We start from the raw sequence: 113,572 nt of genomic DNA, 5'->3' as shown, positions 1-113,572 counted from the left end.
GGTGATGAGGCGGGCTTCGCCGATGGCGCGGAGGAAGCCCTGTGTGGTGCCGAGCATCTCGGCGGCCCGACCCATGGTGTAGGCGGGGTAATCGTCGTCGTCGAGACGGCCGAACGTGTCGTCTGCTGTCATTACACCTCTCTGTGGAACGCGTCGAGGGGCCCTGGCGCCGTACTGGCACCAGGGCCCCGGAGGAACTACTACACCATCCACCGGCCCTGATACTGCACCGGCCCTCTGTTTCCGCAGACCCGACCGAAACGCTGCCGGGACCGCGGGGATCGCGGTTGCTTGACCGGAGACCACCTCACTATCGATGTCCTGCGGTACCCGGGTCCTGGACTTCCGCCCGGGCGATCCTGATGGCGCTCGGCTCCTCCGTTCTTCCCTCTTGATCAACTACTCACTGCGGCCTCGTACAGCACCACTCTTCGGCAGCCGGCCGTCGCCCGTCCTGCGTCTGCTCTGGCTTGGGCCCCGACCGCCGAACCTCCCGGTGCGCGCGCCCGCAGCCGACGCCTTCACCGAGGTACTGCTCACTGACTTCGCTGCTGGGTACTGCGACCTTTCAGTGATGGTTCCACTCATGGCAGCCCCTGATCACTGCGGGCCACCCGGTCCGGTCGTCAGTCCCGTCGCCGTCCTGCAACCGCTCTGGCTTCGGAACTCCACCACCGCACCGTCCTGCGAACTGCAACTGCCGTACTGCTGCCCGGCAGTTCATCTCTGCCGGGCTCGTTCGATCTCGACTACGAGAGAAACCATAACCACACTGCCACCCAATGTCTACTCCGGCTGGCACAGATTTCCCCATGGTCGAAGACGAGGTAATCCACCTCGACCGGTCAATGGGTGGCTCAAGCAGCTCCGCGGCCCAGTCCGGCGCTCACAGGGACCCACCGCCGCGCAGCACGTCGGGCTGAGCGTGACGTCGCCGACTGCGCCGCGGCTGCCGTCGGCGGGCACCGGCCAACAGTGCGTCCTGCGAAGAACACCACCGACCGGCACGGACGCTTCCAACCGCTACGCCCCGCAGGTCGGCCGTTTACGGGCACCGCAAGAGGGTCTGCGCCATCCTCGACGATCCCGGGATAATCGCGCAGGTCGTGGACGCGCTCGCCCGGGCGGTGGCATCGCCGCGGGTGGGCCGCGGCTCGAACCGGTACGGCTCCCGTCTCGAGCAGACGGTGGGCTGCCGGGACACGGGCTCACGGCAGCAGGTGCCGTCATGCGTCGACTGGTGGTCCGCAGTCCCCTTCAGGCAAGCACTGCGGCTCTGCGGGGTTGGCGGGTGGAGGGCGGAGCACAGGGGTGGGATAGGCACGGACAGGGCATGGACGATCCAGAGACCAGGGATTCTGATGATCACGGTCATTGCCGGCGCCGCCGCCGTCCGGTCCGCAACGGCCGTTGCCGACGCGCGGGACACGGCACGGGCCTTCCTCTCCGGCCGCTGAGCGACTGCGCCGGGAACCCGCTGCACGCAGTGTGGGCCCGACCGGCGTACCGGTCGGGCCCACACTGCTGGTCAGATGTCGGCTCGTGCCTGTTGACCCGGTCAGACCGTCACGGGGGCGCCGAGCATCGCGGAGGCGTGCTGCAGCGAGCCGGGGATGCCCCGGGGCTCGGCGTTGGGGAGGGCGCGGCAGGTGAAGCCGAGCTGAGTCATGGCCCGCAGGACTTCGGCGGCGCTGAAGTCGCGGCGGTCCTGGCGGGTGATGACTTGGCCGACTTGTTTGACGGGGTAGTGGCGGCGGCCGATGATCACCGATTCTCCGGTGACCGGTTCGGGCTTGATGCCCTTCATCGATTCCAGCACTCCGCCCTTGGTGAGCTCGAAGGGGAAGCGGGCGATGACGCAGCGCATGTGGCCTCACAGGGAGAAGGGAAGAATGGTCCGACCAGGGGCGCGGAGTTTCGGCGGGAGAGGGCGGCGATGCCCGGGGCGCTGCCTTGGTCGGCTACGACTCGCAGAGCGCCGGGCCGACGGGAGCGCATCGCGTGCTCGGCTTCGCCATCGTGGTCATAGGTGGGGTGAACGATCCGTGGAAGCCACGGATGTCGCGCAGGCGGACGCGGTCCGTGCGAGCGCCGCGGTCGCGGACGGTGGTGAGGTCGGTTCGGGTCACCACGCCGATGGGCTGGTCGTCCTGGTCGCAGACGACCAGTCGGCCCGTGCGTGCGGCGGCCATGACGGCCAGCGCCACCTCGACGCTCATGTCGTCGCAGACCTGCGGCCCGGCCGCGTCCATCACCTCCACCGCCGTCCTGTGCACGGGGTTGGCGTCCGCCGTGCGGGGCTGCATCTGAATCAGCGTCAAAATGTGCCTCCTGCCGAGATGGGTCGACTTCCTGATCACGAAGTTCGCGGCTAGGCCACCGTGTCGAGGACGGGCCGGCGTACGGGGGCGCGCCGGGTCGCCGAGGAAGGGCGGCGTCGGCCTCGGGAGGAAGCGCTGCGCTTGGGGCGTTCGACCACCGGTACGGTGATGACGACCGGGATGCCGGACGGGGCCTGGGCTCCGGTGATCCGGCTCAGGGCCTCGTCTCCCGAACGGATCTGGGTGGTCTGCGGCCGGATTCCGGCGTCCGACATGAGGCGGACCATGCCTCGGCGCTGGCTCGGTGTGACGAGCGTGACGACACTGCCGGACTCGCCGGCGCGGGCGGTCCGGCCTCCGCGGTGGAGGTAGTCCTTGTGATCGGTCGGCGGATCGACGTTGACGACCAGGTCGAGGTTGTCGACGTGGATGCCGCGCGCCGCGACATTGGTCGCCACCAGCACGGTGACGTGCCCCGTCTTGAACTGCGCCAGCGTGCGGGTGCGCTGCGGCTGCGACTTGCCGCCGTGCAGCGCCGCGGCCCGTACCCCGCTGTTGAGCAGATCCTGGGTCAGCCGGTCGACGGCGTGCTTGGTGTCCAGGAACATGATCACGCGGCCGTCGCGGGCGGCGATCTCGGTCGTGGCTGCGTGCTTGTCCGCGCCATGGACGTGCAGGACGTGGTGCTCCATCGTCGTGACCGCACCGGCCGACGGGTCGACCGAATGCACGACGGGGTCGGTCAGATAGCGGCGCACCAGCAGGTCGACATTACGGTCCAAGGTGGCGGAGAACAGCATCCGCTGCCCCTCCGGACGCACCTGGTCGAGCAGTGCGGTGACCTGCGGCATGAAACCCATGTCGGCCATCTGGTCGGCCTCGTCCAGCACCGTGACATCCACGTGGTTCAGCCTGCAGTCGCCGCGGTCGATGAGGTCCTTGAGCCGTCCGGGCGTCGCGACGACGACCTCGGCCCCGCCGCGCAGCGCGCCGGCCTGCCGGCCGATCGACATCCCGCCCACCACCGTGGCCAGCCGCAGCCTGACGGAACGGGCGTACGGCGTGAGCGCGTCGGTCACCTGCTGCGCCAACTCACGCGTCGGTACGAGGATCAGCCCCAGCGGCCGGCGGGGCTCAGCACGCCGTCCAGCGGTACGGGCGAGCAGGGCGAGGCCGAAGGCGAGGGTCTTGCCGGAACCGGTGCGCCCGCGGCCCAGGACGTCACGGCCCGCCAGGGAGTTCGGCAGCGTCGCTCCCTGGATCGGGAACGGTGTGGTCATACCCTGCTTGCCGAGTTCGGCCAGGAGCTGCTCGGGCATGCCGAGATCGGCGAACGCCTCGACGGCGGGCAGCGCGGGGGTGATCGTCCTGGGGAGCGCGAACTCACCGCGCACGGCGGCGGGCCGGCGGCCGGAACCGCCAGGACGGGCAGGCCCGCCGGAGCGGTGCGGTGCCTGCGTCGCGAAGCGGCTGCCACCCTTTCCGGCGTCGGCACTGCCCTTACGGGCGCGGGCGTAGCGGTCGTTCGTGGGTGTGCGGTTCATGCGGAACCTTCCTCGATGTGGCACATATCAAGGAATTCCCGCTGCGATGAGCGGCATGGAGAATTACAAGTATGGACCGATGACAAAAGAAAGCAGATCTGGCCGACGGAATTCTCCGGGGCACAGGCGCAGAAAGGGAAGACGCAATGGGGACCTTGAGATCCGGGCGTCGACTGCGGTGCAGCTCTTCAGGATGCGTCTGCATGCCGGAAGGAGGAGTCGCGCGTGTTGAGACTGCGGATTCCTCCACGTAGTCCCGCGGGAAAAAACCGACGCGGGAGAAGCGTACAGCTGGGGCCCGCACCCCGAAGGATGCGGGCCCCAGCTGCAGATTGTGCGTGAGCGTCAGGCGAGAACGATGTTCTCGGCCGTCGGGCCCTTCTGGCCCTGCGCGATGTCGAAGGTGACCTTCTGGCCTTCGAGCAGCTCACGGAAGCCCTGCGCGGCAATGTTCGAGTAGTGGGCGAACACGTCAGCGCCGCCACCGTCCTGCTCGATGAAGCCGAAGCCCTTTTCCGCGTTGAACCACTTCACGGTACCAGCAGCCATGTCATATCTCCTTGGGGCAGCACATCGGAGTCCGCACTGCGCGGACGCCGCGTCGCCGCGATGATTACCCCGCCGGAAATGACCGGAAATACAGAAGCGCTCCCAACCGACAGAACCGGGTGAGGCACCTGAAGTTTCGGGAACCACAACTGCAACTGAGATCGACAGTAGCACACTGAAACGGCCCGTGCACGTAACGCAATTCCGCTCTGCCCAGTGCGGGAAAAACTCTCACTACGTGGTCCGTCAAAGCCTCACTTCGCGAGCACACATATTGATCCACTCGGAGTGCTACGTTCCAGGAAGAGCGGTCTCAAGAAGTGCAACCCCGGCCGCCAGGGGGTGACGACGTACGCGGCTGTCCGCAACAGCCTTCGGAAACCGTCCAGCGGCACCCTCGCCTCGCTCCTGGTACGGGCCACTTGCGCTGACGGCTGCACTGGCAAGAGGCAGCCGGTGTGATCCGTCGCCAGGGCGGAGACGCTGGCGCACACGGAGCGCGCGGCGTCCAGCTGCCCGTCATTCCGAAGGAATGCGAAACCCGAAGTGCGGGACGGCGTGGTAGAAGTCCGCGGCGGGAAGATGCGACACGACCTTGAGGCGGTCGATCCCGGCGGCACGGGCCTCGGACTGCATGTGCGCCACGAGCAGCCGTCCAATACCCCGGCCTTGCACTTCGTCGGCGACGAACTGGTCAGATGGCCCTTCTTGGCTGTTCTGAGTCGCCGCGAGGGCCTCGGAGCGTCAAACGAGCGTCACGAGAGCCGCGCAGACCGGCTGCAGCGGTGGGCCGTCGCATACGCCCCGAGAAGACCGACGCCACACCGGGCCGCACGGCGCACCTCGTGGCGCTCGCCGCGGCGCACAAGGCCCACGACCGCTCCTGATCCGGCGTTCGTGGTTCCCGGTCACGCGCAGCAGGTTCGGGGACGGCGGCGCCCCTCAGCTTCGTACCGAGTCTGCCCTTGGATGCCACGTTCCGGTCACCGCCGACCAGGTGTCGGCGGGCGGCGTGACGACCCCATGCACGTGGGCCTTGACGGACTGATAGCCCTTTGAGGATCCTCCGATCCACTCAGGCCCCTTCCTGGATCTTCCTGTTTCGCAGGTCAGACAGCCAGACGCCGCCCGTTGTCGCCACGCTCGTGGACCAACTCGGCGACGTAGGCGTTGGCTTCGGCCTCCACGGCGGCGGCCGGCATTCGCCTCGCGCCCTCGCGGACGATCTCGTCCGACAGGGAGCCGTCCTTCGAGTCGAGCCGTCGGCGTTGACAACGGTGAGCACGAGCGCATCTTGCCGACCGACGATGCAACGTCGGTCTACTCGACGGCCATCACGGGATCCTTCGGGAAGGTACGTCCTGCGCGTTCCTTCCGGAGCTGATCCACAGGACTTGAGCACTGCTCGCGATGGCCATGTGGGTGCGCCGTACTCGGGCCACCACACCGGCCGTACCGCAGCCTTTACGATGACTCCTATTACCGCGGTGCGGAAGGAGACGCTGGGCATGCGACGGCTGGGGGATCTGGAGGCGGAGATCATGGACCGTCTTTGGAGGTGGAGGCGCCCGGCGACCGTGCGCGAGGTCGTCGACGACATCAACCGTACCCGGCCCGTCGCCTACACCACCGTGATGACCGTGGCCAACATCCTCCACAGCAAGGGCTGGCTGGTGCGCGAGCAGAAGGACGGCCGCGCCTGGCTGTACGAACCGGTCCGCACCCGGGAGGAGTACGCGGCCGCCCTCATGGAGGACGCCCTGAGTACCAGCGAGGATCGCCCCGTGGCGCTGACCCACTTCGTGGACCAGATGTCGTCCGCCGAGATCTCCGCGTTGCGCAAGGCCCTTCGGAACGCGGGAAAGCGCGCGGACACGTGACCGGCGCTGCTGGAGGACAGGGTCGCGAAGACCGGAGGCGCGTGGGAGACGCGACTCCTGTTCGCCCCGCACAGCGAAGACCCTCGACTCACCATCCTGCGGAGTTCGCCGCTCCAGCCGCCCAGCGAGCCCGAGTTCGGACAGATCACCGACAACTTCCCGTGGCAGTACGTCGACCGCGGCTCCCCGCTCGCTGCTGGCGTCGACGGGCGCAGGCCGGATGTTGGGGAGGCGCAGGCCGGCTGACGGGCAGGTAGGAAATCGACCGCCAAGCGGGGCGGCACTGATCCACGTGCGGGACTCGAACTGCTGCGCCTTGCTGCAAAGGGGCTCGCCCGCCTCAATGAACTTCAAGCCGCCATCGGTCGCCCACAGCGCGACGCGTGACACCGACGCGCCGCGCGCAGACGACCGAGGAGTCGGTCCGGACGTTCGTCAGGCCTGGTAGGCCACCAGCGCCATCATCCCCGCCTCGCCGTGGTAGGCGTTGTGGCAGTGCAGCATCCACTGCCCCGGGTTGTCGGCGTCGAAGAACACGGACACCGTCTTCTTCGGCAGCACGATGGCGGTGTCCTTGCGCGGGCCGTCGCTGCCGAGCTGGTAGGTGTGGCCGTGCAGGTGCATCGGATGCCACATGGTGGTCTTGTTGACGAAGTCCAGGCGGACCCGCTCGCCCTGCTTGACCAGGACGGGGTTGGCGGTCGGGTTGTTCATGTCGAACCGCTTGCCGTTGATGCCCCAGTTGTACTTGCCCATGCCGCCGGTCAGTTCGATGCGGTGCACCCGGTCGGTCTTCTTCGAGTCGAGGCGGACGTCGTCCGCCGCCTTGAGCTGGGAGGCGGACATGATCATGCCGTCCAGCTGCGAGGGGCGGACGGTGGGCTTCGGCGTACTGCCGGATCCGGTACGCACCACTGCCATGGCGTTGGCGTTCTTGCCCTCGGCGAGGGCGACCAGGGGGAAGACACCGTCGTCGAGGGTGACGGTGACGTCGTAGCGCTCCCCCATACCGACCAGCAGAGCGTCGACAGATGTCGGCTCGACCGGGAAGCCGTCGGTGTGGGTGATCGTCATCTTGTGACCTCCCAGCGCCACCCGGTAAGCGGTGTCGCCGGCGGCATTGATGATGCGCAGCCGGATGCGCTTGCCGGGCTTGCTGGTGTAGATGTCGGGGTCGGCCGGGACGCGGCCGTTGACCAGGTGGTACGCGTACCTGACGTCGCCGGCGTCGCCGCCGAGCAGCTTGCTCTCGGCACCCATGAGCATGAACTTCATCGACATGCCGCCGGAGGAGGACGCGGACGGCGAAGCACTCATGCCGTCGGTGCTCCCGCCGCTCATGTCCATCCCGCCCATGTCGCCCATGCTGTCGGAGGACGAGCTGCTGGGGCTGGCGCTGGAGCCGCCGCTCATGTCCACGCCCCCCATGTCCATGCCGCCCATGCCCTGCTTGAGCTCGGCGAAGACCTCGTCGGGGGTGCCGGTGACTCCGTCGACCCAGTCGTCGAGGACGACGACCCACTCGTCGTCGTACTGGAGCGGTTCCTTGGGGTCTTCCACGATCAGCGGGGCGTAGAGACCCCGGTCGAGCTGGACGCCGACGTGCGGGTGGAAGAAGTAGGTGCCAGGGGCGTCGGCGACGAAACGGTAGGTGAAGTTGCTGCCGGCGCGCACGGCGGCCTGGGTGGCCGGGGGTACGCCGTCCATGTTCGCGCGCAGGGCTATGCCGTGCCAGTGGATGGAGGTGGTGGTCCGGTCCGGCAACTGGTTGGACAGCTCGGCGGCGAGCGTGTCGCCCACGGACAGGCGCAGTTCCTTGCCCGGGGTCCGTCCGCTGAAGGCCCAGCTGTTGGCCATGACCCCGCCGCCGAGGTCGAGCATGGCGCGCGCGGCGGTCAGGGTCACCTGCTGCGTCCTGCCGGTGCTCTTGCGCTTCTTCTCGACGGCGGCGACCGCCGCGTCATTGGGGCTGACCAGGGACGCGGTGGAGCTGCCGGAGCCGCTGCTGCACGCGGCGAGCACGCCCGCGCCCGCGACGCCGAGCCCGGCCAGCAGGACGGAGCGACGGTTGACGCTGTTCATGTGGTTCATGTGGTTCACGTGGAGAGTCCTCTACTCGATGTGCCGTCGGCCGGATCGCGCGCGGGCAGCACCGCTCGCGTACCAGGGGGACACGGCGGCGGCTCGCGGGATCCGGCCTAGATCAGCAGCCGGGAGAGGACGGAGAGATCGGGTGGCGCACGGTGTGACGTCCCGGTCGGATCGCGCCGGGCAGGCATGCCACGGAAGGCGTCCGAACGGACGAAGGTGACAGCGGCAGGCAGCGGCAGGAGTTTCGCCGTGCCTACGTCCCCGGCCGAGCAGTGCTGCAAGCCGGGACCCGAGCAGGCGCCGCCGTCATCGCCCATCGCCGTGTTCGCGGCCTTGAGGACCGTACCGTGCGCGGCCGAGACGGCCGTCGGGGTCATGGCGGCGGAGGTGTGGTCCATGCCGGCCATCGCGCTCATGGAGTGGCCGGGCATGACCGCGGACATCGCGTCGTGATGGACGAGGACGGCGAGTGCGGCGAGCAGCGCGACGACCACGGCCCGCGCGCAGCGCACCGCGCTGCCTCGGGCGCCGGCCCGCCGGTCCGTGGCTGTCGTCATCGCATTCCGCACCCTGTCTTGTCTGACCCGACCCGCCCACTATACCCACTGGGGGTATCTCGTTCTACTAATCGGGCTGCGCACACACCGTCGACCGATGACCGGCCGCCGCGGGGCACGCGGCACCCGTCACCCGGAGGCGGCCATCTTCTTGCCCGCCGGTGTGACGGCGAACCACGCGCCGTCCTTGCCCTGGCCGTTCATCTCACCGGCCTTGGTGTCGCCCATGTATCGGTACAGCGGCCAGCCCGCGAGGGTGATCTGCTTCATGCCGTCGTCACGGGTGAGGACACCGACCTTGGCCTGAACGCCCATCCCCTGAGGGGCGCCGTCAGCCATGACCGGCATCCAGGTCTCTGCACAGCTGCCGGTGCACATCGACATGTTCACCTGGTCCTTGCCGTAGCGGTAGAGCGTGAAGCCCTTGGCGTCGGTGACCACCGCCCCCATGCCGGACATCGTCTTGGACATCAGCATGTTCGTGCTGACCATATGGCCCGCGCCGCTGCTTGAGGTGGACGTGCCACCGTCGGCGGGCGCCGCGGTCTCGGCGGATGCGGAGGCCGCCGGTGCGGCCGCGCCGGTGTTCGCGGAGTTGTCGCTGGACGACCCACACGCGGTGAGCAGCAACGCCGAGGCGACGCCCGAGGCCATGACGAGGGCAATGCGGTGCCGGAACACGGAGTTCTCCCTTGTTGTCACACGGATTATCTACTGATGCCCTTAGTACGTTCGTGGACAGTGGACCGTTCAGGCACAGGAGGCGCACATGACGAGACCTTTACCCGGAGCGTGCGGCGAGGTCCTCGTCCGGCGTCGGTGAGATGGGGCGCCGACGCCAGGGGGGCAACGGCGTCGTCGATGCGGCAGCCGATGTCCGGGCAGGAGGTGGCCCCGGCGCGTCGGCACGGTCACGACGCCACTGCCGTGAGCTTCGGTTCGGGGCTCGCGGCCAACCGGCCCGAGCGCGCCAGCAGTGCGACGCAGCCGGCGCAGAACGCGCCCGTCGCCGCCAGCACCCACCAGGTCAGTTCCGGGCGCCCCAGTCGGTCGGCGGTGTCCCAGACAGCGCCGGTGGTCAGGTTGCCCAGCGTGATGCCCAGGCCGGCCACGGTGTTGTACAGCCCGTAGTGGGTGGCGACGAGGCGTCCGCCGGCCAGGGAGACGACGGTGTCCATCTCGAACGGGTAGACCATCGCGGTCCCCAGCCCCAGCAGGACCACCGCCGCGAACAGTGGTGCCAGCGCCACGGCCCAGGCCGCCGGGCCGGAGGTCCGGATCCCCGTGCCCGTATCGATGAGCGGGGGGAGGAAGGCCGTACCCATGAGCGCAATGCCGTACACGATGGCGCGCTGGGACGACCAGCGCGCCCGTGCCCATGCGGTGATCTTCAGCTGGCCGACCACGGCGACCGCGGCCGAGACCGCGAACAGGGCTGTGGTCACCGCGTCGCCCCGGTCCGGGGCGACGCGGTGCGCCTGCAACGGCAGTGCCAGGTAGACCTGGAAGGACAAGACATACGAGCCGATCATGGCCAGGGCGAAGAGAAGGAACGGGCGGTTGGCGACGACCGTGCGCCAGTCGGCCAGCACGCTGCCGGGTTCGGGCCGCGATGTGCCCGTGCGGGCGGGCAGCATGCGCAGCTGAATCACCGTCAGGGCGAGGAACAGCAGGGCGGCCACGGAACAGACCAGCCGGAAGTCTGCCGCCAAAAGGGCGAGTCCGGCCAGCGGGCCCACGAACATCCCGGCCTGGTAGAAGACGTTGAAGGCGGCGAACGCCTCCACACGCCGCTCCCCCGCCTCCTGTGCCAGATACGCACGGACGGCCGGATTGAACAGCGCGCCCGCGAACCCGGTCGCCGCCGATGCCACGACCAGAGCCGGCAGTGAGCTGACGAAGCCGAGCAGGCCGAAGCCGGCGGTTCGCAGCACAAGCCCTGTCACGATCACGGGCTTGTAGCCGAGCCGGTCGGCGAGCGTGCCGCCGACGAGGAACATGCCCTGCTGCGCGAAGTTGCGCACCCCGAGGACCAGACCGACCACCCAGGCAGCCAGGCCCAGGCCGTCAGCGAGGTGGACGGCGAGGTAGGGCATGAGCATGTAGAAGGCGGTATTGATGGTGAACTGCTGGATCATCAGCAGACGACTGCATCCGTTGAACGAACGGAACTGCACGGCAAGGGCCTTCATCGCACTGCCCCCTGCGGCACGGTGACGGTGGTGCAGCGGGTCCAACGCTCCACCGTGCGCTCACCCGGGTGCGCGATCTCGTCCGGCTCAGCGGCGGGGAAACTGCGCAGGAGGTCATGAGCACGGCAGAACTGGTCGCTGTAGACGGTGTTCCAGTAGCGGTGCACGCCGTCGGGGAAGATCGCCGCGATCCGGGTCCGCTCCGGTTCGGTCCGGGCCAGCCAGTTCGCGACGAGTGCGACGGCGCCCACGCTCCAGCCGCCGCTGGCGTAGTGGCCGCGGGCCAGTTGGCGGCAGGTCCACACCGCCTCCCCCGGGGCCACCCAGTGAACCTCGTCGAAGGCCGCGTGATCGACGTTGCCGGGATGGATGCTGCTGCCCAGGCCGCGCATGAGGCGGGGGCCGGCCGGCTGGCCGAAGACGGTGGAGTTCACCGAGTCGACACCGACGAGCTTGAGTTCCGGGGTGAAGCCGCGCAGGGTGCGGGCGATGCCCGCCGAGTGGCCGCCGGTGCCGACCGCCGCGACCAGGACGTCGATCCGTCCGAGTTGCACGATGAGTTCCAGGGCCAGCGGGGCGTAGGCGGCAACGTTGTCGGGGTTGTTGTACTGGTCGGGGCACCAGGCCGATGGGATACGGGCGAGCAGTTCGCGCACGCGCTCGCGGCGTGCCTCCTGCCAGCCGCCCACGGGACGTGGCTCGGTGACCACGTCGACGTGCGCTCCGAGCGCGCGCAGCTGGTGCACCATCAGCGGCTCCATGCCGGGATCGGTGACGAGGGTGACCGGGTGGCCGTTCGTGATCCCGGCCAGGGCCAGGCCGAGGCCGAGGGTGCCGCTGGTGGACTCGATGATCGGCGCCCCTGGCCGGAGGTCACCCCGTTTGCGGGCCGCGGCCACCATGTGGAGTGCCGGGCGGTCCTTGATGCCGCCGGGGTTGGCGCCCTCCAGTTTCGCCCAGAAGCCGCGGCCCGCCGGGTTGAAGGGTTCCCCGATCCACAGGACGGGGGTGTTGCCGACCATGCCGGCCGGTGAGCGTCGCGGCGCCCCGGCCGGTTCCGGAAGTCCGTGTCCCGCGAGGAACGAAGTGATGTCGTGCGACGTGACGTCGCGCAGCGCAGTGGTCATGTGGGGGTCCTCTCGCGGCCCCGCTCGCGCTGGGGCCGCGTGTCTGCCGTACGGGTGGGTGTGCCGGAGGGCCCGGCGGTGCACGCCGGGCGGCACGGTCACGTACGGCTGACGCAGACCAGGTTCAGCAGATGGGGGCCGCCGGGAGTCGGCACGGCCGCCGGGTCCCGTCCCCCTGGCGGGCCGCCCGACGGCACGGCATCGACCATGCGGTGTCGCAGGGAAAGCAGCGCGATCAGCGTGAACGCCAGTACCAGGGTCCCTGCGGGCACACGCGGGCCGGCGGGCCGGTCAGCCGGGTCGCAGCGCAGGATGCAGTGCCCACCACGTTCGTCCGCCCCGTGGTCCAAGGCACAGTCCGCTACCGCCCACACGGAGCGCGGGCTGTTCGCTCCGGCCTCCTGGTGCACCGCCGGCGCGGCCACGGTCGTGGCGTGCGGGTGGCCGTCATCCAGGTCCGCTGCGCACGCGACGGCGTGGGCCAGGAGCATCAGCACCAGACCCACGAGGAGGGCGAGGGCCGGCTTGCGCACCCTCGCGCAGCCGGCAGATTCCTGCGGCATGCGACAGATAGTAAGCGTACCGTCACGATCCGGCAGCTTTCGTCCACGTATGGGCGAAGTGGCTCGGAGACCAAAGCGCGGGTACATGTGTCCGGCCATCGTCCCGGACGAGGCGGTGATCGCCGTGCGCGAGGTGTTCCGGGAGCCCTCGTCTACGCAAGCGCCGACACGGTGCGGGACGCCCCCGGACCGCTCACCACGCCTCCGGCCAGGCTGACCGGGGCCAACTGACACACGGGATCGAGGCGGGTGAAGTGCGAGGCCACCTGACCCCCGGCGCGGCGAGGGCGACAGCTGAGACACCTGCCAACACCCAGGAGGGGCCCACCTGTCCCCGCACAGGGCCGCCCGGCCCATGCACTAAATCCCTTAGTGGGGGCAGGGTGGTCGTATACCGCCCCTCACGGAGGCAGTTGCAGCCCGCGTTCGCCTCTTCGATCCTGGAAGTGATTGCCATGATGTTCTGGTACGGCCGTGACATGAGCGGGTGGGGATGGTTCGGCATGTCCCTGGGCATGATCGTGTTCTGGGGCCTGATCATCACGGTCCTGGTGCTGCTCTTCCGCGCCTTGAACCGGCCCGCGCCGGGCGGCTCGCACGACGCCACCTCCTGTACGCAGCCGACGCCGCCTTCCGCCGAGCAACTGCTCGCCGAGCGGTTCGCGCGTGGCGAGATCGACGAAGAGGAGTACCAGCGTCGTCGGCGGGTGCTGCACTCCCCGAGTGCCGACCTGGCCAAGCACTGAAGCCGGCGGGCACCTCCCGCTCCAACTGCGGACCCCTGCGGGGCCCCCACGGATCTGTCATTCCTCAGTGAGCGCAGGAGAGCGCCATGAGCGAGGTCGACCGTCTGCGTAGGAATCCGGCCCGTCGGCGAAGGCCCGGCCGGATCGTATCGGGGGCGGTCGCTGCGGTCGCCCACGCCGCGATCGACGGGCACGCGGCCGGTCTGATCGGCATCGCCGACGCGCCCCGCGAAACCTCCGCCACGGCTGTAAAGGAGCTGCACGCCCTGGGCGTCGAGGTGGTCATGCTCACCGGCGACAACCAGGCCACCGCCGGCCGCATCGCCGAACAGCTCGGCATCGACACCGTCATCGCCGAAGTCCTCCCCGGCGACAGAACGGCCAAGGTCGCCGAGCTCCAGGCCACCGGCCGCAAGGTGGCGATGGTCGGCGACGGCGTCAATGACGCCCCCGCTCTCGCCCAGGCCGACCTCGGCATCGCCATCGGTGCGGGTACCGACGTCGCCGTCGAGACCGCCGACCTGGTCCTCATGCGCTCCGATCCCCTGGATGTGCCCACCGCCCTGCGCATCGGCCGCGGCACCCTGCGCAAGATGCGCCAGAACCCGGGCTGGGCCATCGGCTACAACGCTCTCGCCTGCCCATCGCCGCAGGTGTCTTCGAACCGGCCTTCGGCCTGGTGCTCCGCCCCGAGATCGCCGCGCCGTCCATGTCCGGTTCCAGCTTCATCGTCGCCGTCAACGCACTGTCCCTGAAGGGACTCCGGCTGCCCAGCGCGGCCCCCTCCCCCACGCCGGTCCCTCGGGAACCCGCCGCCCTCGACAGCGCAGACCCCGTCCGGCGCGCAGCCTGATCCACCGCAAAGGAACTGCTCCCATGTCGTCCACACCTCACCGCCGGCGCACCGCTTCCCTGGTGTCGGCGGCAGCCGCCGCCCTGCTGCTGGCGACCGCCTGCTCCAGTGGGAACGGCAACTCCACAGCGACGTCCACTGCCACGGCCCCCAGCCCCGCCTCGTCCGCGACCACGGCCGGGGCCCCGCAGATCACGATGAAGAACTTCGCCTTCACGCCGACCACCCTGACCGTGAAGGCGGGCCAGAAGGTCACTGTGGTCAACGACGACTCCACCGCACACACCGTGACCGCCACGCAGGGCAAGGTCTTCGACACCGGCAGAGTCGCCCCCGGCAGGACGGGAACGTTCACCGCCCCGGCGAAGAGCGGCAGTTACCCCTTCGTGTGCACCTACCACGCCAATATGAAAGGGACGCTGATCGTGCGCTGAGGCACCGGGCCCGCACAATTTCCTGATCAGGAAGACCGCGTGGGCGGGCCGGGCTGGTCCGGGCCGCCGGGGTTCCGGCTGCCGTGTGTCGTGGCGGCCTCCTCTGCCCGGCGGGCCTGGGTGGCCTTCAGGTGGCGCAGCTCCGCCTGCAGAGCGCGGATCCGCGCCTCGATCGCTTCGTCGGTGAGCATGGTCGGCCCGGGTTCAGACCCTCCGGCATCGGTGACGGACGCGCCCGCGCCCGCGCGCCGGTCACGCATCATCACCAACACGGTGAGCGGACAGACCAGCAGGACCAAAAAAGGAACGGTCACAAGGTCCCAGGAGGCAGGCACCGCCAGCGTCCCGGCCACGGCGACGGCCAGTGGGACGAGGATCTTCTTGTTGAGGACCTTCTTGATCAGGCACACGTCGAGGCTCCTGACAGGCGGGGGCCGGCACCCTGAGTAGATCATTCCCCGGCCAACCGTCATGACGAATCTCCTTAGCACAGTAGTGCCACGACGACTTCCCCATACCCCACATGGGCCGGCCGACGGCCGCGGTGGCGAGCGGAGCACCCGCGGTGTTCAGCACCTACGGGGACGACTCGCCGCGCACCGGCGTCGGGTGGGCCACTTGGAGCGCACCGCACACTCGGGCACTCGCCCGCCCGATGTGGCCGCAGGCCCGCCGGGAGGGAGCGGCCGGGATCCTCCGAAACCCCGCTCTGCGAGGAGCCGCTGTCTCCGGCGCAGCCATGACGAGGGGCGCCACCGGTTCACGAGGTCGCCGGCGACCGCCGCGCTCTCACTGCTCCTGGCATGGTTCAGTGACCGCGGCGCAGTACCACCCAACTGCCCCAGCCGGCACTGGCCTCGATGGCCGACCAGTCACCGGGCAGAGCCGCAGCGACCTCTGCGGCGGGCAAGTACAGCGGCCCGTCCTCACCGAGCTGGTTGATCCACAGCACCACACCGTCGGGGGCCAGCACGCGGGCGGTCTCGGCGGGAAACAGCAGCATGTCGATGGCTGCCACAGCCGCGACCCGGGCGTCCGCCAGCGGAAGGCCGCCGGCATCGGCGCGCACGCGCATCAGCGAGCGTCCGGCGGCCTGGTGGAGCATCTGCTCGGAGAGATCCACGCTGATCACGCGTGGGAAGACTCCGCGCAGCAGCGGGGTGAACAGGCCGGTTCCCGACCCGATCTCCAAGCACGGGCCGTCAGGGAAGGGACCGCCGCGTTCCAGAGCGTCGCGCAGAGGGTCATCTCGGCCGGTGGCTCGGCCGGTGTCCCATTCCGCGGCTAGCTGGTCGAACTGGGTTGCTACGAAGCGGGCTGTCTCGATGTCCCAGGAGCGGCGACCGGCAGCCAGATCGCGGGCGAAAACACGGAAGACCTCAGCGGTTCCCGCTGGCGGGAGCGGCTTGCCGTGGGGGCTGGGACAGATGCGAGGCAACGCGGCAATCACGTATTCATTTCAGCAGGCAGGCCCCGAGGAAGGATCAATCCTGGGGCGGACAATCAATCTCCACCCCAGGGTGGAGGGGCACGCCCGGCCCGGACCGCCGCCACCCTGGGCCTGTACGGCCTGGCCGCGGCGATCCTCATCACGGTCGCCCGGTCCGGTCGCACCCGTCGCGTCTCACAGCCCCGGCAGAACTGACTGATGTGCCGCAGACGCGCCCGATCCTGCGCGAGTACGCGACCTGTTGGGGACGGTGCGGGTCCTGTAGGAGTCAGGGCACGCACGCCACCGTCAGGGGCAGCAGCGGAGCTGCGACAGTGGCCACAACGATGCCCAGCCATGCCACGCGGTGCGGCCGGGGCTGCGGTACAAGGACGCGCCGCAGCCGGATGAGGACCCCCGATCCACCCGCACCCAGAGCCGCCGCCGGCGCTCGTCCCGCCGCGACCTCGCACATCGCCGTCGCCAGCGCGTCCCTGGAGTGATGCCGCAGGGCGCGGTCGTCCGCGATCATCTCCAGCAGCAGGCTCGTCTGCTCCTTGGCGTGCCGGGCGAGCGGCAGACCGCGGAACGCACGCGAGAACGCGTCCACCAGGATCTTCAACAGGTGATGCCTGCCCGCGATGTGGGCGCGCTCGTGGTCCAGTACCGCGCGCAGCTGCTCCTCGGTGAGGATGTCCAGCGCGCCGCTGGTGACGACCACGCGGGCGCGGCGTCCGGCCAGACAGTACACGGCGGGAATGCCGTGGTCGACGATCGTGGCGCCGTACTCGGGCGCGGGTTCGCCGACAAGAGTGAGCATGTCCAGCTGGCGGTTGCTGGCACGTCGCGCCCGCCAGGCGCACCGGACCAGCCACCCGGCCGGCAGCAGGACGACCACGACGGGTGCCGCGATCGCCAGGGCGGCGTCGAAGGTGAGGGGCGCGTCGCCCGCCGACGAGGCGTCCGCGGGCAGTCCACATGCAGTGAGCAGCCCGATCATTCCGTCGTGCACATGCTGTTCGGCCGTCACTACGTGGTACACCGAGAGGGCGGTGGCGACAACGAACGTGACCATGAGGCCCTGCCATGCCAGGACCGCGGCAGCCGGCGCCCGGTGCGCCCACGGGGCCCTGGCCAGCAGGGGCGGCACCACGGCACCCACCAGGACCGCGTATCCGGCCAGCCCCGCGGCTGTGATCATGCGCTACTCCGCCTCTTCACCGCTCGGAGCGCCGAGCGTATCGCGTCCACTTCCTCCGTACTCATCTGTTCCACGAAACCGGCCGGCGCGCCCGCCGGGTCCGGCTCGTCCACGAGGGCGTCCTGCATGAGCACCGCTGCGCCTGCTGACGGGTACAGGTGTGCGTGCAGCCCCAGGCCCGGTCCCCTCCAGGTCACCCAACCGACGCACGGCGGCTTCCTTCGCACCCGGGCTGCGGCGCCCTCGGCACCGCGCAGGCGCCGGCCGCACGCAGGCGCCGTACGCGAGCGCGTGCAGACTCCGCGACCGCCGACCGCTCAACGACGTACGCAACGCCTTCCGCGATGGGCGGCGGACAGGGCGGCTGCTCGCCTCACGTGAGTCGCAGGCGAGCAGCCGCAGCGGGGTCAGTGGCCGCCGACGGCAAGTTCGTAGTCGCCGATCAGATCGCCGAGGAGGGTTCCGGCGGTCAGGTCGGGAGAAAGCGGCGAGCCGGGGTATGACGGAGCCCTTGCACACGCTCCCACCCATCCTGACCAGCCGCGCACGACGGAGCCCCGCCGACCGGACCGGCAGGGCCTCGTCGCGCTTTCAGGTGTCACGACAGCCCCTGTGAGCGGGGGGGGCCGACTGCAGCTGTCCGACCGGGTGGAAGACCTCCCGGGCCAGGTAGCGCTTGAGACAACGGACGTTCGGTCCCGCCCTGACCTGGGCCGCCGGCAAGCGGACCGAGCCGGCCGGCCGGGCGGAGGCCACCAGCCCCGAGGGCAGGAGCGTCACCATCGCCGCCTACGGCGACCGGCCAGAGCTGCCGGAGACCGCCCAGGTGCTCCGGCAGCATGATGCTCGACACCGGCGACCCGGTCACGGTCCTCGCCGGCGACTTCACCCGCGACGGCTCCTACAACCCGGCCTTCCTGTGCGACAAGAACGCGGACGGGCTGGTCGCCGCCGGGACGGAGTCCGACCCGGGCAAGCGGCAGGACGCGGCGACGAAGGCGCAGGCCGCGATCGTCGGCACCGACGCGGTGAAACCGCGTCTGCACCTGAAGGTCGTCGCGGGCATCGGTACGTCCGCCACCGCTCGGGACACACACGAGACGGCGGGCCGGGAAGCGCCGGGGCTTCCCGGCCCGCAGCCGGTCCTGAAGTGTCAGCTGCCCTCTCCCAGCCGGGCCGCCCACCGCTGTTCCACCTTGGCCAGCTTCCAGTACGCCACCGCGGCGGCCCACACCACGACGAACAGCCCGGCGATCACATAGCCGACGTTGCCCAGGTCCAGTCCGGCGATCCAGTCGGTCACGGCGTCGCGCAGGTCGAGCTTCTCGTGCAGCACGCCGACCAGTTCGATGGTGCCGATCAGAAAGGCGACGGCGATGGACAGCCCGGTGATGGTGAGGTTGTAGAACACCTTGCGGACCGGGTTCGAGAAGGCCCACTGGTAGGCGAAGTTCATGAAGGTTCCGTCCAGCGTGTCGAACAGGCTCATGCCCGCGGCGAAGAGGAGGGGGAGACAGACGACCGCGTACCAGGGCAGGCCCGCCGCCGCGCCCGACCCCGCCATCACCATCAAGGTGACCTCGGTCGCCGTGTCGAAGCCCAGGCCGAACAGGAAACCGATCGGGTACATCTGGCCGGGCCGGGTGATGGACCTGGTGAGGCGGCCGAGGATCCGGTTCATGAACCCGCGGGAGTCCAGGTGCCGTTCGAGCTCCTTCTCGTCGAACCTGCCTGCCCGCATGGCCCGGAACACCTTCAGGATGCCCACGAGAGCCACCAGGTTGAGCGCGGCGATGACGTAGAGGAAGGAGCCGGAGACGGTCGTACTGATGACGCCCAGCGTCCGGTGGGTGCTTGAGCCGTCGTTCATCAGCGTGCCGGCGATGGCGGCGCCGCCCGCCACCAGTGCCGCCATCACGACCACCACGCTGGAGTGGCCGAGCGCGAACCAGAAGCCCACCGACACCGGCCGTTTGCCGTCGGCCATCAGCTTGCGGGTGGTGTTGTCGATCGCGGCGATGTGGTCGGCGTCGAAGGCGTGCCGCATACCGAGCGTGTAGGCGGTGACGCCGAGCCCGATTCCGAACGCCTTGGAGCCGATCTCGTAGTGCCCAGGGACGACGAGCAGGAACAGCACCCCGAAGGCGACGACATGCAGGGCGGCGATCACCGCCATCAGCCCCGCCGTCCTGACGGTGTCCTCGCGCCGCCAGCGAAAGGAAACAGAATCGGTCTCGGTCCCGTTTTCGGGCAGGGCCATCAGGTCACGCTCCAGCACCTCGTGGATCACTTCGTGAGATGCCGTGGCCGGTCTCCTGGCTTACAGGTGCCGCGTGCCCGTCCCGGCCTTCCCGTCCGCCGTCGGCGGACAGTGACCGTACAACCCATGGGACGGGAACTCCCTGATCACAGTGGCGAGGGCCGCTCCGGCCTGAATCCCTCGATCCGCGAAGGACTTTCACCGGTCTTCCCGAGCACCACGGCTCCCCCACCGTACGGGGACCCGATACTCCCTGCATACCTGCGCAGCTACGCAGGTACGCAAGATCACATCGGTGCACCTGGGAGGATGGCGCGCATGCACCTCGTCCCCGCCGACCGTTCCGGCCGCCGCACCATCGACGGCCACCGGGTCTGCGACGCGATCGCCGCCATCGGCGAACCCGGCCACGTCCGCACCTGGGCCGAGCGGTTCTCTCTGCTGGCCGACCCCGGACGCCTCGCCCTCCTGCTGGCCCTGCACCACACCGGCCCACTCGCCGTCTCCGACCTCGCCGTGGCGACCGGCATGAACGACCCAGCCGTCTCCCAGGCCCTGCGTCTGCTGCGCGCCGCCGGCGTCGTGGCGGGCGAGAAGGAGGGCCGTGTGGTGCGCTACCGGGTTGTCGACCCCGTCACCGTCGACCTGCTGAAACACTGCACCACCGCCGGCACCGGCTGAACGCGGGGCTCCGGCGTGCTGTCAGCTGTCACACAGCCCGGCCAACGCGCCGCACAACTTCCGCAACGCCTCGGGTGCGCCGGCCCGCATGCTGTGCATGTGCACCCCCGCCGGCCAGGACGAGTACTTCATGCGCATCGGTGATGTCGTCGCGGGCAAGGACGCCCCGCCGCCGCAGCTGTCGGAGGACGAACTCGCGGAGCGCCGCCGCCGCGCGGCCGAGTTGGCCTCGACCTACCGAAACGAATCCCTGTGGCCCGCATGGCGGGCATGCCCGGCACCTGTCTGCTGACGGCCGACGGTCATCGGGCCCGGGTCGCTTTCGAAAGGTCGCCATGATCCAGCGGTCGGCCAGGCCCGGTCCCGCTTCGGACGCGCAGACAGGCGGCTGATTCTCACCCGCTCCGGTGAGTGTTTCTGTGGTGGCAGGACCAGGTATCCGCGCCGCGCTCATCGAGCCCTCGTCGGGGGACGGAGGCAATGAGTCACCCTGTCCCGCTCTCCGGGTACCGTCGGGGTATGAGTCATCCGCATCCCGAGCTGACCGCCGCGCCGCCCCTTTCCGAAGGAGGGCTGCGGGTCATCGCCCTGGGCGGCCTGGGCGAGATCGGCCGCAACATGACCGTCTTCGAGCACGCGGGCAAGCTGCTCATCGTCGACTGCGGCGTGCTGTTCCCGGAGGAGACCCAGCCCGGTGTGGACGTGATCCTGCCGGACTTCACCTCGATCAGGGACCGGCTGGACGACATCGTGGCCGTGGTACTCACCCACGGCCACGAGGACCACATCGGAGGCGTGCCGTACCTGCTGCGCGAGCGGAGGGACATTCCCGTCGTCGGCTCCAAGCTCACACTGGCGTTCCTGGAGGCCAAGCTCAAGGAACACGGCATCCGGCCGCGCACGGTGCGGGTGCGGGAGGGCGACCGGCGCGGCTTCGGGCCCTTCGACTGCGAGTTCGTGGCGGTCAACCACTCCATCCCCGACAGCCTCGCGGTCGCGATCCGCACCCGGGCCGGGATGGTGCTGCACACCGGCGACTTCAAGATGGACCAGTTTCCTCTCGACGACCGCATCACCGATCTGCGCGCCTTCGCCCGCCTCGGCGAGGAGGGCGTGGACCTGTTCCTCACCGACTCCACCAACGCCGAAGTACCCGGCTTCACCACCTCCGAGCGAGAGCTGAACCCGGCGATCGAGCAGGTGATGCGCACCGCGCCGCGCCGGGTCATCGTCTCCAGCTTCGCCAGCCACGTGCACCGTATCCAGCAGGTTCTGGACGCCGCCCACCAGCACGGCCGCAAGGTCGGCTTCGTCGGCCGGTCGATGGTCCGCAACATGGGCATCGCCCGTGACCTGGGCTATCTGAAGGTCCCCTCCGGTCTGGTCGTGAGCACCAAGGAACTGGAGAAGCTCCCGGACCACAAGGTCACTCTGGTGTGCACCGGCTCCCAGGGCGAACCGATGGCCGCGCTGTCCCGGATGGCCAACCGCGACCACGTGATCCGCATCGGCAAGGGCGACACCGTCCTGCTCGCCAGCTCCCTCATCCCCGGCAACGAGAACGCCATCTACCGGGTGATCAACGGACTCACCCGGTGGGGCGCCCACGTGGTCCACAAGGGCAACGCCAAGGTGCACGTCTCCGGGCATGCCAGCGCCGGCGAACTCGTCTACTGCTACAACATCGTCAAGCCCCGCAACGTCATGCCCGTGCACGGCGAATGGCGCCACCTGCGGGCCAACGCCGACCTCGCCATCCGTACCGGTGTCGACCCCGACCGGGTCGTCATCGCCGAGGACGGCGTCGTCGTCGACCTGGTCGACGGGCGCGTATCCGTCACCGGCAAGGTCCCCGCCGGCAACGTCTACGTGGACGGCATGGAAGTCGGCGGCGCCACCGAAGCGTCCCTCAAGGACCGCCTCACCCTCGCTGCCGAAGGCGTGGTCACGGTCGTGGCGATCGTCGACGCGGACACCGGCGCCCTCGCCGAGGCCCCCGACTTCCTCGCCCGGGGTTTCGTCCACGACGACACCACCTTCGAGCCGGTCATCCCCGTCATCGAGAAGACCTTGGCCACCGCGGCCGAGGAAGGCGTCGGGGACGCGCGCCAACTCGAACAACTCGTCGCCCGCGCCGTGGCGAACTGGGCGTTCCGCACCCACCGCCGTCGGCCCCTCATCATCCCCGTCATCATCGACGCCTGAGCCGGTCCGGGGGCACGGCTCCCGGTTCCGGCCGCGGCCCCGCCAACGCCGAGGTCGGACACGGGAATCAGCGACCACCCGCCCCGGGGCTTCGCCACCGTGGCCGGGCCGGATCTCGTCCAGCCTGTGCAACGTGTCCTCGCAGAGGGTGACGTCCAGGGCGCGGCGGCTGGTGGCGAGTTGCTGCGTGGTGCGGGGGGCGCTCGTGGCGCGCGGCCGGCGGCAACTGCAGGGGCCGCGGTGACCAGGAGCCCGCCCGCACCCGCGAGGGCCACGGCGAGGGCCATGGCGAGGGCCATGGCGAGGTCCAGGACGAGGTGCCCTTTTCCGGCCGCCGCTCCGACAGCCGTCCCGAGACGAAGCCGGACACCATGAAGGCGGCCGTAGCAGCGCACCAGCCTGCCGCCGGAGTACAGGGTCGCGGCCGGCTGCCTGGGCGATCACGATGCCCACCGCGCCGGCCAGGCTCTGCGGGTCAGGCGACGGTGGTGGTGTCGATGACGAAGCGGTAGCGGACGTCGGAGGCGAGGACGCGCTCGGCCGAGGCCGACGGCCGCGACCTTCTTGCCGGGTCCGGCGCCCCAGCGGCGCAGGGGGGCGTAGGTGGTGATGCCCGCGCGCAGGCCGACCGCGCCGTCGCCGGCCACCACGGCGGTGGAGCCGGGCCGGACCTCGGCGGCGTCGACGGCGTCGACCGCGTACCAGCCGGTGCCCATCACGTCGGAGACGGCGAGCAGGCCGGCCCAGAACTCCTCGCCGGGCCCCTCGTCGGTGGCGACCAGGGTGCCCTGGGCGTTGGGGACAGCTTCAGCCGTCTTCGCGCCGCGGACCGTGCCAGTCCAGGACGAGGACGGTGGCGTCGTCCCTGAGGTTTCCCCGGCAGGCATCCAGCACCGCGCTGGTCAGGCTGCGCACGGCTTCCCTGGGGTGTGAGGTGCGAGTGTCCCACACGAGGGATGCCAGGTCGACGGCTCCGGCGCCGCGTTCCTGCATGCCGTCGGTGAGCAGAATCAGACGGTCGCCGGGGCGAAGCTGGAGTTCCTGGACACGGTAGGCGTGGGGGGCTGCCACGCCGAAGGGGAGGTCGACTGCGAGCTGTATCTCTTCGGCCTCGGTGGCGCCTCGGCGTAGGCGCAGGGGCCGGGGATGCCCTGCGTTGACCAGTTCGCAGGTGCCGGTCGAGAGGCCGATGCACAGCAATTGTCCAGTGGCCAGGCCGCGGCTGTGGGTCAACAGGGCGTCGTGGGCGCGTTGCGCCTGCTGGAGTGCGTCACAGCCGCCACGGCGGGCGCCGCGCATGGCGCCGACCAGGAGCGTGGCGAGCAGCGCGGAGTGGGTGTCGTGTCCCATGGCGTCGGTGATGGACAGGTGCAGTGTGTCTCGATCGAGTGTGTAGTCGTAGGTGTCCCCGCCGATGTCGTCGGCCGGCACCAGCCCTGCCGCGAGGGTGAACTGGGGAGCCTCGCAGCAGGAGGCTGAGGGAAGCAACTGGTGCTGGATCTCGGCGGCCAGGCTGGTCTGGGTGGTGCGCCGGCCCGCGTGGTAAAGATCGGTGAAACGGCGGTCCGTGACGATGATGTAAGCCAGTGCGTGCGCCGCGTCTTCGATCTGCGCAAGCACGGTGTCGTCGGCGTTCTGCAGCGTCGCCTCCAGCAGACCGATGCAGTCGCCGCGGTTGGTCACCGGCGAGATCACGCGCCGCCCGCCCTGGCCGTCCGGTTCCACGCGCTGGCGCTGGCTGCGCAGGACTGCGTCGTAGACACTGCCCTCCAGGTCGATCCGCTCGGCAGCGCCCTCCATGTCATCGTCGGCCTGCGTGATCAGGCGCAGCAACCGCCGGCCCACGAGGTCGACGAACAGGAACGACACACGCTCCGCACCGAAGCGCTTGCGCAGGTCGTTCGCAAGTACCTCGACGGACTCCCCGGGCGGTGCCGCCTCAGCGGCGGCCAGAAGCTGCCCCAGTTCCAGATCCCCGCCACGCATGGCAACCTCCTATCGGTTGCTGCTCCTTCTTCCCCGGGTTCGGCCCTAGTCACCCAGTACGTCCGTCACACCCGCTCGCGGTTGTCTCTTCCGGCGGGGTCCGGTCGACGCGTTGAGCCCGACTGAGCTGCGGAACGCGGAGCGGTCCCTCCGCGGCCTCGTTCGTCGACGGTGCGTCGGTTGCCTCGGGTTCGGGCCTCCATCACCTCGCCCTCGGGCAGGCTCATCAGCTCTGACAGCTCCTTGACCGTCGGCGTGCGACCCAACCGGCTTCGCAGTTCCTCCGTGGCCCGGGCGAGCTGGACGCGGGCCTCCTGCAGCCGCCGGGGTACGTGCACGGCCCAGGTGGTGTCACGGAAGAACCGCTTGATCTCACCGACGACGTAGGGGATGGCGAAGGAGGTGAAGTCCACCTCGCGGGACAGCTCGAACCGGTCGATCGCCTTGATCAGGCCGCTCATTCCGACCTGGACGACGTCCTCCATCTCCTCCGGCCCCCGGCTGCGGAACCGGCCGGCCGCGTAACGGACCAAGGACACGGCCCACTGTGAAACGGCCGACGATCCTTCGGCTACCCTCTCGCTTTCCACCCATGCCCGCCACCACACGCTCGCGAGACAGGGCTGTGAGCTGGGGGAATTGGGCCCCTGGCCGGAGCGTCCCCGGTACGGCTACCAGTAGTGGCGGGCCGCCGACGGCGTGTCCCCCGGAGCCGAGGAGCACCGAAACCCGTCTTTCCACGGAGCCGGACCGACTCGCGGGTGCTTGATCCGGAGTACACCGGTGCCAGTGCTCCGCCAACCGGCATCCCGCGTCATTCCGAAGGAATGCGAAACTCGAATTCGGGACGGTCCCACGGCACGGCGGGCGGGTTCGCAAAAGCGGTCCCGGTCCGCACCGCACCGACGCGGTGGTAGAAGTCCGCGGCGGGAAGATGCGACACGACCTTGAGGCAGTCGATCCCGGCGGCACGGGCCTCGGACTGCATGTGCGCGACGAGGAGCCGTCCGATACCTCGTCCTTGCACTTCGTCGGCGACGAACAGCAGGTCGAGTTCCGGTGGAGCGAGGACGAGCGAGTAGAACCCGAGGACCCGGCCTCCGGGCTCGTCGGCGCCTACGGCCACAAAAGCGCGGTGGGCCTCGATGTAATCAGGACCGACCCGGTAGCCCGCGACTGCGGCTGCGTACTTGCCCTCGTAGGCGCCTGAGCCACGCACGAGCCGCGTGAGCCGTCTGGCATCCCGCGCGACGGCCCTCCGTATCGTGATCGGCCGGCTGGTCGGGGAAGTACGTGAACCCATCGGGAGAGTATCTCGCACCCGGGAATGCCTTCGTGCGGCGGGGCGGCTGCTCCGGCAGGCATTCCTGCACCGCTCCCGGGAACCGCTCGCCCAAGCCCCGATCGGCCACCGCACTGCCGCCGACTCCGCCGCCCGCCGGCAGCACTGGACCCGAACCCCTGCGGAGGAGCCGGAGAACGGGGTGGTCGACACGGTTGCTGTCCCTGGGTCTGCCGTGGCGAAGCCGAGCCGGTGCACCCAGGCCGGACCGGCGGTGTCGGCGCCGCTGGGCGCCAGCCGACGGACGCCTTTCAGGCGATCGGCTCGGACTGGTCACCGACGACTCGGTGAGCGCCCTGCGGTGGCGCGAAGTGCACCAGGACACGGCCCGTGTTCGCCGTGTCGATCTCCACGCGGTCGTACAGCTTGCGGATGTGCTTCTGGCCGAGGAACGCGAGGACGCGGCCCTTGAGCTGCCCGGTGCCCTTCCCATGAATGATCTGCACGACGGGCTCCCCCGTGCGTTTCGCCTGGAAGACGATCTGCCGCAGCGAGAGTTCGATGTCGCGGTTGTTCCTGAAGACCGGGTGCAGATCCAATGTCAGCAAGGTGCTACCTCCCGCTGTCGACGCCTGTACGCCCGGTCCGAGTGTGTCATGCGACCGTACGACCTGTCCGATCCCGCCGGGCCCCGCGGCGTCGCCGCGCCGGCCTCCACGCGCAGCAGGTCCAAGGCGCCTGCCAGGTCCATCGAGTCGATCCCGTCCGCCGCTTCGGGCGCCACCTCGTGGTTCACGCACGGACATGTGATGCCCACGTTCCCGTCCTGTCGCAGCCGGCCCGCCCATGGAATGTCCTGAACACGTGGTCCTGGCGGGCGGTGTCGGCGCCTGACGGTGGTCGCGCGGGACGGTGCCGGCACGGGGCGACCGCGGGATCCTGCGGAGAACGAGGCCGGAAGGCGGGGAAGGCTGCCGGCCTCCCCGCCTCCGGATTCGTTCGTTCGGGCAACCCGGCTCGGGTCAGGGGCACTTGTTGGTCGGCCAGGTGGTCACGATGAGGTCCACGTTGCTGCCCAGCGGCAAGGCGGTGCCGCCCGCCGGGATGGTTTCGTACACCTCGCCACCGGGGCAGTCCGACACGGTGCCGCCGATCACCGGCACGTACCCCGCGGCGCGCAGCACGCTCTGTGCCACGGCCGTCCTGTCCCCGAACACGTCCGGCACCCGGGTCACCCCCGTCACGGGGACCGTCAGGGTCGCCAGGACACGGCTCGCGCCGGTGTCGGAACTCTCGTCGATCAGGACCTCGGTCCACGACGAGACGGAGGTGTCGGTGACGAACACCGGCCGCGACCCGCCGAGGGTCAGCTCGTCGGTGGCCGGGCTGAATCCGGGACCGACGATCTCCACGGCGTCCTCCGCCGTGGCACCCACACAGTTCACGCCCCATGACACCGTCGTGTACTGCCCGTACGTCACCGGGTTCGACGACGTCGCGAGCGAACCGGTCGCCGTCGCCAGGCAGTTGGCGCCCGGGTCGTCCGCGTGCGCCGGCACCGCCGTGAACAGCCCGGCCAGCGCCGCGACCGACGCGGGCACCGTCCACCGCACCACACGTCCCAGTCCGCCGGTCCCACGCGATCCGAAGAAGCCTGCCGTCCCCGTCATCCCTGTCATCCCCCGTGTCTCCCTCCACGTCACCGCCCGGTCCCTCCGGGCGGACGCCGACCAGACTGCCCGGGCGCCGCGGAGAAGGCCCGTTCCGGTCCGCTCACCGGACCGGCGCCGGTCGCGGGGCGGGGCCGTACCGCCTCGGAACGAACGTCGACAACGGCAGACTGGGGCCATGGACGCAGGAGTTGCCGCGCTGCTGGGCACCGCAGTCGGCTCGGTCGCCACGCTCGCCGCCGCGATCGTGAGCGGCCGGGTACAGGCACGGGCACAGCATGATCAGTGGCGCCGTCAGCACCGCCGCGACGCGTACGCCGGCTACCTCAGTGCGCTCCATGACCGCGACATCGCCATGGACGCCGTCCTCGACGCGCTGCGTGCGGACCACCCCGACCTGCCGGACGTCGACGAGAAGGTACGCCGCTTCGTCGCCCTGGCCCGCGAGGTCCACCGCACCGCCGAAGTCGTCCTCCTCGAAGGACCGGCGTCGCTCGTGGAGTTCTCCTCACGAGTGACCCGGGCCTCCAGCGACCTCTCCCACGTCATGCGGCGGATGGTCGCGAACGCCCACGCGGGGGACGCCACCGGCGATGCCGAGGACTCCGCCCTTGCCGCCGAACGTGAGCGAGTCCTCTACCAGGCGGTCAAGGACTTCCGCCGCGCGGCCCGCGATGTCATCGGCAACACGCGCTGACACGGCGCACCTCAGCGGTAACGGCCGAGCCGGTGGGTCGGCCGGTGGGCGGTCTCGGGACAATCGTCGCCATGAGCGACCGAATGCCCGATGCCGAGAACCGTCTGGCCAGGATCGAGGGGCTGCTGCAGAGCGGCGAGCGCAATGTGGTGCCCGCGTGGCGGCGGGCGACGCAGGGCGAGCCGCGGTGGGCGGTGACCGCCGTGATCCTCGTGGCGATCGCCCTCCAGCTGATGCTGCCGCACCGGCTCGTCCTCCAGCCGTACTGGGCCCTGCCCGTCCTGGAGGTGGTGCTGCTGGCCGGCCTCATCGCCGGCAACCCCCGGCGGGTCGAGCCCCGCACCCGGTGGCTGCGGGTGCTGGGGCTGGTGCTGATGGGGGTGATCAGCGTCGCCAACGGCTGGGCGGCGGTCCGGCTGGTGGCGGGGCTCGTGCACGGCACCGAGGGCAGGGAGGCCGGGCCGCTGCTGCTGACCGGCGGCGGCATCTGGCTGACGAACGTCATCGTGTTCGCCCTCTGGTACTGGGAGTGGGACCGTGGCGGGCCGATGGCGCGGGTCCTCGGCCGGCACCAGTTCGCGGACTTCCTCTTCGTGCAGATGCAGAGTCCCGAGACCGCGCCCTCCGACTGGGAACCGGGCTTTCTCGACTACCTGTACCTGTCCTTCACCAACTCCACCGCCTTCAGCCCGACCGACGTGATGCCGTTGTCGCGCTGGGCCAAGATGCTGATGATGCTGCAGTCCTCGGTCTCCCTGGTGACGGTGGTCCTGGTGGTGGCGCGGGCTGTCAACATCCTGCAATGACGGCGGTCCTGCCTTAGGTTCGCCGGTATGAGCGAAGAGGACTCCTTGCGTCTGGTCACGGTCGAGCGCACCGGCACCGGCCGCTTCACCGCGACGAACGCCCGCGGCGGCACGATCACCTTCGGTACCGGCGACGGCACGGAATTCACCCCGGTCGAGCTGCTGCTCGCCGCGATCGGGGGCTGTACGGCGGCGGACGTGGACGTGTCCACGAGCCGGCATGTCGAGCCGGCCGCCTTCACCGTCACCGTCAGCGGCCACAAGGTGAGTGACGAGGACGGCAACCGCATGACGGACCTCGCGGTCGCCTTCTCCGTCGCCTTCCCCGAGGGCACGGCCGGCGACCGCGCCCGCGCGATCCTGCCCCGCGCGGTCGCCGTCTCCCACGACCGGCTGTGCACGGTCAGCCGTACGGTCGAGGCGGGGACCCCCGTCGCCGTGTCGGTCGAGGACGTGTGACGTCCGCCGGTTCTCCGGCCGCTCTGCGTGGCCGTGACAAGCGGGGCGCGGAGTGCTGCGTTGTTGTGAGCAGTTCCTGAGCGCCGCCGCTCAGCGGGCCTACGGTCCCGGCCATGAGAACCAGTCGCAGCAGAGGAAGGACATGGCGCAGCGCCGCGCTGGCGGCGCTGCTGGTCACGGGGACGCTCACCACGGTCGCCCCGCAGGCCCAGGGAGCGGACGCCCGGACCGAGACACCCGTGGCGTCGACGCATCCGGCCGACGGCGTGGCCGAGTCGGTGGTGCGGGTGAAGGTGCCGTTGCCGCAGTCGTTCGGGGCCCGTCCGGGGGCCTGCGACTGGCTGTCGTATCTGCGCTACCGCGCCGCCGACGGGCCGAGCAGGTCGGCGGACGCCGACCGGATCCTGGTGGCCCAGCCCGGCATCCTGGAGGGCGCCGGGGCGTTCGACAGCGTCGCCCGCGACACTGTCGCCCTGGCGGCCGCGCAGGGGCAGCACATCGAGTTCTGGGCTCTGGACCGGCGCTCCAACTGTCTGGAGGACCACACCGGCATCGCCTCCGGCGACCAGCACACGGCCGTCGACTACTACTACCGGGGCAGGGCGGTCGACGGCCGCAGCTTCGCCGGGTTCACCGGCAACGACCAGCTCGGGTGGCTGGCGAAGCTCGGCATCGAGCAGACCGTGCGGGACGAACACGACCTGCTCACCGCCGAGTTGCCCGACCAGGGGCTGCGCAGGCGCAAGGTGCTGTGCGGCGGGCACTCGCTCGGCGGGGTGATCACCGGGTACTTCGCGGCCGCCGACTTCGACGGTGATCCCGCGACCACGGCGGACGCCGGGCAGAACCAGTGCGCCGGGTACTTCGCCCTGGACACCACGATCTCCACCTCGCTGGCCGACCTGAGCGGCAGCATCCCCGACGACACCGACCTGCCCGACGTCGGCATCGGTTACGCGGCCGTGCAGGCGGGGCTGGACAGCGGTCTGCTGTCGCGTTCGCTGTCCGCGCCCGTGCTGCTCAACCCCGAGACCATGACCCTGCTCGCCATCGCCGGCGTGGGGGCCGTACAGGACCCGGACGCCGAGTCCGACCTGCCCTCCTATCTCCCCTCCGACGTCGACATCGAGGCCACCAACAGGTTCCTGTTCTCCAAGGACACGGCGACGTTCCTCACCGGCTCCCCGGCGGTGAAGGACTTCCGGCTCACCAATGACGCGGTGCTCGGGGCCCTGCTGGACGACAACTCCGTACCGCTGGCGTTCCTGCAGAGCAGCGTGGGCTTCTTCGACGGCGGACCGATCACCGACAAGAACTTCCCGGCCGCCAATGGGAGTTCGCAGCCGACGCAGCTGTTCGGCGTCGACTACAAGGCCATTCCCGCGCAGCCGCACGGGCCGCTGTACACCTGGCGCGACTACGACCGGGTGGGCGCCGCCGACGACCCGGGGTACCGGTCGGCCGACGGCACGCCGTTCACCGACGCCTCGAAGGAGGTCACCGACATCCACGAGCTGGCCCGCAGCCTGGCGGAGCAGCCACTGGACTTCACCGAACAGTACTTCCCGACCAAACTGGTCACCGACCTCGAACTGTCCGACTCGCCGCAGGTGAAGCGACTGGTCGTGCACCCCGAGGGGCTGACCGCGAACCCGACGCTCACGGTGCTGGCCGGCGACGGTCTGCTGGCCGGTCGGATACCCACCGACCTGCATCCGGTGGTCGCCCCCGGGTACCAGCACCTCGACGTGCTGACCGCGGCGCCCGTGCAGAACGACGGCCGCCCCGAACCGGTCTCCACCAGCCTCGCGGCGTTCGCTCGCACTCCGCGGTAGCCTCCGGCAGTCCCACCGCGAAAGACCGAAAGGGCCCGGGAGCCGGCCGACTCCCGGGTCCTGCGCGGTGCGGTGGTCCGTACGGCTCAGATCCTGCCGGCGGCGAACGTGGCCGCCGCGTCGGCGTCGGAGGTGTAGCCGAGGTGGGCCAGTACGTCGTCCCCGCCGTTCTCGCAGACGGGGTCACCGGTCGCGCAGAAGTCGATGGTGCGGCTCTGGTAGGTGCCGGTGATGCTCTTGCCGAGGGCGCGGATCGGGTTGCCGAACTGCAGCACCGCGGCGACCTTCGGCTCCACCGAGGCCGGAAGGGTCGCCACGATGGGGCTGCCGACCAGGGCTCCGGCGCTGCTGACTCCCACGGAGTTGTCGACGACGTTCGCGCCCTGCGAATAACCGACGAGAATGAAACGCTGATTCGGGCAGGCCGCGGCTTGTGCGGTGACGTGGTTCACCAGGTCGGCGTTTCCCTGCGCGGCCGAGGTCAGGGAAAGGTCCGCGGGGTAATCCACGGCATAACTGGAGAGGTTCTTGCCGGTCAGTTTCTTCTGCAGGGCCGAATACACCGGGTCGCCGACGATCAGGCCGAGGGTGCCCGGTTCGAAGGTGCCGCGGGCTGCCACGACGTCGATGTCCGAGCAGGTGGCGGCCGATGCCGTGGGCGCCGAGAGAGCGGTCAGTCCGGCTCCGCCGACCAGCGAGAGGGCGGCGAGGCACAAGCGGATACGCATGGGGGAATCCTTTGGGGGTCGGGCGCGTGAGGCGCCTGCGGAAAAGGACGTTCCCGAAGGTATTCGCGTTTCCAGACCTGGTGTTATGGACGGTGATTCAGAAATTCCCTGGGTTTTTCACCTGTGGTGAGTGGGGTTTCAGTTCTGCCCGAAGCGCAGGGACAGGATCAGGTCCAGGCGGGCCTCGGGGTCGTGCAGGCGGTCGCCGAAGAGTTTCTCCAGCTGGCGCAGGCGGTAGCGGACCGTCTGGGGGTGGATGTGGAGGCGGGCGGCGACGTCGGGGACGTTGCCGCCGCTGAGCAGCCAGACCAGCAGGGTCTCGGCCAGGCGGGGGCGCTGGCCCTCGGAGGCGGCGTCCAGCGGGGCGAGCGTGTGCGACCCGAGCCGGGCGAGGAGTGGCTCGTCGCTGTGCAGGAGCAGGGTCGAGAGGTGGTCGGCGCAGCGGACCACGCCCTGCCGGGGCAGGATCCCGCGGCCCATCAGGCCGAGGGCTCGGGTGGCCCAGCGCAGCGACTGCGCGGCCTCGGTCACCGGGACCGTCGGGCCGATCGCGGCCGGGCGGCCCTGCAGGCCGAGCAGCAGGGAGCGGCCGCCGAACCGGCCGGTGCCCTCCGGGTCGGGGACCAGGATTCGCGGTGGCCGGGAGTCCATGTCCACGAGGGCCCCGGGCATCGCCGGCGGCCGGTCCTCGGCCCGCGGGTCCGCCGCCAGAGCGACGACGGCGACCTGTTTCGGCACCCGCCAGCGCGCGCCGTGCGCGAGGTCCTGTACGGCCTCCGGGGCCACCGGCCCCTCCTCCAGCAGCAGATCGAGCAGCCGCCCGCGCCGCCGCTCCAGCTCGCCCGTGCTGTGCGACTGCGCCTCCGCGTAACCCGCGGCGGCCGCCTCCGCGACCTCGTGGACCGTCCGGAAGGCCAGTTCGCCGAGTGCGGCCACGATCGTCGAGTCCAGGCCGAGCTGCTCCGCCGTGCGCCCCATCAGCCGCCAGGCGTGCAGGCCGCCCACCCGTAACGCGGACTGCAGCGCGTCGAGGCCGCGGCCCGCCAGCGCTTCGCCGCGCCCGAGTTCGTAGTACGTGGCGGCGATCGCGTCCCCCTGGCCACGCGGGTCGGCGATGTGGTCGACGAACAGGGTGAGCGCCTGCACCACCCCGGCCCGGATGGTCCGCCCGTACGGCCCGTCGGCCGGTCGCGCGTACTCCGGGACCTGCCGGCGTACCTCCGCCTCCACCTCGTCCGCGACGCCCTCCAGCTGGCCGCGCAGCAGCTCGGCCAGTTCGGGCGGGACCGGCGGGGTTCCTGGCTCGGGGGGCACGGAGCGCGGGGTGGGGACGGCCACGGCGGACACTCCTTTCCCCCGGAGGCGGCTCCCCCACGGGCCGTTGCCCGTGGGACGAGAGGGACGCCCCGGGTTGGACGGGCGTCCCCTCCGCTCCGTTCCGTGCCCTGGCTGCGCGGAGGTCACTCCGGCACTCCCAGCGCACCGGCGAGCATCGGCCACGAGGCGGTGAACTCCTGTTTCCAGTAGTCCCAGCTGTGTCCGCCGCCCGCGTAGAAGTGGGTGGTGACGGGGATGCCGAGAACGGCGAGGGCCACGGTGAAGCTGTGCGCGGAGGGCCAGAGCAGGCCTTCCAGGACCCCGGCCGTCCAGTCGCCGACGGCACTGCCGCCGACCCCGCTGCCCTGGGACACGTACAGGGGTGTGCCGCGCAGTCCGGTGGCGCGGGCCCGCGGGTTGAAGTCCTCCCAGACGAGGGCGTTCAGGAGCGGACTGCCCCAGAGCGAGCCGGGCAGCAGGTTCTCGCGGGCCACGATGGCGTCGACGAGGGGAGGCACGCCGACTGCCGTGGTGTCGAGGATGCCGCTGTAGGAGGCGGCCGCGGTGAAGGCCCCGGGGTGGCGGGCCGCGTGTGCCATCGCGCCGTAGCCGCCCGTGGAGACCCCGGCCACGGCCCGTACCCCGGACGCCCGGTAGTCGCGGGCGAGCAGCGCCGGGACCTCCTGGAGCTGGAAGGTCTCGTAGTCGGGGCCGCCGCGCCAGGCGCTGGGGATGCCGGTGGGGCCCGCGTCCGGCATCGCCACGATCAGGTCACGGCCCTCGGTGAAGGACTCGATGTCCGTCTCCCGGGTCCAGGACGTGTAGTCGTCGTGGGCGCCGTGCAGGAGATACAGCACGGGGTAGGTCCGGGCGGTCTGCGTGCCGAAGTCCGACGGGAGGATCAGCCGGACGGGCGCACTGCGGCCGAGCGCGGACGACGTCACGGACACGTCGAAGGTGCGCGGCCCGACCTGGGTGGCGGCCCGGGCGCGTCCCGCGGCGGCCGTGGCGCCGAACAGGACGGCCAGGCCGGTGGCCGCCGCGGCCCTGGCGGCGGCGCGTCGGGAGAGTCCGGCGGGGTGGTGCGGCATGGCGGCTCCTCAGTCCGGTTGTGCGGGTCCGCCCGGCGCGGCGAGCAACCGCCGCAGCCGGGCGGCGATCTCGTCGACGTGCGGCGGGTCGAGCAGGGACAGGTGGTGTCCGGGGACCGGTACGACCTCAAGCCGCGGGCACACCTCGTCCCAGCCGAGGGCGTCGTCGTCGCGTTCGTAGGCCGGGTCGCGCACGGTGTGCGGGGCGGGTTCGCCGGCCCGGAAGAGGACGACCCGGCCGTCGTACCCGCCCGGGCGGTGTGCCTCGCCGGTCCTCAGGTCCAGGTAGGAGGCGCGCTGATGCGCCAGCGCGGCGGGCGGCACGACGGCGGTCTCGCGCAGGGCGCGCAGCACGCGGTCGATGCGCTCACCGTCGTCGGCCGTCGCGACCAGGTCGTCGTACGGCAGGTCGAGCCGGACTCCGTAGGTGTCGGCGATGTGCCGGGCGAAGCCGGTGAGATGGGCGCGGACGCGGTCGGCCGGGGTGCTGCCGGGTGGCAGGAGCGGGCGTACCGAGTCGATGAGCACGACCAGCTCCACCTCCCGTCCGGCGGCGGTGAGTTGGCGTGCCGTCTCCTGGGCGAGGAAGCCGCCGAAGGACCAGCCGCCGAGCACGCAGGGCCCGTCGGGGTGTGCGGCGGTGATCGCCTCGGCGTGGCGGCGGGCCCTCTCCGGCACGGTCAGGGCGTCCTCAAGCCGCTCCAGTCCGTACACCGGGCGGTCGTCGCCGAGCCGTTCGGTGAGTGCGCGGTAGACGGTGGTGGGGCTGCCGGCCGCGTGAAAGAGGAACAGGGGCGGCCGGGTACCGGTGGTGCCGTTCGACGGCCGCAGCGGGGTGGGCCCGCCCGGCGCCGGCTGCCGGATGCGGGCGGCCGCCTCGGCGACGGTCGTGGCGGCGAAGAGGTCACGCAGGGGCAGCTCGGCCCCCAACTCCCTTTCCAGGGAGGTGCGGACCCGGGTGGCCATCAGGGAGTCCAGGCCCAGATCGGCCAACACGGTGGCTGGAGTGATGCGGGCCGCCGGGTGGCCGGTGACGGCTGCGATGTGGTGGCTCAGGCGGGCGATGACCGAGACGTCATCGGCTGAGGTGTCATCGGTGGACGCGGGTGCCGCCGATGTGCGCGCCGTCGGCGTGTGCGCGGCCGACGCGTCCGCGTCGGGAGACGGCTCGTGCTTGTCCCACCGCACCGGGGCGTGGGCGCCGGGGCGACCGTCCGGCCACCAGTACCGCACGTGCCGCCAGCGTGGTGCGGGCAGGTCGATCACCCGGCCCGGGGGCGCCGGCAGCGCCAGCCCCGCCGCGTACAGCGCGCCCAACTGCCGCAGAAACGGGGCGGATCCGTCCGCGTCGCGGCGCAGCGTGCCGACCGCGAGGGCTCCGGGCACGGTGTCCGTCACAGACCGTGTCAGCACCGGGTGGGGCGAGATCTCGACGAAGGCGGTGTGACCGTCGGCCGCGGCCGCGGCCAGGGCCCGGTCCAGGCGCACCGGCCTGCGCAGGTTGGCGGCCCAGTGGGCGGCGTCGAACGCGCTGTCGCCGCGCGGGTCGTCGAGGACCGTGGAGTAGACCGGGACACGGGGCCGGCGGGGCCGGATGCCGGACAGGGCGTCGGTCAGCTCCGGCAGCAGCGGGTCCACCCGGGGCGAGTGACCGGCGCCGGCGACCCGCATCGCCCGGACGGCGCGGCCCTGTTCCTCCAGGAGGCGCACCAGCGGGGCGATCGCCTCCTTGTCGCCGGTGACGACCTTCTGCCGGGGCGAGGAGTGGACCGCGACCTGGACGCCGGGGAAGTCCCTTTCCAGCACCGGCAGTTCGTCGTCCGTCAGGTCGGTCACCGCCATCGCGCCGCCGCGCAGCCCGCCGAGCAGCCGGGCCCGTACGGCGATGACCCGCGCCGCCTGCGGCACGTCGAGGGCGCCCGCGCACACGGCCGCGGCCACCTCGCCCATGGAGTGACCGATGACCGCGGCCGGCTCGGCCCCGTACGAGCGCCACATCTCGGCGAGCGCCAACTGCACGCAGAACAAGGCCGGTTGCGCCACCTCCAGCCGGTCGACGGCGCAACCCGAGGCGAGCTGTTCGTGCAGGGAGAAGCCGCACGCGTCGGCGAGATGGGCGTCGAGTCTCTCGACGGCGGCGGCGAAGACCGGTTCCTCGGCCAGCAGTCCGCGGGCCATGCCGGGCCACTGGCTGCCGTATCCGGAGAACACCCATACCGGGCCGCGGCCGACGAGATCACGGTCACCGGTCAGTACACCGGCGTGTTGACCGCCGTCTCCCAACACGTGCATGGCGTCTGCCAGTTCGGACCGGTCATGGGCGATGACCGCCGCCCGGACCGGTCCGCGTCCCGCGCGTCCCGCGAGCGTGCGCGCCACGTCGGCCGGGCGGGCGCCGCGCCCCTCGGGGGCCCGTAGCCAGGCGGCCAGCCGGCCGGCGGTGTCCCGGACCCGCTCGGTGTCGGCGTCGGACAGGAGGTACAGGCGGGCGGCCGGCTCGGGCACGGACGGCGGCGGGACACCGGGGCGCCACTCCTCCAGTACGGCATGGGCGTTGGTGCCGGCGAAGCCGAAGCCGGAGACCCCGGTGGTGGCCGTGCCGCCGTAGCGGGGCCATGGCTCGGGCTCGGTCACCACCCGCAGCCGTACGTCCTTCAGGGCGCTGCCGTCGGCGCAGTGCAGCGACGGCGGGATGCTGTCGTGGTGGAGGGCGAGCACCGTCTTGACCAGGCCGGCCATACCGGCGGCGGACTCCAGATGGCCGAGGTTGCCCTTCACGGAGCCGAGCAGCAGCGGCTGTTCGGGGTCACGGTCCGCGCCCAGCACGGCGTCGAGGGCCGCCGCCTCCATCGGGTCGCCGAGCGGGGTGCCGGTGCCGTGCGCCTCGACGTGGTCGATGCGGGCCGGGTCCAGTCCGGCACGTGCGTACGCAGTGGTCAGCAGGGCTTGCTGGGCGGCCGGGTTGGGAGCCAGGAGGCCGTTGGAGCGGCCGTCGGAGTTGACGGCGGTGGCCCGGATGACGGCCAGGATCCGGTCGCCGTCCCGTTCGGCGTCGGACAGCCGTTTCAGCAGGACGGCCGCGCAGCCTTCGCCGCGCCCGATGCCGTCGGCCGTCCTGGCGAACGGTTTGCAGCGGCCGTCCGGTGCGAGCGCTCCGGCCCGCCCGAACGCGACGCCGACGACGGGCGACAGCAGCACGTTGACCCCCGCGGCGATCGCCGTGTCGCACTCGCCGGTGCGCAGCGCGACGCAGGCCTGGTGCACGGCGACGAGCGACGACGAACAGGCCGTGTCGACGGCCAGGGCCGGCCCGTGGGTGTCCAGGACGTACGCCAGCCGGCCCGCGGTCACGCTGAGCGCCGCGCCCGCCGGGGCCCAGGGGTCCACGGCGGCCGGGTCGGCGCCGGTGAGCTGCCCGTACTCCGGGGCGGAGACGCCGACGAAGATCCCGGTGGCCGTGCCGGCGAGGGCGGTGACCGGGACGGCGGCGTGGTCGAGGGTCTCACGGACGACCTCCAGCAGGATCCGCTGCTGCGGGTCGAGCACGGCGGCCTCACGCGGCGTGACACGGAAGAAGTCGGCGTCGAATCCCGCGATGTCGTCGAGATAACCGCCGTACGCGGGCGCGTCGGCGGGCGGGAAGGCGGCGACCTCGCGCCAACGGTCCTCGGGAACGCGGCGGACGGCGTCGACCCCGTCGAGCAGCAGCCGCCAGTAGTCGGCCGGCCCGTGCACTCCGCCGGGCAGCCGGCAGCCGACGCCGACGACCGCGACCGGCTCGATCGCCGCGACCGGCTCGGCCGTCGCGACCGGCTCAACCGGCACGCCGGGCCGGGCCGGTGTCGGGGACACCGGCCCGGGTCGCACGGCGGGGTCGCACAGGTACGCCACCAGCGCGTCCCCGGTCGACGCCTCCCAGAGCAGGGTCGACGCAAGCTCGCGGCCCGTCAGCCGGGACAACTCCCCCGCCAGCACGACCGCGTCCCGGGAGGACATGCCGAGGTCGGCCAGCGGCAGGTCCATCGGCACGTCGTCGGGGGCGGTGCCCTGCCAGGCGGCCGCCCGTTCCGCGACCAGCCGGCGCACCGCGCCCGCGTCCACGGGCCTCATGCCACCGTCTCCGGTGCGTAGGCGCCCTCCAGGTAGCGGGCCCGGGTCAGCGCCCGCGACACCTTTCCGCTGGACGTCCGGGGCACCGTGCCGGGCGCGACCAGGACGACGTCGGCCAGCCGCAGTCCGTGCCGGGCGGAGACGGCCGCGCGCACGGCCCGCACCAGGGCCGGTACGTCGATCTCGCCGAGGCTCGTGGTCCGCGCGTGCTCGGCCACGACCACCACCTCCTCCCCCGCACGGCCCGGCACCCCGAACGCGGCGAGCCGGTCCCGCCGCACCGCCGGGTGCGCGTCCTGGGCCGTGGCCTCGACGTCCTGCGGATAGTGATTGCGGCCGTCGACCACGATGAGGTCCTTGAGGCGGCCCGTGACGATCAGCTCCCCGTCCAGCACCGTCCCCAGATCGCCGGTACGCAGCCAGCCACCCGGCACCTCCCCGCCCCCGCCCTCGACCTCGACCTCGCCCCCGCCCTCGACCTCGACCTCGACCTCGACCTCGCTGAGCGTGGCGCCGAAGACGCGCATGGTCTGCGCCGCGTTGTTCCAGTAGCCGCGCCCCACGTTGGGGCCCTGCACCCAGATCTCGCCGATCTCGCCCTCCGGCAGCACCGTGCGTGAGGCCGTGTCGACGATGCGGACCCGCTGGTCCGCCGGGGTGCCGCAGCCGGCCAGCGGCACGGCCGTGGGGTCGTCGGGCCGCGCGGGCAGCGCCTTGCCGACGGTCAGCGCGTCGCGGTCCAGCGTGAAGCGGGCGATCGGCTCGCCCGGCCGGGCGGCGCTGACGAAGACGGTGGCCTCGGCGAGCCCGTACGACGGGCAGTGCGCCTCCGCGCGGAGCCCCTGTCCGGCGAACGCGGCGTGGAAGCGGTCGGCGGTGCCCGGCCGTACCGGTTCGCTGCCGTTGATCAGCGCGGCGACACCGTCCAGCCGCAGCTCCGCCTTCTGGGCGTCGGTGACGGCGGCGGCGCAGTAGTCGTAGGCGAAGTTGGGCGCCGCGCTCACCGCGCGCGGATGGGCGGCCAGCAGCCGCAGCCAGCGGACCGGCTCGTGGAGGAACGCGGCCGGGTCCATGAGGACCGACAGCAGGCCCCGTACGACCGGCGCCGCGACGCTCAGCACCAGCCCCATGTCGTGGTAGAGGGGCAGCCAGCCCACGCAGGTCACCGGGTGGGTGTCGGCGCCGTACGCGGTCAGTGCCTGGCGGGCGTTGGCGACCACGTTGGCGTGGGTGATCTCCACGCCTGCCGGGGCGCGGGTGGAGCCGGAGGTGTACTGCAGGTAGGCGGTGGTGCCGGGCGCGGGCGGCGGCCAGTCGCGCGCGCCTGCGTCGGGGGCCCGGTCCGCCACCACGGCCGGGACCTTCGCGCGCTCGCAGAGGTCCCGGACCTCCGCCGCGGCCCGGTCCGTGGTGACGACGGCCGCGGGCCGGGCGTCGTCCAGCACCGCCAGGAGCCGGTCGCCGTGCCCGGGCAGGCCTGGCGGGTAGAGGGGGACGGCGACCAGCCCGGCGGTCAGGGCCGCCAGGAACCCGGTGACGTAGTCCGTGCCCTGGGGGCACAGCAGCGCGACCCTGTCGCCCGGTTCGGCCACCTCGGCGAGCCGGGCGGCCAGCGCCCGCACCCGCACGTCCAGGCGCTGCCAGGTGAGGGTGCGGTGGACGCCCCGCGAGTGCGGGGCGGGGTGGTCGACGAAGGTGAACGCCCGGCGGTCGGGGGTGGTTTCGGCCCAGTGCCGCACGTACTCGGGCAGGGTCCGGTACGCGGGCGCGAGCGGGGGGCGGCGGCTGTCCATACGGGCGTGGCTCCTCACATCGCGGGTTCGGCTGACGAGTCGGCGGATCAGAGGGGGATGTTGCCGTGCCGGCGCTCCGGCAGCGGGGCGCGTTTGCCGCGCAGGGCGCGCAGGGCGCGGCACAGATGGGCGCGGGTGTCTCGGGGGGCGATGACCGCGTCGACATACCCGCGTTCGGCGGCGGGGTACGGGGTGCCGTGCGTGCTCTCGTAGGCGGCGACAAGGCGGGCGCGCAGGGCTTCGGGGTCGTCGGCGGCGGCCAGTTCACGCCGGTGCAGCACACCGACGGCGCCCTGCGCGCCCATCACGGCGATACGGGCGGTGGGCCAGGCCAGGTTGACGTCGGCGCCGAGGTGTTTGGAGCCCATCACCGCGTACCCGCCGCCGTACGCCTTGCGCACCACGACGGTGACCTTCGGGACGGTCGCCTCGGCGTAGGCGTACAGGAGTTTGGCGCCGCGCCGGATGATGCCGGCGCGTTCCTGGCCGACGCCGGACAGGTAGCCGGGGACGTCCGCGAAGGTCAGCAGCGGGATGCCGAACGCGTCGCAGAACCGTACGAACCGCGCGGCCTTCTCGGAGGCGTCGATGTCGAGGACGCCGGCGGCGTACAGCGGCTGGTTTGCGACCATCCCCACCGTGGCGCCCTCGATCCGGCCCAGGGCGCAGATGATGTTCGGCGCGAACAGCTCCTGCACGGGCAGGAGTTCGCCGTCGTCGACGACCGAGCACAGGATGTCGCGCATGTCGTAGGCCTGGTCGGTCCGGTCAGGGACCACCTCGTCGAGCGAGTGCCCGCCGGCCGCGGCCCCGGGCGCGTACTCGGGCGGCCGTTCCAGGTTGTTGCCGGGCAGGTACGACAGCAGGTCGCGTACGGTGTCGAGGGCGTCCTCCTCGTCGGCGGCCAGGAAGTGGGCGTTGCCGTTGACGGCGTTGCTGGCGCGGGCGCCGCCCAGTTCCTCGGCGGTGGTGCGCTCTCCGGTGACCGTCTCGATGACGTCGGGGCCGGTGACGAACATGTGGGAGGTGCGGTCGACCATCACCGTGAAGTCGGTGATCGCCGGTGAGTAGGCGGCCCCGCCCGCGCACGGGCCGAGGATGACGGAGATCTGCGGGATCACCCCGGACGCCTGGACGTTGCGCCGCACCAGCTCGGCGTAGAGCGCGAGGGAGGCGACGCCCTCCTGGATGCGGGCGCCGCCGGAGTCGTTGAGGCCGACGACGGGGCAGCCGGTCTTCAGTGCCAGGTCCATGAGGGCCACGGTCTTCTCGCCGAAGGCCTCGCCCATGCTGCCGCCGAAGACGGTGGAGTCCTGGGCGAAGACGCAGACCTGGCGTCCGTCGATCATGCCGTGCCCGGTGACGACTCCGTCGCCGTGGGGGCGGCGGGCGCCGTCTCCCGTCGACCGGGCGCGGACGAACAGCCCCGTCTCGGTGAAGGAACCCTCGTCGAGGAGGCGTTCGATCCGCTGCCGGGCACCGAGCGCCCCGCCTCTCCTCGGCACCCCGGGGGCGAGTGCCTGTGCGGTACGGCGTTCCAGGTCCGCGATGCGTTCGGCGGTGCGGTCAGCGGGGGGTCTCACCGTCGCCGTCGGGGACACGGTCGGGGACGTACTCGTCTCTCGCCTCACAGCCACCTCCGAGGTTGTTTTCGAATGTGGCAGTGATACGCGAGGGGAACCGGTCGATTGCGGCGCTGTTTGCGGGAGTTGAGTGCCGGGAGGCGGACGTTCGTGCGGACGTGACAATGCACGGAGAGCCAGAACCAGTACCTGGAGACCGGCGCGGGCGGCGGCTGGTTCCGCTATCGCGTCGAGGACGGCAGGGCCCGGTTCGTGGCCAGGCACGACGACATCGGGAAGGAGGCGGCTCAGTCCTGAAGATCGTCCGAGGCGCCGAGGCCGGTCAGTGCGCCGACCGGGTCCAGGTCGGGGGTGCCTCGGGGCCACCAGTCGTCGTGGCCCGGCTCCGACTCGTAGGCGTACCACAGGCCGTCCCGGCCGAAGCGGAGCTGGAGGTGGCCGCGGGGGTGGGTGAGGTGGTTGCGCCAGGGCCGGAAGGCCGGGAGGTCGGCGGCGAGCAGCAGCGGCCGGGCCCGGTCGAAACGCCCGGCCGGCGGGTCCCAGGGCTCCTCCAGCACGGCCAGCCCCTCCAGTCCGCCCTGGCGCCAGGCGGCGACAGCCCGCGCCAGGTCGCCCGGGGTGCGGCCGACCGCGTCCGCGAGCGTGGCGTAGAGGGCACGGGTGGACGCGGTGAGCCCGGACCCGGGGCGGGCCGCGGCGAGCCGTACCGCGTCCTGCCAGAGGGTCAGTTCGCCGACCGGGTCGCATCCGGTGGTGAGCACGGCGTGGGCGCGGGCCGCCGCGTCGGTGGCCAGCTGGTCCAGCGCGAACGGGTCCGGGCCGCCGGGCACCCCCGGATAGACCGGCGGCTGCTCGGGGTGGGCCGGAACCGGCAACGGGGGCGGCAGCGGCGGACGTTGACGCGGGACGAGGGCCTCGGTGGCCCGGACACCCGGCAGCGAGGCCGGCTGCCGCTCCCGGGCCGCGCGGGCGGCGTTGCGCCGGGACAGCGCGTCGAGCACCTCGCGCTCCCCACGGCCGCGCAGCAGGAGCAGCACGAACGGGTCCGCGTCCAGCAGCCGCGCCGTCTGGTAGCAGAGGGCGGCCGCGTGCTTGCAGGGGTGACCGAAGTCCGGGCAACTGCACCGGGGTTCGAGCTCACCTGGCCCGGGCAGCAACGGCACCCCGGTGTCGGCGAGGCTCTGCGGCAGCTCCCTGTCGAGCAGCGCGGCGATGTCGGCGGGCCGGTCGGCGGCGGCCTCCAGCAGCCGCTCCCACTCGTCCTCGCCGAAGGTCCGCAGCCGCACCTGCACGCGGTACGGCCGGGGCCGGCTGCCCTGCACATACGCCAGGACCAGTCCCGGGGTCACGGTGATGGCGTCCACATGCCCGCGCTCGGCGTAACCCCGCCCCCGCACAAGCCGCTTGGCGTCCAACGCGCCCTCTTCCAGCGCCCGCATCCACGCGTTGCCCCACCAGGTCTCGGCGAAGCCCGAAGCGGCAGCGGGATCGCGAGGCGTCGGGGCAGGAAGGGCGGCGAAGGTACGGCGGAGCTCGCCGTCGCGGTGGGGTGTGGCCATGGTGCGCGGGACGCGCGGGGTCGCGGAGGGGTCAGAGGCCGGGGCGCCCGGCTCCGAGTGAGCCGGGGCGGACACGGCAGGCCGGGGTTCGGGCTCAGGCCGGCTCGGCTTCGGCAGAGCCGCGGCGGACAGGGCGGGCCGGGACTCAGGCTCAGACCGACCCGGCTCCGGATGAGCCGCGCCGGACACGGCAGACCGGGCCCCGGGCTCAGGCTCCGAGCGAGCCGCGGCGGACCCGACAGGCCTGGACTCAGGCTCAGACCGACCCGGCTCCGGGCGAGCCGCGGCGGACGGAGCGGACCGAGCCCCCGACTCAGACCGACCCGGTTCCGTCTCGGGTGCGGCGGTGTTCGGCTCGGCCTCGTCCCTCGGCATCCGGAACGCGGTCGCCAGGAACTGCTTCAGGTCACGGGCGGTGCGGCCGCCGTGAGCCGCGGATGCCGGGGCCGGTGAGGGCGATCGCCGTACCGGGCGGGACGGTGACGGTGCCGAAGCCTCCGCCGCAGCCGCCTCCTCGGCCCGCCTCGCCTCCGCGCGCGCCGCGCGCAGCGCCTCCCGCGCGACGTCACCGGGACGGCTGCCCGGCCGGACGGCAGCGGAGGCGCCGGTGTCGGCCTGGTCCGTCGGGTCGGCGTCGAGCTCGGGCCGGGACTCGGGCTCGGCCTCGGCCTCGGCATCCCGCTGCTCCGCCTCCTTCGCGGCGGCGGCCGCCCGCAGCGCCAGCCGCGCGGCGTCTCCCGGCCTGGGCGCGCGTCCCGCCCGCTCCCCCGCTCCCTCGCCCGGAGCCATCCCGCCGCCCCCGGTCTCCGTCCCGGGTCCCCGCGCCGCCCGCAACGCACGCCGTGCCGCGTCCGCCGGCCGCTGCCCGCCCTCGCCGCTCATGCCGTCCTCCGCAACGACACCAGGTCGGACAGCTCGCGGTCCGTCAGCTCGGTCAGCGCGGACTCGCCGGAGCCCAGGATCGCGTCGGCGAGTGCCCGCTTCGACTCCAGCATCTCGGCGATGCGGTCCTCGACGGTGCCCTCGGTGACCAGCCGGTGCACCTGGACCGGCTGGGTCTGGCCGATGCGGTACGCGCGGTCGGTGGCCTGTTCCTCCACCGCCGGGTTCCACCAGCGGTCGAAGTGGACGACATGACCGGCGCGGGTGAGGTTGAGGCCGGTGCCCGCCGCCTTCAGGGACAGCACGAGGACCGGGGTCGCCCCGCTCTGGAAGCGGTCCACCATGCGCTCCCGCTCCGGCACCGGGGTGCCGCCGTGCAGGAGGTCGACCGGGACCGCGCGAGCCTGGAGATGCGCGGTGATCATGCGGGCCATGCCGACGTACTGGGTGAAGACGAGCGCCGAGCCGTCCTCGGCGAGCACCGTGTCCAACAGCTCGTCGAGCAGGGCGAGTTTCCCGGAGCGCGCGGTCAGGCCCTCGATACGGGTCTCTTCCTTCAGGTACAGCGCCGGGTGGTCGCAGATCTGCTTCAGCGCGCCGAGCAGCTTGAGCACCAGGCCGCGGCGGGCGATGCCGTCCGCCGTCTCGATGGCGAGCAGCGACTCACGCACCACCGCCTCGTACAGCGCGGCCTGCTCGCGGGTGAGCGGGACCGGGTGGTCGGTCTCCGTCTTGGGCGGGAGTTCGGGGACGATGCCCGGGTCGGACTTCTTGCGGCGCAGGAGGAAGGGGCGGACCAGGCGGGCCAGCCGGGCCACCGCCTCCTCGTCCTCGCCGTTCTCGACGGCACGCGCGTGCCGGGCGCGGAAGGACTTGAGCGGCCCGAGGAGTCCGGGGGTGGTCCAGTCGAGGAGGGCCCAGAGTTCGGAGAGGTTGTTCTCCACGGGGGTGCCGGTGAGAGCCACGCGCGCGGGGGTCGGGATGGTGCGCAGTGCCTTGGCGGTGGCCGAGTAGGGGTTCTTGACGTGCTGGGCCTCGTCGGCGACGACCATGCTCCAGGGCTGGTCGGCGAGGCCGGCCGCGGCGGCGCGCATGGTGCCGTACGTGGTGAGGACGAAGCCGCCGTCGAGGCCGTCGAGGGTGCGGTCGGGGCCGTGGAAGCGGCGGACCGGCACGCCGGGCGCGAACCGGGCGATCTCCCGCTGCCAGTTGCCGAGCAGTGAGGCCGGGCAGACCACGAGGGTGGGCTCGGTGCGGGCCCGCTTCAGGTGCAGGGCGATGACGGTGATCGTCTTGCCGAGGCCCATGTCGTCGGCGAGGCAGCCGCCGAGGCCCAGGGAGGTCATCAGGTCGAGCCAGGCCAGGCCCCTCAGCTGGTAGTCACGCAGGGTGGCGTGCAGACCGGCGGGCGGCTCGGCGGGCCGGATGCCGGCGGTGAGGCGGTCGCGCAGGGCCGCGAGGACTCCGACGGGGACCGCCTCGACCCTCTCGCCGTCCACCTCGGCCTCGCCGGTGAGCGCCACCGAGAGCGCGTCGACCGGGTCCAGCAGGCCCAGTTCGCGTTTGCGGGCCTTGCGGACGAGGGCGGGGTCGACGAGCACCCAGCTGTCCCGCAGCCGTACGACCGGGCGGTGGGCCTCCGCGAGGGCGTCCATCTCGGCGTCGCTGAGCGGATCGCCGCCGAGCGCGAGCTGCCAGCGGAACTGGAGCAGTTCCTCGCTCTCGAAGAAGCCGGTGCCGTCGGTGGCGGAGCCGGGGGCGGCCCGGACCACGGCCGCGGCGGTCAGGTCCTGGGCCAGGTCCCGGGGCCAGTGCACGGCGACCCCGGCCGCCGCGAGCCTGGTCGCCGCCACCCCGAGCAGTTCCCCCAGCTCCTCCTCGGAGAGCGCGAGCACGTCCGGCACGTCCTGCTCGGACAGGCGGTCCAGCGGCGGCCACACCCGCGCGGCCCGGCGCACGGCCAGCGCCGCGTCCACCCGTGCGCGGGGGCCGAAGGCCGCGTCGGACCGGCCGGCCCACAGCGCCGCCGCGTCGGTCACCAGGGTCGGGTCGGCCAGGCTGTGGACCTGGACGATTGCCGCTCCCGCGCGCTGCGCGCCCTCTGCGTCGTCGAACAGGTCGTACGCCGCGAGGTCCAGGCGCAGTGAGATGCGCACGCCCGCGTCCATGCCGGCGGCGACCTCCGCGGCCCACTCGTGGGCGTCGGGCAGCCGTTGCGGTTCGCGTGCGGCGAAGGGCCGGCCCGAGGTGTGCGGGGCGGCCGGGGTGCGGGGCAGGGTGTCGGCGACGGCGTCCAGGAAGGAGCGGATCAGTGCTTCCGGCTGGGGCAGCAGGAGCGGGCCGGGGCCGGGCAGCGGGACGGCGTGCCCCTCGGCGGGCAGGGCGGCGGCCACCGCGCGCAGGTGGGCGATGTCGGCGGGCTCCAGCGGACCGGCCCGCCAGGCGTCGTGGCCGGCCGGGGTGAGGCCGGGCAGCAGCCGGCCGCGGGCGGCGAGCCGCAGGGCGTGCTGGGCGGCCGCGCCCCAGCAGGCGGTGGCGGGATGGGCGGCCGGGTCGCGGCGGGCCCGGACGAGCAGCGGGAGGGCGTCGGCGAGCGGCAGCGTGAGCGCGGGCACCTGCCGGCGGCGGACTCCGGTGGCGCCGTGCCGTCGTACGACCGTCAGCTCCTCGGTCGCGGTGCCGGGCAGCGGGTCCCCCTCGGGGTCCCAGAAGGCGATCCGGCCCTGGCGTGGGAGGTCGGCGGGCAGATAGACCGCCGCCAGGCGCACCGGGACGCCCGCGTCGGCCTCGGCCGTGGTGCCGCTCATACGTTCTGCCACCTCCCGCCCACATGTCGGATCAGACGTCTTCGACTGTACGGGCGGGGTCTGACAATCGGCCCCGGCGACCGGCCGGGGCGGCGGCTCACGGGACGGTGCGCGAGACGACGTAGATCATCGGGAAGTTCGGGTCGGCCGTGTTCACCACCAGGTCCTGGGTGGGCGCCGGGTTCTTCTGCTTGTGGGTCAGGCCCGACCAGGGTCCGGGGCCGGTGAACTTCCAGCCGGAGATCTTCTGGTCGCGGGAGCTGATGCTGATGTCGTTCTTCTTGAGGGCGTCCCGGTTGAGGCCCATGCCCTCCAGGAAGCTGTCCAGGCCGGCGCTGTTGGTGCGGAACTGGACGTAGAGACGGCTGGTCTTCCAGTTGTTCGTCTCGTAGTACGCGATCCGGTCGGCCGGGTGCGGGACCGGCACCTGGTAGAGGCGCCGCTGCACCTTCGACGGCCAGCCCGCGGTGAGGCCGGTCGCCGAGTACTTGGACTCCTTGTCCTTGCCGCTGCTTCGGCTCTGGGCGGCGGAGATCACCAGGTAGCCGGCCGGTACGCCGATGAGCAGCACGATGATCAGCAACGTGAGCGCCCGGCGCCTGGCCTTGTGCCGCGGGGTCTCCGGCGGGCGGCGCGGTTCCTCCGGGGACGCGGCCTGGCGGGGCAGCGAAGCGGTCATGCGGTGTCCCGGGTACGGCGGGCCTCCGCGAACCGCTCGTAGCGCTCGTACCGCTCGACCCGGCGCCGCTTGGCGCGCCGGAACCGGCGGGCGACCAGGCGGGCGAGGTCGGCGGCCCCGACCATGCCGGCCTCCGGGCCGAGCTGGGCGCGCGCGATCCGGGCCTCCGGGCGGTAGCCGCGGCCGGTCAGCTGGCGCTTGAACGCGTCCCGCGCGGGGCCGATGAGCAGGTCGTCGGCGGCGCTGACGCCACCGCCGATCACGAAGCAGGACGGGTCGAGGGCCGCGGCGAGGTTGGCGATGCCGACGCCGAGCCACTGGCCGATGTCCTGGAGGAGTTCGACGCACATCGCGTCGCCCTCGCGGGCCAGCTCGGTGATCATCGGGCCGGTGATCTCGTTGATGTTGCCCTTGACGTGCTCGATGATCCCGTACGCCACCGGGGAGTCGGCGGCGGCCAGCTCCTTGGCCTCGCGGACCAGCGCGTTGCCCGAGCTGTACTGCTCCCAGCAGCCGCGGTTGCCGCACGGGCAGCGGTGTCCGCCGGGCACCACCTGCATGTGGCCGAACTCGCCGGCGACGCCGTACTTGCCGCGCTTGACCTGGCCGTCCTCCAGGATCGCGCCGCCGATGCCGGTGCCGAGCGTGATCATGACGAGGTGGTCCTCGCCGCGGCCGGCGCCGAAGCGCCACTCCGCCCAGGCGGCGGTGTTGGCGTCGTTGTCGACGAGGACGGGGACCGAGAGCCGGCCGGAGAGGCGGTCGCGCAGCGGTTCGTTCCGCCAGGACAGGTGGGGGGCGAACAGCACGCGGTTGCGGTCGGCGTCCACCCAGCCGGCGGCGCCGATGCCGACGGCGTGCACGTCGTGCCGGTCGGACAGGTCCAGGACCAGTTCGACGATCGTGTCCTCGACGACCTTCGGGCTCTTGGACTTGTCCGGGGTCTCCGTGCGGAGCTTCTCCAGGATGTTGCCGTCGGCGTCCACGACGCCCGCCATGACCTTGGTGCCGCCGATGTCGATGCCGACGGTGGGGACACGGGGGGCCGTCAGGTGGGACCGGCGCTCCCGGGTACCGACGGTTCGCAGAACCGGGGCTCGGCGGGAGCCGATGGGGGCGGTGAGGTCGCGGTAGGTGCTCATCGGGCTCGATTGTGCCGTACGCGTGCGGGGAGTGCTGTTCGGGGGACATAAGGAAGGCTGCGGCGCCGTTGCCGAGTGCGGGTCGTGCGTGGCTGGTCGCGCCTGCGCGCCGGAGCCGCACATGTCACAGCCCCGCGCCCCTTTTCATGGGCGTTGCGGTGCCCCTCTTCGACCAGCGCGAACGAGCACCGTCACATTGTCAGGACATTGCGACCGGATCGGTGCCGTCCTCAGGATCGCACGAGCAGCTGGAACTCGAAGGAGTAACGGGTCGGCCGGTAGATGTGGTCGCCGAACTCGACGGCGCGGCCGGTGTCGTCGTAGGTGGTGCGCTGCATGGTGAGCAGCGGGGCGCCTTCCGGCTCGGCGAGCCGCTCGGCCTCGGCCGGCGTGGCGCCGCGCGCGCCGATGGACTGGCGGGCGCTGTGCAGGGTGATCCCGGCGGCCCGCATGAGCCGGTACAGGCCGGTCGCCTCCAGCTGGACGGTGTCCAGGCCGAGCAGGCCGGGCGGCAGGTAGTTGGTCAGGTACGCCATCGGCTCGCCGTGCGCCAGCCGCAGCCGCTCGATCCGGTGCACCTCGGTGTCCTCGGCGACGCCGAGCGCGGCCGCGACCTCGGCCGACGCCGGGACCACGGTGTTGACCAGCACGTTCGTCGCGGGACGCTGGCCGGCAGACTCCAGGTCGTCGTAGAGGCTGCTGAGTTCCAGCGGGCGTTTGACCTGGCTGTGCACGACCTGGGTGCCGACGCCCCGGCGGCGGACGAGGAGGCCCTTGTCGACCAGGGACTGGATGGCCTGGCGGACGGTCGGGCGGGACAGGCCGAGCCGTGCGGCGAGCTCGATCTCGTTGCCCAGCAGGCTGCCGGGGGTGAGCGAGCCGTGCTCGATGGCCGCTTCCAGCTGCTGGGCGAGCTGGAAGTACAACGGGACCGGGGAGCTCCGGTCCACACTGAGGTCGAGCGTCACGGTCGGGTCCACATCTGGTTTCGGCACGGGGCCGAGCGTATCCCCGTGACGGGTTGACGGGAAGTTGTGTAGTTCGATTGTCCGGACATACGGATTGACAGCGCGCGGGGTGCACCAGCACCGTGTTTCCATGCGCATCGGGGTCATCGGGACGGGCCGCATCGGCACCATTCACGCGAACACGCTCAGCCGTAATCGCGAGGTCGGATCGCTGATCCTCACGGACGTGGATCCCCAGCGGGCCCAGGACCTGGCGCACCGGCTCGGAGAGACGGCGGCCCCCGGCACGGACGAGATCTTCAAGTGGGGTGTGGACGCGGTGGTGATCACCGCCGCCACCTCGGCCCACGCCGACCTGATCGGCCGGGCGGCCCGCTCCGGGCTGCCGGTCTTCTGCGAGAAGCCGATCGCCCTCGACCTGCCGGGCACGCTGTCCGCCCTGGCGGAGGTGGAGAAGGCCGGCACGGCGCTGCAGATGGGCTTCCAGCGCCGCTTCGACAAGGGGTACATCGGGGCCCGGGAGGCGGTGCGCTCGGGCCGGCTCGGGCGGCTGCACACGGTCCGGGCGCTGACCTCCGACCAGTCCCCGCCTGCGCCTGAGTGGCTGCCGCTGTCCGGCGGGCTGTTCCGGGACGCCCTGATCCACGACTTCGACGTGCTGCGCTGGGTGACCGGCCGCGAGGTGGTGGACGTGTACGCGACCGGTTCGGACGCGGGGCCCGCGATGTTCCGCGAGGCGGGGGACGTCGACACGGGCGCGGCGGTGCTCACTCTGGACGACGGCACGCTGGCCACGGCGACGGCGACCCGGCTGAACGGCGCCGGATACGACGTGCGGATGGAGCTGGCCGGCGAGCTGGACACCGTGGTGGTCGGCCTGGACGACCGTACGCCGGTGGCCTCCACCGAGCCGACCGGGCCGCCGCCCGCGGACAAGCCGTGGCCCGGCTTCCTGGAGCGGTTCGGACCCGCCTACGAGGCCGAGCTGTGCGCCTTCGTCGACGTGGTGCGGGGCACGCTGGCCAACCCCTGTGACGGGCGCGAGGCGCTGCAGGCGCTGCGGATCGCGGAGGCCTGCGAGATCTCCCGGCGCGAGCGCAGGCCGGTGGCGCTCGCGGAGATCCCGGACCGGCCGGCCTGACCGCCGGCCCGGACCGGCCGGACCGGCCCCGCGCGGTCGGCCCGGGAAGGCGTGGACCGCGGCTACCAGCGCACCGGGAGGCTGCGCACCCCTCGCATGAGGGTGCCCGGCAGCCACTCCCCGTGCGGGCCGTCCAGGGCGAGGTCCGGGGCGCGCTCCAGGAGGGTGCGCAGGGCGGTCCGGCCCTCCAGGCGGGCCAGGGGTGCGCCCAGGCAGTAGTGGATGCCGTGGCCGAAGGCGAGATGGCCGCGGTGGTCGCGGCGGATGTCGAAGCGGTCGGGCTCGGGATAGCGGTCCGCGTCGCGGCCGGCGCCGACGAGGCTGATCATCACGGGGTCGCCCCGGTCGATGGCGGTACCCGCGATCTCCAGGGGCTCGGCGGCGTACCGGTACGTGGCGTTCTCCACCGGGCCCTCCCAGCGCAGGGTCTCCTCGACCGCGCCGTCCAGGAGGCTCATGTCGGCGCGCAGCGCGGCGAGTTGGTCCGGGTGGGTGAGCAGGGCGAGGACGCCGTTGCCGATGAGGTTGACGGTGGTCTCGTGGCCGGCGATCAGCAGCACGTAGGCCATCCCGCGCAGTTCGCCGGCGGAGAGCCGGTCGCCGTCCTCGGCGGTGGTGCGGATCAGGTCGCTGAGCAGGTCGTCGCTCGGTCCCGCGCACCGCTTGTCCTCGATGAGCTCGGCGAGATAGCCGGCGAGCTCGACGAACGCGTCGTACTCGCTGCTCGGGCGGCTGGACGCGACCACCTCGTGGGAGAGCTTGCGGAACCGGGCGCGGTCCAGCTCGGGGACCCCGAGCAGTTCGCTGATCACCGTGAGCGGCAGCGGGTAGGCGAGGGCGTCGATGAGGTCGGCGCGGCCGCGCGGGAGCATCTCGTCGAGGAGCCGGTCGGTGATCTCCTGGATTCTCGGGGCCAGTGCGGCCACCCGGCGGGCGGTGAACGCGCGCGTGATCAGGCCGCGCAGCCTGGTGTGCTGAGGCGGGTCGGTGACCAGCAGGTACTTGCCGATCAGCTCCTCGTCGACGAACTGGAAGCCGGCCTTCTCGGTGTCCTTCGCCAGCCTGGCGTCGGCGAGCGCGGTGCGCGCCTCCTCGTAGCCCACGATCAGCCAGGTCTCGTGGTACTCGCCGGGCAGGGGCCAGCGCACCCGGTGCACCGGGCCGCGTTCGCGCAGCCGCGCGTACACGGTGTGCGGGTCCGTGCGCAGATCCTCGCCGTACTCGCCGAGGTCGATCATCTCCATGCTGTGCTCCCCCTTCGAGAGGCCCCGAGGCCGGTCCCGTACCCGGTGAACGGACGGGCCGTCCCACAGGTGCCCTGTTCGTGGGTCTTGGCGGAGGCGACGCTCATGAAGAGTCCGGTGGCGATCTCGGCGTTGGCGGGGCCGCGGCCGGCCGCGACGGCGACCTCGCGCTCGCGGTCGTTGAGGGCGGCGAGCCGGTCACGCGCGCGCCTGCCGGATACCGACCCGGGCGCCGGCCGCGTGCCGCATCAGCTGCCGGGTCACGGCCGGCGCGGGCGGTACGCCGGGGCCGTCGGCCGGCCGGACCGGCGTCGGGGCCGAGTTCATGGATCACGGCGGAGGGGCAGAGCCTGCGCCACGCGCGCGTGCGGGCGCGCGGACGGCGTGGAGACACCAGGCGGTCGGTTAACTCCGCGAAAACTCATCGGACTTGACGGGAAATTCCGCAGAGTTGTCATTGACATGCCACACTCTACGCGCGTCATCATGGAGCCATGAGATTCCCCCCACGAATCACCCGCATCGGCGCCGCCGGCGCCCTCCTGTCCGCCCTCCTCGTCGGTGGCACCGTCACCGTCACCACGGCGGACGCCGCTGCCAGTTCGGTCGGCAGCATCTGCTACGGCGACCTGCCGTCGCAGGCGTACGACACGCTGGACCTGATCGCGTCGGACGGCCCCTTCCCGTACTCGCAGGACGGGACCGTCTTCCGCAACCAGGAGGGCCTCCTGCCCGGTGAACCGTCCGGGTACTACCACGAGTACACGGTGATCACGCCCGGCTCCTCCACGCGCGGCGCACGCCGCATCATCACCGGCGAGGAGAGCCAGGAGGACTACTACACCGCCGATCACTACGCCTCGTTCGACCTGATCGACTTCGACTGCTGAGGCCCGGCGCCGAGCCCCTCGCACCGTGCACCCCACGGCACGGAGCGGGGGCCCGGCAGACCGGCCGCCGGCCGGTCGAGCGCGGGTCCGCTCGCAGGTCAGGGTGGCGGTACGGCGGCGCGGTTCGCGGTGCCGTCACGGCGTGAGGATCACCTTTCCGGCGACCGTGCCGGACTCGGCGAGCCGCATCGCCTCCGCGACCCGGGCGAGCGGCAACCGGGCGGCGATCGGCGCGTCGATGTCGCCCCGCCGCAGCGCGTCGAGGACTTCGGTGAGGTCGGCGCGGAGCCGGGCACGGAAGCTGTCCTTCTTCCTGGCTCCGGCCCACACGTTGAAGAAGGAGGCGTGCCGCCCGTTGGGCAGCGCGTCCCAGAGCATCAGCCGGCCGACCGTCTTGAGCACCGGCCACATCTTGGAGCCCCCGACGTCGCGGGTGGATGCGGAGCCGTAGGAGACGAGGGTGCCACCGGGGGCCAGCAGCCGCCAGGAGTCGATGACGCTGCGGCCACCGACGTGGTCGAAGACGGCGTCCACACCGCCGGGGGCGATCTCGCGCACGCGGGCCGGGACGTTCCCGGACCGGTAGTCGATCGGGGTCACGCCCCGCTCCCGCAGGCCGGCGTGATGGCGGGGCGAGGCCGTGCCGATCACCTTCACCCCGGCGAGCCTGGCGAGCTGGACCAGGATGGAGCCGACACCGCCGTTGGCGCCGTGCACCAGGATGGTCTGGCCGGCCTTGACGCACGCCGTGCGGTGCAGCATCTGCCAGGCCGTGATCCCGTTGATGACGAGGGTCTCCGCCTCGGCCGCGCCGACCCCGTCCGGCACCGGGACCGCGTCCGCCGCGTCCACGACGACATGGCTGGCCCAGCCGCCGACCTTGACCAGTGCGGCGACCCGGGTTCCGGCCAGGTCCGGGTCGACGCCCGGGCCCGTGGCGCGGACGGTACCGACCAGGTCGTAGCCGGGCGAGAAGGGGAACGGCGGCTGGTCGAAGTACTTGCCCCGGCGCATCTGCTGCTCCGCGAAGGAGACGCCGGTCGCCTCCATCCGGATCACGACCTGGCCGGGCCCGGGGACCGGGACCGCCCCGTGACGGATCAGCAGCCCTTCCGGCTCGACCTTGCCCGGCAGAACGACCTGGGTGAGTTGTTCGGCGCTCACGGCGACCTCCTACATCCCGGATGAGTTAGCTGGCTGGCATCGCTTCTGCGAGAGGCTCTAACGAAGATGAGACCAGCAAACCGCGATATCGTCAAGCAATAGTGACAGTATATAACTGAAGTGCGGGATCGCAGGCGCCGCACGCCACGGAACAGCCCCGCCGGCAGTTGCCGGCGGGGCTGGAGAGTCTCGTCAGGGCGACGCGCGCCCGACGGCCGTCAGCGGAGCTGGAAGGCGTCGGCCAGGAGGGCCGTCTGCACGTCGAGAAGGGTGGCGGGGCTGTGGCCCATCCCCGTGAACTGGCCCGCGGTCTCCAGGCCCACCGTGCCGTGCAGCAGCGGCCAGGCCATGATGGCGCCGGTCAGCGCCACCGCCGCCGCCGGATCGGTGGCGGGCAGACGCGTCCACTGCCGCACCCACGCGGTCACGTCCGGCTCGTCGCGCAGCCAGATCTGGAACTCCGCCAGCAGCGGGTCCAGGCCGGCCAGCGGCCGGCCCTCGGCGAACACGGGCAGGAACGGCCCGAGGACCGACCGGGCCTTCAGCACGGTCTCCGGTGGCGCCGTGAAGCCCGCCACCGGGGTGCCCTGGAGGAGCAGGTACAGATGCGGATGCGTCACCGACCACGCGCGGTATCCCCTGGTCAGCGCGAACAGTGCCGCGCGCCCTCCGCCGTCGGTGTCCACCGCGTCAACTGCCTCGGCCGCCGCCGTGTAGGCGTCCAGGACCAGTTCGGCCAGCAGGTCGTCGCGGCTGGCGTAGTAGCGGTAGAGCGCGGGACCCGACATCCCGATCTCCTTGGCGATCCGCAGCAGCGCCACACCTTCGATGCCGCCGGCGGCGAGCTGGCGGACAGCCACTTCCTTGATCTCCGAGCGGGTCTGTTCCCGGTACCGCTCGCGCGGACTGCGCACCTGGCCTGCCATGACCGGTCCTCCTGCGGCTCACACCGGGGTGCCCGGCACTCCGGCTCCGACCCTTCCGGGTCGCCATCTGTCCTTGCAGGCGTTTCACTCTATCGCTTGTGCGACAGATACCCGCCGGCTCTCGCCAGGACGGCAGCGACAGCGACAGCGACAGCGACAGCGACCCAGCATGCGGCCAGCGGGCCCGGCACCGCCGCTAGGCGTTCGCCTCGGCGATGTACGAGCCGTACTCGGGGCGGCCCGCGGTGTCGTAGGACTGGATGGACACGCCCGCCGCGGTGACCCGGCCCGCGGTGTGCCGGAACTTCGTCGGCTCGGCGCCCTCCTGGAAGAAGCGGCGGCCCGAGCCCAGGACGACGGGGAAGGTCACCAGGTGGAGGGTGTCGAGGAGGCCGAGGTCCAGCAGGGAGCGGACCAGCGCGCCGCTGCCGTGCACCTGGAGCTCGCCGTCGGTGCGCTCCCTGAGGGCCGTGACCTCCTTGGCGAGGTCGCCGGCGAGGACCGTGGTGCCGGACCACGCGGGGTCGGTCAGGGTCGCGGACGGGACGTACTTCGGGAGCGCGTTGAGCTTGGCCGCGATCAGGTTGCCGGGTTCGGTGATCCTCGGCCAGTAGGAGGCGAAGATGTCGTACGTACGGCGGCCGAGCAGGAAGGCACCCGCCCGCTCGAAGACCTCGGTGACGAACCTGCCGAAGTCCTCGTCGCCGTACCGGAAGCTCCAGCCGCCGTGCGTGAAGCCGCCGCTGGGGTCCTCCTCGGGGCCGCCGGGCGCCTGGTAGACGCCGTCGAGGGTGACGAACATGGTGGAGACGAGCTTGCCCATGAGAGGTGCCTGCTTCCCGGGGTGGGGCCGGTTGTCGTCAGCTGAGACCCCCGCGGCGGCCGCGACTCATCGGTCGGCCGGCCTCCGGTGTGCGCTCACCCCGCGTTCGTCGAGAACAGTCCGCCCGTCGGGCCCTGCTTGTCGCCGCCCTGGGCCTTCTTCAGGGCGTTGGCGAGGCTCTCGATGGTGAGGGACTGCAGGATCACCCGGCCGTTGCCCTCCAGGGTGGCCAGGGAGAGGCCCTCGCCGCCGAAGACCGCGTTCATGATGCCCTGGCGGTTGAGGCCGCCGACGCGCTGGACGCCGTACTGGATGCCCTCCTCGAAGGCGACGACGCAGCCCGTGTCGACCTCGATACGGCCGCCGAAGTCCGCGGGGTTGAGGTCGATGAAGTTGCCCGCGCCGGCGATGATCACCGTGCCGTGGCCGGTGAACTTCTCCAGGATGAAGCCCTCGCCGCCGCTCATGCCGGTGCGGCCGCCCCGGAAGGCGATGCCGAACTCGACGGTGGACTCGGCCGCCACGAACGCGTCCTTCTCGGCGAACCAGGCACGCCGGCCGTCGAGCTCCAGGGCGCGCATCTCGCCGGGCAGCACACCGGCGAAGCCGACAGTGCCCTCCCCGCCCTGGGAGGTGAAGTACTGGAACGCCAGCGACTCGCCGGCGATCATGCGCTGGCCGACCTGCATGGCGGTGCCCATGGCCTGGCGCAGCATGCCGCCCATGCCGCCACCGCCGCCCTGCGGCTGGCCGCCGTTGCCCGACGGGCCGCTCAGCCGGGTGTCCATGGTCACGTTCGTCGTCTTGAACAGGAACTTGCCGGCCTCGCAGTAGACGGTCTGGCCGGGGCGCAGGTTGACGATCGCCATCTGCATGGCGTTGCCGACGATTTCTTGCTGAAGAGTCACGGCAGAAGAACGTAGTCGACGCTCCGGCGGTTCCCTGGCCCGCCCACCCTGCTCGCGGGCGGGCACGCATGAGGGGTCAGGACAGTTCGCGGTGCCTTGTGGTCAGGGCCGCTGTTCCCGCCCCGGTCGGCGTTGCGAACAGGCGGAGCCGGGAGATGCCGCCGTCCGGGTAGATGTCCACGCGCGCGTGCGTGCCCACGGCGGGGTCCGGCAGCACGAAACGGTGGTTCGTGTCGGGCTGGAGCCGGGTGCGCGGGAGGATCTCGTGCCAGTCGCCGTCCTCGCCGTCCCGCACCGACACCGACGCCCAGCCCGCGCTGTTGCCCTTCAGGTACGCCGTGTCGATCTCGACCGCGCGGATCTGGGACTGGGCGGCGAGCCGGTAGCGGATCCAGTCGTTGCCCTGGTCGCGGCGGCGGCGCGTCTCCCAGCCGTCGTCCATCTTGCGGGAGCGGCCCGGCTGGATGGTGTTGGTGGCAGGCGAGTAGAAGAGGTCGGACGCGTCCTCGACCTGGCCGCCGTTCTCCAGAGCGGCCACGTCGAAGGTGCCGAGCACGGCGAGCCACTCGGGGTCGGGGACGACCTCGCCGTACACGCGCAGGCGCGCGATGCCGCCGTCGGGGTGCTGGTTGACGCGCAGGTGGGTGAAGCGCTGTTCCAGGGAGACCGCGAAGCCGTTCGCCGCGTGGCCGCCGACGGGCGTGCGCGGGACGAGGGTCGTCCACTTCACGTCGTCGCCGAGCAGTTCCTCGGGGGACGGCGAGCCGGCGACCGACGTGCCCTCGACCGACACCGCCTGGGGGTAGTTGCCACGGAAGTGGGCCGTGTCGACGACGATCCCGCGGACGACCCCGGGAGCGCCGAGGCGCACCAGTGCCCAGTCGTGGTCCTCGGCGGTGGGCCAGGGCCGGCCGGCCGAGATCCCGCGGCGGCGGCGCGTCTCCCAGCCGTCCATGATCTTGCCCTTGTGCCCGAAGCGCTCGGGGTCGAACTCGGCCCGTCCCGGCACCAGCAGGTTCTCCCGCTGGGCGAAGAACTCGTCGTTGGCGGCGATGACCCCGGCCCCGAGCCGCCGGTCGGCGAGGTCGGCGTACCGGGTGAAGGGGAAGGCGGCGGTGCGGTAGTCGGCGTACGGGTCGCCGCCGGAGTAGGGGTGCGCGTCGCCGGTGAAGGTCGGGATCGCCGTCAAAGAAGTGCTTCCTTCCGGGTGTCGGCCGTTGCGGGTACGGGAGACGAGGCGGTCAGGGGGCAGGGGTGAGGAGGCGGCCCCGCGGGGGCGTGAACTCGCCGTTCGCGACGATGCGTTCGCCGTGCAGCCAGGTGGACTTCACGACGCCGTACAGGGTCTTGCCGGCGTACGCGGTGACCCGGTTGCGGTGCTGCAGCCCCGCCGGGTCCACGGTGAAGGTCTCGTCGGGCGCGAGGACGGCGAAGTCGGCGTCCCGGCCCGCCGCGATGGCGCCCTTGCGGTCGTCGAGGCCGACGAGCGCGGCCGTACGGGCCGACATCCAGCGGACCACGTCCTCAAGACCGTGGCCGCGCTCACGGGCTTCTGTCCATACGGCGGCGAGGCTGAGCTGGAGGCCGGAGATGCCGCCCCAGGCGGTCGCGAAGTCGGCGGTCTTCAGGTCGGCCGTGGCCGGCGAGTGGTCGGTGACGACGCAGTCGACGGTGCCGTCGGCCAGCGCCTGCCAGAGCAGGTCCTGGTTGGCCGCCTCCCGGATGGGCGGGCAGCACTTGAACTCGCTGGCACCGTCCGGGACCTCCTCGGCGGTGAGGGTGAGGTAGTGCGGGCAGGTCTCGACGGTGAGGCGGACGCCGTCCGCCTTGGCCGCCGCGATCAGCGGCAGCGCGTCGGACGAGGACAGGTGCAGGACGTGCACGCGCGCGTCCAGGCGCCTGGCCTGGGCGATCAGCTGGGCGATCGCCGTGTTCTCCGCGTCGCGCGGGCGGGAGGCGAGGAAGTCCTCGTACTTGGGGCCGCCCCGGTGCGGGGCGGCTTCCAGGTGGTGCGGGTCCTCGGCGTGCACGATCAGCAGGCCGTCGAAGGAGGCGATCTCCGCCAGCGACCGCGCCAGCCGCTCCTGGTCGAGGTGCGGGAACTCGTCCACGCCGGACGGCGACAGGAACGCCTTGAAGCCGAAGACCCCGGCCTCGTGCAGCGGGCGCAGGTCCTTGACGTTGTCGGGCAGCGCGCCGCCCCAGAAGCCGACGTCGATGTGCGCCTTGTCCGCCGCGACCTGCCGCTTGACGCGCAGGTGCTCGACGGTCGTGGTCGGCGGGAGGGAGTTGAGCGGCATGTCGACCAGGGTGGTGATGCCGCCGGCCGCCGCCGCGCGGGTGGCGGTCCAGAAGCCCTCCCACTCGGTGCGGCCGGGATCGTTCACGTGGACGTGGGTGTCGACCAGGCCGGGCAGCAGGATGTCGTCGCCGAAGTCCTCCCGGCGGGCGCCCGCCGGGACGGGGGCGTCGTACGGCAGTACGGCCGTGATCGTCCCGGCGGACACGGCGACCGAGGCGGCCCGCGTCCCCTCCGGGGTGATGACGCGCGTCGAGCGCAGCACCAGTTCAGCCTCGGACATCCGGACCCCTCTCTCCGCCGCCCAATTCAACGTTCTGTTGAAGGAGTCTTCACTCCCGCTCCGGCGCCGTCAAGGGCACACTGCTTCTCGGGGGCCCCGCGTGCGGTCACTCTGGACGTTTCCACAAAGCGGAATTACGATTCCGACAAGCAGAACGTAGCCAGCTACGACCAGGGAGTCAACCGACTGCCGGGTAGGCTTCTGCCCTTCCCGCCAGTCCCGAAAGGAACGCGCCGTGCCGACGTCCCGCGCCAGCACCACCGACTCCGCCAAGTCCAGCGGCGGCGGGGTCCAGTCCCTTGAGCGCGCCTTCGATCTGCTGGAGCGGATGGCGGACGCGGGCGGCGAGGTGGGCCTCAGTGAGCTGTCCGCGAGCAGCGGGCTGCCGTTGCCGACGATCCACCGGCTGATGCGCACGCTGGTCTCCTGCGGCTATGTGCGGCAGCAGCCGAACCGGCGGTACGCCCTCGGGCCCCGGCTGATCCGGCTCGGCGAGTCGGCGTCCCGGCTGCTCGGCACCTGGGCGCGGCCGTACCTCGCGCGACTGGTCGAGGAGACCGGGGAGACGGCGAACATGGCCTTGCTCGACGGCGACGAGATCGTGTACGTGGCGCAGGTGCCGTCGAAGCATTCGATGAGGATGTTCACGGAGGTGGGGCGGCGGGTGCTGCCGCATTCCACGGGGGTGGGGAAGGCGTTGCTGGCGAACGTGCCGGATGCCGAGGTGCGGGCGCTGCTGGGGCGGACCGGGATGCCGGCGGCGACCGAGCGGACGATCACCACTGCGGAGGGGTTCCTGGCCGCCCTCGCGGAGGTGCGGGAGCTCGGGTACGCCGTGGACGACAACGAGCAGGAGGTGGGGGTGCGCTGCCTGGCGGTGTCCGTGCCGGACTCGCCCACCGCGGCGGCCATTTCGATCTCCGGGCCTGCGGGGCGGGTGACCGAGGCGGCCGTCGAGAAGATCGTGCCGGTGCTGCAGCAGGTGGCTGTCGAGTTGTCCCGGGCGTTGGTGAGTTCGGGGGCCTGAGGGGCAGCGTCGGCAGGAGCGGGTGCGGGTGCGGGTGCGTGGGGGCTGGCCGCGCCCACGCGGCGCAGCCGCACATCAATACCGCCCCGCGCCCCTGGGTTGGTGGCCTTGGGGGCGTTTCAACGTCTCGGTTCGCCGAACAGGTCCACCGCCTGACGTACGTCCGACAGGCCCCGCGACAGCGCGCTCACCGAGCCGATCGCGCCCGCGATCAGTAACAGCGACCGGCGCAGGCGCGGAATCTCCGAGATGCCGCCCGTCGTCATCGCCGCCAGGGCCGCCAGTTCGTCCTCGGCTATCACGCGGTCCGGGAACTCGGCCGGATGCGCGGCCAGTTCGCGGCGCAGCCGGGAGACCGCCGTGCGCAGTTCCGTCACCCTCGGATCCTCGTCGCTGCCGGTCACTGGCCTCTGTCCCAAGCTCCGCAACACAGCTCTCCCCCCTCGCCAGGCGCCCCAGGACAGCGGTCGGGCGCCCGGGGACGCGGGTCAGTAAACGCCCTCCCGTACGGAAAGCGCTACAGCGCGGACCGAATTTCAGCCCTGGGGAACCGGCCGCCCGCTCCCGCGTCGGGTATGCAGGACGCATGACGTACACGCATGACCGGATCGCCGGGCTGCTGCTCGCCGCCGGCGGCGGCAGACGGCTCGGCGGGCGCCCCAAGGCGCTGCTGACGCACCGGGGGCGGCCACTGGTGGAGTACGCGGTCGAGGCGCTGCGCACGGGCGGCTGCGGGCCGGTGCACGTGGTCCTGGGGGCCGCGGCGGACGACGTGCGGATGCGGGCCCGACTCGGCGGCTGCGTGGTCGTGGAGAACCCGGACTGGGCCGCGGGCATGGGGTCCTCACTGCGGGTGGGACTTGAGTCGCTCGCCGGGGCGGGGGTACGGGCAGCCCTGGTGTCGCTGGTGGATCAGCCGGGGATCGGGGCGGCGGCCGTCGCGCGGGTCGTCGCCGGCTTCCGGGACGAGTCGTCGCTGGTGTCGGCCGCGTACGACGGAGTGCGCGGCCATCCCGTCCTCTTCGGCTCGGCCCACTGGGCGGGGATCGCGGCGAGCGCGACCGGGGACCGGGGCGCCCGCGCCTATCTCAAGGCCCACGAGGACGCGATCACGCTCGTCGAGTGCGGGGATGTGGCCGAGCCGTACGACATCGACACGGAAGCGGACCTGAGCCACCTTGAGTGAACGGGATGGCACGGAGCGCCACGGTGGCTCGACTCGGAGAATCTCGACATCAACAAACCATTGAACTTCCACAATGAGGAAACTAGTATCCACTGTTCAGAAGCGCCCGGCCCCTGACCGGGCCTGCTTCGCTCCACCCGGAACGACTGGCACCCGGTGCCACCGCTGAAGGAAGTGACAGCTCATGTCCGCACCAGCGCCGTCTCCGCTGGCCATCGTCGACGCCGAGCCCCTGCCCCGGCAGGAGGAGGTCCTCACCGACGCGGCGCTCGCCTTCGTGGCCGAGCTGCACCGGCGGTTCTCGCCGCGCCGCGCCGAACTCCTCGCCCGCCGTGCCGAGCGCCGCGCCGAGATCGCCCGCACCTCGACCCTGGACTTCCTCCCGGAGACCGCCGCCGTCCGCGCGGACGACTCCTGGCGGGTGGCCCCCTCCCCCGCGGCCCTGAACGACCGGCGGGTCGAGATCACCGGTCCGACCGACCGCAAGATGACCATCAACGCCCTCAACTCGGGCGCCCGGATCTGGCTGGCGGACTTCGAGGACGCCTCCGCGCCGACCTGGGAGAACGTCGTCCTCGGCCAGCTGAACCTGATCGACGCCTACACCCGGAACATCGACTTCACGGACCCGGCGAGCGGCAAGTCGTACGCCCTGCGCCCCGACGAGGAGCTCGCGACGGTCGTGATGCGGCCGCGCGGCTGGCACCTGAACGAGCGGCACGTCGAGGTCGACGGCGAGCAGGTGCCCGGCGCCTTCGTCGACTTCGGGCTCTACTTCTTCCACAACGCCCAGCGGCTGCTGGACCTCGGCAAGGGACCGTACTTCTACCTCCCGAAGACCGAGTCGCACCTCGAAGCCCGGCTCTGGAACGACGTGTTCGTCTTCGCACAGGACTACGTGGGCATCCCGCAGGGCACCGTCCGCGCCACCGTGCTGATCGAGACGATCACGGCCGCGTACGAGATGGAGGAGATCCTCTACGAACTCCGCGACCACGCCTCGGGGCTGAACGCCGGGCGCTGGGACTACCTGTTCTCCATCGTGAAGAACTTCCGTGACGGCGGGCCCAGGTTCGTCCTCCCGGACCGCAACGCGGTGACCATGACGGCCCCGTTCATGCGGGCGTACACCGAACTCCTCGTCCGTACCTGCCACAAGCGTGGCGCGCACGCGATCGGCGGTATGGCGGCCTTCATCCCGTCCCGCCGGGACGCCGAGGTCAACAAGGTCGCCTTCGAGAAGGTCCGCGCCGACAAGGACCGCGAGGCGGACGACGGTTTCGACGGCTCCTGGGTCGCCCACCCCGACCTGGTCCCGATCGCCCTGGAGTCCTTCGACCGGGTCCTCGGCGACAAGCCCAACCAGAAGGACCGGCTGCGCGAGGACGTCCACGTCGAGGCCGCCGACCTGATCGCGATCGACTCGCTGGCGGCCAGGCCGACCTACCCGGGCCTGGTCAACGCCGTCCAGGTGGGCATCCGTTACATCGAGGCATGGCTGCGCGGGCTCGGCGCGGTGGCCATCTTCAACCTCATGGAGGACGCGGCCACCGCCGAGATCTCCCGTTCGCAGATCTGGCAGTGGATCAACGCGGGCGTCGAGTTCGAGAACGGCGAGAAGGCCACGCCGGAGCTGGCCCGCAAGGTCGCCGCCGAGGAACTCGCCGCGATCCGCGCGGAGATCGGCGAGGAGGCCTTCGCGGCCGGCCACTGGCAGCAGGCCCACGACCTGCTGCTCACCGTCGCCCTCGACGAGAACTACGCGGACTTCCTGACACTGCCGGCGTACCAGCAGCTCAGGGGCTGATCCTTCAGGACGCGGGCTTGTCCGAGTGGCCCAGGGACTTCCCCGGGGCCACTCGGTCACGGACGGCCTGCTTGACGGCCGTGGGCTCGGGGAAGCCCTGCTCGCGCCGGTCCCACACGACCTCGTCACCGACCCGTACGACGAAGACGCCGCCCTTGCCCGGCTTCAGCGCCAGCTCCGTCAGCTCGGTCTCGAAGGTGGTCAGCAGCTCCTGCGCCAGCCAGGCCGCCCGCGGCAGCCAGCGGCACTGGGTGCAGTACTCGATCTCGACGCGCCGGCTGTCACTCGTCACTTCGCTCATCCGAGATGCACCGACCAGTCCTGTCGGGCCGCAGGTCTGCCGTGCAGGTCGGGTACCCGCTTCAGCCAGTCCGGGCGTCCCTGCCGGGTCCTGGCCGCGCGGGCGGCCTCCTCGTCCGCGAGCTGGTCGCGGGTCGGGAAGTCGGTGGGGAGCCACTCGGTGGAGGCCCGCACCCGGGCCAGCAGATAGCCGACGTAGGCCTCGCGCATCTCGTCGGGCGTGCCGAAGTCGGTGAGCCAGGCGTCCGGGACCTCGGCGAGGATGTCCCGGAGCAGCTTCTCGGTCACCCTGGGCGCGAGTTCGGCGTCGGCGGCCCGGGTGTCGGGGGCGTACCGGCCGAGGGCGTGGTGCCGGAAGTCGTACGCCTTGCCGGGGACCGAGGTGCCCCAGCGGTGGTGGAAGACGAGGGCGGCGCCGTGGTCGATGAGCCACAGGCGCGGGGGTGCGATGCCGAAGGTCGGCCAGACCATGAGGTTGGAGCTGTGGACCGTCCGGTCGACGTTGACGGTGAGCGCGTCCAGCCAGACGATCCGGCCCGCCTCCGAGGGATCCACCGGGAAGACGTCGGCGATCTGCGGGGTGAAGTCCTCCGCACCGGGCAGGAAGTCCATCCCGAGGTTGACCCCGCCACTGGCCGCGTGCAGGTCGCGGACCTCCTGGTGCGGCTCGGCGTCGGCGATCGCCGGGTCGAAGTGGACCAGGACCAGCTCGGGGAAGCGCAGCCCCAGCGCCCGTGCCAGCTCCCCCACGATCACCTCGGCGACCAGCGCCTTGCGGCCCTGCGCGGATCCGGTGAACTTGACGACGTACGTCCCCAGGTCGTCGGCCTCGACGATGCCGGGCACGGAGCCGCCGGAACGAAGGGGCTCGACATAGCGGGCAGCGGTGACCTCTCTCAGCATCTCGCCTCATATTCCACAGTCAGCTCCCAGCGCTCCGTCATCGACAGTACGGCACATCGGCGGCGGCTCCGGCCGCTCCGGTGCCCGTCGGAGAGATCAGCGTTTCTTGTGTGGTCGGGGGGACGCCTGGTAGGACTGTGGCGCGCCGTCACCGTCACATGTTCGATTCTGCGGGGGTTTCATGTGGTCGCCACGGCCTTGACGTCTTCGCCGCGGCGAAGCCCGGATGCTCCGCGCCCGGCCTGGCAGCGGCTTCCCGTCGTCGCCAGGCGGGCCACGCACCACGGCCTGGTGCTCGCCGCCGTCGCGGTGACCGTGCTGCTGTGCGCGACGGCGCTGGCCGCGCTCGCGGCGCTGGCCGGGAGTTCGGTGCAGGCCGGGGCCGTGCGGCGGCTGGCCGCCGACCTCGACGCCCAGGTGAACGTCAGCGCGTCCTTCCGGGCCGGCGGCATGGCGGCCGCCGATCGGGATGTGCGGGCCGCCGCCGAGCGGGTGTTCGCCGGGGTGCCGCAGCGGACCTATGTGGGGCTGCTGGGCACGTCGCCGGTCTCCGTGACCGGGATCGACGGGAAAGCGGGCGCCCCGCGCGGTCCCGGGGGCAGCGGGCTGCACCCGGTCGCGGTGCAGGACGGTGGCAGGTTCGGGCAGTTGGTGGCCGGGCGGTGGCCGGCCGGCACGGCCGACGCCCCGGCCGGCGCGTTCACCTCGCTCCCCGACGTCCGGGTCGCCACCGGCTCCACCGCCCCGGTCGACGCGGCGGTGCCCGACGCGCTGGCCAAGCGTCTGGGCGTCGAGCCCGGTTCCCGCCTTCAGGTGCGGGACGCCTTCGGGCGCGCCATGACCCTGCGGATCACCGGCGTCTTCCGGGCGACCGGTGCCGTCGGGTTCTGGCCCGCGATGGCCGGCGACCTGACCCAGGGGGAGACCGCCGACCAGAAGCTGCTGGTGGTGTCGGCGTCGGCCCTCAACGGCAGCGCCGTCCTGAACGGGCAGCTGACGGCCCACTGGAGTGTGCAGCCGGACTTCTCCCGCATCGACGCGGGCGCCCTCGCCGGACTGCACGACCGGCTGCGCGCGTTCTCCGGCAGCCAGAGCCGCGTGTCGGTGTTCGACGGGCGGCAGCCGTCGCTGGACGACCTGACCGTGGTCTCCGGCCTGCCGGGCGCGGTCGACGACCTGACGGTGCCGATGGTGGCGGCCCGGTCCTCGCTGTACCTGCCGAGCGTGATGCTGGCGGCCCTCGCCCTGGCCACCCTGGTGCTGGCCGCTCGCCAGTTGACGGTGCGCCGGCGCGGTGAGCTGGCCCTCCAACGGGCCAGGGGCGCCGGCACCCTGCGGTTGCTGCGCGGCGCGGCGGCCGAGTGGGCGCTCACCGGCGTCCCGGCCGCCGTCGCCGCGCCCTTCCTGGCCGGGCTGCTGCACCCCGGCACCCGGAGCACCGGCGCGTGGGCGGCGGTGGGTCTGACCCTGCTGGTGCACGCCGCGGCGGTGCTGCTGCCCGTGCTGCCGTCGGCGCGGTCGCGGCCGGCCCGCGGCGCGCGGGCCGCCGCCGCCCAGCGGCTGGGCGCCGACCTGGCGCTGCTGGCCGTCGCGGCCCTGGGATATCTGGAGTTGCGGCGGCACCACTCGCTGCTCGCCGGCGTGGGCACCGGCGGCGCGTCCGCCGACCCCGTGCTGGTCGTGGTACCGGCCCTGGTGGCCGGCGCCGCCGCGCTCCTGCTGTTACGGCTGCTGCCGCTGACCTCCCTCCTGCTGGACGTGTGCGCCCGGCGCAGCCGGGGCCTCGTCCTCGCGCTGGCCGGCTGGCAGTTGAGCCGGCGGGCCGCGCGCAACGCGGGACCGGTGGTACTGATGTGCCTGGCCGTCTCGGTGAGCGCCTTCGCCACCACCGCGCTGGCCTGCCTGGGCGGCCTGGCGTCCGAGGAGGCCGCGTTCACCGTCGGCGGGGACGTGCGGATCTCTCCGTCCGCAGCCGACAGCTACCCCTCCGCCGTACTGGGCACGGCCTATCGGGCGCTGCCGGCGGTGACCGCCGTGACACCGGTGACGCAGTCGACGGTGACCCTGCCCGGCGGCGCCACCGAAGCCCTGGTCGGCACGATCGGCGGGCCCGCTCCCCGCACCCCGTCCCCGGACGTCTTCGGGATACGGCTCCCCGGACGTCCGACCGCGCTGCTGCTGGAGGAGCGGCTGAGCAGCGACGGCAGCCGGACGGCGCCGAGCCTGGGACTGACCGTGCAGGACGCGTCCGGCCTCGTCAGCACGGTGACGGCCCGCCTGCCCGCCGCCGACGGAGCCAGGCACACCGTCGTCGTCCCCCTCGACGTGGCGCTGAGCGGCGGCCACCGGCGGGAGTATCCGCTGACGGTGACCGCCGTCAGCGTCCTGCCGCAGCCGAACGTGCGTCCCGCGCGGCTGCACCTGGAACTGGTCCGGGTGGGCGCGCGCGGCGCCGCGGACAGCTGGGTCACCCGGCTGCCCGCCGGGCAGGTCTGGGCCGACGGCACGGACCACGCCACCGACTCCACCGCGGGGGCGTGCGAAGGAAAGCTGACCGGCGGCTACGAGCTCGGCACCCCCGGGGTGTGCTCGGTCGTTCCCGGCGGCTCCGAGGTGCTCCGGAGCACCGTCAGCACCGGCATCCGGGCCTCCCAGGCCACCGACGACGCCTTCGGTGGCCTGGCCGACAGCGACTACGACACCCGGCCCGGCAGCCAGGTGCGACTCGTGGCGGCGCCGGCCGGCCGGCCGGCGCCGCTGCCGGTGCGCGCCGACGCCTCGACGCTGAGCGACGCGCGCCTGGGCGTGGGCAGCACCACCACGCTGGATCTTGGCAGCGCCCGGATCACCGTCAGGATCGTGGGCCGCGTCGCCTCGGTGCCCGGACTGGGCCGCGGACAGGGGCATCTGATCGCCGACCAGCGCCGACTGGCCACCGCGATGACGCGGGCCGGTGCCGACCCGGAGGATCCCGCGTTCTGGTGGCTCGGCTCCACCGACAGCGCGCGCACGGCCGCCGCCGCCGAGGCGCAGCCCGCGCTGGGCCGCGTCACCACCACCGCGCGCACCGCCGCGTCCCTGCAGGCCGACCCGTTCCGCAGCGGACTGCGCCGGGTGCTGGAACTGGTCCGGTATCTGGCCCCCGGTTTCGCGGTCATCGCCTTCACCGTGCACGCGGTGGTCTCCACCCGGCAGCGCCGCAAGGAGTTCGCCCTGCTGCGGGCGGTCGGCGTCCGTGCCGGAGGCCTGTCGGCGCTGCTGGGCGCCGAGCAACTGGGGCTGGCGCTGTTCGCGGTGGTCCCGGGCGCTCTGATGGGCATGGCCCTGGCATCGGCGGTGCTGCCGCTGGTCACCGTCGACGACAGCGGACAGGCCCCCTATCCGCCGCTGCCGCAGGTCCTCCCCTGGAGCACCGTGGCGCTGACCACCGTGGCGACCGCTGTGGCCATCAGCGCGGTCGTGCTGGCGCTGGCCCGGCTGCTGTCCCGAGTGGACCTGGTACGTGTGCTGCGAGCGGGGGAAGACCGTTGAGCCGGGGAAGACGGCCGAGGTGGGGAAGGCCGTCGAGCCGGGCGGCCGGACACGATCCGAGAGGGCGGACGGTGACCCGACCCGTGGGCACGGGCACGGCGGTGACGCGGCGCCTGATACGCAAGGAGACCCGCGGCGACCTGCCGCTGCTGGCCTGCCTTGCGATGGTGGTCCTGGTGCTGACGGCGCTCTGCGCGTGGGCCCCCGCCTTCGCGGGCGGCCAGGAGGACCGGGCACTGCGGCAGCGTGTCGACGCCACGCAGGCCCAAGCGCCGCTTGTCAGCCTCAGCACCACACCCGAGGTCTTCGACACCGTGCCGCCCGCCGTGAACATGGCCGACCTGCTCGACGCCGGCCGCACGCTCACCGAGCGGCTCAGCGGCCCCGCCGCGCGGCATGTGACCATCACCGGCGGCAGCTACGACTACAACCAGGCGTCCCTGCTCTCGCCGCGACCACCGGGGCCTGCGAACACCAGCACCGAGCTGACGGTCAGCCATCTGCCGTCCGCGCGGGCCCACCTGCGCTACGTCAGCGGCCACGCGCCGGCCGACCACACGCCGCTGGGCACCGCGCCCCAGATCGGGTTGTCCCAGGCCACCGCCCAGGCGCTCGGCGTCCGGGCGGGCAGCCGGCTGACCCTTGAGTTCGCCAAGACGCTCGGGGTGCAGAACGCCCCGCCCCGGGCGGTGCTGCTGGTGAGCGGGGTCTACCGCGCCACGGCCGCGGCCGACGGCTTCTGGACCGCCCGGGAGACGCTGGACCAGCCGTCCCGCTACCCGGCTGAGCACTCCGCCGGCACGGTGCTCGCCGTGCGCGGCCTCGTCGGCCGCGACGCGGCCGACCTGCTGGCCGGCGCCGGGGTGGGCGGCCCGCGGGTGACCTGGCAGCTGCGCGCCGACCTGTCCGGGGCGGCGCTCGACCGGGCCCGCGCACTGACCGGGCCGCTGTCCCACTACAGCGCGGACCTCAGCGCCGCCCAGTGCCAGGGAGCCGACCCGCTCACCGGCGACCTCAGCTGCCACGTCGGCGGCCAGGCCACCGGGCCCCTGCTGCTGACCGACTCCCTGTCGCCGCTGCTCACCGCCTTCACCGCTCAGGACCGGCAGGCCAGGGACCTGGCGACGTTCGCCGTCGACGCGCTGGCCGCGGTCGCGCTGGCCACCGTCACCGTCGCGGTACGGCTGCTGCTGCGCCGAAGGCAGGCCCACCTGCGGTTGCAGCGCGCGCGGGGCGCGTCCACCACGCGGCTGGTGCTGCTGCGCTGCGCCGTGGCCTGGCCGGTGGTGGTGATCGCAGCGCTGCTCGGCTGGTCGGCCGGAGGGGCGCTCGCCCCCACCGGCACGTCCGGAGCGCCGCAACCGGTGACCGCCGCCCTCGCCGCCTCGGTGGTGGCGCTGACGGTGCCGCTGATGACCTGGCTCGCGGTCCGCGAGCCGCGCAGACCCGGCCGGCTGCGGCACTCACGCCGGAACATCGCCCTCGGCCGGCGCGTGGTTCTGGAGCTGACGGTGCTGGTCACGACGGCGGCGGGCGTGGTCGCGCTGCGCTCGCAGGGCCCCGACGGGATCCTGGGCGCGGTGCCGGTGCTGGTGGCGCTGACCGTCGTACTCGTCCTGCTGCGGTGCTACCCGCTCGTGCTGCGCCTGGTGCTGCGGCGGACCCGGCGCGGACGGGGAGCGGTGGGCTTCGTCGGGGCCGCCCGGGCCGCCCACGACGCCCCGGCGACCGGGCTGGCCCTGTTCGTCCTGGTACTGACCCTGGGAACGGCCGTGTTCGGCGGCCTCGTGCACCGTACGATCGACGACGGCCTGGCCACGGGTGCGGCCTGGAGCACCGGCGCCGACGCGAGCGCGACCGTGGCCGGAACCGTGAACTCCGCACCGGGCACCGGCACCACCGGGACACGGACCGCCCTCCAGCATCTGTACACCCTCGACCTGGCAGGACAGGCCGACGGCGCGGTGATCTCCCCGGTCGCCGTGATCACCGTGGATCCCCGGCAACTGGCCGCCGTCGCCCCGAAGTCGCCCCTGGCCGGCGCGCTGCTGTCCCGGCTGGCGGCCCCGGCGGGAACCCGAGCCGGCGCGAACACCCCGCTGCCCTCCTTCCTCTCGCCCGGCCTGCGGGCGAGCGAGCGCACCGGCGGCTTCACCGCCACGGTCGTACCCGACGGGCAGCGGCCGGTGGACCTCGTCTTCAAGCCGGTCGGCACCCTCACCGCCGCGGACCTGCGCGACCCGCTCCTCGGGCCGGTCACCGCGCAGCTCACCGCCGGTACGCCGTTGCTGATCACCACCGCAGGAGCCGAGCATCTGCTGCCCCCGCAGCCCTCGGGAAGCACCGTCCTGCTCCTCAGGGGCGACAGCCCCGCCACCGCCGCACCCGCGGCACTGCGGTCGGCGGCGGCCAAGGCGCTAGGTTCTCCGGCCCGGATCCGCGTCCGCTCCGAGACGGTCAGCGCCCTGCGCGCGGACGGCCTGACGCGGGGGCTCGCCACGATCTACACCACCAGCTCGATCCTGGCCGCCCTGTCGGGCCTGCTCGCGCTCGTCCTGGAACTGACCCTCACCTCCCACGAGCGCAGCCGCACCACCTCGTTCCTGCGCACGCTCGGACTCGGCGCCGGGGAAGCCGGGGCGCTGCACTTCCTGCAACTGCTGCCGCTGGCGGTCGCCTCGGCGGTGGGCGGCACCCTGCTCGGGCTGCTCGAACCGACGCTCACGGCGCGGACACTGGACCTGCGGCAGTTCACCGACGGTCCCGCCCAACCGGCGCTGCACACCGACTACTCGCTGACCGTCGCCCTCGTCGCCGGCGTGACCGCGCTGATCCTGGCCGCCGCGGTCACCGAGTCCGTCCTCGCCCGCCGCCGCGGCCTGGGAGCCGTACTGCGCCTCGCGTGACGGCTCGCCCTGGGCGTGCTCAGCGTTCGGGGCCGCCGCTCGCCGCGTCCTGTGCGTCGGACCTCGCCCGGCGCGCGGCCTCGTCGGGCCACACGCCGACGTGGTCGCTCTCCAGGACCAGCCGCACCCGCTTGCGCAGGTGCAGGCGCTCGGTGAACTCGCCCGGCAGCTGCAGCCGGCCGCTGCCGTCCAGTACTGCGTACTCCTCGGCGGTGAGCACCTCGACGCCGTCCTCGTCGGTGGCGACCCGGCGCAGCACCTCGGTCGAGGTGCGGCCGTCGCGGATCCCCACGGTGCGCTGCACCTGCTCGGACACCAGCGCGTCGTGGGTCACCACGATCACGGTGACCCCCAGGTCCTCGTTGGCCCGGCGCAGCGCGGCGAAGACCTCGTCGCTGGTGGCGGTGTCGAGTTCGCCGGTGGGTTCGTCGGCGAGCAGCACCCGCGGCTCGTTGGCGCTGGCGACGGCGATGGCGACCCGCTGCTGCTCGCCGCCGGAGAGCGTGTCCGGGGTGCGGTCCCGGCAGTGGCCGACGGACAGCAGGTCGAGCAGTTCCTCCGCCCGGGCCCGGCGCCGGGAGCGCTTGATCCCGGTGTACGTCATCGGAAGCATCACGTTCTCGGCCGCGGAGAGGTAGGGCAGCAGGTTGCGGGAGGTCTGCTGCCAGACGAAGCCCACCGTGCCGCGCCGGTAGCCGAGCCGCTCGCGGCGCTTCATCGCCAGCAGGTCGTGTCCGGCGACCTCGGCGGCGCCCGCGGTGGGCACGTCCTGGCCGGAGAGTATGCCCAGCAGCGTGGACTTGCCGGAGCCGGAGGCCCCGATCACCGCGATCATCTCGCCCTCGGCCACGGTCAGGTCGAGGCCCTGGAGGGCCTGTACCTCGACGTCCTCGGTCCGGTAGATGCGCACCAGGTTCTCGCAGACGACCAGCCCCGCCTCGCGCCGCGGGGCGGCCGCCGCCGCGGCCCGCCGGCGAAGCTCCGCCAAGTCCGGTGCCCCGGTGGGCTGTTCGTGAACTGGCACACGGTCCCCCGAGGAGGTGAGGTCTGCGGACAACGCTGTCGGGCAGTCGCCAGGGTAATGCGGAAGGGTGTGCGAGGGGCGGGATCCGGCAGGTCGGCGGCGGCACGCCGGTTCCGTCCCGGACGGTCGGGTGCCGGCGCCTCAAGGGCCGCCCGCCCCGTCGCCGGTCCGCGGCGGTGCCGTCAGTCGTCCTCGACGATGCGGCCGTCCCGGAGTTCGAGCACACGGTCGGCCAGCGCGAGGAGCTGGGTGTCGTGGGTGGCGACGAGGGCGGTGACGGATTCGCTGCGGACGACGGCGCGCAGCAGGTTCATCACGGTGAGCCCGGTGTCGGCGTCCAGCTGGCCGGTGGGTTCGTCGGCGATGATCAGGGCCGGATTGTTGGCAAGTGCCCGGGCGATCGCGACCCGCTGCTGCTGGCCGCCGGAGAGCTCGCCGGGACGCTGGTCGGCGTGGTCGGAGAGGCCGACGAGCGAGAGCAGAAGACGGACCCGGGCCTCGCGCTCGCGGGCCGGGACCTTCCGCAGGCGCAACGGAACCCCGACGTTCTCGGCAGCGGTCAGGATCGGGATGAGACCGAAGGACTGGAAGACGAAGCCGACTCGGTCGCGGCGCAGCGCCAGCAGGTCGTCGGCGCCGAGGCCGGCCAGGTCGGTGCCGTCCAGGACGATCCGGCCGCCGTCCGGGGTGTCGAGACCGCCGACCAGGTTGAGCACGGTGGTCTTGCCGGAGCCGGAACGGCCTCTGAGGGCGACGAGTTCGCCGCGCGGCACGTTGAAGGAGACACCGCGCAGGGCGTGGACGGCGGTGTCGCCGCTGCCGTAGGTGCGGCGCAGGTCCTCGACCACCACCATCCCGCCGGGGACCGTCCCGACGTCCGCCACAGCGCCGTGACCGCCGTGCTGCTCACGCATTCTTCCTCCCCGCCCCGCCCCGGCTCGACCGGGGCGGTCCTGCATCCGCACCGTAGGGTATGCCGGACCGCCGCGGGAAGGTGGGTCATAGGCGTACCACCCGGCGCACCGGCCTCCCGGCCGCCGCGGTGCGAGCGCGGGAGGGTGTTCAGGCCAGGACACGCGAGGTCGCCGGAGGCGAGGTCCGCCAGGTGGCCTGGGCCGTCCATGCCGGGCACGCGCGGGCCGGGCGGGAACACCTCGGGCACACCGGTCGGCCCGTACGCCCCGGTTCCCGCAGTCGACGGCGGCCGAGCGGCACAGCGGGCGCCCCTCGCGGTCTCAGGCCAGCGGATTCGGCAAGGGCAGATAGCGCGCGTCGGCGCCGCCCGCGCCGGTCCAGCGGAGCAGCAGGTTCGTCTTGCCGGGCAGCGTAGGCGACGCCAGCAGGCCGGCCGCCTCCGGGAGCGGATGCCGGGCCAGCTCCCGCCGTGCGGCGGGCCACGGATCGAACCCGGGGTGGTGCTCGGAGAGCGCGGCGGCGACCTCGGTCAGGTTGTTGACGACCAGGCAGTACACCAGCCGCTCCCACCCGGCGGCCCGCTCCACGTCGCCCGGCAGCTTGACCCCTTCGGCGTCCCGGTACAGCGCCTGCACCGGCATACCGTCGGCGTCGACGGCGACCAGGGTGTTCTGCAGGTGCGCTTCGAGGACGACGCCGTGCGCGGCGAAGGCGGTCACGGCCGGGGGCACGACCGCCCGCAGATACGCCTCCCACCAGGCACCCGGGTCCGCCGCCGCGGTCAGCGGGTCCCCGGCGAAGCCCTCCACCAGGCCGGCGGCGAGCAGGGGCGTGGCCCCCGGCAGCAGGGGCCCGCGCAGCCCGTCCCGGACCAGCACCGCGAGCTCCTCGAAGGCGAAGCGGGCGGTGCGGTAGCCGCGGTCGCCCAGCCAGGCCGCCGGGCCGTCCATCGCCGCGAACGCGGCGGTCGCGGCCGCGTCCGTACGGCGCAGTCTGCGCAGGTCGTGCGCCCACAGGCGGCGGATGTCGTTGGTGATCCGGACGTCCAGGCTGAACTTCAGGAAGAGATCCCGCTCGGGCTCGTACACCGTGCGGATCGCGGCCGTCGGCCAGGTCACGAAGTCCGTCTCGCCGAGGCGCAGCAGCCGCCCGTCGGCGAAGGCCGGGGCGAGCTCGCGGGCGACCAGGTCGAGCTGCCAGGGGTGGGCCGGCAGCAGCCGGTAGCCCGGCGGCACGGCGGCCGGGGCCAGTGCGTCCAGCGCGGCCGTGTCGCCCTCCTCCGCCACCTCGTCCGCGCGTACCGCGAGCAGCACCAGCGGGAACCGGGCGTGCGCCTCGGGGGCGTAGGGCAGCCAGGCGGTGACCGGGCCGCCGCCGCGCGCCTTGGGGGCGGGGTGGTAGGGATGGCCGGTGATGAGGGACTGCTCCGAGCGCAGATACGGGTCGCCGGGCGCCGTCGCCCGGGCGCGTGCCGTGAGCAGCGCGGCGACCGCGTCCCGGCTGTCGATCATCTCGGCCGGCAGGTCGCCGTTGGACAGCCCGGTGTGCCTGCGCAGCTCCTCGGCGACGAGTTTCACCAGTTCGGCGTGGCCGACGGGGTGCCAGGTGCCGTCCGTGTACACCTCGGGCGCGGCGGGCCGGCGTGCGCCGCGTACCCGCAGCAGCCGTCCGCCGCCGGGCAGCCGGTAGACCCGCGACGGCCCTTCCCCTGCGTCCGGGAGCGGCTGGGCCACCTCCCGCAGCAGGCAGTTGAGCAGGGGCGCGGCAGCGTACGCGTCGGCACGTTCGCCGACGGTGTCGCCGAGGGTCATGAGGTCCACGCGTTCCATTCGTTCTCTGTGTCCACACAGTCCGATCGTCATCAGTATGTCGCTCGTCACCGGTCATCATGACCGTCGTACCCGTCCTCCGAGGAGCCCTCCCGTGCACCGTCCCTCCCCCATCGAGACCCGGCTCGCCGCGGAGCTGGCCGAGGCGCGGCCGGACCTGGCCGACCGGTACACGGCCGAGCTGCCCGGTGCGCGGGCGGCGGTGCTGACCCGGCTCTGGCGGGCGCTGGCGCACGAACCGCTGCCATGGGTGGCGCGCCGGGTGCGCGGGGCGCACAGCCTGGCCCTGGGGCTGGCCGACGGCCGGACGCTGCACGGCCCGCGGGCGGACCCGTACGCCACCGGCGGGTATGTGAGCGCCGTGCGTCTGGACAGGGTGGCGTACGACGATCCGGCACGGCTGATGTCGGATCTGGGGTGGCCGCACTCGGACGGGTTCGCGGCCGAACTCGGGCACAGCGTCGCTTCGTTGGCGCTGTCGCGGGCCGATCGGGAGTTTCCCCCCAAGGAGTTGCCGGACCGCGACTGGGAGTGGGAGCAGCGGGTCGTCGACGGGCATCCGTTTCACCCCAACTGCCGTTCCCGGCCCGGTTTCTCGGTGGCGGAGCAGCTGGCGTACGGTCCGGAGCACCGGCCGGTGGTGCGGCTGGAGGCGGTTCCGGTCGCGGCCGGGGAGTATCTGCTGACCGGCGACTGGCCGGAGGAACTGCGGGACGCGGGGCGGGTGTTGGTTCCGGTGCATCCCTGGCAGAGCGCCCATGCCCTCAAGGGCGACTCCGCCCGGCCCTGGCGCGAGGCGCATCCGCTGATGTCGCTGCGCACGCTCGCGCTTCCCGGCGGACCGCATGTGAAGACCGCGCTCAGCGCCCGGCTGACCTCGTCGGTGCGGGACATCTCCGCGTACTCGGTCGGCGCGGCGATGACGTTGTCGTCGTTCGCGACGGACCTGGCGTCCCGCACGGACGGACTGCTGCACGTCACCCGCACGCTGGGCGCGGTGACCGCCGACTCCCCTGAGCTGGCGGCGCTGCTGCGCGAGTCGCCGCAGGGGTACGCGGCGCCGGGTGAGCGCGTCCTCCCGGTGGCGGCCCTGGCCACCACCGTCCTCCCCGGATCGCCGTCCTGGCTGGCCGAGTTCACCCGGCTCGCGCTGACGGTGGGGCTGCGACTGCTGGACCTGGGCGTGGCCCTGGAGGCGCACGGCCAGAACCTCCTGGTCGTGCTCTCCGCGACCGGCGTCCCGCTCCGCCTGGTCTACCGCGACCTGGCCGACATCCGCCTCAGCCCCGCCCGTCTCACCCGCCACGGCATCACCCCACCCGAGCTGACGGGCCGCCTGGTCACGGACGACGAAACCGCTCTGCGCCGCAAGCTGTTCGGCTCCCTGGTCGCGGGCGCGCTGGCGGGCACGGCGGGTTCGGGACCGGCCCTGGCGACGGCCCTGGAGGCGGCCGTGCCGCACCTGCCCGCCGGCCCCGATCTGACGGCGCTCCTCGAAGGCCCGCTGCCCGCCAAGGCGTTGACCCTGATGCGGTTGTCCCCGGAGGTGCCCGGGGACCAGTGGACGGCACTGCCGAACCCGCTGGCCGCCCTCCGTTGATCTGCCGGTCACTCTCGTTACACCGGTCCCGACCTCGTTTTGGAGCCCGGCGCCTTTGATCAATAGGATCCGCCGATGATCAGAACACATCGGCCGGCGGCAGGAGTCTGCGCTCTGCTCGCCGCCCTGGCGGCCGGGATCGCGTTCCCCGGCCAGGCGGTCGCCGACGAGACCGAACAGGCCGCTCCCAAGGTGGAGCTCGTGCTGGACGTCAGCGGTTCCATGCGGACGGCGGACATCGACGGCGGAACGCGGATGGCCGCGGCCAAGCAGGCGTTCAACGAGGTGCTGGACGCGACGCCCGAGGGGGTCCAGCTCGGCATCCGCACGCTGGGCGCCAACTACCGCGGCAACGACCGCAAGGAGGGCTGCAAGGACACCGCTCAGCTCTACCCCGTCGGCACGCTGGACCGCACCGAGGCGAAGACCGCCGTCGCCACGCTCACGCCGACCGGCTGGACGCCGATCGGTCCCGCGCTGCTCAAGGCGGCCGACGACCTCGAAGGCGGCGGCGGGACCCGCCGTATCGTCCTGATCAGCGACGGCGAGGACACCTGCCAGCCGCTGGACCCGTGCGAGGTGGCCCGCGAGATCGCCGCCAAGGGCGTGGGGCTGACCATCGACACCCTCGGCCTGGTGCCGGACGCCAAGACCCGCGACCAGCTCAGCTGCATCGCGGACGCGACCGGCGGCACGTACACCTCCGTCCAGCACAAGGAGGAACTGACCGACCGGGTGGGCCAGTTGGTGGACCGGGCGGCGGACCCCGTGGTCACGCCGGTGGCGACCGAGGGGACGGACCAGTGCTCGTCCGCGCCCACACTGAAGTCCGGTCTGTACACCGACCGTGAGGAGTTCGGGCAGCAGCGCTGGTACAGGGTCGACGTCGACCCGGGCCAGGAGCTGCGGGCCTCGGTGAGCGTCGCGGCCGACCGGGCCGTCAACGCCGACTACGGGGTGCTGCTGCGGGCGGTGACCGTGCACGGGCGGGAGATCGTGCGCGGAGAGGCGTCGGGCCTCGGGCGTACGGACGTCATCTCGACCGGGCTGCGGTACCCGAAGGCCGAGAGCGACGACGAGGACGCCACCCCGGAGACCGTCTGCCTCCAGGTGACCAACTCCTTCTCGGCCGCGTCCGGGGTGAAGACCAGCCCCGGTCTGCCCGTCGAGCTGACGGTCGACGTGGTGGACGGGCCGTCGCAGGCGAGCGACGTCGCCTCCTTCGGGCTCGGCCGCGGCTGGTGGCTGCTCGGCGCGCTGGTGCTGACCGGCTTCCTCGCGGGTCTGGTGTGGGGCTGGGTGTCGCGCTGGCGGATCGCGGTCTGGAGGACCAACTGATGTCGATCACACGTGTGTTGAGCGCCGCGCTGCTGGCGGTGGGCCTGGCGGCGGGTCCGGCGGCCGCGGACACCTCCGCCTCCCCGTCCCCCAGCGCCTCGCAGGACAGCGCCGCGCCCACCCAGGCGGGCACGTCCTTCCGTACGGCGACGGAGATCGACCAGGGGCAGCAGGCGACGGCCGACGGATCCACGGGCGACTACCTGTACTGGTCCTTCCCGGCCGACGCCGGCCGGCGCCCCGACGTCACGGCGACGGTGAAGCTGCCCGACTCGCACGCGGGGCAGACCTGGCAGCTCGACGTGTACGACGGTCTGCGGCGCCGGCAGGCCTGCCAGTACGGCGCGCAGACCCGCACGGCCGCGCAGGGTGCCACGTCGGTGGAGCTGGCCTGCGTGATGCGTACCGTGCGGGCCTGGTCGGAGCCGTGGGCCGACGACCCGCTGCCCGGCACGTACTACATCCGGCTCACCGTGGTGGACCTGACCTCGGCCGACCTCGGTCAGCCGGTGAGCGCCGAGGTGAAGGTGGACTCCAAGGACATCGGCGGTTCGGCGGCCGTGGACGGTTCGCTGGCCGAGCCGCTCGTGCCCGGGATCGCCGTCAGGTCCGAGTCGGACGACGGCAGTTCCCCGGCCACCAAGTCGGCGGTGCTGTCCAGCATCGAGCCCGACGACGGCTGGTCCTCCGGCTGGTGGAGCGACCGCTGGGTGTGGACCGGGATCGGCGGGATACTGGCCGCGCTGGCAGGAATCGGCGGGCACGCGCTGACGCGGGGGGCGGGGCGGCCGTCCCGGGTGCCGCCGGGCGCGTGATCCGGTACGGAACCTGATGACTGGGCCCCGTTCGCGGCGGCCCGGTCGTCGTTTCAGGCCTCTCGCAGCTCCTTGGCCAGCGCCCCGTCCCCGGTCACCGTCAGCCGTCCCGTCCGCACCGCCTCCGCCGGCCCCAGCTCGCCCCGGGCCAGGGCCGCCCCCGTCGCGGCGTCGAGCACGAGCCGGGCGTCGGGCTCGCGGGGTGCGGGGCCGTCGCCGTAGACCGGGCCGTCCTGGGCACCGGCATGGAGGTGGAACTGCCCCTCTCCCAGCCGGACTTCGACCAGCCCCTCGCCCTCCAGGATCCGCAGCAGCGGCAGCGCGAACCAGTGGGCGCGTACCGCGTCGGTGGGCCGGCGGTCGCCGAGTTCGGGCTCCCCCCACTTGCCCAGCGCCTGGAGGACCGGCAGCAACTGCCGTCCGCGTGGGGTGAGTTCGTAGACGTACGCCGCGCCCGGCGGGGGCAGCCGCCGCCTGGTGGTGACCCCGTCCCGCTCCATGTCCTTCAGCCGGGAGGCGAGGACGTCCGTACTGACCCCCGGCAGGTCCGCGTGCAGGTCCGTGTAGCGGCGGGGACCGGCGAGCAGCTCCCGGACGATCAGCAGGGTCCAGCGGTCGCCGACGACGTCGAGGGCGCGGGCCGCGGAACAGTACTGGTCGTAGCTTCGGCGAGGTGACATGCGACGCAGTCTAGACAAGATGTTGGACTTTCCAAGCTCCTACTTGGTAAAACCAAGCAACACGAGTTTCCGGAGGGGCGCATGGAGTTCCGGCAGTCCAACAAGCTCAGCGAGGTCTGTTACGAGATCCGCGGGCCGGTGATCGAGCACGCCAACGCCCTGGAGGAGGCGGGCCACAGCGTGCTGCGCCTGAACACCGGCAACCCCGCCGCGTTCGGCTTCGAGGCGCCGGAGGAGATCCTCCAGGACATGATCCGGATGCTTCCGCAGGCGCACGGCTACACCGACTCGCGCGGCATCCTCTCCGCCCGCCGGGCCGTCGCCCAGCGCTACCAGACCCTGGGCCTGGAGGTCGGCGTCGACGACGTCTTCCTCGGCAACGGCGTCTCGGAGCTGGTCTCCATGGCCGTACAGGCCCTGGTCGAGGACGGCGACGAGATCCTCATCCCGGCCCCGGACTTCCCGCTGTGGACGGCGGTGACCACGCTCGCCGGCGGCAAGGCGGTGCACTACCTCTGCGACGAACAGGCCGACTGGTACCCGGACCTGGCCGACATGGAGTCGAAGATCACGGACCGCACCAAGGCCGTGGTCGTCATCAACCCGAACAACCCGACCGGCGCCGTCTACCCCCAGGAGATCCTGGAGGGCATCCTCGACCTGGCCCGCCGGCACGGCCTGATGGTCTTCGCGGACGAGATCTACGACCAGATCCTGTACGACGACGCCGTCCACCACTCCACCGCGGCCCTCGCCCCCGACCTGGTGGTCCTCACGTTCTGCGGCCTGTCCAAGACGTACCGGGTGGCCGGCTTCCGCTCGGGCTGGCTGGTCGTCACCGGCCCGAAGCAGCACGCCAGGGACTACCTGGAGGGCCTCACCATGCTGGCCTCCATGCGGCTGTGCGCCAACGCGCCCGCCCAGTACGCCATCCAGGCCGCGCTCGGCGGCCGCCAGTCCGTCCGCGAACTCGTGGTGCCCGGCGGCCGGCTGTACGAGCAGCGCAACGTGGCCTGGCAGAAGCTCAACGAGATCCCCGGCGTCTCGTGCGTCAAACCGAAGGGCGCCCTCTACGCCTTCGCCCGCATCGACCCCAAGGTGCACCCGATCCACGACGACGAGAAGTTCGTCCTGGACCTGCTGCTCCAGGAGAAGATCCAGGTCGTCCAGGGCACCGGCTTCAACTGGCCCGCCCCCGACCACTTCCGCATCCTCACCCTGCCGCACGCGGAGACCCTGGAGACGGCCATCGGCCGAATCGGGCGGTTCCTCAGCGGGTACCGGCAGTAGTGGACCCCGGGGCCGCCTGGGTAAGTCGTCCCCATGACCCAGCGGCCTCTGCTCCTCCTCGACGTCGACGGCCCCCTGAACCCCTTCCGGGCCCGGTTCCTGCGGCACCGCGGATACGTGACCCGCAGACTGCACCCCGCCAACTGGTCCGCCCGCCAGCAGCCGGGCTCGCGCGCGCTGCGCCGGGGGCTGCGGGTGCGGCTGCACCCCGGGCACGGGGCCCGGCTGCTCGCACTGCCGTACGAGCTGGCCTGGGCCACCACCTGGACGCATCAGGCCAACGAGATGATCGGGCCGGTCATCGGGCTGCCCGAGTTGCCCGTCATCGAGTGGCCGGAGCCGTTCGCGAAGGACCCGGACGGCCTCTACTGGAAGACGCGGACCGTGCTGACCTGGGCGGCCGGGCAGCCGTTCGTCTGGGTGGACGACATGGTCACCGAACTCGACGTCCGCCATGTCGCCGAGCACCACGACGGCCCGGCACTGCTCCTTCCGGTGGATCCACGGCACGGCCTGCGGGCGCGTGACTTCGCCGCACTGGAGCGCTGGGCTCTTAGCCTCTGAGGTATGGCTGATGTCTTTCTCGTCCGGCACGGCGAGACCGAGTGGTCGCGGTCCGGACGGCATACCGGGCGGACCGACGTGCCGCTCACCGAGCACGGCAGGGACGAGGCGCGGCGGCTGGTGCCGTTGATCCGCTCGCACCGCATCGGTGCCGCCTTCGTCAGCCCGCTCCAGCGGGCCCGCGAGACCGCCGAGCTGATCGGGGTGGACGACGCCCGGGTCGACACCGACCTGCGGGAGTGGGACTACGGCGGCTACGAGGGCGTGACCACCATGGAGATCCACCGCACCCGGCCCGGCTGGTTCCTGTTCACGGACGGAGTGGCGCCCGGCCCGCCGGACCACCCCGGGGAGAGCCCGGAGCAGGTCGGCGAGCGGGCCGACCGGATGCTGGCCAAGGTCGAGGCGGCCCTCGCCAACACCGAGGGGGTCGTGCTGCTGGTGGCCCACGGGCACTTCCTGCGCGTCCTGACCGCCCGCCGTCTCGGCCTGCCCCCGTCCGCCGGGGCCCTCTTCCAGCTGGCGACCGGGACGCTGTGCCGGCTGGGCACGGAGCACGACCGGCCGGTGATCGCGGGCTGGAACATCCGGCCCAGCGGGTAGCGGGACCGCGTTGTCAGTGCCCGGTCGTAGTCTTCGAAGGTGCCGCTCACCAGGCGGTTCCGGACCGCAGACCACCGGGGAGGAGCACCGTGACCCGACCGCCCACCGCCGCGCAGCGGCGGGTCATCGACGCCGCCGACCCGGTCACCGGGCGGCTGCGGGGTACCGAGGCGCAGCTGACGGCACTCGTGAAGCGCGGGCTCGCCTTCCGGCATCCGCGCCCGCCGCACGACCACTTCCTGACGCCGGCCGGGCACCGAATACGGGAGGCTCCCGAGCCCCCGGCCGCGGTCGAGCCGGAGCCGGCCCACGGCTTCGCCGCGCGGATCGGCGGCGAGGAGCAGGCCGACACCGGGCCCGCCCGGGCGCGTGAGGTGCACAGCGCCTGGCAGGGGCTGCTCGAACTGCGCCGGATGACCAATCCCGACGGCGCCACGGACCGGCCGTGCGGCTGGGAGCGTACGCATCTGGTGCGGGCCGCCGCACTCGCCCTGGAGGCGGCCGGACACCCGCCCGAGGGACCGGACACCCCCGGCTACCGGGTGCGGGCCACCCCACAGCCGGAAGCGGTCGCCGTGTACGCGCCGGAGGGCGAGCCGTTGCGCGGCTGCGCGGCCACGCTGGAGCGGGCGGGCTGGCAGACGGGCGAGTACACGGAGCCGCGCACCAGAACGCGCTATCTGCTGGCATCGCCGCGCCGGGTGTGACGGACGTGCCAGGATGCCGACAAAGGATCCGTGCGCCGTACACGAGAAGGGGAAGTCGTGAGCGAACCGTATTCCGTCCGGGTGACCGTCCGTGGCTACGAGACCGACGTGCAGGGCCATCTGAACCAGGCGGTGTACATCAACTACGCCGAGCACGCCCGCTGGTCACTGCTCCAGACGGCCGGGATCAGCCAGGCCCGGCTGATAGGACGGGGCGTCGGCCCGGTGGCGCTGGAGACGACGATCCGGTACAGGCGGGAACTGCTCGCCGGTGACGAGGTCGACGTGGGCTGCGCGTTCGAGTGGAGCGGCGGCAAGACGTTCCGGATACTCCAGAAGATCACCAGGGCGGACGGCACTCTGGCCGCCGAGGTCGACGCGGTCGGCGGGCTGCTGGACCTGAAGGCCCGGAAGCTGGTCGCCGATCCGCGCGAGATCTTCGAGGAACTCACCTCGGCCCCGGAGCTGTTCGGGTTCTGACGCGGTACGCGCCGTCTACACGTCGAGCAGTTCCGGCTGGTGCTCGGCGTCGTAGACCGCCCGCGACTGCGCGATGTAGTGGCGGTTGCGCTCGGCCCACTCGGTCAGCCGCTGCAAGGTCTCGTGCAACTCCAGCGCCACCGGGGTGAGTCCGTACTCCACGCGTGGGGGGACGGTCGGATACACGGTGCGGGTCACCAGGCCGTCGCGCTCCAGGTTGCGCAGGGTGAGGGTCAGCATCCGGCGGCTGATGCCCTCGATGCCGCGCTCCAGCTCCGTGAAGCGGATGGGGCCGTGCGAGGCCGCGACCAGGATCTGCACGCTCCATTTACCGGCCACCCTGTCAAGAACCTCGCGGACGGGGCAGGCGTGCGCGTTCACGACCTGGCTGGTAACACCGGTGTTCCTCTGGGACATCGAGCTGCCTCCTTACGCCGTCCTCTCATGGTCACTCACCATGAACCCCGTTACAAGTCGTGCACCTTGCGCACGATCGGTTCCTGTTGATGTCCCTGGCGAGATACGGCGATTGCGGAGGCCAGAAGGCCATGTCGACCACGACCGGCACACCGGCCGCACCGGTGACTCTCTCTCGAACATACCCGCGTCGGGCGTCCCTCGCCGTCCTGTGCGCGGGCGCGCTGATGACGATCCTGGACGGCACCATCGTCACCGTGGCGATGCCGGCCGTCCAACGCGACCTGGGCTTCAGCGGTCCAGGGCTGGCCTGGGTGGTGAACGCCTATCTGATCCCGTTCGGCGGACTGCTTCTGCTGTTCGGCCGTCTGGGTGATCTGGTCGGCCGGAAACGGATGTTCACGGCCGGGCTGGCCGTGTTCACCACGGCCTCCGTGGCGTGCGGGCTGGCCACCAGTCAGAGCGCGCTGATCGCGGCGCGGGCGGTGCAGGGCGCGGGCGGTGCGATGACCTCGGCGGTGGTGCTGGGCATGCTGGTCTCGCTCTTCGCCGAACCGCGCGCACAGGCCCGTGCCATCGCGGTGTTCAGCGCGGTGGGGTCGGTGGGTGCCACCCTGGGCACCTTCCTCGGCGGCGCGTTGACGCAGGAGCTCAGCTGGCACTGGATCTTCCTGATCAATCTGCCGATCGGGGTGGCGGCCTGGTGTGCCGCGGTCCGGATCCTGGCCCGCGAGCCCGGCTCCGGGCGCGGCTCCGGGCTGGGCAGGAGCGCCGATGCTCCGGGGGCGGCCCTGGTCACCGGCGCGCTGATGCTCACCGTCTACGTCATCGTCGGCTCCGGCGACCGGGACCCGGCCGCCACCCTGCTGCCGGCCGCGCTCGCCCTCGCGCTCTTCGTGGCGTTCACCCTGCGCCAGGCCCGGGCCGAGCGCCCACTGCTGCGGTTGCGCCTGCTCCGCTCCCGCACACTGAGCGGCGCGAACGGCGTCCAGATCCTGATGGTCGCGACGATGTACGGCTTTCAGTTCATCGGCGCGCTCTACCTCCAACGCGTGCTGGGCTACGGCGAGTTGCACACCGGCCTGGCCTTCCTGCCGGCGCCGCTCGCGATCGGCGCCCTGATGCTGGGGCTGTCGGCGCGCGTGGCCGACCGCTTCGGCGCGTACCGCGTGCTCCTGGCCGGGCTCGCGCTGATCACCGCCGGGATGGCCCTGCTGAGCCGGGCGCCCGCCGACGGCTCGTACGCGGCCGACGTGCTGCCTCCGATGCTGCTGATGGCGGCCGGCTTCGCCGCGGCGATGCCCCCGCTCACCGGCCTCGCCATGGCCGGCGTCCGCGAGGAGGACGCGGGGCTGGCCTCCGGGCTCTTCAACACCACGCAGGTGGTCGGCGGTTCACTGGGTCTCGCCGTCCTGTCCACACTCGCGGCGAGCCACACCGACGGTCTGCTGCACAGAGGCGCGGAGCTGGTGCCGGCCACGGCGGAGGGCTACCGGCTGGCGTTCCGGGTGGCCGCGGCGATCGCGGCGGTGGCCCTCGGGCTGGCGGCGGCCACGCTGCGGCCCCGGCGCGCCTGAACCCGGCGGGCCCGCCTTGCGCCGGGCGGGCCGCCTTGACCGGGCGGGCCGCCTGGACCGGGCGGGGCGGGGCACCTCGCGAGGCGCCTCGCCCACCACGCCTGTCAGGACTCCCCGAACGCCTCCCGGTGGTCCTCGGCCCACTGCCGATAGGTCCGCGCCGGCCGGCCGAGCACCTCCCGGGCGTCCTCGGTGACCACCGCGTTCCCACCGGCGCGGACGAACGCCAGGCCGGTCAGGACGCCCTCGGCCGGGATCCCGTCCATGCCCCAGGCCGTGCGCAGGAATTCACGGGTCTGGTCCGGGGACAGGTCCCGGGTCGGCACCGGGCGGCCCAGCACCTCGGCGAGAACGGCGGCCTGGCCGGGGACGGTGATCGCCTCGGGGCCGGTCAGGGTGTACGTCCGTCCCGCGTGCCCGGCGTCGAGCAGGGCCCGTACCGCCACCTCGGCGATGTCGCGCGGGTCGATCACGCCCGAGGCGCCGTCCCCGGTCATGTTGGGCACCGGCTCGCCCGCGCGCAGGGCCTCAAGCCAGGTCAGCGTGTTGGAGGCGAACGACGACGGCCTGAGCACCGTCCAGGCGAGCCCGCTGTCCCGCACGGCCCGCTCACCGGCCACGTGCCACTGCGCGGAGGGGCCGGAGCCGGACTCGCCGGTGGCGATGGCGGAGAGCTTCACCAGCCGCTCCGCTCCGGCGGCCCGGGCCGCACCGACCAGCGCCGCGTCCTGACCCTCGTCGGGGCCGGGCGGCCGGAGCAGGAACACGGCCGTCGCCCCGGCCGACGCGGCGTCCAGCGAGACGGGGTCGCCGTGGTCCCCGCGCACCACCTCCACCCCGGCGGGCACCCGCGCCTTCGCCGGGTCCCGGGTGAGCGCGCGCACCTTCACGCCCCGCCCGGCCAGCTGTCGTACGACCTCACGTCCGATGGTGCCCGTGGCACCCGTCACCAGGATCATGGGTCCACGGTGGGCCCGCCGGGGCGGCCGGCTCTTGGAAATTCCGGCACGGCAGGCCCGCCCGGACGGCGGTGCCGGGCTTTACGGTGGACGGGTGCCGATGACCATCGCCGAGCCGCTTGCGACCACACCCGAGGCGCTGCGCCCGTGGGTCGCCGAGGTGCGGACCATGTCCTTCACCGACCCGCCCGAGGGGCCGTTCGTCCAGTTGCCGGACGCGGGGACCAAGGTGGTGCTGCGGGTCACCGGGGACGGACGGCGTGACGTGCTGGCCGTCGGGCCGCGGGTGCGGGCCGCCTATCACGACGGCAAGGCCCACATCGCCTGTGTGGAGCTGCGCCTCGCACCGGGCGCCGCCCGGCCCCTGCTGGGTGTTCCGGCCGCGGGACTGGTCGGCCGCGTGGTGCCGCTGGACGCCCTGCCGGGCGGGCCGGCCCGCCGGTTCGCGCGCGAGGTGCGGTGGCTGGATCCGCGGGAGGCGCTGCCGCGCATGGCCGAGGTGCTCCCCGGGCTGCTGTCCGAGCAGGCGGACCCGGCCCGCACCGCGCTGCTGCGGGCCGGTGCGGACGCGCTGTCCGTACGACTGGACCGGGCGCCCGCGCAGGTGCGGGAGGTGGCCCGGGAACTGGCCGTCAGCGAGCGCCAGTTGCGGAACCTGTTCACCGACGGCGTCGGTGTCTCCCCGAAGCACTACGCCCGTATCGACCGGGTGCGCACGGTCGCCGCCCGGGCGGGCAGCACCGGCTGGTCGGAACTGGCCGCCGCCACCGGCTACTTCGACCAGGCACACATGACGACCGACTTCCGCACCCTGATGGGCGTGCCGCCCCGCTCGTACGTCACGGGCCGGCTGCCCGCGACGACCCCCTGCCAGGCGATCCGCCGCCCTTGACCCCGCAGGCGCGGTCACGGGCGGTCACGAGATCGACCGAGGTCCCGTGAGGGGGACGCCGGCCTGCGTCGGACCCGTCGCCCGCGCGCGCTGCCGGCCGAGGTACTTCGCCGAACCGTAGTCGTCCGCCGTGGGGTCGGGGCCCTGCGCCCAGCCGAAGGCCACCGGGAGCAGGGAGACGCCGATGAGCGTGATGACCGTACCGGTGACGACGGGCGGGAAGAACCGGACCGCCTTGCTGAAGAAGGGCGCCACGAGGAAGCCGAGGAGGCCGGCGACGATCACCGCGCCGAAGACGACCGGCAGGGCGTCGGACGTGTCGTGGGTGGCGGCGGCTATCGCGGTCATCGGGGCGACCCCGGCGAAGGTGACGCCGTTGACGAAGGGCAGCCGGGCGCCGATCTTCCGGACGCCGAGGGTCTGGAGGAGGGTGGCGAGGCCCGCGGTGAAGAGGCAGGCGCCGGTCAGGAAGGTCGGTTCGGTGCCGGTGAGGCCGATGGCCGCGCCGACGATCAGGGGCGGGGCGGCCACGCCGGCGTACATGGCGGCCACGTGCTGCAGGCCCGTGGTGGCCATTTTCAGGGCCGGGAGTTTCTCGTCGACGGGGTGCACGGGATACGCGGACACGGGCGGCTCCTCCGGTCGGTTGACACGTCGGCTCTGACGCGGGTTCCAGGGAGGTGCTGCGTGCGGTCGTGGAGGCACCTCCCGCGCGAGCGAAGCCGGGCGTGGGGGAGGGACCGAAGGACGGTGACCGTTCCTGGGCGCGCGCGTGACAGCGCGCGCCCAGGAGACGACCGCCGTGGACCCGCTGCGGGGCCACGGCCACCGGCCTGGGAGCCGTCCCTCCCGACCGGAGCTCAAGTACCGTGCGGAGGAGCAGAGTTACTGTGCGGCGATGCGGGCCAGCCGCTGGGCCTCGGCCCGCGTGGCGCGGGCGATCGCGTCCTCGTCGACGTGCAGCAGGCGGTTGTCCTCGACGATCTGACGGCCGTTCACGAAGGAGGCGGTGACCGGGGCCGCGGCGCCGAACACCAGGGCGGTCACCGGGTCGGCGATGGAGGCGTGGGCGAGGGTGTCCAGCCGCCAGAGGACCAGGTCGGCGAGTTTGCCGGGTTCGAGGGAGCCGATCTGGTCCGCGCGGCCCAGGACCTGGGCGCCGCCGTGGGTGCCCAGGCGCAGCGCCTGGCGGGCGTTGAGAGCCGCTTCCCGGTGCGCGCCGAGGCGGTTGATCAGCAGCGCGTTGCGCAGTTCGGTGTGGAGTTCGCCGGACTCGTTGGAGGCGGTGCCGTCGACGCCGAGGCCGACCGGGACGCCGGCGGCGAGCATGTCGGGGACGCGGGCGATCCCGGCCGCGAGGCGGGCGTTGGAGGACGGGCAGTGGGCGACTCCGGTCTTCGTGCGGGCGAACGCGGCGATGTCGGAGTCGTTCATGTGGACGCAGTGCGCCATCCACACGTCCTCGCCGAGCCAGCCGGTGGACTCGAAGTAGTCGGTGGGGCCCATGCCGAACAGCTCGTGGCAGAACTTCTCCTCCTCGACCGTCTCCGAGCCGTGGGTGTGCAGCCGCACCCCGAGACGGCGGGCCAACTCGGCGCCCTCGCGGAGGAGTTCGGTGGAGACGGAGAAGGGCGAGCAGGGGGCGACGGCCACCTGGGTCATCGCGTCGAAGGAGTCGTCGTGGTACTCCTTGACGGTCGCCTCGGTGGCGGTGAGGGCGCCTTCGAGGGTCTCGACGGCGAAGTCCGGGGGCAGTCCGCCGTCCTTCTCGCTGCGGTCCATGGAGCCGCGGGCGAGGGTGAAGCGGACGCCCGTCTCACGGGCGGCGCGGATGATCGCGCCGGACAGGTCGCCGGAGTCCTTCGGGTAGACGTAGTGGTGGTCCATCGCGGTGGTGACGCCGCCCCGGGCCATCATCGCGAGCGAGCCCTGGGCGGCCGCGTACACCATGGGCTCGTCGATGCGCGCCCAGGTCGGGTACAGCGCGACCAGCCAGTTGAAGAGGTTGTGGTCGGTGGCCAGGCCCCGGGTGATCCACTGGTAGTAGTGGTGGTGGGTGTTGACCAGGCCGGGGGTCAGCAGGTGACCGGTGGCGTCGATACGGCGTACGACGTTCTCCAGGCCCTCGGGGGCCCGGCCCGCGCCGAGCGACTCGATGCGGTTGCCGGCGATGACGACGTACCCGTTCGCGTGCTCCGTGTCGTGGGCGTCGACAGTCGCGATCGAACACTTCTCGATGACGACGCGCTGGTCTGCTGCCATGATTCGTCCTTTTCGCTCAGTGGACTTGTGGTGAGGGCACGGCAGGACCCCGGGGATTTGAGTGCCGCGGCCGGGGAGCCCAGAAGGCCTGCTTCCCCGGCCGAGGGTGCCGAAAAGGGTGGGTCAGAGGTTGGTGAGGTCCACCGGGATCCGCGCCTCGCAGCCTTCCCGCAGGACGGTCGCCTCGATCAGGCCGTAGGGCCGGTCGGCGGCGTGGTACACCTCGTTCTCGTTCTTCAGGCCGAACGGCTCCAGGTCCACCAGGAAGTGGTGCTTGTTCGGGAGCGAGAAGCGGACCTCGTCGATCTCGTCGCGGTTGTCGATGATCCGCGAACCCATCTGGTAGAGGGTCTGCTGGAGCGAGAGGGAGTACGTCTCGGCGAAGGCCTGGAGCATGTGCTTCCTGGTCTGCTCGTAGGACTTCTCCCAGTGGGGCGTCTGCTGCCCGTCGTCGGACCAGTTGAACCGCCAGCGCGCGGAGACCTGGGTGGCCAGGATGCGGTCGTACGCCTCGGGGAGGGTCGTGTACCTGTCCTTGACGTAACCCCAGAACTCCGAGTCGGTCGAGTTCATCACGACGAGGTCCTTGAGGCCCGAGACGACCTCCCACCGCTCACCGTCGTACGTGATCTGCGCGAGCCGGGTCTCCTGGCCCTTGCGTACGAACGAGTGCCTGGCCTCGTCGGCGCCGGTGACCTGCGAGCCGGCGGCGGGGGCCTCGATGCGCTCCCAGGCGTACTCCTCGATGCGGATCCGGGCCCGGTGGATCGGCTCCTGCGAGGTGACGAAGTGGCGGGCGAGGTGGATGCCGAACTGCTCGGCGGAGTCGATGCCGTGCTCCTTGGCGAACGCGAACACCGTGTTCTTGGTGGTGTCGGTCGGCAGGACGTTGGCGTTGGAGCCGGAGTAGTGCACCTCGTCCATGTCGCCGGAGAGCGACACCGAGACGTTGAGGTCCTTGATGTGGTGGGTGGCGCCGTCCCGCGTGATCTTCACGACCCGGTTCTCGGCCTTGCCGTACTGGTTCTGTCCGAGCATCACAGGGCGGGCGGGGCGGGAATTGTCGGTCATCTAGCTAGCTCCCTCGGTAAACGGAGTAGCCGAACGGGTTGAGCAGCAGCGGTACGTGGTAGTGCTCGCCCGGTACGACGGCGAACGTGATCGCCACCTCCGGGAAGAACACGGCCGGTCCGCTGTCCCGATTCGCGGGGGCGTCCTGCTGCGCATCGGCTTGCTTCTCTTCGAGGTACGGCTCCACCGCGAAGTCGAGCCGTACGTGTGTGGTGCCCTCCGGCAGCGCCGGCAGGTCCTTGCACCGGCCGTCCGCGTCGGTCGTGCTGCCGCCGAGCGCCTGCCAGCCGGCTGCCCGGCCGCTGCGGGCGGACAACTGGACGGCGACGCCGGCGGCGGGGCGGCCGACGCTGGTGTCCAGGATGTGGGTGGACACGGAGGCGGTGGTGCTGGTGCTCATGGTGTCAGGCGTCCCTACCTTGTCGGTCCTCTTCGACGAGCCGGGCGAGCCGGATGCGGTTGATCTTGCCCAGCTCGGTGCGGACGATCTCCCGCTCCCGCTCCGGCGGGTTGCCGATCCGCTCCCTGACCGCGTCCCGCATCTCCTCGCCGGTACGGCCGGTGGCGCAGATCAGGAAGACATGGCCGAACCGCTCCTGGTAGGCCAGGTTGAGTTCGAGCAGCTCCGCCCTGAGGTCGTCGGCGGCACCGGCCATGCCGGACTGCTCCCGGGCCGAGGTGGGGTCGCCCGGCGTGGGGCGGCCGATCGGCGGGTGCCCGGCCATGGCCTGGGCCAGGTCCGCCGTGGTCAGCTCGGCCATGGCGGCGTCGCTGGCGGCATAGAGGGTCTCGGGGGTGGTGTAGGGGCGGGCGGCGAGCAGGCGCCGGGCCCAGGCCGTGGAGGCGCACGCCTCGTGGAGGGCGGCGAGGGCCGCGGGCTCCGCCAGGTCGTTGAACCGGGCGAGGCCCGGGGGCGTGGAAGTCGACGTCACGGGAGCCTCCGTGGCCGTGGGCGGCCTTCGTGCTGAACGGGCTGCCGTCAGCTAACGCCCTCCGGGACCCGGCGTCAACACTTTGTTGAAAATTCGGCGTGGCAACCCCCCAGGACCCACGTCACGGACCGCCCGGGACGTACCGCCCGGGTCAGCTCTCCTTCTCGCGGTTCAGGTAGTTGTAGACGGTGAAGCGGCTCACCCCGAGCGCGCTCGCCACGGTCTCCACGCCGTGCCGTACGGAGAAGGCGCCGCGCGCCTCCAGTATGCGCACGACCTCTTGTTTCGCCTTGCGGTCCAGGTCGGCGAGCGGCTTGCCCCGCTTGCGCTCCATGGCGGCCAGGATGTGATCGAGGGAGTCCGCGAGCTGCGGAAGCCGTACGGCGACCGCGTCGGCGCCCTCCCAGGCGAGCACGACGTCGTCCGGGCCGGCCTCGTCGGGCGGGAGCATCTCCCCGCCCATGGCGTCGACCAGCGGCTTCACGGCGGTGATGAAGGGCTCGTCCCCGTGTCCGGTCACTTGTCGTCACCCTCCCCCACCACGTTGACCTGGAGCGAGATCCGGGTGGCCCCGGCCTCCAGCGCCCTGCGCAGCAGCGCGTCCACGGCGGTGAGCACGGCACTGGAGCCGCCCTCCGCCGTGTTCCCGAACGGCCCGACGTCCACCGCGTCCAGCTCGGCCGCCTCGATGACCTCGCGGGCGACCAGCGCGTGCGCGGGAGCCTCGTCGAGGTCGAAGGGCTCGGTGGTGAACTCCACTCTCAAACGCATTGCGCCCCCAGAACACGTCCCTGACCTGACCGCGATGCACCCCGGCGAACCGGTTTCACCGCGACGGACCCACTCCGTCCGCCACGAGGCGACCCTAACGGACCACGGCACCCCCGCGCCCGCCACGCGGGCATCGTGCGGGGCTCACCCGGCCTTGCGCAGAAAGCCCCGCAGCCGCCGCTCCGGCCAGGTGTTGATCACGTCGTCGCCGGTGAGCCAGCCGCGCTGGGCGGTGCCGATGCCGTAGCGCATGGTGGCGAGGTGCGGGACGGCGTGGGCGTCGCTGTTCACGGCGAACTTCACGCCGTGCCGGCGGGCCCGCAGGATGTCCTCGTCGCGCAGGTCGAGGCGGTCCGGGTGGGCGTTGATCTCCAGGGCCGTGCCGGTGCGGGCGCAGGCGGCGAAGACCGCGTCGAGGTCGGCGTCGATGCCGGGCCGCTTGCCGATGAGGCGGGTGGTGGGGTGGCCGATGATGTTCACGTACGGGTTCTCGCAGGCCCGGACGAGCCGCCGGGTCAGGGCTTCGCGGCTCTGGCTGAAGTGCGAGTGCACCGAGGCCACGCACAGGTCGAAGCCGGCGAGGAAGTCCTGCGGCCAGTCCACCTCGCCCTCCGGGCCGATGTTCAGCTCGGTGCCGTGCAGCAGCCGCAGCCCGCCGCGCCGGCCCCTGGTGGGGTACGTGCCGTCCAGCGCGCGCACCCGCTCCCGCTGGGCCAGCATCCGCTCGTCGGTCATGCGCTGCATGGCCATGTCGGGCGCGTGGTCGGTGATCGCGTAGTAGGCGTAACCGCGCCGGGCGGCGGCCTCGGCCATCTCCTCCAGCGGGGCCAACCCGTCCGTGAGGTCGGTGTGGGTGTGCAGGTCGCCCCGCAGGTCGGCCTCGGTGACCAGGGTGGGCAGTTCGCCGCGCAGCCCTGCCTCGATCTCCCCGCGATCCTCGCGCAGCGTCGGCGGGATCCAGGGCAGGCCGAGCCGGGAGTACACCTCCTCCTCGGTCTCGGAGACGATCTTCTCGCCGCTCTCGACGTCGAAGAGGCCGTACTCGGAGAGCTTGAGCTTCTGGTGCACGGCCCGTTCGCGGGTGCGGATGTTGTGGGCCTTCGAACCGGTGAAGTACTGCAGGGCCGCGCCCCAGGAGTCCGGCGGTACGACCCGCAGGTCGACGTTGAGGCCCTTGCTGGTGCGCACGGACGTCTTGGTGGCGCCCTGCCCGATGACCTCGGTGACGTACGGCAGCCCGGTGAACGCCTTCATGAGCGGCGCCGACCCGGGCGCCGCCGCGAGGATGTCGATGTCGCCGATCGTCTCCCGCATCCGGCGCAGTGATCCGGCGTACGCGCACCGCTCGCAGCCGGGCACCGCGGACAGGTCGCCGAGGATGCTCTCCGCGAGATCCAGGGCCAGGTCGAGCTGCACCCGGCCGCCGGCGGACTGGAGCAGCTCGATGCCGTGCAGGATGTTCTCCTCGGTCTTCGGCCCGAAGCCCTTGAGGTCGCGCAGCCGCTCCTGGTGGATGGCGTCGGCGAGTTCCTCGACCGAGGAGACGCCCAGCTCCTCGTAGACCGCCATCGCCTTCTTCGGACCGAGAGTGGGGACGGCCGTCAGCCGGCGGACCCCGGCGGGGATCTTCGCGCGCAGTTCGTCGACGGCGGACACGCTGCCGCTGTCGAAGTATTCGAGGACCTTCTGGGCGATCGACTTCCCGACGTTCGGGATGTCCTGGAGGCCCTTGAGGTCGAGCGTGGAGACGTCGGCGTGGTGGCCGCCGACGGACCGGGCGGCCTTCTCGTAGACACGCGCCTTGAACGCGTCGCCACCGGTGATCGAGATGAGGTCCGCGTACTCCTGGAACAACGCGGCGACCTCGTCGTTGGAACGGGCCACACCTCCAGGGTAGGGCGCGGGTGCTGCGCGGGCGCCCTTGACAGCTCTCCCCGGCTCCGGGCAGTCTTCCGTTAAGCAGAAATCAACTTCCGTAATACGGAATAAGCAGCCAGCGGAAGGGAGCGCCGACCCCCATGGGATTCGCAGAGCAGCGCTTCAACGTCAACCTGTCGATCCTCTTCACGGAACTCCCGCTCCTGGAGCGCCCGGCGGCCGCCGCCGCGGCCGGCTTCTCGGCGGTCGAGCTGTGGTGGCCCTGGGTCGACTCCCCCACCCCCGAGCACTCCGAGCTCGACGCGCTGAAGAAGGCGATCGAGGACGCGGGCGTCCGGCTGACAGGCCTGAACTTCTACGCCGGAGAGCTCCCCGGCCCCGACCGGGGCGCCCTGTCCGTCCCGGGCGCGGAGTCGGAGAGGTTCCGCGCCAACATCGACGTGGCCGCCGACTTCGCCGGGTCGCTCGGCTGTACGGCGCTCAACGCCCTGTACGGCAACCGCGTCGACGGCGTGGACCCGGCCGAGCAGGACGCGCTGGCGCTGGAGAACCTGGCGCTCGCGGCGCGCGCGGCCGACCGGATCGGCGCGGTGCTGCTGATCGAGGCGCTCAACAAGCCCGAGTCGCCGCGGTACCCGCTGGTGTCGGCCCCGGCCGCCGTCGAGGTCGTCGACAGGGTCGACGCGGCCACCGGACTGGGCAACGCGCGTTTCCTCATGGACCTCTACCACCTGTCCATGAACGGCGAGGACCTGCCGTCGGTGATCGAGCGGTACGCGCCGAGGACCGGCCACGTACAGATCGCCGACAACCCGGGCCGCGGCGCCCCGGGCACCGGGTCGCTACCGCTGGCGGACCTCCTCGACCAGCTGAGGAAGGCCGGTTACGACGGCTGGGTGGGCCTGGAGTACAAGCCGGGCGACCGTCCGAGCGCCGAGGCCTTCGGCTGGCTGCCGGTGGACCAGCGCGCCGCACGCTGAAGCGACCGTCCCCGGGGGCTGCCGCCCCCAGACCCCCGCTTCGGCCTGAACGGCCTCGTCCTCGAACTCCCCCAGAGGGGGGACCCCCGGACGGGCTGTGTGATCGACGTATCCAGAGAGGCACCCCCTATGAGCAACGCACTCCCCAAGATCGCCTGGATAGGCCTCGGCATCATGGGCTCCCCCATGTCCGAGAACCTGGTCAAGGCGGGTTACGACGTCACCGGCTTCACCCTGGAGCAGGACAAGCTCGACCGGCTCACCGCCGCCGGCGGCACCGCGGCTTCCTCGATCGCCGAGGCCGTGCGGGACGCCGACGTGATCATCACGATGGTGCCCGCGTCACCGCAGGTCGAGGCCATCGCGTACGGCCCCGGTGGCATCCTCGGCAACGCCAGGTCCGGCGCGCTCCTCATCGACATGTCGTCCATCACCCCGCAGACCTCCGTCGACCTGGCGAAGGCGGCCGAGGCCAAGGGCATCCGCGTGCTCGACGCGCCCGTCTCCGGCGGTGAGGCGGGGGCGGTCGAGGCCGTGCTCTCCATCATGGTCGGCGGCGAGCAGGCGGACTTCGACACCGCGAAGCCGATCTTCGAGGCGCTGGGCAGGACCATCGTGCTGTGCGGTCCGCACGGCTCCGGCCAGACCGTGAAGGCCGCCAACCAGCTGATCGTCGCCGTGAACATCCAGGCGTGCGCCGAGGCCGTGGTCTTCCTGGAGAAGTCCGGCGTGGACCTGACGGCCGCGCTGGACGTGCTGAACGGCGGCCTGGCCGGCTCGACCGTGCTGACGCGCAAGAAGGACAACTTCCTGAACCGCGACTTCAGGCCGGGCTTCCGGATCGACCTGCACCACAAGGACATGGGCATCGTGACGGACGCGGCCCGCAACGTCGGCGCCGCCCTGCCCGTCGGTGCCGTGGTGGCGCAACTGGTCGCCTCCCTGCGCGCGCAGGGCGACGGCGGCCTGGACCACTCGGCGCTGCTGCGCGCGGTGGAGCGCCTGTCCGGCGCCCGGGCCTGACCCGAACACCCCCGGACTTCCGGGCGGCGCCGGCGCCGACATCTGTCCTGTCGCGCCCAGGCGCCGGCGCCGCCCGGAATCTCAGGAGCCGGAAAGCGCCCGGGACTTCTCGGTGCACATGAACGGCTGCAGCTCCCATACCCACCATTTCCACGCCGCCGACCCGGAGTACGGCAGGCGCGTGGCGGAGGCGGTCCGCGCCCTGCGCGAGGACGGCCCCACAGACGGCCCGCGGCGGCCGAACGGCCCGGATGAGGGGTGGCCGGTCGGTGCCGGCGCGCGGGCGGGGCGAGGACCGCGGCGGCGTGCGAGCCAGTGCGGTGGTGAAGGAACCGAGCGCTCTTCTCGACCAGAGGGGGGAACGCCCCGGTTCCGTCGCACCCGCCGCGGTCCCAGCCACACCCCCTGAACCCCGTCCGGCGGCGCGAACGTCCTGTCGCGCCCAGCCTCGCGCCGTCGGACGGCCCAGCCGAAGAGAGCCTCACGGGCTCCCTGAGCGCCGGATGCGGAACCGCCCGCGTCCGGCGCTTCGGCGTGCGTTCTCACCCCTGCCGCAGGAGCCTTGAGGCATGACTGCACATCCACCGACGGAGTTCCCGCACATCGTCGTGCACGCGCCGGCCCTGGACGGCTCCCGGCGGGTCACCGAGGGCGACGTGATCCTCGGGATCGCCTCCCACCTCGACGACGTGATCGAGATCCTGCGGATGGCCGACCTGGACCGGATCGAGGTCGAGGAGAGCGACCTCATCGAGTGGCAGGGCGGCGGCCCGGACGACTGGCCGGGCCTGACCGAGCATCCCGAAAGCTGATGTACCAGGACGAACAGACCGGCCGATCCTCAAATAAAGCTCTGGACTGTGTGCGACATGCTTCAACTGCCGCAGTCATTGGGCATATTCACTTCACACGGTGCCCGCCGGCACGGGGGCGGCGGGCACCGAGTCACCGACAGCACGGAGCGGGCGGCCCATCCCCCGGATGGACCGCCCGCTCCCGTCTGCGCCGGCTCAGACCTTCAGCGTTCTGATCGAGGTCGGGGCGTGCCCCGGCTCGGTCGCGATCTCCTCGAACTCCACGACGGCGGAGATGTCGTTGCTGGTCGACATGGAGATGTTGGTGACGCGTTCCAGGATCGCCTCCACGACGACCGGCACCTGGTGTTCGGCGGCCAGCTTCTTGGCCGTCTCGAAGGCCGCGCCCAGTTCCGCCGGGTCCGTCACCCGGATCGCCTTGCATCCCAGCCCCTCGGCGACCTTGACGTGGTCGACGCCGTAGACGCCCAGCTCCGGCGAGTTGATGTTCTCGAACTCCAGGTTGACCTGGAAGTCGATGTCGAACGCCCGCTGCGCCTGGCGGATCAGGCCCAGGTAGGAGTTGTTGACGAGGACGTGGATGTACGGGATCTTGTGCTGCGCGCCGACCGCCAGCTCCTCCAGCATGAACTGGAAGTCGTAGTCGCCGGAGAGGGCGACGACGGAGGCCTCCGGGTCGGCCTTGGCGACACCCAGCGCCGCCGGGATCGTCCAGCCGAGGGGGCCCGCCTGGCCGCAGTTGATCCAGTGCCGGGGCTTGAAGACGTGCAGCATCTGGGCGCCGGCGATCTGCGAGAGGCCGATCGTGGAGACGTACCGGGTCCGAGGGCCGAAGGCCTTGTTCATCTCCTCGTAGACGCGCTGCGGCTTGATCGGGATGTCGTCGAAGTGCGTGCGGCGCTGGAGGGTCGCCTTCTTCTCCTGTGCGGAGGCGGACCAGGCGGAGCGGTCGGGCAGCCCGCCGGTGGCGTTCAACTCCAGTGCCACCTCGACGAACAGCTCCAGGGCCGCCTTCGCGTCGGACGCGATGCCGTAGTCGGGAGCGAAGATCCTGCCGATCTGGGTGGGCTCGATGTCGACGTGGACGAAGGTGCGGCCGGCCGTGTAGACGTCCAGCCTGCCGGTGTGCCGGTTGGCCCAGCGGTTGCCGATGCCGAGGACGAAGTCGGACTCAAGGAAGGTCGCGTTGCCGTACCGGTGCGAGGTCTGCAGGCCCACCATGCCGGCGTTCAGGTCGTGGTCGTCGGGGAGCGCGCCCCAGCCCATCAGGGTCGGGACGACCGGGATGCCCGTCAACTCCGCGAATTCGACGAGGAGTTCGGCGGCATCCGCGTTGATGACCCCGCCGCCGGCGACGATCAGCGGGCGCTCGGACGCGTTCAGCATCCCGATCGCCTTCTCGATCTGGGCACGGGTGGCGGCCGGCTTGTAGACCGGCAGGGGCTCGTACGTCCCGGGGTCGAACTCGATCTCGGTGAGCTGCACGTCGATCGGGAGGTCGATCAGGACCGGCCCCGGGCGGCCGGAGCGCATCAGGTGGAAGGCCTGCTGGAAGACGCCCGGGACCTGGGCGGCCTCCAGCACGGTGACCGCCATCTTCGTCACCGGCCCCGCGATCGAGGCGATGTCGACGGCCTGGAAGTCCTCCTTGTGGATCACCGCGGTCGGGGCCTGGCCGGTGATGCAGAGGATCGGCACGGAGTCACCGGTGGCCGAGTACAGGCCGGTGATCATGTCGGTGCCGGCCGGCCCGGACGTGCCGATGCAGACGCCGATGTTGCCGGGGTGGGCGCGGGTGTACCCCTCGGCCATGTGCGAGGCGCCCTCGACATGGCGGGCCAGGGTGTGATGGATGCCGCCGGAGGCCTTGAGCGCCGCGTAGAAGGGGTTGATCGCCGCGCCGGGGACACCGAACGCGTCGGTGACGCCCTCGCGCTTGAGGATCTCAACTGCCGCGCGGGCAGCGGTCATACGAGCCATCGAGAACTCCTGCTTTCGGCTGTCGGATGCCGGCTCCCGGCGCGCCCCGCGGTGAGCACAGTCCTGAATTTCCACATTGCGGAAAATAACTTCTGCTATCTGAAATCAATGTAGGTGCGGGGACCAACGTCGTCAAGGGACGGACAACCGGGGTCCGGCGGGAGCACCATGGGACGGCTGAACCGACGCGACGCCTGGGGTGGGGCCATGTCCGAGAGCGTGCCGGTGCGCTGTCCGGCCTGTCGGCGCGAGCACGTCTACACCGCGCCGTCGTACCCCTGCGCCTGCGGCGCGCCGGTCACCCCGAGCCTGGACGACACGGTCGAGCCGACGCCGGTCGCGCACCGCGCCTGGAACGCGGACTGGGTGACGGTGAGCTGCGCGGCCTGCGGCCGCCGGGACCAGTGGCCGCAGCCGGAGCTGGGCTGCCCGTGCGGGGCGGTGCTGCGCATCGCGGTCGCCGGTGCCGTGTCCGCGTCCCCGCCCGACCCCGAGCCCCGGCCCGTCTTCCATCCCGTCACGATCCGCACCGCCCGGGACGCCGTCACCGCGGCCGCCCTCTATCTGCGCTGGCTGGGCTACCGGGACATCCGGCGCGCCGACCAGCGGCCGCCGTCCGGCATCGGCCTGGCCGCGCGGGGGCTCGTGGCCCAGGTGGACCCGACCGTGCAGCCGGCCTCGCTGCGGGACGTGGAGTGCCTGTGGCTGACGGCGATGACGGAGGACTCCGGGTGCGTGTACTTCTCCCTTGCGGGGTACGCCGAGGAGGCTCGTGAGCGGGCCGACGCGTTGGGGGTGCCGTTGTTCGTTCTGGACCTCACCGGGACGCCTCAGCCGGTCAACAGTCCCGCCGATGAGCTGCACGGCTCAGGTGCGTGAGCACCTGCGGGCCGGTGGGGGCCGGTCGCGCCCACGCGGCGGAGCCGCATATCGACACAGCCCCGCCCCCCTACGGGGCGCTGTAGGTCTCCCTCAGTTCGATCTTGCGGACCTTGCCCGAGACCGTCATCGGGAAGGTCTCCAGGATCTGGATGCGGCTCGGGATCTTGTAGTGGGCCAGGCGGCCCTCGCAGAAGGCGCGGAGTTCCTCCAGGGTCGGCGGGGCGGCCGGATCGTGCGGGATGACGCAGGCCAGGACCTCCTCGCCGTACCTCTCGTGCGGTACGCCGACCACCTGGACGTCCCGGATCTTGGGGTGGGCGTAGAGGAACTCCTCGATCTCGCGCGGGTAGATGTTCTCGCCGCCCCGGATGATCATGTCCTTGATGCGGCCGACGATCTCGACGTACCCGTCGTCGCGCATCACCGCCAGGTCGCCGGTGTGCATCCAGCGCCCGGGGTCGATGGCCTCCGCCGTCTTCTCCGGCTGGTTCCAGTAGCCGAGCATCACGCTGTAGCCGCGGGTGCACAACTCGCCCGCCGTGCCCCGGGGCTGGGTGACCCCGGTGGCCGGGTCGACGACCTTGACCTCCAGGTGCGGCAGCACCCGGCCGACGGTGCCGGTGCGGTGTTCCAGGTCGTCCTCGATCCGGGTCTGGAGCGAGACCGGGGACGTCTCCGTCATGCCGTAGCAGATGGAGACCTCCGCCATGTGCATCTCGGCGACCACCCGCTTCATCACCTCGACCGGGCAGGGCGAGCCCGCCATGATGCCGGTGCGCAGCGTGGAGAGGTCGTAGGACGCGAAGTCCGGCAGGTTCAGCTCCGCGATGAACATGGTCGGGACGCCGTACAGCGAGGTGCAGCGCTCCCGCTGGACCGCCTCCAGGGTTGCCTTCGGCTCGAAGGACGGGGCCGGGATCACCATGCAGGCGCCGTGCGAGGTGGCGGCCAGGTTGCCCATCACCATGCCGAAGCAGTGGTAGAAGGGCACCGGGACGCAGATCCGGTCCTGCTCGGTGTAGTCGATCAACTTCCCCACGAAGTAACCGTTGTTGAGGATGTTGTGGTGGGAGAGCGTGGCCCCCTTCGGGAAGCCGGTCGTGCCCGAGGTGTACTGGATGTTGATCGGGTCGTCGCAGGACAACTCGGCTGCCCGGGAAGCCAGTTCAGCTCCCCTCTCGGCCGTCCCGCGGGCGGTCAGCGCCTCCCAGCCCGGGTCCCCGATGTACACGGTCTCCCGCAGCTCGGGGCACCTGCCCCGCACTTCCTCCACCATCGCCCGGTAGTCGCTGGACTTGTGCCGCACGGAGGCGAACAGCAGGGAGATCCCGGCCTGGTTGAGGACGTACTCGACCTCGTGGGTGCGGTAGGCCGGGTTGATGTTGACCATGATCGCGCCGATCCGGGCGGTGGCGTACTGCACCAGCACCCATTCGGCGCAGTTGACCGCCCAGATGCCCACCCGGTCGCCCTTGGCGACCCCGCTCGCCAGCAGCGCGCAGGCCAACCGGTCGACGTCGACGGCGAACTGCGCGTACGTCCAGCGCCTGCCGGTCGCCACCTCCACCAGCGCCTCGCGGTCCGGCCAGGCCGCGACGGCCCGGTCCAGGTTGGCCCCGATGGTGTCGCCGAGCAGCGTGGTGCCGCTCGTGCCGTGCGTGTACGACGAGCTCACCGGACGTCCTCCTCGCGGTACTCGCCGGCCGAGCCGGCCGCGGTGGCCTCGCGCAGCTCGATCCGCCGGATCTTCCCCGACACGGTCTTGGGCAGCGGGGCGAACTCCAGGCGCCGGATCCGCTTGTACGGCGCGAGGACCTGCCGCGAGTGCTCGAAGAGCACCTTCGCCGTGTCCGGTCCCGGCTCCCAGCCCGCCGCAAGGACGACGTACGCCTTGGGCACGGCGAGCCGCAGCTCGTCCGGCGCCGGCACGACGGCCGCCTCGGCCACCGCCTCGTGTTCGAGGAGCGCGCTCTCCAGCTCGAACGGACTGATCTTGTAGTCCGACGCCTTGAACACATCGTCCGCGCGGCCGATGTACGTGATGTACCCGTCCTCGTCCCGGGAGCCGATGTCCCCGGTGCGGTAGTAGCCCCCGGCCATCGCCTCCGCCGTCCGGTCCGCGTCCCCGTGGTAACCCGTCATCAGGCCGACCGGCCGCGCCGACAGGTCCAGCGCGATCTCGCCCTCCGCCGCCCCGGGAGCACCGCTGACGGGGTCCAGAAGCTCCACCCGGTACCCGGGGCTCGGACGGCCCATCGACCCGGTCTTCAACCGCTGCCCCGGACTGTTGGACACCTGCACGGCCGTCTCCGTCTGCCCGAACCCGTCCCGGATGCTCACCCCCCAGGCCCGCCGCACCTGCTCGATCACCTCGGGGTTGAGCGGCTCACCGGCCGCCACCACCTCGCGGGGCGGGGTGCGCAGCTGGGTCAGGTCGGCCTGGATGAGCATCCGCCACACCGTCGGCGGGGCGCAGAAGGACGTCACCCCGTGCCGGTCCATCTCGGCCATCAGCCGGCCCGCGTCGAAGCGCGAGTAGTTGTGGATGAAGACCGTCGCCTGCGCGTTCCACGGCGCGAACAGGTTCGACCAGGCGTGCTTCGCCCAGCCCGGCGACGAGATGTTCAGGTGCACGTCACCGGGCTTGAGGCCGATCCAGTACATGGTCGCCAGGTGCCCGATCGGGTACGAGGTGTGGGTGTGCTCGACCAGCTTGGGGTGGGCGGTGGTGCCCGAGGTGAAGTAGAGCATCAGGGGGTCGTCGGCCAGGGTGGGCCCGTCCGGCACGAAGTCGGCCGAGGCCGTGTACGCGTCCTCGTACGGCTCCCAGGGCCCCGCCTCCGACGGCGGCAGACCGCCCACCGCGATCCGCGTGTACGTTCCCGGCACCTCGGCGAACTTGGCCGCGTCCTCGGCCCGCACGAGCACGTGCTTCACCCGGCCCCGGTCGACGCGGTCGCGCAGGTCGGCCGGGCCGAGCAGCGGGGTGGCCGGGATGACGACGGCACGCAGCTTCATCGCGGCCAGCGCGGTCTCCCACAGCTCGGCCTGGTTGCCGAGCATGACCAGGATGCGGTCCTCCGGCTCGACGCCTCGCGCACGCAGATGGTTCGCGACCCGGTCGGAGCGTTCGGACAGCTCGGCGAAGGACAGCTTCGTCTCGGAGCCGTCCTCCTCGACGATGTGCAGCGCGGTGCGGTCGTTGCCCTCGGCGATGACGTCGAACCAGTCGAGCGCCCAGTTGAAGTGGTCCGGACGCGGCCACGCGAAACCCTCGTAGGCGGTGGCGTAGTCCGTACGGTGTTCCAGCAGGAAGTCCCGTGCCCTGCGGAACTCCTCCGTCGCACTCGTCATACGCGTCTCCTTCAGTACCGGACCATTGCCGGGCGGCTCTCTGGCATCGTGTAATCCGTGATGCAGGTCTCACTACCCCCGAACGGGGGTGTGGACCGCACGAAGCCGGGGTCGAAGGGGCAGGACAGGTGGCAGCAGAGGTCGCGGGGGTGGTGGAGATACGCGGTGCGCTGTCCAGACTCCGGCGCACCACCGGGCTCCCGATCGCCTTCGGCGGGCTGGTCGAGGCGGGCCGGACGCAGGTGCGGATCAGCGAGCTGACCGGCACCAACACCGCTGCGCTGCGCGCGCTCGCGGTCACCTCGGGGAACGGCCTGGGCGGCAGGGCGGTCGCGCTGGGCCGTCCGTGCGCGGTCACCGACTACTCGGCCTCCCGGCAGATCAGCCACGAGTACGACATCCCGGTGGCGGCCGAGGGCATCCGCTCGGTGCTGGCGGTGCCGGTGGTGGTACGGCGCCGGGTGCGGGGCGTGCTGTACGGGGCGCTGCGCACCGCCCAGCCACTGGGCGACCGCACGCTGGGTGCGGCGGTGGCGGCGGCCCGGGACGTGGAGCAGGCGCTGGTCGTGCAGGACGAGGCCCGGGGACTGCTGGCGGCGGCGCGGCCGGAACCGGCCGTCGCACCGGATCCGGGGGCCGCCTGGGAACAGGTGCGGGAGGCGCATGCCGCGCTGCGGGCTCTCGCGCCGCGGATCGCCGACGCGGAGCTGCGTGCCGAAGTCATCGCCGCCTGCGGGCTGCTGACCGCCGCCCCGGCTCCGGTGGCCGAGGCGGTCCTGGCGCCGCGGGAACTGGACGTGCTGGCGTGGGTGGCGGCCGGGGCGACCAACGCGGCGGTGGCCGAGCGGCTGGGGCTGCGGCCCGAGACGGTCAAGGGCTACCTGCGCTCGGCGATGCGGAAGCTGGGCGCGCACACCCGGGGGGAGGCGGTGTCGGCGGCTCGTCGGACGGGGTTGTTGCCATAGCCGGAGGGGACCCATTCCATTCATGCGGACGCGCTGTGAATTGCTATCTGCAAGGCCGCTGTTATTTCCCTCACCACGCCGTTCGGCCGGATTTCACGGTTCATTGCCTAGAATTTGGTTTGGACACGACACACGAGGGGAGCGGTGACCGTGCGACGGGACTTCCAGGAGCCTGCCAGATGCCGCCCCGACCTGGTCATCGGCCGGGCGGAGCTGGTCGCGGCCGCCCGGGAGCAGCTCGCCTCGGGCGGCAGCGTCCTCCTGCACGGGCCCGCCGGAATAGGGAAATCGACGGTCCTGCGGGCACTGGACGCGGAATACGCCGGCACCGCCCGCACCGTGTTGCGCTGCTCGGCCACCGAGTCCGAATCCCATCTTCCGTTCCTCGCCCTCGCCGACCTCTTCGGTCTGGTCCTCGACGACGTCTCGGCCCACCTGCCCGGCGCCCAGCGCACCGCCCTGGAATCGGCGCTCACCGGCCGCGGCGAGTCCACCCTCCAGCGCGACGGACTCGCCCTGCGCCTCGCGGTGCTGTCCGCGCTGCGCGTGCTGGCCGCCGAGGGCGCGGTGCTGATCGTCGCCGACGACCTGCAGTGGCTGGATCCGGCCAGCGCCGAACTCCTCGGCTTCGCCGCCCGCCGGCTCGGCGGCACCCCGGTCCAACTGCTGTGCGCGGTCCGCACGGAGGGCCAGGAGTACGACCGTCACCTACGCGCGTCGCCCCCGGACACCGTCGCCGTCCGCCTCGGCCCGCTCAACCGCAGACAGGTCTCCGAGCTCCTCGACCACCGCGGCCACACCGGCCTGACCAGGTCCACGGTCCGGGAGATCCACCGCACCAGCGGCGGCAACCCGCTGTTCGCCCTGGAACTCGGTCGCGCCCTCACCGAGAACCCGACCCCGCCCCGCCCCGGCGAACCGCTGCCGGTGCCGACCTCGCTGCGTGCGCTGGTGCTCAGCCGTCTCGACATGCTCTCCGTCGAGGCCCGCCGCACCCTGCTGGTGGCCAGCGCCGGCGCCCGCCCCACCCAGGCCCTGCTGCACGCGGCCGGCCGGGAGAACGCCGAGGCCGAGTGCGCCCAGGCAGCCGAACTGGGGCTGCTGGCGACCGAGCCGGAGGGTCCCGCCGTACGCTTCGCGCATCCGCTCATCTCCGCCGCCCTGTACGCGGAGGCGCCCGCACAGGAGCGCCGGGCCGCGCACGCGGCGCTGTCCACGGCCGCCTCCGACCCGATCGAGCGGGCCCGGCACCTGGCCCTGGCCACCACCGGCACCGACCCGGAGGTCGCCGACCGGCTCGCCGAGGCCGCGACCGAGGCCCGGGACCGGGGCGCGCCCTCGGTGGCCGCGCAGATCGGCCTGCTCGCCGCCCGGCACACCCCCGGCGACCACACGCCCACCCCGGACGAGCGCCGGCTCCAGGCGGCCGAGGACGCGACCAGCGCGGGCGAGATCGACCTCGCCCAGGACATCGCCCGCGAGGTGCTCACCCACGCCACCCGTCCGGGGGACCGGGTGCGGGCCTGGATCCTGGTGATCGACTCCGCCGGACACACCATGACCGAGGTCGACGCGGCCTTCCCGCACGCCCTCGCCGACGCCGGTGACGACCCGCGCCTGCTCGGCAAGGTCCACTACCAGCTGGCCTGGCGGGCGCTGATCGTGGGCGGCGACTTCACCGAGGCCCGGCAGGCGGCGGCGCACTCCGCGGACCTCGCGGCGCAGGGCGGCGACCGGCGCACCGAACTCCTCGCGCTCTCCCTCCAGGCCCAGGTCGAGACCCTGATGGGCCATCCGGCGGCGCCCGCCACCATCAAGCGCGCCCTGAAGGAGCCGCAGGACCCGAACGTGGCCTGCCACCACAACGGGGCGGGCAGCGCCAGGTTCCGCTGGCTGGTGATGGGCGACCAGCTGACCGAGGCACGGGCCACGGTCACCGCGCTGCTGCGCGAGGTGCGCCGACGCGGGCAGGTGGAGAGCGAGGTGCACTTCCTGCGCGGGCTCGCCGAGACCGAGCTGCGCTCCGGGCACTGCGGGCGGGCCCTGGACCTGGCCCGGGAGGGCCTGCGCCTGGCCCACGACTCCGGGATCGGCGAGACCGCCTCCGCGATGCTCACCTCGCTGGCCGAGGCCTCCGGCGGCGACGTGGACCGGGGCCTGGCACTCGCCCGGGAGGCGGTGGAACACGCCGAGCAGGACGGCGACACGATGTACCTGTCCCGGGCCCTGGGCGCCCTCGGATACGCCCAGTTGGTGGCCGGCGACCCGGCGGGCACCGTCCGCTCGCTGCGCCGGGTACGGGAGCTGGAGCAGAGCCTCGGCATCACCGACCCGGCCCGCGGCCGCTGGCAGGGGGACCTCGCGGAGGCACTCGTCCGGGTGGGTGAGTCCGCCGAGGCGCAGGACGTCATCGACGTCACCCGTCAGCACGCGCTCCGACTCGGCCGGGAGAGTGTTCTGGCCGCGCTCGACCGGGCCGAGGCACTGGTCCGGGCGGCGCACGGAGAACACGACGCGGCTGTCGCCCAGCTGACCTCGGCTCAGGACCGGTTCGCCAAACTGGGCTACGGCCTGGAGGAGGCGCGGGCCGCGTTCGCCCGGGCGGCCCTGCACGACCGGCGCTCCCCCACGGCGTTCGACGAGGCCACCCGGCTGTTCCGGCGGTGCCGGGCGCTGCCGTGGCTGCGGCAGGTGGACGAGGCCGTCTCGGCGCCGGAGCCAGCGGTCGAGGCGCCGGCCGCGCTCGACGCGCTGGACGGGCTGGCCGCGATGGAACGTCAGGTCGCCGCACTGGTCATGGAGGGTGCCACCAACCGGGAGATAGCCGCCCGGCTGTTCGTCAGCGTCAAGACGGTGGAGGCCACGCTCACCCGGGTCTACCGCAAGCTGGGCATTCGATCGCGCGTGGACATAGTCCGTTTGGCGGCAGGGCGACGCGCGAAGTGAGAGCGCTCCCGGTTAACTGAGGCGGACCGAGGGTTTTCCCTCCCCCATCCCCCTAGGGGGTTCCCTCATTGGGAGGGTGGGGTTCCGGGTCCTAGCTTATGGATGTGCCGCTCGCCCGGGCATACGGGGGTCGGTCCCGCGACCCCCGTGCTGCACCCCCCACACCCGCGCGACCCCCACCGGCAACCCCCACTGAGGAGACTCATGTTCGGGCACCACCGCGCAAGAAAGACCGCCGCAGCCCTGGTGGCCACCGCCGCCGCCGCGGCGACCGCGCTGATCGCGTCCCCCACCGCGTCGGCAGCCCCCCAACCGATCGTCGGCGGTACGACCACCACGACGACCGCGTACCCGTTCATGATGCAGATCACGGACGCGTCCGGCAGTCAGTTCTGCGGCGGCACCCTGGTGTCCGCCACCAAGGTGGTGACCGCCGCGCACTGCATGGAGGGCGAGTCCACCAGCAGCGTCCGCGTGGTCGGCGGCCGCACGTACCTGAACGGCACCAACGGCACGGTGAGCCGGGTCAGCAAGATCTGGATCAACCCGGACTACACGGACGCCACCAACGGCGACGACGTGGCCGTCCTGACCCTGTCGACGTCGATGTCGTACACCCCGGCGTCGTACGTGACGTCGTCCCAGACGAGCCTGTACGCGGCCGGCACCACGGCCCGCATCCTCGGCTGGGGCACCACCTCGGAGAACGGCAGCTCCTCCAACCAGCTGCGGACCGCGACCGTCCCGATCGTGTCCGACTCCAGCTGCAAGAGCTCCTACGGTTCGGACTTCGTCCAGACCGACATGGTTTGCGCCGGATACACGTCCGGCGGCACAGACACCTGCCAGGGCGACAGCGGCGGTCCCCTGCTCATCGGGGGCGTCCTGGCAGGGATCACTTCCTGGGGGGAGGGGTGCGCGGAGGCCGGTTACCCGGGTGTCTACACCCGGCTGACCACCTTCTCGGACCTGGTGACCGCGCAGGTCAACTCGTGACTCCTCACCAGAAGAACTCCTGAGCATCCCTCAGGTGAGTGACCAGGGGGCGTTGCGGGCTACCACGAGCAGCCCGCAGCGCCCCCTATCCATGTCCCGGCCCGGCTACTTGTCGGCGGTGAGTGTGCCCGCCGCGCCCCAGCTGCCGGCCGGGACCTCGTGGATCCAGACCTGCACGGTCCCGGCGGGAATCTTGTAAGCGTCCACGAACGCGTCCGTGCCGCGCCTGACGAGGTCCCGCTCGAGTTCGGTGTCGCGGGGGCCCGGCCGGCGACGGCGAGCTCGGCGCGAACGGGCTGGGCGGGGCCGAGCGTGACGGTGGCGGCGCCGGACCGGGCGGACAGGTCGCTCAACGACCGGCTTGCGGTACGACGGTCCCGAACCGGATGTCGTAGGACATGCCGGGGTGCAGGACGGCCAGCATCCGTTCGCCCTCTTCGATGATCGCGGCCCGCTCCGCCGCCCCGCCGCTCAGTGGCCCGAGAGTCTCGATGACCAGCGCGTCCTCCGTCAGTTTCCACACCCCGGCCAGAAAGCCGTCGACGAGCAGGGTGCGGTAGGCCTGGTTGCCCTGCCAGGCGCGGCCCCGGTGCTCGGGCGGTACGACGCGGGTGCGGTCGGCGTGGGAGAGGAGAAGGTTGTCGAACTCGGGGAGGAAGCGGGGCGGGGCCGGCAGCTCGGGGTCGGGGCGTGGCGCGTCGGGCAGGTCGAAGAGCTCGGCGCCGCTCTCGTCCCGGAAGGTGAGGAGGCGGGGCCGCAGCCGTTCGAAGGCAGTGCGGAGCCGGGTCAGACCGGCCCAGGTCTGCATGTCCTTGACGGAGGCCGGGCCGAAGGCGGCGAGGTAGCGCAGGACGGCGGTGTCCGTGGCGTCAGGGGTGGAGACCTGCTCGGCGGGGCGGCCGAGCCAGTGCTCGGCGGTGGTCAGGGCGACCTGTCCGGACCGCCCCCACAGCCCGCGCGGGGTGACCTGGACCAGGGGCAGGGTGCAGCGGGCGGCGATGGCGAGGGCCTGTGGGTCGGCGTCCGGCCACTCGGCGCGCAGCGCCTCGCGCAGCCCGGCCATGGTGCGCGGCTCGGCCTCGACCAGATCCCGGGCGAGCGCGGCGAGCCGGTCCAGGTCGACACCGGCCAGGCCCGTACGGAAGGCGGTCAGCTCCCGGGTCCGGGCGGGCTGCACGAGCGGGCGCAGGGTGAGCGCGTCGGCGGCCGTGTGGGTGTGGATGGTGGACCGCAGGGTGACGATCCGGACCACCTCCCGGTCGGCCATGAGCTCGGACAGCCGCTCGGGGGTGAAGCCGTCGAGGCGGGCGGCGAGGGCGTAGTACGGCGGCTTGACGTTCTGCGCCTGCAGGCCGACGAGGTGGGCCACGGCGTCCTTCGCCGACCGGGGTGAGCGGCGCAGCAGGAGCTGCCGGTCGAGGGTGGCGCGGTTGAGGGCGCGGCTGCCGAGGACCGGGCCGGACGGCTGCTTCGTCATACCGGGCACGCTAACGCCGAACGCGGACACCTCCTGTCCGCGTCTCTCACCGAATCCCGTCCTCGAATCCCTCCGCCGGGGCCGTATGCCCCGTATATCCTGCTCCGAGACTCACCGATCACGCGTGATCACCCGGACCACTCGGATCACACCAGTCACAGCCCACGCCGATGCAGGCTCCACCGAGAGGCGGCCGCGATGTCCGAGCGACGCCCCAGCCCGGCCTCGAAGAACTCCGCGAACGGCAGGAACGGCCGGGGCACCAGAAGGTCCGTCTGGCGCCGCGCAGTGACGGCGGAGCAGGACACCGCCGAGCTGCCGGAGCCCGGGGCCTCGTCGGCCGCGGAGTCCGGCGAGTCGCCGAGCATCGTGGAGGCGGCGCTGTACAGCGACGGGGTGCGTGTCTCGACACCGTCGACCCTCGCGGAGACATACCGCGAACTGCGCGACACGCCCTCGGGCATGGCATGGATCGGCCTGGCCCGCCCCACCTCCGACGAACTCCTCTCCCTGGCCGCCGAGTTCGACCTGCATCCGCTCGCGGTCGAGGACGCGATGGAGGCACACCAGCGCCCGAAGCTGGAACGGTACGGCGACACGCTCTTCGTGGTCCTGCGGGCCGCCCGGTATCTGGACGCGCCGGAGGAGGTCGACTTCGCCGAACTGCACGTGTTCGTCGGCCCCGACTTCGTGATCACGGTCCGGCATGGCGCGGCCCCGGACCTCTCGGCGGTCCGCCACCGCATGGAGGGCTCCCCGGACCTCCTGAAGCTCGGCCCGGAGGCGGTCCTCTACGCGATACTCGACGCGGTGGTCGACGGCTACGCCCCGGTCGTCGAGGGCGTCCAGAACGACATCGACGAGATCGAGACGGAGGTCTTCCGCGGCGACCCGTCGGTGTCCCGCCGTATCTACGAACTCTCCCGCGAGATGGTCGAGTTCCAGCGCGCGACCCGCCCGCTCGTCGGGATGCTGCACGGCCTGATGGCCGGCTTCACCAAGTACGAGACCGACGAGGAACTCCAGCGCTACCTCCGCGACGTCGCCGACCACGTCACCCACATCAGCGAACGCGTGGACGGCTTCCGCCAGGCCCTCACAGAAATCCTCACCGTCAACGCGACCCTGGTCACCCAGCAACAGAACGCGGAGATGCGAGCATTGGCGGAGGCGGGCTTCGAACAGAACGAGGAGATCAAGAAGATCTCGTCCTGGGCGGCCATTCTGTTCGCTCCGACGCTGGTCGGAACGATCTACGGGATGAACTTCAGGCAGATGCCTGAGTTGCACTGGGCACTCGGATATCCCTTCGCGATCGTCCTGATGGCTATCGTATGCGCCACTTTGTACCTCATCTTCAAGCGGAAGGACTGGCTCTGAGTAACCGGCCCTCGAAAGGTCGGGGCGGGGACTCACGGGAGCGAGATCGGCCGCCGGAAGCCCCGCTCAAGGTCGCTGGGGAGAATCTGGGGAGAATGAAGCGCGCATCGCTTTCGCTGACGCTCCCCAGACGCAGAGTCACTCGCCCCGGATGAGGCTTCCTTACGAACGACAGTTGGTCGGAGATGGTCTGGCGCCGCTGGACGGGGTGGACCGCCGAGGATCCACGATGGTGCACCAGCACCTCACCCTCATCTGGAACGAACACTCCGATCCGGTCCCGCTGGAAAGGGAACCGATCTCCCAACTGCATCCGCCGCTGAACGTCAGGGGAACAGCGCTTGGTGCCTCCCGGGAAGACCCGGCTCGTCGACGGAACTCCTGTTCGCGGCGAACCCGCGGCCAAGGCGCGTCTACGCCTCGGGGCGCTACGGCGTCACCCCTCCAGCGGTCGCGCGGGTCTCGGACTGCACCTTCTCCGGGGCAGCAGGCCGGCGCAGCAACGGCCGTCTGTTCCTGACGCTACCGGCGGGCCGCTCGGACTTCGAGCGGGACACGACGACGCGCTACCTGCTCGCGCAGGTGCTCGACGTGGAACTGCCTGATCTGCCGCCGCCCTTCGAGACGAGCCGGCTGACGTGACCCACCGAGCCCCCAGTCGCGCCGGCTGGGGCCCCTTCACCGCTCAAGATGCGGCAGGTGACCGGTCACCCAGTTCCGAAGATCGTCAAGCTTGTCGAGTGGATGCTGTTCGTGGGTGTGGGACATGAAGTACGAGAGGACGGCCATGACCGCCACCGTCCAGCCGATGGTCTGCAGGCAGCTTCCTTGGTTCGTTTTCGCTTCCCGTTCCGGCCTTGGTGTCCCGCCGTGGCAGTACGGGCACCAGCCGCGCCCGTGGCAGTAGTCGCAGTCCACAGCCCCTCCCCCTCCTGCCTTGCTGTCACAAAGAGTACTGATTTGGTCACCGCGGGATACCGTCAATGCGGATGCCGCTGGTGCCGGCGACGGAGCAGCCGCCCATTGAGGTACGAGCCCAGCCGTCACCTGGGGGATACGATCTCGGCCTGCCGCAGTGTGGCTTGTGCATGCAGATGACGCCCGCCGAACCGTCTCTGACTGTCCGTCGTCTCGGCCGTCTCTGACGCCCCGTCCGGTTCGCGCTCTCCCGCCAGATCTGCTCGGCGGCGCACGCTCGATGCATGGGGGCGGATGAGGGCTTAGCCCGACTCAACACGACGACGTTCACATGCCCGTACTGCGGGCTGCCGCAGGAGCGAGTGGCGACCCAGGATCGCGACTGGGTGATGCTCGAACCCGGCATGGATCCGTTGGTGCATACGGTGCCGCCCGAGCACCGGTGGATCACACTGGTCGACGGGACGGTGACCGTGTACGCGGTGGCGCCGCCAGTCGCAGAGCAGCGGTGCCGCATCGAGCACCGGCTGGCGTGCCCGCGGCAGCAGCTGCCAGATCTGTGGCCGTGGCTGACGTCGCTGCGGGAGGAGAATCGGCGGGCGTCGGAACGACAGGATGAGCCGGAGCCACCTATGCCGCCGACGGAGTTGCCGGCTGCGGGATAGGTGCGATCGGCGACATCAGGAGGGATACATAATCCTGCGCCCTTCACAGTCCCTGCCCCAGCCCTCGTGCCTGGAGCTGGACCGCGGGACCGCATTGGAATTGTGACCTGCGCTGTCACCCGGCATGGGCGGGTATCTGGATCAGAGACATCACCCGTAGGAATGCTGTAGGCGCGGGGCGCCCGGCTGGCTGTCAGTGGGTGGTGCTTGACTGGTACTTTCCTGCGACTTGATCCGGCTCACGCACCTAAACGGGATCAGTGACAGCGGTGTACCGCACCGATGCGTTCGTTGTCGCCGTCTCACCCCCTGCCGGCGGAAGGCTCAGTGCGGGAATGCCCGTGGCGGACGCTGGCGGGGCAGGGTGGTGCGGAACTCCTCGATCACGGAACTCACCTGCCGCATCAGCGAAGTCCGTTCCAGCAGGTCGAGGTAGAGATTGCGGCGGGCCAGTCCAGGCAGGTCCACGCAGAAGTACAGGGCCATCAGCGGGTTGACGAACAACTCGCCGTCCTTGGTCCTTTCCGTGAACCGGACGTCGCCGAAGTCACCGCGCACGGCGGCGGCGACGGATCCGTTCACAATGCTCGGGTGGCTCGCGGTGTGGCGCTGGGCGTGCGCCACCGCGTCGAGGTAGAGCGCGCCCTCCCGCGCCGCCCCGAGCAGCGAGAACGCTCCGAGATAGGCGCCGTCCCGGTCCAGGGCGGCCAGGTTCTCCAGTACGAGCGAGTGGTTCACGCCGTGATACGCGTCCACCCCGAAGCCGAGGCAGGCCACCAGCCGGTACGGGACCTCGTCGAGCCTGCTCACGGCGGCCAGGCTCGCCATGTCCTCCTCCGGTGTGCCGAGACCGTGTTCGTCGCCGCGCATCAGGATGTCGGTCCCGCCGTCCACGAGCACGACCGCGTCGACACCGCCGAGATGCGTGATCAGCGTCCGGTAGGCCGCCCGCAGCGGACCGACCCCGATGCTCGGGAACGCGTACACGGTCGACGGCAGATCCTGCGTCGCGAGCCACTGGGCGAGCGTCCGTTCGGGAAAGTAGTCGCCGCGCAGGGGGGTGTCGGGCCGGACGGCCGCGACGTCCTGGTCCACCCACACGTCGAGGTCCAGGCCGTACAGGTCGGCGAAGGACAGGTTGGCGAGGTGCACCTCCTTGCCCGCGGACCGCAGCGCGAGTGCGAGCGGCAGTCCGGCATACACGTCGAAGCCGCCGCCCGCA

General features: G+C 72.1%; 98 protein-coding genes, 6 pseudogenes and 1 riboswitch (2 of these 105 running past the window's edge). Of the genes and pseudogenes, 39 read left to right on the top strand and 65 right to left on the bottom strand.

Annotation, left to right across the window (positions count from 1 at the left end; all coding sequences use genetic code 11):
- The 6 genes and pseudogenes from OHB00_RS39625 to OHB00_RS39600 all read right to left on the bottom strand — a co-directional run.
- Positions 1–132 carry the start of a MerR family transcriptional regulator gene (locus OHB00_RS39625; protein ID WP_189593232.1) on the bottom strand. The gene continues 207 nt to the left of window position 1, outside the view, so the window shows 132 of its 339 coding nt (coding positions 1–132); it begins with the start codon at positions 130–132; the stop codon falls past the left edge of the window.
- Between the two features lie 1,426 nt (positions 133–1,558).
- Entirely contained in the window at positions 1,559–1,867 is a 309-nt protein-coding gene (locus OHB00_RS39620; RefSeq protein WP_406442308.1) for an SCO5918 family protein, read from the bottom strand.
- 94 nt (positions 1,868–1,961) lie between these two features.
- The gene (locus OHB00_RS39615; protein ID WP_406442307.1) at positions 1,962–2,306 is read right to left on the bottom strand and encodes a CBS domain-containing protein; all 345 of its coding nucleotides are present in this window, start codon (positions 2,304–2,306) and stop codon (positions 1,962–1,964) included.
- Positions 2,307–2,371: 65 nt separating this feature from the next.
- A complete protein-coding gene (locus OHB00_RS39610; RefSeq protein WP_406442305.1) occupies positions 2,372–3,865 on the bottom strand; it encodes a DEAD/DEAH box helicase in 1,494 nt (497 codons plus the stop codon).
- Between the two features lie 345 nt (positions 3,866–4,210).
- Complete coding sequence (locus tag OHB00_RS39605) at positions 4,211–4,414, bottom strand: cold-shock protein (protein ID WP_014145516.1); 204 nt, start codon at positions 4,412–4,414, stop codon at positions 4,211–4,213.
- Positions 4,415–4,933: 519 nt separating this feature from the next.
- Positions 4,934–5,104, bottom strand: a pseudogene (locus OHB00_RS39600) (GNAT family N-acetyltransferase); the annotation flags it as partial.
- 818 nt (positions 5,105–5,922) lie between these two features.
- On the opposite strand from OHB00_RS39600, the gene OHB00_RS39595 reads away from it, so the two are divergent.
- Positions 5,923–6,294 (top strand): BlaI/MecI/CopY family transcriptional regulator, encoded by a 372-nt coding sequence (locus OHB00_RS39595; RefSeq protein WP_406442303.1) that lies wholly within the window; start codon positions 5,923–5,925, stop codon positions 6,292–6,294.
- 435 nt (positions 6,295–6,729) lie between these two features.
- On the opposite strand, the gene OHB00_RS39590 is transcribed toward OHB00_RS39595, so the two are convergent.
- The 3 genes from OHB00_RS39590 to OHB00_RS39580 form a co-directional block, all read right to left on the bottom strand.
- The gene (locus tag OHB00_RS39590; protein ID WP_406446174.1) at positions 6,730–8,376 is read right to left on the bottom strand and encodes a multicopper oxidase family protein; all 1,647 of its coding nucleotides are present in this window, start codon (positions 8,374–8,376) and stop codon (positions 6,730–6,732) included.
- 116 nt (positions 8,377–8,492) lie between these two features.
- Positions 8,493–8,942 carry a hypothetical protein gene (locus OHB00_RS39585; protein ID WP_406442301.1) on the bottom strand — a complete coding sequence of 150 codons (450 nt, stop codon included), beginning with the start codon at positions 8,940–8,942 and terminating at the stop codon, positions 8,493–8,495.
- 129 nt (positions 8,943–9,071) lie between these two features.
- Complete coding sequence (locus OHB00_RS39580) at positions 9,072–9,413, bottom strand: hypothetical protein (RefSeq protein WP_406442299.1); 342 nt, start codon at positions 9,411–9,413, stop codon at positions 9,072–9,074.
- Between OHB00_RS39580 and OHB00_RS39575 the strand changes: the two genes are divergently transcribed.
- Entirely contained in the window at positions 9,391–9,660 is a 270-nt protein-coding gene (locus tag OHB00_RS39575; RefSeq protein WP_406442297.1) for a hypothetical protein, read from the top strand. The genes OHB00_RS39580 and OHB00_RS39575 overlap by 23 nt on opposite strands.
- A 193-nt stretch (positions 9,661–9,853) precedes the next feature.
- On the opposite strand, the gene OHB00_RS39570 is transcribed toward OHB00_RS39575, so the two are convergent.
- From OHB00_RS39570 to OHB00_RS39560, 3 genes are all read right to left on the bottom strand, one after another.
- Positions 9,854–11,134, bottom strand: a complete 1,281-nt coding sequence (locus OHB00_RS39570) for an MDR family MFS transporter (RefSeq protein ID WP_406442295.1) — start codon at positions 11,132–11,134, stop codon at positions 9,854–9,856.
- Complete coding sequence (locus OHB00_RS39565) at positions 11,131–12,261, bottom strand: PLP-dependent cysteine synthase family protein (RefSeq protein ID WP_406442293.1); 1,131 nt, start codon at positions 12,259–12,261, stop codon at positions 11,131–11,133. The genes OHB00_RS39570 and OHB00_RS39565 overlap by 4 nt, the downstream gene beginning before the upstream one ends.
- A gap of 98 nt (positions 12,262–12,359) precedes the next feature.
- Positions 12,360–12,824, bottom strand: a complete 465-nt coding sequence (locus OHB00_RS39560; protein WP_406442291.1) for a hypothetical protein — start codon at positions 12,822–12,824, stop codon at positions 12,360–12,362.
- 455 nt (positions 12,825–13,279) lie between these two features.
- Here OHB00_RS39560 and OHB00_RS39555 point away from each other — a divergent pair, with 455 nt between their 5' ends.
- The 3 genes from OHB00_RS39555 to OHB00_RS39545 all read left to right on the top strand — a co-directional run bounded on the left by OHB00_RS39555 (position 13,280) and on the right by OHB00_RS39545 (position 14,857).
- Positions 13,280–13,570, top strand: a complete 291-nt coding sequence (locus OHB00_RS39555) for an SHOCT domain-containing protein (RefSeq protein ID WP_406446173.1) — start codon at positions 13,280–13,282, stop codon at positions 13,568–13,570.
- 86 nt (positions 13,571–13,656) lie between these two features.
- Positions 13,657–14,325: an HAD-IC family P-type ATPase gene (locus OHB00_RS39550; RefSeq protein WP_406442289.1), complete on the top strand. Its 669-nt coding sequence runs from the start codon at positions 13,657–13,659 to the stop codon at positions 14,323–14,325.
- A 121-nt stretch (positions 14,326–14,446) separates the two neighbouring features.
- Positions 14,447–14,857, top strand: coding sequence for a cupredoxin domain-containing protein (locus OHB00_RS39545; protein ID WP_406442287.1), 411 nt, complete (start codon positions 14,447–14,449; stop codon positions 14,855–14,857).
- A gap of 26 nt (positions 14,858–14,883) precedes the next feature.
- Here OHB00_RS39545 and OHB00_RS39540 read toward each other — a convergent pair whose 3' ends face one another.
- The 3 genes from OHB00_RS39540 to OHB00_RS39530 all read right to left on the bottom strand — a co-directional run bounded on the left by OHB00_RS39540 (position 14,884) and on the right by OHB00_RS39530 (position 17,487).
- A complete protein-coding gene (locus OHB00_RS39540) occupies positions 14,884–15,267 on the bottom strand; it encodes a hypothetical protein (RefSeq protein ID WP_406442285.1) in 384 nt (127 codons plus the stop codon).
- Positions 15,268–15,665: 398 nt separating this feature from the next.
- The gene (locus tag OHB00_RS39535; RefSeq protein ID WP_406442284.1) at positions 15,666–16,049 is read right to left on the bottom strand and encodes a methyltransferase domain-containing protein; all 384 of its coding nucleotides are present in this window, start codon (positions 16,047–16,049) and stop codon (positions 15,666–15,668) included.
- A 526-nt stretch (positions 16,050–16,575) separates the two neighbouring features.
- A complete protein-coding gene (locus OHB00_RS39530; RefSeq protein WP_406442282.1) occupies positions 16,576–17,487 on the bottom strand; it encodes a M56 family metallopeptidase in 912 nt (303 codons plus the stop codon).
- 839 nt (positions 17,488–18,326) lie between these two features.
- Here OHB00_RS39530 and OHB00_RS39525 point away from each other — a divergent pair.
- Complete coding sequence (locus tag OHB00_RS39525; RefSeq protein WP_406442280.1) at positions 18,327–18,749, top strand: hypothetical protein; 423 nt, start codon at positions 18,327–18,329, stop codon at positions 18,747–18,749.
- Here OHB00_RS39525 and OHB00_RS39520 read toward each other — a convergent pair.
- Positions 18,641–19,747, bottom strand: coding sequence for a HoxN/HupN/NixA family nickel/cobalt transporter (locus OHB00_RS39520; protein ID WP_406442279.1), 1,107 nt, complete (start codon positions 19,745–19,747; stop codon positions 18,641–18,643). The genes OHB00_RS39525 and OHB00_RS39520 overlap by 109 nt on opposite strands.
- A gap of 27 nt (positions 19,748–19,774) precedes the next feature.
- A riboswitch (cobalamin riboswitch) is annotated at positions 19,775–19,984 on the bottom strand.
- 81 nt (positions 19,985–20,065) lie between these two features.
- On the opposite strand from OHB00_RS39520, the gene OHB00_RS39515 reads away from it, so the two are divergent.
- The 3 genes from OHB00_RS39515 (at position 20,066) to OHB00_RS39505 (ending at position 22,633) form a co-directional block, all read left to right on the top strand.
- On the top strand, positions 20,066–20,428 hold the full coding sequence (locus OHB00_RS39515) for an ArsR/SmtB family transcription factor (RefSeq protein WP_406442278.1): 363 nt from the start codon (positions 20,066–20,068) through the stop codon (positions 20,426–20,428).
- 97 nt (positions 20,429–20,525) lie between these two features.
- Complete coding sequence (locus OHB00_RS39510; protein WP_406442276.1) at positions 20,526–20,720, top strand: hypothetical protein; 195 nt, start codon at positions 20,526–20,528, stop codon at positions 20,718–20,720.
- 227 nt (positions 20,721–20,947) lie between these two features.
- Positions 20,948–22,633, top strand: coding sequence for a ribonuclease J (locus OHB00_RS39505; protein WP_406442275.1), 1,686 nt, complete (start codon positions 20,948–20,950; stop codon positions 22,631–22,633).
- Positions 22,634–23,241: 608 nt separating this feature from the next.
- On the opposite strand, the pseudogene OHB00_RS39500 reads toward OHB00_RS39505, so the two are convergent.
- The 6 genes and pseudogenes from OHB00_RS39500 to OHB00_RS39475 all read right to left on the bottom strand — a co-directional run.
- A pseudogene (locus tag OHB00_RS39500) lies at positions 23,242–23,436 on the bottom strand (IMP dehydrogenase); the annotation flags it as partial.
- Between the two features lie 4 nt (positions 23,437–23,440).
- Complete coding sequence (locus OHB00_RS39495) at positions 23,441–24,619, bottom strand: PP2C family protein-serine/threonine phosphatase (protein ID WP_406442273.1); 1,179 nt, start codon at positions 24,617–24,619, stop codon at positions 23,441–23,443.
- A 179-nt stretch (positions 24,620–24,798) separates the two neighbouring features.
- Positions 24,799–25,158 (bottom strand): annotated as a pseudogene (locus OHB00_RS39490) (sigma factor); the annotation flags it as partial.
- Positions 25,159–25,433: 275 nt separating this feature from the next.
- Complete coding sequence (locus OHB00_RS39485; protein ID WP_406442271.1) at positions 25,434–25,922, bottom strand: GNAT family N-acetyltransferase; 489 nt, start codon at positions 25,920–25,922, stop codon at positions 25,434–25,436.
- 290 nt (positions 25,923–26,212) lie between these two features.
- Entirely contained in the window at positions 26,213–26,509 is a 297-nt protein-coding gene (locus tag OHB00_RS39480; protein ID WP_406442270.1) for a Smr/MutS family protein, read from the bottom strand.
- A 414-nt stretch (positions 26,510–26,923) separates the two neighbouring features.
- Entirely contained in the window at positions 26,924–27,580 is a 657-nt protein-coding gene (locus tag OHB00_RS39475; RefSeq protein WP_406442269.1) for a PASTA domain-containing protein, read from the bottom strand.
- A gap of 169 nt (positions 27,581–27,749) precedes the next feature.
- Here OHB00_RS39475 and OHB00_RS39470 point away from each other — a divergent pair, with 169 nt between their 5' ends.
- The 4 genes from OHB00_RS39470 (at position 27,750) to OHB00_RS39455 (ending at position 31,368) form a co-directional block, all read left to right on the top strand.
- A complete protein-coding gene (locus OHB00_RS39470; RefSeq protein ID WP_406442267.1) occupies positions 27,750–28,268 on the top strand; it encodes a proline dehydrogenase in 519 nt (172 codons plus the stop codon).
- A 71-nt stretch (positions 28,269–28,339) separates the two neighbouring features.
- Positions 28,340–29,074 carry a hypothetical protein gene (locus tag OHB00_RS39465; RefSeq protein WP_406442265.1) on the top strand — a complete coding sequence of 245 codons (735 nt, stop codon included), beginning with the start codon at positions 28,340–28,342 and terminating at the stop codon, positions 29,072–29,074.
- Positions 29,075–29,101: 27 nt separating this feature from the next.
- Positions 29,102–29,533, top strand: a complete 432-nt coding sequence (locus tag OHB00_RS39460; protein WP_406442263.1) for an OsmC family protein — start codon at positions 29,102–29,104, stop codon at positions 29,531–29,533.
- A gap of 113 nt (positions 29,534–29,646) precedes the next feature.
- Positions 29,647–31,368, top strand: a complete 1,722-nt coding sequence (locus OHB00_RS39455) for a hypothetical protein (protein WP_406442261.1) — start codon at positions 29,647–29,649, stop codon at positions 31,366–31,368.
- Between the two features lie 86 nt (positions 31,369–31,454).
- On the opposite strand, the gene OHB00_RS39450 is transcribed toward OHB00_RS39455, so the two are convergent.
- From OHB00_RS39450 to OHB00_RS39400, 11 genes are all read right to left on the bottom strand, one after another.
- The gene (locus tag OHB00_RS39450; protein WP_406442260.1) at positions 31,455–32,096 is read right to left on the bottom strand and encodes a cutinase family protein; all 642 of its coding nucleotides are present in this window, start codon (positions 32,094–32,096) and stop codon (positions 31,455–31,457) included.
- A gap of 138 nt (positions 32,097–32,234) precedes the next feature.
- Positions 32,235–33,434, bottom strand: coding sequence for a PucR family transcriptional regulator (locus tag OHB00_RS39445; RefSeq protein ID WP_406442258.1), 1,200 nt, complete (start codon positions 33,432–33,434; stop codon positions 32,235–32,237).
- A 122-nt stretch (positions 33,435–33,556) separates the two neighbouring features.
- Entirely contained in the window at positions 33,557–34,504 is a 948-nt protein-coding gene (locus tag OHB00_RS39440; protein WP_406442256.1) for an alpha/beta hydrolase, read from the bottom strand.
- A gap of 9 nt (positions 34,505–34,513) precedes the next feature.
- On the bottom strand, positions 34,514–38,614 hold the full coding sequence (locus OHB00_RS39435) for an acyltransferase domain-containing protein (protein ID WP_406442254.1): 4,101 nt from the start codon (positions 38,612–38,614) through the stop codon (positions 34,514–34,516).
- The gene (locus OHB00_RS39430) at positions 38,611–40,407 is read right to left on the bottom strand and encodes a fatty acyl-AMP ligase (protein ID WP_406442252.1); all 1,797 of its coding nucleotides are present in this window, start codon (positions 40,405–40,407) and stop codon (positions 38,611–38,613) included. The genes OHB00_RS39435 and OHB00_RS39430 overlap by 4 nt, the downstream gene beginning before the upstream one ends.
- A 47-nt stretch (positions 40,408–40,454) precedes the next feature.
- Positions 40,455–41,990, bottom strand: a complete 1,536-nt coding sequence (locus OHB00_RS39425; RefSeq protein ID WP_406442250.1) for an acyl-CoA carboxylase subunit beta — start codon at positions 41,988–41,990, stop codon at positions 40,455–40,457.
- Positions 41,991–42,277: 287 nt separating this feature from the next.
- Positions 42,278–44,431: an SWIM zinc finger family protein gene (locus tag OHB00_RS39420; protein ID WP_406442248.1), complete on the bottom strand. Its 2,154-nt coding sequence runs from the start codon at positions 44,429–44,431 to the stop codon at positions 42,278–42,280.
- Positions 44,428–47,238 carry an SNF2-related protein gene (locus tag OHB00_RS39415; protein WP_406442246.1) on the bottom strand — a complete coding sequence of 937 codons (2,811 nt, stop codon included), beginning with the start codon at positions 47,236–47,238 and terminating at the stop codon, positions 44,428–44,430. The genes OHB00_RS39420 and OHB00_RS39415 overlap by 4 nt, the downstream gene beginning before the upstream one ends.
- 97 nt (positions 47,239–47,335) lie before the next feature.
- Positions 47,336–47,917, bottom strand: coding sequence for a sugar kinase (locus tag OHB00_RS39410; protein WP_406442244.1), 582 nt, complete (start codon positions 47,915–47,917; stop codon positions 47,336–47,338).
- On the bottom strand, positions 47,914–49,059 hold the full coding sequence (locus OHB00_RS39405) for an ROK family glucokinase (protein WP_351499697.1): 1,146 nt from the start codon (positions 49,057–49,059) through the stop codon (positions 47,914–47,916). Before OHB00_RS39405 ends, OHB00_RS39410 begins: the two co-directional genes overlap by 4 nt.
- A 230-nt stretch (positions 49,060–49,289) precedes the next feature.
- On the bottom strand, positions 49,290–50,027 hold the full coding sequence (locus OHB00_RS39400; protein ID WP_406446171.1) for a GntR family transcriptional regulator: 738 nt from the start codon (positions 50,025–50,027) through the stop codon (positions 49,290–49,292).
- Between the two features lie 130 nt (positions 50,028–50,157).
- Here OHB00_RS39400 and OHB00_RS39395 point away from each other — a divergent pair, with 130 nt between their 5' ends.
- Positions 50,158–51,168, top strand: a complete 1,011-nt coding sequence (locus tag OHB00_RS39395; RefSeq protein ID WP_406442242.1) for a Gfo/Idh/MocA family oxidoreductase — start codon at positions 50,158–50,160, stop codon at positions 51,166–51,168.
- Positions 51,169–51,230: 62 nt separating this feature from the next.
- Here the strand turns inward: OHB00_RS39395 and OHB00_RS39390 are convergent, their stop codons facing one another.
- Together OHB00_RS39390 and OHB00_RS39385 are read right to left on the bottom strand one after the other, a co-directional pair.
- A complete protein-coding gene (locus OHB00_RS39390) occupies positions 51,231–52,406 on the bottom strand; it encodes a cytochrome P450 (protein ID WP_406446170.1) in 1,176 nt (391 codons plus the stop codon).
- Positions 52,407–52,492: 86 nt separating this feature from the next.
- A pseudogene (locus OHB00_RS39385) lies at positions 52,493–52,685 on the bottom strand (DNA-binding response regulator); the annotation flags it as partial.
- A gap of 221 nt (positions 52,686–52,906) precedes the next feature.
- Here OHB00_RS39385 and OHB00_RS39380 point away from each other — a divergent pair.
- Positions 52,907–53,302: a ribonuclease domain-containing protein gene (locus OHB00_RS39380; protein WP_406442240.1), complete on the top strand. Its 396-nt coding sequence runs from the start codon at positions 52,907–52,909 to the stop codon at positions 53,300–53,302.
- A gap of 135 nt (positions 53,303–53,437) precedes the next feature.
- Here the strand turns inward: OHB00_RS39380 and OHB00_RS39375 are convergent, their stop codons facing one another.
- From OHB00_RS39375 to allB, 6 genes are all read right to left on the bottom strand, one after another.
- Complete coding sequence (locus OHB00_RS39375; RefSeq protein ID WP_406442239.1) at positions 53,438–54,466, bottom strand: medium chain dehydrogenase/reductase family protein; 1,029 nt, start codon at positions 54,464–54,466, stop codon at positions 53,438–53,440.
- A 218-nt stretch (positions 54,467–54,684) separates the two neighbouring features.
- The gene (locus OHB00_RS39370) at positions 54,685–55,392 is read right to left on the bottom strand and encodes a TetR/AcrR family transcriptional regulator (RefSeq protein WP_406442237.1); all 708 of its coding nucleotides are present in this window, start codon (positions 55,390–55,392) and stop codon (positions 54,685–54,687) included.
- 196 nt (positions 55,393–55,588) lie between these two features.
- A complete protein-coding gene (locus OHB00_RS39365; protein WP_406442235.1) occupies positions 55,589–56,215 on the bottom strand; it encodes a dihydrofolate reductase family protein in 627 nt (208 codons plus the stop codon).
- A gap of 95 nt (positions 56,216–56,310) precedes the next feature.
- Complete coding sequence (locus tag OHB00_RS39360; RefSeq protein ID WP_406442233.1) at positions 56,311–57,123, bottom strand: AIM24 family protein; 813 nt, start codon at positions 57,121–57,123, stop codon at positions 56,311–56,313.
- A 76-nt stretch (positions 57,124–57,199) separates the two neighbouring features.
- Complete coding sequence (gene alc / locus OHB00_RS39355) at positions 57,200–58,312, bottom strand: allantoicase (protein ID WP_406442231.1); 1,113 nt, start codon at positions 58,310–58,312, stop codon at positions 57,200–57,202.
- A gap of 52 nt (positions 58,313–58,364) precedes the next feature.
- The gene (allB, locus tag OHB00_RS39350; protein WP_406442229.1) at positions 58,365–59,705 is read right to left on the bottom strand and encodes an allantoinase AllB; all 1,341 of its coding nucleotides are present in this window, start codon (positions 59,703–59,705) and stop codon (positions 58,365–58,367) included.
- 235 nt (positions 59,706–59,940) lie between these two features.
- Between allB and OHB00_RS39345 the strand changes: the two genes are divergently transcribed.
- Entirely contained in the window at positions 59,941–60,732 is a 792-nt protein-coding gene (locus OHB00_RS39345; RefSeq protein WP_406442227.1) for an IclR family transcriptional regulator, read from the top strand.
- Positions 60,733–60,851: 119 nt separating this feature from the next.
- On the opposite strand, the gene OHB00_RS39340 is transcribed toward OHB00_RS39345, so the two are convergent.
- Complete coding sequence (locus OHB00_RS39340; protein WP_406442225.1) at positions 60,852–61,163, bottom strand: DUF5955 family protein; 312 nt, start codon at positions 61,161–61,163, stop codon at positions 60,852–60,854.
- 155 nt (positions 61,164–61,318) lie between these two features.
- Between OHB00_RS39340 and OHB00_RS39335 the strand changes: the two genes are divergently transcribed.
- Both OHB00_RS39335 and aceB read left to right on the top strand, forming a co-directional pair.
- On the top strand, positions 61,319–61,918 hold the full coding sequence (locus OHB00_RS39335) for an NTP transferase domain-containing protein (protein WP_406442223.1): 600 nt from the start codon (positions 61,319–61,321) through the stop codon (positions 61,916–61,918).
- Between the two features lie 184 nt (positions 61,919–62,102).
- The gene (aceB, locus tag OHB00_RS39330) at positions 62,103–63,725 is read left to right on the top strand and encodes a malate synthase A (protein ID WP_406442221.1); all 1,623 of its coding nucleotides are present in this window, start codon (positions 62,103–62,105) and stop codon (positions 63,723–63,725) included.
- A gap of 4 nt (positions 63,726–63,729) precedes the next feature.
- Here aceB and OHB00_RS39325 read toward each other — a convergent pair whose 3' ends face one another.
- Together OHB00_RS39325 and OHB00_RS39320 are read right to left on the bottom strand one after the other, a co-directional pair.
- On the bottom strand, positions 63,730–64,026 hold the full coding sequence (locus OHB00_RS39325; protein WP_406442219.1) for a SelT/SelW/SelH family protein: 297 nt from the start codon (positions 64,024–64,026) through the stop codon (positions 63,730–63,732).
- Positions 64,023–64,928 (bottom strand): HipA family kinase, encoded by a 906-nt coding sequence (locus OHB00_RS39320; RefSeq protein ID WP_406442217.1) that lies wholly within the window; start codon positions 64,926–64,928, stop codon positions 64,023–64,025. The genes OHB00_RS39325 and OHB00_RS39320 overlap by 4 nt, the downstream gene beginning before the upstream one ends.
- 198 nt (positions 64,929–65,126) lie before the next feature.
- On the opposite strand from OHB00_RS39320, the gene OHB00_RS39315 reads away from it, so the two are divergent.
- Entirely contained in the window at positions 65,127–68,459 is a 3,333-nt protein-coding gene (locus OHB00_RS39315) for an FtsX-like permease family protein (RefSeq protein WP_406442215.1), read from the top strand.
- A gap of 71 nt (positions 68,460–68,530) precedes the next feature.
- Positions 68,531–71,365: a hypothetical protein gene (locus tag OHB00_RS39310; protein ID WP_406442213.1), complete on the top strand. Its 2,835-nt coding sequence runs from the start codon at positions 68,531–68,533 to the stop codon at positions 71,363–71,365.
- Positions 71,366–71,384: 19 nt separating this feature from the next.
- Here the strand turns inward: OHB00_RS39310 and OHB00_RS39305 are convergent, their stop codons facing one another.
- From OHB00_RS39305 to OHB00_RS39295, 3 genes are all read right to left on the bottom strand, one after another.
- Positions 71,385–72,353 (bottom strand): ABC transporter ATP-binding protein, encoded by a 969-nt coding sequence (locus OHB00_RS39305; RefSeq protein WP_406442212.1) that lies wholly within the window; start codon positions 72,351–72,353, stop codon positions 71,385–71,387.
- 218 nt (positions 72,354–72,571) lie between these two features.
- A complete protein-coding gene (locus OHB00_RS39300; protein ID WP_406442210.1) occupies positions 72,572–73,303 on the bottom strand; it encodes an ABC transporter ATP-binding protein in 732 nt (243 codons plus the stop codon).
- A gap of 321 nt (positions 73,304–73,624) precedes the next feature.
- Entirely contained in the window at positions 73,625–75,133 is a 1,509-nt protein-coding gene (locus OHB00_RS39295) for an IucA/IucC family protein (protein WP_406442208.1), read from the bottom strand.
- Between the two features lie 94 nt (positions 75,134–75,227).
- On the opposite strand from OHB00_RS39295, the gene OHB00_RS39290 reads away from it, so the two are divergent.
- The 3 genes from OHB00_RS39290 to OHB00_RS39280 all read left to right on the top strand — a co-directional run bounded on the left by OHB00_RS39290 (position 75,228) and on the right by OHB00_RS39280 (position 78,886).
- On the top strand, positions 75,228–76,733 hold the full coding sequence (locus tag OHB00_RS39290) for an IucA/IucC family protein (protein ID WP_406442206.1): 1,506 nt from the start codon (positions 75,228–75,230) through the stop codon (positions 76,731–76,733).
- Between the two features lie 75 nt (positions 76,734–76,808).
- Entirely contained in the window at positions 76,809–78,071 is a 1,263-nt protein-coding gene (locus tag OHB00_RS39285) for a VWA domain-containing protein (RefSeq protein WP_406442204.1), read from the top strand.
- Positions 78,071–78,886, top strand: a complete 816-nt coding sequence (locus OHB00_RS39280) for a hypothetical protein (RefSeq protein ID WP_406442202.1) — start codon at positions 78,071–78,073, stop codon at positions 78,884–78,886. Before OHB00_RS39285 ends, OHB00_RS39280 begins: the two co-directional genes overlap by 1 nt.
- Before the next feature lie 53 nt (positions 78,887–78,939).
- Here the strand turns inward: OHB00_RS39280 and OHB00_RS39275 are convergent, their stop codons facing one another.
- Positions 78,940–79,566 (bottom strand): winged helix-turn-helix transcriptional regulator, encoded by a 627-nt coding sequence (locus OHB00_RS39275; RefSeq protein ID WP_406442200.1) that lies wholly within the window; start codon positions 79,564–79,566, stop codon positions 78,940–78,942.
- Between the two features lie 81 nt (positions 79,567–79,647).
- Between OHB00_RS39275 and OHB00_RS39270 the strand changes: the two genes are divergently transcribed.
- From OHB00_RS39270 to OHB00_RS39250, 5 genes are all read left to right on the top strand, one after another.
- Positions 79,648–80,856, top strand: a complete 1,209-nt coding sequence (locus OHB00_RS39270; protein ID WP_406442199.1) for a pyridoxal phosphate-dependent aminotransferase — start codon at positions 79,648–79,650, stop codon at positions 80,854–80,856.
- Between the two features lie 33 nt (positions 80,857–80,889).
- Entirely contained in the window at positions 80,890–81,420 is a 531-nt protein-coding gene (locus OHB00_RS39265) for a hypothetical protein (RefSeq protein ID WP_406442197.1), read from the top strand.
- A gap of 3 nt (positions 81,421–81,423) precedes the next feature.
- The gene (locus OHB00_RS39260) at positions 81,424–82,023 is read left to right on the top strand and encodes a histidine phosphatase family protein (RefSeq protein WP_406442195.1); all 600 of its coding nucleotides are present in this window, start codon (positions 81,424–81,426) and stop codon (positions 82,021–82,023) included.
- An 89-nt stretch (positions 82,024–82,112) separates the two neighbouring features.
- Complete coding sequence (locus tag OHB00_RS39255) at positions 82,113–82,730, top strand: hypothetical protein (RefSeq protein ID WP_406442193.1); 618 nt, start codon at positions 82,113–82,115, stop codon at positions 82,728–82,730.
- Between the two features lie 57 nt (positions 82,731–82,787).
- Complete coding sequence (locus tag OHB00_RS39250) at positions 82,788–83,210, top strand: acyl-CoA thioesterase (RefSeq protein WP_406442192.1); 423 nt, start codon at positions 82,788–82,790, stop codon at positions 83,208–83,210.
- 15 nt (positions 83,211–83,225) lie between these two features.
- Here OHB00_RS39250 and OHB00_RS39245 read toward each other — a convergent pair whose 3' ends face one another.
- Positions 83,226–83,627: a winged helix-turn-helix transcriptional regulator gene (locus tag OHB00_RS39245; RefSeq protein WP_406442191.1), complete on the bottom strand. Its 402-nt coding sequence runs from the start codon at positions 83,625–83,627 to the stop codon at positions 83,226–83,228.
- A gap of 131 nt (positions 83,628–83,758) precedes the next feature.
- Between OHB00_RS39245 and OHB00_RS39240 the strand changes: the two genes are divergently transcribed.
- Positions 83,759–85,204, top strand: a complete 1,446-nt coding sequence (locus OHB00_RS39240) for an MFS transporter (protein WP_406442189.1) — start codon at positions 83,759–83,761, stop codon at positions 85,202–85,204.
- A 104-nt stretch (positions 85,205–85,308) separates the two neighbouring features.
- On the opposite strand, the gene OHB00_RS39235 is transcribed toward OHB00_RS39240, so the two are convergent.
- Positions 85,309–86,163, bottom strand: a complete 855-nt coding sequence (locus OHB00_RS39235; RefSeq protein WP_406442187.1) for an NAD(P)H-binding protein — start codon at positions 86,161–86,163, stop codon at positions 85,309–85,311.
- 100 nt (positions 86,164–86,263) lie between these two features.
- Between OHB00_RS39235 and OHB00_RS39230 the strand changes: the two genes are divergently transcribed.
- Entirely contained in the window at positions 86,264–87,055 is a 792-nt protein-coding gene (locus OHB00_RS39230; RefSeq protein ID WP_406446169.1) for a helix-turn-helix domain-containing protein, read from the top strand.
- A 96-nt stretch (positions 87,056–87,151) separates the two neighbouring features.
- Here OHB00_RS39230 and OHB00_RS39225 read toward each other — a convergent pair.
- The 8 genes and pseudogenes from OHB00_RS39225 to polX form a co-directional block, all read right to left on the bottom strand.
- Positions 87,152–87,631, bottom strand: a pseudogene (locus OHB00_RS39225) (solute carrier family 23 protein); the annotation flags it as partial.
- Between the two features lie 309 nt (positions 87,632–87,940).
- Positions 87,941–89,317, bottom strand: a complete 1,377-nt coding sequence (locus tag OHB00_RS39220; protein ID WP_406442185.1) for an 8-oxoguanine deaminase — start codon at positions 89,315–89,317, stop codon at positions 87,941–87,943.
- 123 nt (positions 89,318–89,440) lie between these two features.
- Positions 89,441–90,388, bottom strand: a complete 948-nt coding sequence (gene pucL, locus OHB00_RS39215; protein ID WP_406442183.1) for a factor-independent urate hydroxylase — start codon at positions 90,386–90,388, stop codon at positions 89,441–89,443.
- 4 nt (positions 90,389–90,392) lie between these two features.
- Complete coding sequence (gene uraH, locus OHB00_RS39210; RefSeq protein WP_406442182.1) at positions 90,393–90,788, bottom strand: hydroxyisourate hydrolase; 396 nt, start codon at positions 90,786–90,788, stop codon at positions 90,393–90,395.
- A 4-nt stretch (positions 90,789–90,792) separates the two neighbouring features.
- The gene (uraD, locus tag OHB00_RS39205) at positions 90,793–91,320 is read right to left on the bottom strand and encodes a 2-oxo-4-hydroxy-4-carboxy-5-ureidoimidazoline decarboxylase (RefSeq protein ID WP_406442180.1); all 528 of its coding nucleotides are present in this window, start codon (positions 91,318–91,320) and stop codon (positions 90,793–90,795) included.
- A 151-nt stretch (positions 91,321–91,471) separates the two neighbouring features.
- Positions 91,472–91,840, bottom strand: coding sequence for a helix-turn-helix domain-containing protein (locus OHB00_RS39200; protein ID WP_406442178.1), 369 nt, complete (start codon positions 91,838–91,840; stop codon positions 91,472–91,474).
- Positions 91,837–92,091, bottom strand: a complete 255-nt coding sequence (locus tag OHB00_RS39195; protein ID WP_406442176.1) for a hypothetical protein — start codon at positions 92,089–92,091, stop codon at positions 91,837–91,839. The genes OHB00_RS39200 and OHB00_RS39195 overlap by 4 nt, the downstream gene beginning before the upstream one ends.
- A 144-nt stretch (positions 92,092–92,235) precedes the next feature.
- Positions 92,236–93,975 (bottom strand): DNA polymerase/3'-5' exonuclease PolX, encoded by a 1,740-nt coding sequence (polX, locus tag OHB00_RS39190; protein ID WP_406442174.1) that lies wholly within the window; start codon positions 93,973–93,975, stop codon positions 92,236–92,238.
- Positions 93,976–94,109: 134 nt separating this feature from the next.
- Between polX and OHB00_RS39185 the strand changes: the two genes are divergently transcribed.
- From OHB00_RS39185 to OHB00_RS39175, 3 genes are all read left to right on the top strand, one after another.
- Positions 94,110–94,949 (top strand): TIM barrel protein, encoded by an 840-nt coding sequence (locus OHB00_RS39185; protein WP_406442172.1) that lies wholly within the window; start codon positions 94,110–94,112, stop codon positions 94,947–94,949.
- Between the two features lie 129 nt (positions 94,950–95,078).
- Positions 95,079–95,972, top strand: coding sequence for a 2-hydroxy-3-oxopropionate reductase (locus tag OHB00_RS39180; protein ID WP_406442170.1), 894 nt, complete (start codon positions 95,079–95,081; stop codon positions 95,970–95,972).
- 569 nt (positions 95,973–96,541) lie between these two features.
- Positions 96,542–96,784, top strand: a complete 243-nt coding sequence (locus OHB00_RS39175) for a hypothetical protein (RefSeq protein WP_406442168.1) — start codon at positions 96,542–96,544, stop codon at positions 96,782–96,784.
- Positions 96,785–96,982: 198 nt separating this feature from the next.
- Here the strand turns inward: OHB00_RS39175 and gcl are convergent, their stop codons facing one another.
- Entirely contained in the window at positions 96,983–98,767 is a 1,785-nt protein-coding gene (gcl, locus tag OHB00_RS39170; RefSeq protein ID WP_406442166.1) for a glyoxylate carboligase, read from the bottom strand.
- A gap of 207 nt (positions 98,768–98,974) precedes the next feature.
- Here gcl and OHB00_RS39165 point away from each other — a divergent pair, with 207 nt between their 5' ends.
- On the top strand, positions 98,975–99,646 hold the full coding sequence (locus tag OHB00_RS39165) for a hypothetical protein (protein ID WP_406442164.1): 672 nt from the start codon (positions 98,975–98,977) through the stop codon (positions 99,644–99,646).
- Positions 99,647–99,716: 70 nt separating this feature from the next.
- Here OHB00_RS39165 and OHB00_RS39160 read toward each other — a convergent pair whose 3' ends face one another.
- Positions 99,717–101,324 (bottom strand): AMP-binding protein, encoded by a 1,608-nt coding sequence (locus tag OHB00_RS39160; protein WP_406442162.1) that lies wholly within the window; start codon positions 101,322–101,324, stop codon positions 99,717–99,719.
- Entirely contained in the window at positions 101,321–103,003 is a 1,683-nt protein-coding gene (locus OHB00_RS39155) for an AMP-binding protein (RefSeq protein ID WP_406442161.1), read from the bottom strand. The genes OHB00_RS39160 and OHB00_RS39155 overlap by 4 nt, the downstream gene beginning before the upstream one ends.
- A 128-nt stretch (positions 103,004–103,131) precedes the next feature.
- Between OHB00_RS39155 and OHB00_RS39150 the strand changes: the two genes are divergently transcribed.
- The 3 genes from OHB00_RS39150 (at position 103,132) to OHB00_RS39140 (ending at position 107,910) form a co-directional block, all read left to right on the top strand.
- On the top strand, positions 103,132–103,968 hold the full coding sequence (locus OHB00_RS39150; RefSeq protein WP_406442159.1) for a response regulator transcription factor: 837 nt from the start codon (positions 103,132–103,134) through the stop codon (positions 103,966–103,968).
- 144 nt (positions 103,969–104,112) lie between these two features.
- A complete protein-coding gene (locus tag OHB00_RS39145; protein WP_406442157.1) occupies positions 104,113–106,914 on the top strand; it encodes an AAA family ATPase in 2,802 nt (933 codons plus the stop codon).
- A 204-nt stretch (positions 106,915–107,118) separates the two neighbouring features.
- Complete coding sequence (locus OHB00_RS39140; protein ID WP_406442156.1) at positions 107,119–107,910, top strand: S1 family peptidase; 792 nt, start codon at positions 107,119–107,121, stop codon at positions 107,908–107,910.
- 105 nt (positions 107,911–108,015) lie between these two features.
- Here the strand turns inward: OHB00_RS39140 and OHB00_RS39135 are convergent.
- A pseudogene (locus OHB00_RS39135) lies at positions 108,016–108,159 on the bottom strand (tautomerase family protein); the annotation flags it as partial.
- Between the two features lie 100 nt (positions 108,160–108,259).
- Entirely contained in the window at positions 108,260–109,387 is a 1,128-nt protein-coding gene (locus tag OHB00_RS39130) for a winged helix DNA-binding domain-containing protein (protein ID WP_406442154.1), read from the bottom strand.
- A 198-nt stretch (positions 109,388–109,585) separates the two neighbouring features.
- Here OHB00_RS39130 and OHB00_RS39125 point away from each other — a divergent pair, with 198 nt between their 5' ends.
- Positions 109,586–110,767: a magnesium and cobalt transport protein CorA gene (locus OHB00_RS39125; protein WP_406442152.1), complete on the top strand. Its 1,182-nt coding sequence runs from the start codon at positions 109,586–109,588 to the stop codon at positions 110,765–110,767.
- 678 nt (positions 110,768–111,445) lie between these two features.
- On the opposite strand, the gene OHB00_RS39120 is transcribed toward OHB00_RS39125, so the two are convergent.
- Positions 111,446–111,685 (bottom strand): hypothetical protein, encoded by a 240-nt coding sequence (locus tag OHB00_RS39120; RefSeq protein ID WP_406442150.1) that lies wholly within the window; start codon positions 111,683–111,685, stop codon positions 111,446–111,448.
- A gap of 284 nt (positions 111,686–111,969) precedes the next feature.
- Here OHB00_RS39120 and OHB00_RS39115 point away from each other — a divergent pair, with 284 nt between their 5' ends.
- Complete coding sequence (locus OHB00_RS39115; protein WP_406442148.1) at positions 111,970–112,350, top strand: DUF6083 domain-containing protein; 381 nt, start codon at positions 111,970–111,972, stop codon at positions 112,348–112,350.
- Between the two features lie 324 nt (positions 112,351–112,674).
- Here OHB00_RS39115 and OHB00_RS39110 read toward each other — a convergent pair whose 3' ends face one another.
- Positions 112,675–113,572 carry the 3' portion of a DUF1152 domain-containing protein gene (locus OHB00_RS39110; protein WP_406442146.1) on the bottom strand. It continues 68 nt past the right edge of the window, so the window shows 898 of its 966 coding nt (coding positions 69–966); its start codon lies beyond the right edge, outside the window; it ends in the stop codon at positions 112,675–112,677.

It is taken from the genome of Streptomyces sp. NBC_00631 (assembly GCF_045206895.1).
In the GTDB taxonomy this organism is placed as follows: Bacteria; Actinomycetota; Actinomycetes; order Streptomycetales; family Streptomycetaceae; genus Streptomyces.
The sequence above is the reverse complement of the archived record's forward strand: the minus strand, read 5'-3'. Positions and strand labels throughout refer to the sequence as shown.

Coding starts and splice junctions, on each gene's coding strand:
- OHB00_RS39620 (WP_406442308.1), bottom strand. CDS start 1,867: ATGCGCTGCGTCATCGCCCGCTTCCCCTTCGAGCTCACCAAGGGCGGA.
- OHB00_RS39615 (WP_406442307.1), bottom strand. CDS start 2,306: ATGCAGCCCCGCACGGCGGACGCCAACCCCGTGCACAGGACGGCGGTG.
- OHB00_RS39610 (WP_406442305.1), bottom strand. CDS start 3,865: ATGAACCGCACACCCACGAACGACCGCTACGCCCGCGCCCGTAAGGGC.
- OHB00_RS39605 (WP_014145516.1), bottom strand. CDS start 4,414: ATGGCTGCTGGTACCGTGAAGTGGTTCAACGCGGAAAAGGGCTTCGGC.
- OHB00_RS39595 (WP_406442303.1), top strand. CDS start 5,923: ATGCGACGGCTGGGGGATCTGGAGGCGGAGATCATGGACCGTCTTTGG.
- OHB00_RS39590 (WP_406446174.1), bottom strand. CDS start 8,376: ATGAACAGCGTCAACCGTCGCTCCGTCCTGCTGGCCGGGCTCGGCGTC.
- OHB00_RS39585 (WP_406442301.1), bottom strand. CDS start 8,942: ATGACGACAGCCACGGACCGGCGGGCCGGCGCCCGAGGCAGCGCGGTG.
- OHB00_RS39575 (WP_406442297.1), top strand. CDS start 9,391: ATGCCGGACATCGTCTTGGACATCAGCATGTTCGTGCTGACCATATGG.
- OHB00_RS39580 (WP_406442299.1), bottom strand. CDS start 9,413: ATGTCCAAGACGATGTCCGGCATGGGGGCGGTGGTCACCGACGCCAAG.
- OHB00_RS39570 (WP_406442295.1), bottom strand. CDS start 11,134: ATGAAGGCCCTTGCCGTGCAGTTCCGTTCGTTCAACGGATGCAGTCGT.
- OHB00_RS39565 (WP_406442293.1), bottom strand. CDS start 12,261: ATGACCACTGCGCTGCGCGACGTCACGTCGCACGACATCACTTCGTTC.
- OHB00_RS39560 (WP_406442291.1), bottom strand. CDS start 12,824: ATGCCGCAGGAATCTGCCGGCTGCGCGAGGGTGCGCAAGCCGGCCCTC.
- OHB00_RS39555 (WP_406446173.1), top strand. CDS start 13,280: ATGATGTTCTGGTACGGCCGTGACATGAGCGGGTGGGGATGGTTCGGC.
- OHB00_RS39550 (WP_406442289.1), top strand. CDS start 13,657: ATGAGCGAGGTCGACCGTCTGCGTAGGAATCCGGCCCGTCGGCGAAGG.
- OHB00_RS39545 (WP_406442287.1), top strand. CDS start 14,447: ATGTCGTCCACACCTCACCGCCGGCGCACCGCTTCCCTGGTGTCGGCG.
- OHB00_RS39530 (WP_406442282.1), bottom strand. CDS start 17,487: ATGATCACAGCCGCGGGGCTGGCCGGATACGCGGTCCTGGTGGGTGCC.
- OHB00_RS39525 (WP_406442280.1), top strand. CDS start 18,327: ATGATGCTCGACACCGGCGACCCGGTCACGGTCCTCGCCGGCGACTTC.
- OHB00_RS39520 (WP_406442279.1), bottom strand. CDS start 19,747: ATGGCCCTGCCCGAAAACGGGACCGAGACCGATTCTGTTTCCTTTCGC.
- OHB00_RS39515 (WP_406442278.1), top strand. CDS start 20,066: ATGCACCTCGTCCCCGCCGACCGTTCCGGCCGCCGCACCATCGACGGC.
- OHB00_RS39510 (WP_406442276.1), top strand. CDS start 20,526: ATGTGCACCCCCGCCGGCCAGGACGAGTACTTCATGCGCATCGGTGAT.
- OHB00_RS39505 (WP_406442275.1), top strand. CDS start 20,948: ATGAGTCATCCGCATCCCGAGCTGACCGCCGCGCCGCCCCTTTCCGAA.
- OHB00_RS39495 (WP_406442273.1), bottom strand. CDS start 24,619: ATGCGTGGCGGGGATCTGGAACTGGGGCAGCTTCTGGCCGCCGCTGAG.
- OHB00_RS39485 (WP_406442271.1), bottom strand. CDS start 25,922: ATGGGTTCACGTACTTCCCCGACCAGCCGGCCGATCACGATACGGAGG.
- OHB00_RS39475 (WP_406442269.1), bottom strand. CDS start 27,580: ATGACAGGGATGACGGGGACGGCAGGCTTCTTCGGATCGCGTGGGACC.
- OHB00_RS39470 (WP_406442267.1), top strand. CDS start 27,750: ATGGACGCAGGAGTTGCCGCGCTGCTGGGCACCGCAGTCGGCTCGGTC.
- OHB00_RS39465 (WP_406442265.1), top strand. CDS start 28,340: ATGAGCGACCGAATGCCCGATGCCGAGAACCGTCTGGCCAGGATCGAG.
- OHB00_RS39460 (WP_406442263.1), top strand. CDS start 29,102: ATGAGCGAAGAGGACTCCTTGCGTCTGGTCACGGTCGAGCGCACCGGC.
- OHB00_RS39455 (WP_406442261.1), top strand. CDS start 29,647: ATGAGAACCAGTCGCAGCAGAGGAAGGACATGGCGCAGCGCCGCGCTG.
- OHB00_RS39450 (WP_406442260.1), bottom strand. CDS start 32,096: ATGCGTATCCGCTTGTGCCTCGCCGCCCTCTCGCTGGTCGGCGGAGCC.
- OHB00_RS39440 (WP_406442256.1), bottom strand. CDS start 34,504: ATGCCGCACCACCCCGCCGGACTCTCCCGACGCGCCGCCGCCAGGGCC.
- OHB00_RS39435 (WP_406442254.1), bottom strand. CDS start 38,614: ATGAGGCCCGTGGACGCGGGCGCGGTGCGCCGGCTGGTCGCGGAACGG.
- OHB00_RS39430 (WP_406442252.1), bottom strand. CDS start 40,407: ATGGACAGCCGCCGCCCCCCGCTCGCGCCCGCGTACCGGACCCTGCCC.
- OHB00_RS39420 (WP_406442248.1), bottom strand. CDS start 44,431: ATGAGCGGCGAGGGCGGGCAGCGGCCGGCGGACGCGGCACGGCGTGCG.
- OHB00_RS39415 (WP_406442246.1), bottom strand. CDS start 47,238: ATGAGCGGCACCACGGCCGAGGCCGACGCGGGCGTCCCGGTGCGCCTG.
- OHB00_RS39410 (WP_406442244.1), bottom strand. CDS start 47,917: ATGACCGCTTCGCTGCCCCGCCAGGCCGCGTCCCCGGAGGAACCGCGC.
- OHB00_RS39405 (WP_351499697.1), bottom strand. CDS start 49,059: ATGAGCACCTACCGCGACCTCACCGCCCCCATCGGCTCCCGCCGAGCC.
- OHB00_RS39395 (WP_406442242.1), top strand. CDS start 50,158: ATGCGCATCGGGGTCATCGGGACGGGCCGCATCGGCACCATTCACGCG.
- OHB00_RS39390 (WP_406446170.1), bottom strand. CDS start 52,406: ATGATCGACCTCGGCGAGTACGGCGAGGATCTGCGCACGGACCCGCAC.
- OHB00_RS39380 (WP_406442240.1), top strand. CDS start 52,907: ATGAGATTCCCCCCACGAATCACCCGCATCGGCGCCGCCGGCGCCCTC.
- OHB00_RS39370 (WP_406442237.1), bottom strand. CDS start 55,392: ATGGCAGGCCAGGTGCGCAGTCCGCGCGAGCGGTACCGGGAACAGACC.
- OHB00_RS39365 (WP_406442235.1), bottom strand. CDS start 56,215: ATGGGCAAGCTCGTCTCCACCATGTTCGTCACCCTCGACGGCGTCTAC.
- allB (WP_406442229.1), bottom strand. CDS start 59,705: ATGTCCGAGGCTGAACTGGTGCTGCGCTCGACGCGCGTCATCACCCCG.
- OHB00_RS39335 (WP_406442223.1), top strand. CDS start 61,319: ATGACGTACACGCATGACCGGATCGCCGGGCTGCTGCTCGCCGCCGGC.
- aceB (WP_406442221.1), top strand. CDS start 62,103: ATGTCCGCACCAGCGCCGTCTCCGCTGGCCATCGTCGACGCCGAGCCC.
- OHB00_RS39325 (WP_406442219.1), bottom strand. CDS start 64,026: ATGAGCGAAGTGACGAGTGACAGCCGGCGCGTCGAGATCGAGTACTGC.
- OHB00_RS39320 (WP_406442217.1), bottom strand. CDS start 64,928: ATGCTGAGAGAGGTCACCGCTGCCCGCTATGTCGAGCCCCTTCGTTCC.
- OHB00_RS39300 (WP_406442210.1), bottom strand. CDS start 73,303: ATGCGTGAGCAGCACGGCGGTCACGGCGCTGTGGCGGACGTCGGGACG.
- OHB00_RS39295 (WP_406442208.1), bottom strand. CDS start 75,133: ATGGAACGCGTGGACCTCATGACCCTCGGCGACACCGTCGGCGAACGT.
- OHB00_RS39285 (WP_406442204.1), top strand. CDS start 76,809: ATGATCAGAACACATCGGCCGGCGGCAGGAGTCTGCGCTCTGCTCGCC.
- OHB00_RS39280 (WP_406442202.1), top strand. CDS start 78,071: ATGTCGATCACACGTGTGTTGAGCGCCGCGCTGCTGGCGGTGGGCCTG.
- OHB00_RS39275 (WP_406442200.1), bottom strand. CDS start 79,566: ATGTCACCTCGCCGAAGCTACGACCAGTACTGTTCCGCGGCCCGCGCC.
- OHB00_RS39270 (WP_406442199.1), top strand. CDS start 79,648: ATGGAGTTCCGGCAGTCCAACAAGCTCAGCGAGGTCTGTTACGAGATC.
- OHB00_RS39265 (WP_406442197.1), top strand. CDS start 80,890: ATGACCCAGCGGCCTCTGCTCCTCCTCGACGTCGACGGCCCCCTGAAC.
- OHB00_RS39260 (WP_406442195.1), top strand. CDS start 81,424: ATGGCTGATGTCTTTCTCGTCCGGCACGGCGAGACCGAGTGGTCGCGG.
- OHB00_RS39245 (WP_406442191.1), bottom strand. CDS start 83,627: ATGTCCCAGAGGAACACCGGTGTTACCAGCCAGGTCGTGAACGCGCAC.
- OHB00_RS39240 (WP_406442189.1), top strand. CDS start 83,759: ATGTCGACCACGACCGGCACACCGGCCGCACCGGTGACTCTCTCTCGA.
- OHB00_RS39235 (WP_406442187.1), bottom strand. CDS start 86,163: ATGATCCTGGTGACGGGTGCCACGGGCACCATCGGACGTGAGGTCGTA.
- OHB00_RS39230 (WP_406446169.1), top strand. CDS start 86,264: ATGACCATCGCCGAGCCGCTTGCGACCACACCCGAGGCGCTGCGCCCG.
- OHB00_RS39220 (WP_406442185.1), bottom strand. CDS start 89,317: ATGGCAGCAGACCAGCGCGTCGTCATCGAGAAGTGTTCGATCGCGACT.
- pucL (WP_406442183.1), bottom strand. CDS start 90,388: ATGACCGACAATTCCCGCCCCGCCCGCCCTGTGATGCTCGGACAGAAC.
- uraH (WP_406442182.1), bottom strand. CDS start 90,788: ATGAGCACCAGCACCACCGCCTCCGTGTCCACCCACATCCTGGACACC.
- OHB00_RS39195 (WP_406442176.1), bottom strand. CDS start 92,091: ATGCGTTTGAGAGTGGAGTTCACCACCGAGCCCTTCGACCTCGACGAG.
- OHB00_RS39185 (WP_406442172.1), top strand. CDS start 94,110: ATGGGATTCGCAGAGCAGCGCTTCAACGTCAACCTGTCGATCCTCTTC.
- OHB00_RS39180 (WP_406442170.1), top strand. CDS start 95,079: ATGAGCAACGCACTCCCCAAGATCGCCTGGATAGGCCTCGGCATCATG.
- OHB00_RS39175 (WP_406442168.1), top strand. CDS start 96,542: ATGACTGCACATCCACCGACGGAGTTCCCGCACATCGTCGTGCACGCG.
- gcl (WP_406442166.1), bottom strand. CDS start 98,767: ATGGCTCGTATGACCGCTGCCCGCGCGGCAGTTGAGATCCTCAAGCGC.
- OHB00_RS39165 (WP_406442164.1), top strand. CDS start 98,975: ATGTCCGAGAGCGTGCCGGTGCGCTGTCCGGCCTGTCGGCGCGAGCAC.
- OHB00_RS39155 (WP_406442161.1), bottom strand. CDS start 103,003: ATGACGAGTGCGACGGAGGAGTTCCGCAGGGCACGGGACTTCCTGCTG.
- OHB00_RS39140 (WP_406442156.1), top strand. CDS start 107,119: ATGTTCGGGCACCACCGCGCAAGAAAGACCGCCGCAGCCCTGGTGGCC.
- OHB00_RS39130 (WP_406442154.1), bottom strand. CDS start 109,387: ATGACGAAGCAGCCGTCCGGCCCGGTCCTCGGCAGCCGCGCCCTCAAC.
- OHB00_RS39125 (WP_406442152.1), top strand. CDS start 109,586: ATGTCCGAGCGACGCCCCAGCCCGGCCTCGAAGAACTCCGCGAACGGC.
- OHB00_RS39115 (WP_406442148.1), top strand. CDS start 111,970: ATGGGGGCGGATGAGGGCTTAGCCCGACTCAACACGACGACGTTCACA.